The following is a 111742-nucleotide window of genomic DNA, read 5'->3' on the forward strand; positions in this document are numbered from 1 at the left end:
AGTTCGAGCCGCAGCAGTTCTGTACCTGGGGAGCGAAAGCACTCGCTGGTATTGGCAACCTTCCTGCAACCCTCATGAGCCGCGCGGTTGTGCTCAAGATGAGGCGCAAGCTGGCCGGTGAAGTTGTTGCGAATCTGCGACATGCGCACGACGAGGAGTTCATCCCCACCAAACGCAAGTTCTTGCGCTGGGCAACAGAACGGGGTGCCGATTTCGCCAAGCTACGGCCAGAACATCCTGCCCTTGCCAACAGGGACGCAGACAACTGGGAACCTTTGCTCGCGCTCGCCCATTTGGCCGGCGGGGAATGGCCGGACAAGGCGAACCTTGCCGCGGTTGCGCTGACCGAGGGCACCGAGGATTCGCAGGGAGTATCGGAGGAATTGTTGACGGACATCCAGACAGCGCTGGCGTCGCACGAGGGAAAGAACATCACGACCACCGAGCTACTGAACCAACTTTGCAACGACGATGAGGCCCCGTGGGCGACGTACAACAGAGGCCATCCGTTGTCACCCCGACAGTTAGCGAAGCGCTTGGGTTCTTTCGGTCTCAAGCCGCGAACGATACGTGACGGCCTTGTAAACGCGAAAGGCTACGTCAAGTCGGCTTTCGATGAGGTATTCTCCCGTTACCTGCCTGCAGGGGGGTAATTTATCCGTCACACCGTCACAACCCAGTGATAGCAAGGCTTTCAGCCGTTTTCTATCCGTCACATCGTTTTTGAGTGTGACGGATAGAAAAACCCCGCAAACCCTTGCCGTTGCTGGGTTGTGACGGTGTGACGGTGTGACGGATAAAAAAGGGGGATATGGGCAAAAAAGAAGAAGGGGGTCTTGCAGATTCGACTTCTGCAGATTGAGTGCTTGCCCCTAAACGACATTCGGTGCATCATTTTCCAAGCGCCGAGTTGAAGCCACAGCTTGCAGGGCGCTTTACAAATTCTCGCTAAGGAACGTTCAAGAAACAACTTGTGTAAATTCAATATCTGACTGCGGAGAAACGGTGTAATTCCATTTAGGAAGAATGGAATCGGCAATAATCTTCAGGGTTGACTTGAGTTGCTCTGAAGCTTTGCGCCCAGTTTCGTAGACTTTGTTGAGGATGTCGACGGAGACACACAGGCCAGTTTTCGTGTGTGTGCGTTCAATCAATTCCTTCACCAATGGAACGTTCTTGAAGACTACGCCTTCGCAAGCACGCGTGACATGAGGGAAAAGACGGTGTTCGATCGGGTTGTGTTTGGAGCAGTACGGTGGATAGTGGGCAATACGAATTTCCAGTCCGATGCGGTTGGCCAAGGTCTGCAAGTCCTGTCGAAACAAAGAGGAATTGGAGGGATTGCTGCCTCCGCCATCGCACGTCAGCAGGAGTTGGGTGGCGTGAGCATAGTCGTACTTGCCCACCTTTTCCCACCAGTGCGCGACGCTGTCGCACGCAAATTCCGTCGTATCGCGGCTCGTTCCTAGGTTCACGTGCCCCTTGTTTAGCCCTACGTCATAAAGTCCGTGCGGCACAATTTTTCCCTCGCCGTAGCTGGCAAAATCATGGTCCAAGACTTCAATGGATTCTCGTGCGTACAATTTTCCCGCGCGATAGAAGTTGCCTATCATCTCCTTTTTCTTCGTATCCATGCTGATCACAGGCTGGTTCCGTGCAAGATACTTCGCTTTGATTTCTGTGATGTTCTGAAACTGGGGGTTACGTTCTGGATGTTGCTTGAACGACTTCTTTTTCTGGGCTTGGCGACTTGCAAATTTTTTCAACAACTTGCAGGCAACGTAGCGACTTACAGGAATGCCATTCGTCGTGATTCGCTCGGCAATAGCTTGCGGTTTGAGGTTCGTCCAGACGATGTCGTGTTGCGGACTTCCTGCCGTATGTTCAGAGATGACTTCAAAAAAAAATGCTTTCCAATTCAGGCATGGCGTTGATGATGGATTTGCGGCCGCCCCCTGGTCTGCGGATCCGACCGGGCGCCAATTCTTGCATTTCTTTCAAATCCACCAAGCCTTGGCAGATCGTCCTGGAGTCTATACCCAACAATTTCGAAATATATTCCTTTCCACCCCACCCTAATTTATGGGCTTCGACTGCCGCATACCGTCGCCGATCTTTTTCGGACAACCTGCAAAACATTGTCGTCATCAGACGTTCTATTTCTTCAGTGTAAGGCTTCATGCGATGAAGGAAATCATAGCCATGGGAGAATCTGTCATCTTAACAAATACTCAAATTCCGCAACTTGTTTTTTGAACGTTCCTAAAGCGTCGTTCGGTTCGTCAAGGCCCGCTTTAGCCCCCACGCTGACGCGGGTTTTTTCATTCGACGAACAGGAGCACACCATGAGCATTCGCATCGTTTTCTCGACTGCGGTCGTCAAGAAGAGCGCAGTACGAAGGAACTATCAGGGCGGAGAAGCTGCATTTCGGGCCGCCTTTCCCTACGCGTCCGAGGACCGGCAACTGTTCGGAATCTCCAGCATGTCCACCGGCGAGATGGGGGAGATTATCGACGAACTAACCGCAGGGGGGCTAAAGCTGTCATCTTGCTTCGCGCTTGGTGGCAGCGGAGAAGTCTATCCCTGCCCCGATATCCTTATTGAGCAGGTTTCAGGGGGGATATTCCCGCGGTGGGAAGCACGTGCTCTAGTCGACGAGCCTGAAGTCATGTCCGCCGAAGGGGAAAAGCTCGTCCGATGGATGCTGGCTAAGGGCTGGACGTTTGATCTGCCCGAAGCGCAGTGAAACCCAATCGCACAACCACCAGGAGAACACGCCATGAGCTTACCAGATGGAAAAATGACGGGCAGGGAGTTAATCACGAAGTATGGGGGAACGGCGATCCCGCCGGACGACCCAATCTTCAAGCCCGGCTTCACGATTGGCGCGACGGTGCCGTACAGGCAGCGGCCGGCTGGCTCGACGAGCGAGGCATCAAGTACAGCCCCAACCGAAGCGCAGACACCCCAGGAGGGGGATATGTCGGATCCGAAAGTGGCCGGGCGGATGCAGGACCGGATAGACCAATTCATGATCGACGAGGACCGGAAGGCCGGGTTGACCTAGTCGGGGTTCACTTCTCCAAAGAGCCACGCATGTGGCTGTCTGGCGTCTATTTCGACAAGGGAACCGGCGCCAAATCGCAAGAAGCGGTACGCATCCGCGCAGCTACCGACGACGCCACCATTCCCCGACGATCTGCGCGGCCTGTGTTGTGATGCCAAGACCGGGGGGGGCGGCTGCTGCGCGCGCCGGCGGCAAAAAGGCTACTTCTGGGCATATTGCAACTAAGCGCCTAACCGAATATGCTCCCCCTCGCACGCGCACACAGAGGGGCGACACTTGACCACTGCACGAGACGAGTACAGAGCCGGCGTCGAGGCATTGGCACTCGATTCACTACAATCCCTGGATCGGCCCTGGGCAAGCGCCCGTGAAGTGTCCGCGCTCGCCGGGCGTTGCTGGCGATCGATCGCCCGTGCCCTGCTGAGGATGGCATCGCGCGGCATTGTCGAGGTGCAGATAGTCACCTGGCGCGATCGACAAGGTAGGTGCCGTCACTCCCGGCGCTACCGGGCTGCCACCGCGCTGGACATCGATGTGTTCCCGGCATGGCTGATGCCCCGCGCAGTACCGTCGCCCTCACACGTCACACCCAAGGGGGGCGCAGCGGGTTCGCCGGGGCTGCCAGTCGAGCGTTTCGAATCGCACCGCACCATGCCAGGAGCAACGCCAAGCATGAACTGTTCCTCACCATGCGCTACCTGATGTTCATCAGGTAGCAGTCACTACTGGCGCGATATTTGCTAACGCTGCACTGCGCAATGCTGCCGGCAACCCCCCGTGCGTGCGTGGCGAACGGGATGGTGTCCGGCAAAGTGGCAGGCAAGGTGGCAGGCAAGGTGTCAGTCGATGAGAAAGAAACCATGGCGGGCACAGCGACGCTCAGGGGCGTTTCTGTGGCAAAGTTGTATCGGCTTGGGGTAGATCGCCCCGCCAGCGTCGATTGTGCAAGTCCTTGACGTACTGCTGGCGCGTGGCCTATGCTGGTGCTGTCGTTGCACATCAGCGATGCGGGTGTGGAAGCCCGGACACTTGGCGGACAAGCCGCCTGCATCGCGGCTTTTTTCATGTCCGTTGGCATGGCCCCCAGTTATGGGCGACCGTGCGGGGAGCCTTCGCGCTCGCCGGTTCCAAGTGCCGGTCTTCCACACCCGCACGGTCTGCCCTCCTCATGTGGAAGTGGGGAAGGCGGAACACACAACCGCTACTTGGAATCACCCCATGCCCAACACCCCCGGCGCTACCACTCGCCAACAATCCCCCTACTCCTCAAAACTCGCCAGCCTCGAACCCGAAGGCGATTCCAACGCGCTGCCGCCGGCCCTGGCCGTGTTCCTCTCGACGGTGGAGGGGGCGAGTCATGGCTGAGAAAAGCGGCTACACCTTCGGCGCTGATCTTTGCGCGCCTTTTGCCGTTACCCTGACGATTGACGTCAGCCAGGTGACGGTCGAGCAGTTCCGCACCGACCTGCCGCGTATCGTCGCCAAGCTGGAACACTACCTCGCCGTTACCCGCGCAGAGGCGCTGCGCTGAACCAGACCCCCGGACGTGCGCCGGGTTTTCTTTGGCCTGACGTTGCTCTGGATTGCTCAAATTGTGAGGGAGGGGGATAGTTGGCACAGAGCGGGGGCGGGGGAATTGTGAGGCGGGGGGGATGAAAGGCTTGCTGTGCAAGGGTTTGAGGGGTGGGGGGCAAAAATGGCCGGCGGTTTTGGGTTTGGCACAAAATGGCTGGATTTCCGGTCCGAATGCCCGGCGTTAAGGTGGTATTTGGCACAAACTGCACAGCGTTCGGGCCTTTGATCTGGAGCAGGCGGGGCGGGGGGCGTTCTGCGTGGGGCGGCGTTACATCGGGGTCCAGGTTAGCGTCGCGAGGGATGGCGACGATGGGCCGCAACGATCCAAGGTCGCGGCGGTTGCTTTCGGTCAGGCGCTGTTCGGCCCTGCGGAGCGCCTCTATTCTGGCTTCGAGCCAGCGCATCAGGTCGGCGTAGCGGGCGGCGGGAATGAGGCGGTGCGCCGTGACCTTGGCCTTGGCGTTGAGGGCTTTCCTGGCATCGCTGCGGGTGATCTGGCGGGCCTTCAGGGTGTTGTGCAGATCGACCCATTGGTCGCGCCGTTCGACCAGGTCGGCCTTCTGGGCCTTCGAGATGAGCACGACCGACGGCGGCGCGAGCAGCACCACCTTGAGCTGCATCTGCCCCCCGCCGAGGTGGTTGATGCCGCCCTTGATGACCACCTTCTTTTCCTTGATTGGCAAGGGTTTGAGGCTGGTTGACGCTGTTTCGGTTTGCTTCATCAGGCCGATGACCTTGGCTATTTTTTCTTCTTCTTTCACCACGTTCCTCCTGGAAATGCGGCGCTACGCCGCGAGTTTGACGATATTCATGACTTTCTCCTCGGTGACGCTGGAGTCCTCCAGCAGGTCATAGACCGCCAGCAGTAACTCGGCTTTTGCGGCGGGCGCCATGACGCGCTCGGTCGCCTTCAATCCCATTTCGATGGCCTTCAGGGAGATGCGCATGCGCTCCCGATCGAGCGCGCCGGGCGTTTCCGCGCCGGCCAAGTCCTCGATCCGCATGGGACCTTCCCCCGTCATCAGCCAGTTGGCGTTGATCCCCGCCCGAACGAACGCCGCCCCAAGGGTGATCCCCGCCTCGTTACGCCCCTCCTCATTTCGTTGGTAGGTACGCACGTTGTAGCCACTTTGTACGCAAAAATTGGCTTGGCTAAGGCCGAGATACGTCCTGGCTGTCTTCATCCGAGTGCCAATTTGCTGCCTTTCAGTGGGCGATTCGACAACAGTGGAAGTGTCAACGAAAGTGTCAACGAAAGTGTCAACTTGGGCAGTGTCGTTGACACTTTCATTACCCGTTGATTTGTCTATGTTTTTCACTGTTTTGGCCGAATATAAGCAAACTCTAAAGTGTCAACGACAAACGTGTCTGTAAACGGTGTTGACTAACGACAAATTTGCGTATCTAATACCATCCATTCCAACACAAACCGATGCCGACACCAGATGACAATCCAGACCCCAAAAAAAGCCAGTCAAGAGGACTGGCACCCGGCGGACATCGTAGCCGCTTTGCATAAGCGCGGCATCACCCTGCGCGCCCTCGCCAAGCAGTGCGGGCTGACCAGCCCGACGACTCTTTCCAAGGCGATGACGCACTCCTATCCGGCCAGCGAGAAGCGGCTGGCCGATGCGGTTGGCGTCCCTGTTCAGGTGATGTTCGCCGCTCGCTACCACCCGGACGGGACGCCCAAAGGGCGCGGTATCCGGGGGGCTCACGTGCTTCATTCTAGCCATTCTGGTTGCTAACACAATGGCAATAACGCACGACGGAGTAAACACCATGAAAACGAGTTTTGATCCTCTGACCCGCGACCTTTTCGAGGTGCCTGTGGAGGTGGTTCCGGTACCCGGTTCGCTCGATTGCGGACGGGCGATCCGGCACGTGTTGACCGACCTGATGAAGCGCTCGACGCACTCTCGGCAGGCCGTTGCAGAGCAGATGAGCGCGCTGACCGGGGCGCCGATCAGCAAGCATCAACTGGACTCCTGGACGGCCGAGAGTCGCGACGGCTGGCGCTTTCCGCTGGAGTACGTGCCGGCCTTCGAGGTGGCGGTGGAGACGCGGAAGCTGACCACCTGGCTTGCCGATTTGCGCGGCTGCAAGGTGCTGGTGGGCAAGGAAGCGCTCGATGCCGAGATCGGCAAGCTGGAGCGGATCAAGGAGGACGCGGGCCGGCGCATCCGGCGGATCAAGGACGTGATGGGGACGATGCAATGAGCACATTGAAAGCCCTGTGGGCAAACGCGCTGCTGTGGTTGATTCGGCCGGCGCTGGAGGAGCAGCAGCGCCGGGAAGATGCGTATGACGAGGCGCTCATGGAGCTTCTGGAAGAGAAGGTCCACAAGCCTCATCGGGAGCGGCAGTTTCTGGAGATGCAGGCGGCGCATGAGGAGCGGGTGCGGGAGCAGCAGGCGTTTGAGGCCCGCCATGCAGCACGGAGAGCCGCTTTCGCCGCTCGCTCCGCGACAACGGGCGCAACTTAGCCCCGTCGGCCGTGATGATCGTCACCGAAAGCGCGTCATGCGCGTCCCGCATCCGTTCGATGAAGCTGCGCAGCCAGGGAAGCGCGAAATCGTTCTCGTCGAACAGTTCGCGCTTCGCGGCAATCTCTTCGAGGGTTTTGGCCCAATGCAAATTCGCTTTCGGGTGCCTCAAGAGCATAGCGCTCAGTGCTTCCAGAACCTGCTGCTGGGCTTCGCTGCGCTGCCACAAGGCCTCTGTCTTGCGGCGCAGTTCGTGGAGTTCTTCGTTGATTTCGTCGAGCGGCGATTCATTTTCCATGAGGGGTCTCCAGTGAAGTGGTTGGGTTTGCAGATTGGATGCCTGCCTGCCCATTTTAACGACGCCGGCTGACCCCTCACCCCTTTCCAGAATGCCCCCCATGAACGCCCCTTTGCCCGCTGTTTCCGTGACCGCCACAATGGTTGATATCGCCCAGGCGCTGGGCGTGACCAAGCAAGCCGTTGCACAACGAGCGAACCGCGAAGCCTGGCCGTTCGAGGAGATCACCCTCCGCGGGGGCAAGCGCCGCCTCTACCCCCTCGCCACCCTCCCGGCCGATGTTTCACGGGCCGTGACGCATCACCGAAACGTCGTCGTTACAGTGAACCGGGGCGCGCGGATGAAGGCCCTGACCACCATGCTGGCCCAGTTTGAGGAAGAACAGGAAGCCGCCCGCGCGCGCCGCCAGCAGACCGCCGAGGCGGTGCTGCGCGACCTCGCCGGCGGGCTGTCGGCGCGCGAAGCGCTGACGCTTTCCGCGCACAGCGAGATCGCGCAGGGCTGGCAGGTGTGGTTCGTGAAAGCGCAGCCCCTCAAAAAATCCGCGAGCTGGGACCCCTACGCGCAGGCCTACAACGGCTTGGAAATCCCGGTCTCGAGGGCCGTTCGCGAGGCGTATCCGGCGGTCTCCGGGCGCTCGGTACAGCGCTGGGTGGCCGCCTACGAGGCGCAGAACCTCGCCGCCCTGGTCGATCGGCGCAACGGCGCCAAACTCGCCGGCCAGACGGTGTTTTCCGCCGTGCCGCTCCTGGCCGCAGCCGCCAAGAAACTGATGCTCGACCGCCCCGGCATCCGCACCGGGCAGTTACACCTGCTGCTGCACACCGCGTCGATCGACGCCAAGACCGGCGAGAAGCTCTTCCAGGCGCCGAGCTACGACCAGGTGATGCGCTTCCAGAAAACCTGGATCGCGGAGCACCGCGAACTCTACCTGCAGGCGACGAATCCGGACGCCTGGAAGAACCAGTGCATGCTGGCGTACGGCTCGTGCAGCGAGGACGTGCACGGCCTCAACGACCGCTGGGAGATGGACGCGACGCCGGCGGACTGGCTGCTGCTCGACACCGACGGCCAGCATAAACGGCACACGGTGAGCGTGATCATCGATGTGTGGAGCCGGCGAATGCTGGTGGTGGTGGCGAGGACGCCGCGCACGGTGACGCACTGCACGGCGCTACGCCTGGCGCTGCTCCTCTGGGGCGTGCCCACGGAAATCCTGACCGACAACGGGCAGGACTACCAATCCACACATTTCAAGCGCGCGCTGCTGGCGCTGGGTATTCAGCACCGGACGACGAACCCTTTCTCTCCCGAGGAGAAACCGCACGTCGAGCGCGCCATCGGCACCCTGAACCACTCGATTCTGGAGCTGCTGCCGCATTTCGTGGGCCATTCGGTGGCCGAGCGCAAGGCGATCGAGGCGCGGCGGACTTTCGCGGACCGGCTAGCGCGCAAGGGCGAGCTGGTGGACTTCGGCGAACTGGGCATCGAGGCGATGACGGCGGAAGCGATGCAGGCGCGGATCAATACCTGGATCGCCGGGGTGTATGAGCAACGGACCCATGCCGGCCTCGGCAGGAGCCCGTTCGCCCAGGCGGCGTCGTGGAGCGGCGAAGTTCGGCGGATCGCTGACGAGCGCAGTCTGGACCTGCTGCTCGCCAGGCCGGCCGACGGCGGGCAACGGACGCTGCAGAAGAAGGGCATCCGGCTCGACGGCACGTGGTTCCAGGCGCCTGAACTCGCGCGGATCGACGTCGGCAGCGTGGTGGACGTCTATGAAACGCCGGATCTCGGGCGGATCGTCGTCTATTTCCGCAAGAACTTCGTGTGCATCGCCGAAGCGGCCGAGCGCACCGGGGCGGACCGACAGCAGATCGCCCGGAAGGCGAGCGAGATCAAGCGCGAATTCCTGGCCGAGCAAAGACGACGCCAGAAAGCCGAAACCAAGGGTCTGGCGCCGACGGCCGAGGTGCTCGAACGGCATCTCGCCGACCAGGCGGCGGCCGCCGGCAAGCTGGTGGTGGGCGATTTCGGCAAGACGGCGACCGCGCACACCAGCCACGGGCTTACCGAGGCGGGCAAAGCGGCTGCCGCACTGGCCGGGCCGCAGCCTTCCGCCCGCGCGGCGGCGCTGCTGGCGCAAGCCGAGCAAGCGATGGCGGAAGCGCCGAGCAACGTCACCGAACTGCCGGCGGCCAAGGCGCACGCGACGCCGCTGGAAGGGCTTTCGAATCGCGAAAAATATGAGTTGTGGCTGCAGTACGACGCCCTGGTGACAGCGCACGGCGGCGAGGTGGAGGTGCTGGAGGAAGCCTGGCAACGGCGGTTCTGGCTGCATTTCCCCGGCACCGCGATTTTCCGGACCGAGGCGAGCATGGCCGCGGCGAGGCAAGAGGCGGACGCCCGTTAGCGGCGGGCGTCCTGGGATGACCGAGCGGGCAGGAACCCGCTCTGACTACAGAGAGGTGTGATTATGACGGAAAACAGGGTTCACGGGGTGGCGGGGGTCAGCAGCGTGCCGGATGGTGGGCACATCGCCCCGCTGACGAACATCGCGGTGATCGAGCAGGCGATTTATCAGCTCGCCGACCGCGGCGCGACCGACCCCGGCATGATGGTCGTCAGCGGGCCGTCGGGCTACGGCAAATCGGTGGCGGCGGCGTGGGCGAAAGCCCGGCACCGCGCGTACTACCTGCAGCTCGACGATTTTGTGAGCAAGAAGAGCCTGCTGGTGCAGCTCTGCCTGGTGCTGGGATTGTCGGTCGACGGCAAGCCGCCGAAGGGCACGATTCAGCAGCTCGCCGAGCGGGTGGCGGCGCAACTGCACCAGTCGAGGCGGCCCTTGATCATCGACGAGTTCGACTTCGCGATCGACAAGTCCCTGGTGATGGCAGTGTTCTCGATCTACGAGATGAGCCGGGCGAGCATCATTCTGATCGGCGAAGAAGCGATGCCGGCGAAGCTCAAGAAATGGGAAAAGTTCGACGGGCGCGTGCTCGATACGCTCTACGCCGAGCCGGTCAGCCTGGAAGACGCACGCCGCCTGGCGCGCGCCAAGAACGCCGGCCTGACGCTGGCCGATGACCTGCTGGCGCACCTGGTGACGATCGCCAAGGGCAGCGTGCGGCGGGTCTCCAACAACCTGCGGAAGATCTTCGAGACCGGCGCCGCCGAGGGCTGGGACCACTGTGACCTGGCGCGCTGGGGGGATCGGCCGCTGCAGCAGGCGGACGTGAAGCGGAGGGGGTCGTGATGTCGCGATTGCCTGTCGTGATGGAGCTGGCGGGTGGCAAGAGCCAGCGGCAACGGGTGTGGGAGGCGATCCGCAGCCTGTCCGCCTGCGCCCTCGGCGGCGGCGAAGAATCCCGGTGGTTCGCGGCAGACGACCTCTCGCGCCAGGCCAAGATCGAGATGCCGGTCGTTCGCGAATATTGCAAGTGCCTGGTGGCTGCCGGCTATCTGCGCAGCGCGACTTCTGCTGCCGGTCGAGGCGTTAAAACCTCCTTCGCCCTGGATAAAGATAACGGCATCGAAGCGCCTCGTGTACGCCGCGATGGCTCGCCAGTGACGCAGGGAAGCGGCACCCAGGCCATGTGGGACGCGATCACCGTACTCGATTCCTTCACGCCCGCATTTTTGGCCGAGCTGGCGATGGTCAAGCCGGCGACGGCGGCCAATTACTGCGGGTATCTCTATCGTGCCGGGTATCTCACCCTCCTGAAGCCAGGGCACGGCACCGGCCGCGGCGGCGTCGCCAGCGTCTGGAGCTGCGCGCGAGCGCATCGGAAAAAACCCCGCGCGCCGATGATTACCCGCCTCAAGGCAGTCTACGACCCGAACATTCACGAAATTGTCTGGCGGGAGGACGCGGGCACCGCGGCGGACCAGTGGGATGCGGGCGAGGTGATCGAATGAGCGTCCCGACCCCTCGCGAGTACATGGTCGAGCGCTGGTTCAGCGTGCTCGTCGCGGCGGTCGCGGCCGACCCGCGCGGCATCCAGGGCGTGGCGGATCGCCTCGGCCGCGGCTGTGGCCGGACGGCGCTCTCGCTGATCCTATCCGGCGCGTACCCGGCGTGGCCGGGCAAGGCCTCGCGCCGCGTGCTGGAGGTGTACGACGCCTACCGTTGCCCGTATCTGGGCCGCGACGTGCAGGCGAGTTTCTGCGCCGAGACCAACAGCGGCCCGGTGCCGACCTGGGACCCTGCCGCGCTCGATTTGCGCCGCTGCTGCCAGAAATGTCCACACCAACCCCCTTCTTCTCCATCCGGAGAAACGCCATGACCCACCCTCTGCTGAAACCCCTCCCTGTCCGCTCCGGCGTGGCGTCCCAGGACACCGTCGAAGCGCTGCACGATCTGGTCGAAGTGCTTTCAATCCTCCTGCTGGAGTTCACCGACGCCATCGACAAGGCCGCGGTGCGCGACGCCATGCAGCATCTCCTCGATGTGGCCCTGGTGCATGACGCGCTGGGCGGCTATGGCGTCTATCCGGCGCTCGACGCCGAGGAGGTGGCCGAGACTCCCGCCACGGAGGTGCGCACATGAGCACGACCACCCCCGAAGCCCGCAAGCCGGGCAGCACGCGCGGCCAATTGCTGGCCCGGCTGCACTGCATCAAGCACGAACGCACCTGGTCGGATGACGAATACCGCGACATCCTGCAGGGCGTCAGCGGCAAGCGCAGCGCCGCCGATCTGGATTTCGCCGGGCTCGCCCGCGCCGTCGCCGTGCTCGGCGGCAAACCGGTGCGCGTCGCCGCGGCGGACGTCGCCGGCGGCCACGCGGACGATCCGCGTTTCCGGACCGTCATCGCCCAGGCCAGCGCCGACAAGAAGCCGCTGCTGCGCAAGATCGCGGCCGTCTGCGGCGCGCTCGGCGCAAACGCCGCCTACGCCGAAGGGATCGCAAAACGTCACTCTGGTGGCGTCGATCGCCGTCTGGAGATGTGCAGCTACGAGGAGCTGTACAAGATCGCTCAGGCGCTGGTCAACACCCAGCGAGCGCGGCAGAAAGGCCGGGAGGTGCCGGCATGAACGCGCAAGTTTTCGGTTTCCCGGTCGGTGGCGGGACCTCCCCGGCGCTCTCCGAGCGGCGCGCCCTGCAGGGCGCACGTGTGCAGATGGATTTCACGACGCAGCTCGGCAAGCTCGAACGCACCCTGCGCTGGCTCGATCGGCACCAAATCGAAGTGGTGGCGTTCGCCTGCTCGACGCTCAAGGGAGCGCGCATCCACGCGCGCGGCGCCGGGCCGTTGCGGCGGATTCTCCGCGAGGAAATGTGCTCGCGCGGCCATTACGTCACTGGCGCTACACGGATCGAGCAGATGGAAGCGCGCGATCCGTCGACCGGCGTGCTGATCTGCTGGGAAGAGGAGGCGAGCGCATGAAACTGATCCTGCTCGCCTACCTGGTGCTGGCCCTATTCAGCCTCCCCCTGCGCAGCGCGCCGGTGCTGTGGTTCTGCCGCTGCAGCCGCGCCATCCGCCTGTGGCGAGTCCTGCACCATCCCTGGCGCGTGGCGTGGCAGCGGGCCTGCCGGGAGATCGCCCCATGATCACCACCGATGCCCGGACGGGCGCATCCGCCCCCGTGGATGGGCGGATTACCTGGCGATTCGAGATCGCTCTGCTGGCGCAGCATGCCGAGCGCCTGAGACAAACCAGCCCTATCACGTGGAAACGAATTCTGGAGTGCCTTCCTGTGTGCTCCGAGCGGGCGATGCGGCCCCTCGAGCTGAACCAAATCCTGCCGGACGTGGATCTGCGAACGCTCAGCAGCTACCTGTCTATGATGGTTGCCAGAGGCAAAATCCAGCGCATCGGGCGACCGAACCAATCCCGTTACTACCGTGAATCCTGAAAGGACCCCCATGCCTTCCCCCCGCAAGACCCGGATCAAAACCGGAACCGCTCACGAGGCGGTGCCGCAAAACCGCGACGAAGCCAATCACTCGGTCGCCGAGATCGGCACCGCCACGCGCGAAATCGCGCGCATCGAAGCGGAGATGAACGACCTCCTGGCCAAGATCAAGGACGAGTACGAAAATCATGCCGCTCCCTATCGCGAGCGCATCCTCACGATGACCCGTGGCGTGCAGATCTGGGCCGAGGCCAACCGGGACGAACTGACCCAGCATGGCAAGGTCAAGACGCACGACCTGCCCGCCGGTCAGGTCCTCTGGCGCACCCGCCCGCCATCGGTGCGCGTCACCGGCGCCGAAGCCGTGCTCGACCTGCTGCGGCGGATGCATCTCGATCGGTTCATCCGCCACAAACAGGAAGTCAACCGCGAAGCGATCCTCAACGAACCCGCGGCGGTCGCCCACGTCCCCGGCATCACGATCAGCCAGGCGGAAGATTTTGTGGTGGTCCCGTTCGAAGTCGAACTGGCCAACGCCATCGCTTAATCACCCCCTACCAGGAAAAATCATGACTAAGCAGGAAACCATCGCCGTTTGCCGGCAATGTTTTGGGACCGGCCCGGTGACCGCCGGCCAGAGCAGCGAAATCGCCTGGGCGCGCTGGAATGCCCGGCACGCGGCGACGCCCGATCCCGAGGACGCCGACGCCCCGGGAATCGGCGAGTGACCGACTTTGTTTGACTTTGATCTGACCGACATTCACTGAAAGAACTCGCCGGGAGGCGACCTCGCCCCTACCGATCCAACCCCCTGAAAGGAGCCACCACCATGCAACAGAAAGAACTCATCCAGACCGTCTCGAACATCACCTCCGTGAGCCGGAGCATCGTTGCCGAGATCCTCAAAACGACCGCCTGCGTAGTCGCGGAAACCCTGGCCGAGGGGGAGGAGACCGAAGTCAAGGTACCCGGATTCGGGATCTTCAGCACGCATGTCAGCGCGACCCGCGTCATGCGGCTCAATCTCCAGGAGAGCAATGAGATCCGCACGGTCGGCGGCCGCAAGCGCCCCCGGTTCCGCCCCAGCAAACCGTTTGCCGAGTGCATCGATGGCCGAGGGAAAATCTGATGGGCGCGATCCCCCGTCTCGACGATCTGAAAACCGCCGAACTCCACGACACCGCCATCGCGCGCGCCGCGCGCGCCGAAATCGCGCGGCGCGCCGCGCGTTTATCGGAGCGGCCGCCGACCGTTCGGCAGCCGCTGAACATTCGCCCGCCGAACGATGTGGCGATCGAACGCCTGGTCTTTCAGATCTGCCACTTCACGCTGGCGCCGCTGCGCCTCGTCTCGGCGTTCGTCAGCGCCGACCGGCGGCGGCGGGGCGTCGGTTGACCCTGCGCGCGCCGCGCTGATGGACAATCTGCCGCGATCGGTGCGCGAGATCCTCGCCCTGATCGGCCTTGCGCCGGCGCTGGCGCTGGTGCAGGCCTATGGCGGCTGCATCCTGCGCGTGCCGACCGGCGCGCACGCGGACGGGCAGGTGCGCGCGCGCCTGATCGGCCTGCTCGGCGGCGACGCGGCAGAGGTGTTCATCGCCCACTACGGCGGCGAGCGAATCTCGATTCCCCGCTGCGCGGCGGCGCTGCGCGACGAACGCGACGCGCGCATCATCGCCGCCTACACGGCCGGCCGGGCGGTGCCGACGCTGGCCAGGGAACACGCCCTCACCGAGCGCCAGATCCGCAACATCCTGAAGCGCGTGCCCGGTGGCGGATTCGGGAGCCGCGGCGCGGACGAGTTACAGATCCCGCTGTTTTAACGGGCGCGGTCCTCAATCCCGGCGCGCGGGCGCAGGTTCGGCAGGAAGCGCTTCCTACCTTAATAAACCTACGCGCGCGCGTATGCTGGAATTCTTAACCATCCTTCGGAGTTGCGCTCATGCCCGCTTCCCTCTTTCTTCGATTCTTTCTTTTCCTGTGGGCGCTTCTGACGTGCTTCGTCCAGCCCGCGGTCGCAGGTTCTTTTACGGACTATGCCGAGAACAAGCTGGTCGACTACCTGTTCCGCGGCCAGGCGAGCGGCATCCCGGCAAGCTGGTACATCGGTCTGGATACGGTCGCCTGCGGCGAGACCGGCAGCGGCACCGAAGTGACCGGCGGCTCGTATGCGCGCGTCGCAGTCACCTCCTCACTGGCGAACTGGGCCGGCACGCAGTCTGCCGGCAGCACGACGGCCAGCAGCGGCACCGGCGGCACGACCAGCAACAATAACGCGATCACGTTTTCGGCGCCCACGGCTAACTGGGGTTCCGTCACCAGCGTGCGCGTCTGGGATGCCAGCTCCGCCGGAAATGCCTGGCTGTGCTTCAACCTGACGACCGCCAAGACCATCAACAACGGCGACGCAGCGCCCTCTTTTTCTGCGGGCGCGCTGACCATACAGGTCGACAACTAAGGAGTCCCAAATCCATGCTCACCGAAACCCAAATCGCCACGCTACGCACCGCCGTGATGGCAGAGCCGACCCTCGATACCGCTCGGGTGACGGGCGACGATTACGCGATTGCCGCCTGGTGCAATGCCGTCGCCTCGCCGGACTACAAAGTCTGGAACACGACCACGCCGACGGCGACGATCGGCGACGCGATTACCTGGGGGAACCTGACGCCCGTGGATACGCCGGATGGCACGGCGACGTTCACCAACCGTGCCTTGGCGGCGCAGGCCAAGCAATTGAATCTGCAGATCCTGATCCAGGGCCGGGAAACGCTGTCGAGCGGCCGGTCGAATATCCGCGCCGGTCTGCAGGATGCGCTCACCGACCTGCCGACTGGGACCAGTGGCGCGCTGCGGAGTGGCGGCTGGCCGGCGGTCAAATCGATCATCCAGCGCAATGCCACGAATGCGGAAAAAATCCTGACCAGCGGCGCCGGAACAGCGACCACGCCGAGTACCCTGGTCTTCGAAGGTCAGGTCACGCCGAACGAAGCGTCGCTGTTGCGATAACGCCATGACCACCACCACCCTGACCAAAACCGCCGGGACCGTCCTGCTGGCGCATACCCAATGCGCCACGGCGACGATTACCGTCGGCAGCGCAGTGGACGTCTCCACCAAGCTGGGTCCCGCCACGGCGTATGTCAAGATGGGCCGGACCATCGCCAACGTGCTGACCAATAATGTCAAATTCCGGATGGACGGGTCCGCAAAAACGAGCGGGAACGACGAATGGGTGCCGTTGTATGAATGGCAGTCGGCCAATGGGGGCACCCTAGCCAGCAAGACCACGTTGAACGACGCCGCGTGCGACCCCGGCGATACCTCATTCACCCTGACTAGCGCCACCGGATTTACTGCGGGCGATCTGGTCTATCTGCGCGAGACGGGCACCCCGGCGAACAGCGAGTGGTGCCGTGGCAAGTCGACGTCTTCGAATACGCTGATCCTCGAGGAAGCGCTGACGCGTGGGCACACCAACGGGATCGATGTCACCGATCTGGCCGAGGTATTCGCCATCCCGTTCGATGTGTCCGGGCAAGTGCGCGTCCGGCTGGTCGTCGATACCGCCAGCGCCGCGTCCGGGCAGACGGTGGACTGCATCGCCTGGCTGGTGACGGCAGACAGCGCCAATACCGCCTAGCATGCCGCTGATTCTCTCCCGTCCTCGCATCGTCCAGCCGATAGGACCGGTTGGGGTCAATCGCCGGCATCCGCTGACGCGAGGGCTAGTGTCGCTGATCTGTCCCGGCAGCGGTCTCGAGGATTGGGCCAGCGGACGGGTCGGGGCGTCGGCCGGGCTTCGTCATGCACTGACCGCCACCGGGAAAACCTGGAGCCTGGACGGCACCGCTTCCACGGTCATCGACCTAGGCGGAATGCCGCCCGGTCTTCCCGACCTGAGCGGTACGTATACCCTGGCCGCAATCGTGATCCCGGACGGCACATCCGCGGTCGGGCCGTTCATCCGTTTGTACGACGGCGCCAGGAGCATCCAGGTCGGCTATGTCGTGAATAATGGATGGATGGGGCTGCAGTCGTCGGTCAGCAATAGTTCCCGAGCAGTTTCCGTCAGTTCCGCATGGGGCAAATTTCATACGATCATTGGCAGCCACGCCAACGGCGCCGACCTCGACACCTATGTGAATGGGAGCAGCCTCGGAAAAGCGGGCGCCATGGGGGCCTCTCTCACCACTGCCGGGTATTTCCTCAACAATCCGGATATCACGGCGACTACTGCGAAAGTGCAGATGGTGGCGATCTGGAACCGGTTTCTGACGGTCGAGGAGAAGCAGCAATTCACGCGCAATCCGTGGGCGCTGTTCGAGAGTGCTCGTCTGTGGATCGATCAGCCGACCGAAGCATCCGCCGGACTGGCGGGATCCGCCACCGGGCAGGCTACGGGCAGCGGCACGCTGACTACCGGCATCTCACTGGCTGGAGCCGCCACCGGACAGGCATCCGCCTCTGGATCGTTGACCACCGGCATCCCACTGGCCGGCGCCGCGGTCGTGCAAGCCACGGGCAGCGGCTCGCTGACCACCCAGATCCCGTTATCGGGCAGCGCCGCTTCGGTATCGGTCGCGTCCGGTGTGTTGACCACCACCATTCGGCTTTCCGGCGCCGCTCTCGCGCAGGCCGGCGCCACGGGCGCGCTGACCACGCAGATCCGACTGTCCGGCGCCGCCGTGATGCAGGCGCTGGCCAGTGCTGGGCTCACCACGTCTCCGCAGGGATTATCTGGCGGAGCGATCGCATCCGCGACTGCCACCGGTACGCTGACCACCGGAATTCCGCTCGCCGGCAACGCCACCGCACTGGTGACCGGAGCGGGCGGTCTGACGACGGCTATCCGGCTTTCCGGCGCCGCCGTGGCCGTCTGCAACGCCACCGGCAACCTGATCGTCAGCGGGGGCCTGTCCGCCGTCGCCGTCGCGCAGGTGATCGCTACCGGCACACTGTCCACGCAGATCCGATTATCGGCGGCGGCGGTCCTGTCGGCGCTGGCGAGCGCCTCGCTGATGAGTGACTCGGGAATGGGGTGGATCGCCGACCCCCGATACCGCGCATCGGGCAGCGCGCGAGGATATCGGGCGCCGGGATTTTCCAGGAGCTATCGGGCATGACTTCCCTGAGATCGGTCTGGCCGGCGAAAGACCCGGAAGAAGCCCTCGTCGCCGAGTTTTCGTACGCGAACGAGATCCAGGAAGGCGAGACTATCGTGAGCGTGAGTGTGAGCTGCAGCGTGCTCGCCGGCGCCGACAGTAATCCGGCCGCGGTGCTCAACGGCACCCCGACCCTCAGCGGCAGCTCGGTGCTGCTGCCGTTCCACGCTGGCCTGGATGGCGTGAACTACCGGCTGCGCTGCGTCGCGACGTTATCGAGCGGGCGCATCCTGGTGCGCGCGGCGAATCTCCCGGTGCGCACGGCATGACCGACTTCGCCGACCTCGCCGCCGAACGGGAAGCCGAGATCCGCGCCGATGCCCTGGCCGAGCACGCGCGCCGCTCCAGTTGGCCGGACCGGCTCTCCGCGGTGCTCTGCGGCGTCTGTGACGAACCCATCCCCGAAGCGCGCCGGCGGGCGGTGCCGGGCGTGCAGACCTGCATCGATTGTGAACGAGAACTCGAACAAACACTGAACCGCACCGCCAGGAGGCGCCCCCATGGATACTGAATCGATCAAGTTCGCGATCACCCTCGCCCAATTCGTGATGCTGATTGCGCTCGCCGCCTACACGTACCTGGGCGACCAGAACAAGGCAACGACGGCCCGCGTCTCGACGCTGGAAACCGACCTCACCGACAAATATGAAGAGCACGGCGAACGGATCAGCAAACTCGAAGTTTCCGTGGACGGACAACTGACCCATAAAGATTTGGCCGAGCTATACGACTCGATCAACAAGCTGGCCGCGACCGTGAATCAACTGGTCGGCGAGACAAAACTACAGAGCGACTGCCTGCGCATGATGATCCACAACATGGTCAATCGACGGGCCGGAGAGAGCCAATGACCCCAGAGGACAAGAAGCGCGCCAACAGCCTGCTGGTTTCCCTGCTGTTCGCCGGCGGCGCGAGCCAGGCGCGGACCTTGCGCACCGATCTGGAAAGTGTGCACGGCATGGCCGTCACCCTGGATCGCGTACGCCAGGACCTCGCCTGGCTCGCCGATGTCGGCCTGGTCCAGCGCATCAACGACACCGTTGCACTGACCGAGGAGGGCCGCGAGACCGCTGGTGGCCTGCGGCAACTTCCCTAATGGCCCACCCCCCCGAAAAGCGCATGGAGCTGCGCGCCGCGTACATCGGCGGCCTGCCGCTCGAACAGGCCGCGGAAAAGGTCGGCATCCCTCCCGGCACGGCGCGCAACTGGTATCGAGAGGCGCGCGAAACGCAGGATGATTGGGACAAGTTCCGCGCCGCTTCCCTGATCGTCGCCGGCGGCGGCATCGAGCAAGCCCTGGGCCGCATCATCGCCGCCGGTCTGATGCGCTGCGAATCCCTGCTCGAAAAGACCGCCGACGCGGACGACCCTTTCGAGGGCGTTCGCGCCATGGCGACGCTCGGCGACACCATCGCCAAGCTGCGCTCGGCGGCCAAGAGCTTCATGCCCGAGGTCAGCGCCGATGCCGCGGCGTCCGACACGCTCAAGGCGCTCGCAAGCTGGACCGCCGAGGTCGCCCCGGCACGCGGCATCCTGCTCGCGGACCTGCTCGAACCCTTCGCCGCGGCCCGCAAGCTCCCCATCGCCGCGGCGGTGGAAGAGCTACGCGCGCGCGCCAGAGCGGCCGGCGCCGCCGACACCGCGCGCAGCGGCGAGCGCGCGCAGATTTCGTCCGAGGCCCTCGCCGAGATCAGCGAGCGCATCTATGGCATCGACGCGTAAGCCCCGCGCACCGGCTGTCCCGCTCTACCCCTATCAGCAGCGCTGGCTGGCCGATACCGCACGCTTCAAGATCGGCATGTTCGCCCGCCAGACCGGCAAGAGCTTCACCACCACCCTGGAAATCGTCCTCGACTGCCTGCATGCCGAAGCCGCCGGCCGGCGCGCCAAGTGGATCATCCTCTCGCGCGGCGAACGCCAGGCGCGCGAGGCGATGAACGAGGGCGTTAAAAAACACCTCGAAGCGTTCAAGATCGCCAGCCAGAGCAACGAATTTGCCTTCTCCCCGGACGTGCGCGCGCTCGATGTCACGCTGCCCGGCGGATCGGAGATCATCGCCTTGCCGGCCAATCCGGACACTGCGCGCGGATTCTCCGCCAACGTCTTTCTCGACGAATTCGCGATTCACAAGGATTCGCGCGCGATCTGGGGCGCGCTCTTCCCGGTCATTTCCGCCGGCTACAAGATCCGCGTCACCTCGACGCCGAAAGGCAAGGGCAACAAGTTCTACGAGCTGATGACCGGCGAAGACCAGCTCTGGAGCCGGCACCGCGTCGATATCCACCAGGCCGTGGCCGATGGGCTGCCGCGCGACATCGACATGCTGCGCAGCGGCCTGAATGACCCCGACCTGTGGGCGCAGGAATACGAACTCGCCTGGCTCGACGAAGCCAGCAACTGGCTGTCCTTCGACCTGATCAACGCCGCCGAGGCGACGGGCGCCGGCGACCCCGCCCACTACCAAGGTGGCCCCTGCTTCGCCGGCGTCGACATCGCCGCGCGTAACGACCTCTTTGTCATCTGGGTGATTGAAGTGGTCGGCGACGTGCTGTGGACGCGCGACGTGATCGTCCGCCGGCGCATTTCCTTCGCCGAGCAGGACGCCCTGCTCGACGGCGTCTTCGCCCGCTACCGCGTCGTCCGCGTCGCCATGGACCAGACCGGCATGGGAGAAAAGCCCGTCGAAGACGCGCAGCGCCGGCATGGAACAACGCGCGTTGAAGGGGTGCTATTCACCGCCGCTCACAAGCAACTGCTCGCCGGCATCGGCAAACAGGCCTTCGAAGATCGCCGCATCCGCATTCCGGAAGGCGACTACGCGCTCCGGGCCGACCTGCACAGCCTCAAGAAAGCCGCCTCGGCGACCGGCGCGCCGCGCTTTCTCGTCGATGGCGAAGGCGACGGCCACGCCGACCGCGCCTGGGCGTGTTTCCTCGCCTGCCACGCCGCCGGCAGCGGCGAGGCGTTCACCTGCACCGGATTTCAATCGGCGCCGCGCAATGGCGGACGCTCCAGGAGATTGCTCTGATGGCCACGCTACTCGATCAATTCGGCCGCCCGCTCGACCGCACCGTGCTGGCCGCGCCGCAGACCGCCTCGGTGGCGCAGCTCGCGCGCCAGGCGCTGCAGCCGATGCTCGAAGGCCTCTCGCCGGCGCGCCTGGCGCAGGTGCTGCGGCGCGCCGACGACGGCTGGCTGACCGATCAACACCGGCTGTTCGCCGACATGGAAGACCGCGACGGGCATCTGCTGGCGGAAATCAACAAGCGCAAGCTCGCGCTGCTCGACCTCGACTGGCGCATCGATCCGCCGCGGCACGCCAGCGCCGCCGAGGAACAGGCCGCGGCCTGGGCGCAGGAGGTGGTGGAGGACCTGGTCGACTCGCTCGAAGACCTGATCCTGGCGGCGATGGACGGCCCAGGGCACGGCTTTGCGGCGATCGAAATCGAATGGCGACGAGACGGCGGCGAGTGGTTGCCGACTTTTCACCCACGACCGCAGGAATGGTTTCAGATGGACGCCAGCCGGCGGCGCCTGTGCCTCATCGATGGCACGCGCGAGGGGCGGGAACTGCTGCCGTTCGGCTGGGTGCTGCATACGCACGGCAAGGCCAAGACCGGCTACCTGGGGCGCATGGGCCTGTATCGCGCGCTGGTGTGGCCGTTTCTGTGCAAGCATTTCTCGATCAGCGACCTGGCAGAATTCCTCGAAACGTATGGCCTGCCGATCATCTCCGGCAAGTTCCGCAGCGGCGCCAGCCCGGAAGAACAGGCCAGCCTGCTGCAGGCGGTGATCGATCTGGGGCACGACGCGCGCGCGATCCTGCCGCAGGACATGAGCCTGGAGATTGCCAAGGTGAGCACCAGCGGCGACGCCGATTCGCACCTGGCGATGGTGCACTGGGCCGAAGGCGCGATGTCCAAGGTGATCCTTGGGCAGCGTGGCGACGAAGCCCGATCAGCCGGGATCGGCTCGGGGCAGGCGGATTTTCAGCGGGAAGTCCGGCGCGACATCCGCAACGCCGACGCCCGCCAGGTCGCGGCGACGCTCACCAGCGATGTCGTCTATCCGCTGCTGGCGCTCAACCGCGGCGTCGACAGCCTGCGCCGCTGCCCGCGTTTTCAGTTCGACACCGGCGAGCCGGAAGACCTGACGACCTACGCCCAGGCGCTGCCCGAGCTGGTCGGCGTCGGCATGCGCATCCCCGTCGCCTGGGCGCACGAGCGACTGCGCGTGCCGCTGCCGGAAGGCGATGAGGCGGTGCTCGGCGCGCCGGTACCGGCGCCCGCCGGCGAACCGGCGACCCCCCCGGCGCCAGGCAGCAAGTCGACGCCGGCGCCGGCGCCGGCGGCGCTGTCCGCCGTCGTCGCCCTCGGGGCGGGCGCGCCGAGGGCGACGGATTCGGCCGCGGCCGACCAGGCGGTGCTCGACGCCGCGCTGGCGCAGTTGCCGGGCGCGGACATCCATGCCGCCATGCAGGCCCTGCTGGCGCCGGCGATCGCCGCGCTGCAGGCCGGCGAAACGCCCGACCAGGCGGGCGACGCGCTGTTGGCGGCCTTCCCGAGCCTCGACAGCGGCGCGCTGGAGACGCTGCTCGCGCGCGCCATTTTCGTGGCCGATGTCTGGGGGCGCCTGAGTGCCGCAAGCGCCTGACCTCGCCTATGCGTGCCGGCTGCCGCCGCAGGACGCCATCGCCTACCTGGAAAGCAAGGGCTATGCGATCGGCTTTTCCTGGACGGACGTCTGGCAGGAAGCGCACGCCAAGGCCTTCACCGCCGCCGGGGTGATGAAGGTCGATGTGCTCGCCGATCTCAAGAGCGGCCTCGTCGACGCGTTACAAAACGGCACGACGCGGCAGGACTATCTCCGGAATGTAACGCCGCTGCTGCAGCGCAAGGGCTGGTGGGGCGCCGACGCGCAGGTGGACGAAATCACCGGGGAGATGGCCGGCAAGGGGCTGACGCCGCGACGCCTGGCGACGATCTTCGACACCAACCTGCAGTCGGCCTACATGGCCGGGCGCTATAAGGCCTTCCTGGCCAACGTCGCCGACCGGCCCTACTGGCAGTATGTGGCGGTGATGGACAGCCGCACGCGGCCGGCGCACGCCGCCCTGAACGGGCGCACGTTCCGCTACGATGATCCGTTCTGGCAGAGCGGTTTCCCGCCGAATGGGTTTCGCTGCCGCTGCGGCGTGCGCGCCCTCGATCGCGAAGACCTGCAAGCGCGCGGCATCGATCTGTCGAGCAGCGAAGGCCGGCTGTCGGAGATCGAAGTCCCGACCAGCCGCCAGCCGGACGGGCCGACGGCGACGGTGACGCGCTTCGAGTACGCGCCAGGCAAGTTTTTCGCGCCCGACGCCGGGTGGAACTACAACCCTGGCGCCGCGGCGCTCAAGCCCTTTGCGCCGCCGCCGCTGGACGACTTGCCGCGCACCTTCCGCCCCGGCGTTTCCCTGCCCGATCTGCCGGCGCCGACGCGAGTCGCCGCCGATCGCCTGCTGGCGCCCGGCTTGCCGCCAGCGGACTACGCGCAGGCCTTCCTGGCCGAGTTCGGCGCCGAGGTGGACCAGGGCGTGGTGTTCACGGACGTGACTGGCGCGCCACTGGCGATCGACGCGGCGCTGTTTCAGGACGGGGCGGGGAACTGGAAGGCGGACAAGAACGGCCGCGGCCCATTCATGCGCTTGCTCGCCGAGACCGTCCAGACGCCCGACGAGATCTGGCTGCGCTGGGAGGAGTCGCGCGACAGGCCGGGCCAGTGGCTGCTCAAGCGGCGTTATGTCCGTGGCTTCGAGGTGGCTGGCGACGATGGCCCGCAATATGGGCTGTCGGTGTTCGAGTACGGCAAGGATGGCTGGACAGGATCAACGACCATGATTGCTCAGCCTGAGCGAAGCGCTGAAGCCCGGCGCCGGTACATCGAGCGCCAGCGGGACGGCTTTCTGCTCTACCAGAAATGAGAAACCCCCTGTCGCCGACTCGATCAGGGGGCACTGTGCGGTTCCTTTGGGCGCGTCAGTCGGAAGCTTTCATGACCGCAATCAGTTCACCCCAGTATAGCCCAACCAGAACATGATCACCATCCAGATCGAAGGCCCCGACATCGCTGCAGCGCTCCGGCGCCTGAGCAGCGGCATGGTGCAGCCGGGGCCGGTCATGCCGGTGGTGGCGGGCATCCTGCACGATGCGGTGATGGAGAACTTCGCGCAGTCCGGCCGGCCGCGCTGGCAAGCCCTGAAACCGGCGACGCTGGCCTACAAGCGCAAGCACGGCTACGGCGAGCAGATCCTGATCCGGCGCGGCGGCGGCCAGAGTCTGCTGTCGAGCATCACGCAGCAGGCGGACGATCACTCGGCGAGCGTCGGCACCAACCTGGTGTATGCCGCCATCCACCAGTTCGGCGGCCCGATCCATATGCCGGCGCGCAGTCAGCAGGCGTATTACCGGCAGGGCCGGGATGGCTCGGTCGGCAATCGTTTTGAGCGCCGGAGCCGATCCAACTTTGCGCAGTGGCACGAGCGCGGCGCGCACACCATCGAGATGCCGGCCCGCCCGTTTCTCAAACTCACCGACGCCGACGAGGCGAAGATCGTCCGGAAGCTGCTGGAGTACCTCGCCGGGCGGCTGTAGGTTGCTCTGCGCATAGGCAGCCCGGATGCGGACTAGCGGGGTAGCGTCTCCGTGACATCACTGGCCGGGGCAGACTTGATGCAGAACAGCTCCCAGAAAGCAGGGTGCATGCGCCGATCACCCGCTTCCCACTGCTGCCAGACCCGGCAGGTGGTATGCACCAGGGCGCCGGCGGCGGTTTGTGACAATCCGACGGCCTCTCGCCTCACGCGGATTTCTGCGGGGAGGGGATTGGACGAGGGGCCTTTCGGCCCCCGGTTGGGGTGGTTAGGCATCAGGCGCACTCCAAAAAAGCTTTGGCCGATGTTTTTCCGGCATGCAGGAGTCTATCGCGGCGGAAGCCATAGCGCGAAGCTCGGCGGAGTATTGCCGTTGCCGCTCCAGCCAAGGCCAGATAGAGGCAGCCTGATCGAGCCTTCCGGTCACTCTCAGAAAGGCCAGGCCGTTTTGTGGGTGCGGAACGCGAATCCACTTTTCGACATCGTCCCAAATATCCAGCGGCGCCGGCAGGGCGTGGCCGGTGCGCTGCCACTCGGTGACTGCGGCGGTGAGGTGAGCGGGCTTGGTGGCCTCGAAAGGCAGGGCGTCGAGCCCCGCCATGTCTGCACGAAGACGTAGGAACATGGCGGCACCGATTAGAAGACGCCTGCCGACTTGCCGGCGCGGTAGAAATCGCCGTTCGACTTGCAGACCGCGATAAAGGCGATCATTTCTCCGAAGGTAGCCTTGATCGTCTCGTGTCCGGCGTGCGTGCCGCGCTCTATAGTCGCTCCTCCGGCCTCGCACTCAGCCAAAAAATCGACGGTTTCGTTGTCAGTCATGTGCTCGCCGAATTTTCCGAGGGAACCGATTTTACCTTGTGTGACATAGGCGCTCATTTCTTGCTCCAGCCCCTGATCCCGAGGCGCGGTGCCAACTACCTGTTGACGGTTCTCATTATACGTTCATTGCGCGTATAGTCAACCCCTTTCATCAGCAAACAACAAAAAAAACCCCGGCGCCAGGCCGGGGCTCAGAATCGCGCTACAAGGCCTTGAACGGGCCGAGGGTTACTGGGGTACGGAGAAAAAAAGTTGACCCCATTTAACGCGGGTTTTAACGCGGCTCCTGGGGATTTTTGGGGCGCCCATTCCGCCCGCAGGCTTTAGACCGCCCCCAGTCGGGCCAGCCGCCGGTCGATGCGCCGCAACAGCTTGAGGATCTCCTCCTCGCGGCACAGCGCCGGCGGTGGGGCGCTCGGGGCCGGATCGGCGGCTTCGCTGTCGAGGATGGCCAGGAGGCGCTCCGTAAACAACGCATAGGGGTCGGCCTTCTGGCGACCCTGGTGCATGACCGGGAAGGGAATCACGCAGGCCATCATGCCCCCCCTTTCGTCAGCGTCTCGGCCAGCTTCGCCTGTTCGCGCTCGATCCAGCCTTCGAGGAGTTCGCCGGTGCTCGGCCGAGCCTCCTCCTCGTGCTCGGGGATCGCAATCGGGTACTTGTCGCGCACGACCATCGACGCGCTGGTGCGCGAGATGCGCAGCAGGCGCGCGATGTCGGCCATCGACATTCCTTCGGCGGCCAGCGTCTTGGCTTCGCGCACGACCTCGGCGGTGATCTTCCGTTTGCCCTGCTGGTTGGTTTCGAGCAGGCCGATGTATTTCGCGGTGACGTTGAGCTGCCGGCTCATCGTCTGCATGCCTTCGGCCATCGTCCCGACCTGCTGCGCCATCGTCTCGACGCTGGAGGCCATCCGTTCGAGGCTGGCGTCCAGGCGGGACGAGGGCGCCGGCACGGGCGCGGGGGCGACGGGGGCCGCGAGCTTCTTGCTCAAGACCTTCGACGCCCAGGTGCGGAATTCCTTGGCGCGCGCCGTGCGGGCGAAGAAACCGAGCTTCGAGCAACCGGTGGCGGAGAAGATGCGGCAGTCCTGAACACCGGAAGGTGTCATCAGTTTGAGCTGCGAGGTGTCATCATCCGTGAACTCGTCCGCATGCTTGTTGTACGCGTTGACGATGCACTGCCGGGCCTTGTCTTCGCTATAGCCCAGGCAGCGCCCGGCCTGTTCGGCAGTCAGCCATTGCTGGCCGTCGTGGTCGATGATCGAAACGGGATTGCCGAAGAACTCGGCGGTGATGAGGTGTTGCTCAGCCATGTTGGCCTCCAAAGGTTCAGTTTGAACCGCCGGGTAGTAGTCGGCGGGCGGTCGGGACTTAACTAGGCCCTTTGGAAGCCTGGCGCGCATTCCCCTGACGGGTCTTGTATTCGGCGCTCTCGTCCCGACCAGAAAAAGCAAACGCCCGCGAGAAGCGGGCGGCGATGGCAGCCAGTCGGAGCCGCTACCGCCAAAGGTTTAGTGCGAATCATCCTACGCCGATCATCGCAAAAGGACAAGTGCGGCGTTAAAATATAGCCTGTTTTTTCGGGGGGAAATTCGCATGAGCGCCAAGCCGCCACCACGTTTCAATCTGTTACCGATTCTGCTGGGCATCGTGGTGTTTCTTGTTGGCGCGGTGTGGTGGAAGGCCAATCAGAAACACGAGAGTGTCGAAGACCGTGAGCGCGCGGCCGCGGAGGCAAGACGGACGCGTGAGCAAGAAGTGACGACTAAAGCGGCACAACAGCAGCTCGACGAACAGCGGCGCGCGTTTGATGCCAAGCTGGAAAAGGAAAAGTCACGTACCGCGTACGACAAATCTGTAGACGCTCTAATCCAGCAACAGGACAAATGGGTGGATGCCATGAAGTTGGCAGGGAATTCCCCGCGGGCTTCCTTGGCAGGACCGATTGCCCGGTTGCAGGAAGTGCGTCGGGAAACGGCACAACTCGTTTTACCGGAATGCCTGAGTGGAGCCCGTCTGTACTTGGTCACTGGAATGGACCAGACCATCGATGGCTTCCTCTCGTTCCTGCGCAACGATCCAGCAAGGAAATACGATTACTACGATCTCTTTGCAGCAGGAGAAAAAGGGGTGTTGGCCTACCAAGACGCCATGAAACGATGCGGGATGGGCTCAGCTCCCGCAGGTCAACCCGCTGAACGCGAATGAGAAATCGCAAGGAACTGTAGGAACTGTACGCCAGCCGATCACTGATCACTGATCCGTATCGCGGGCATCGCCACCGGGTGGGCGCACAGTTGCTGCCAGCCGCCCAGCCGTTCGGCGCTCGTGCCGTAGAGGCGCAACCAGGTTCCGATGGGCAGGTCTCGGCAAATCGTTCGCTCCGCGCTGGCGACGGCGATCTGGGCGGCGTTTTCTTCGGTCTGGCTGACGGCGGCAGGCACCAGCGCACAGCCAGCAGTGGACAAGAGGGCGGCGCCCACGAGGAGGAGGAGAGGCTTTTTCCGGCAGGCGGAGAGGGCGGGCATGACGTTTCCTTTGGCAAGAGGCGGGTCGCCGAATGGTCGCACCCGCGCGAGCGCGCGCCGGACATGAAACGCTTCCAGTCCTTTCCCCGCCCCGCGCGCGCGCAAACTGCGACGCATGCCTTCCCTGTTCCCCGTTCTCCTCCCTCGCGCCGCTCCACGGACAGGTGGCGCTTTGCCCGGTCGCCCGCATGGTGGTGACCGGGCTTTTTCCGCCTGCGCCTTCGTCGGCGCAAAAGGCCGGCTGACGGCCAGCGCGCGGGTGCAGTTGCTGCCGGCCGGCGAGTTTCGCTCGCTCGACGGGCGGCCGACCGAGGTCAGCGCCTGGTTTATCGACGGCGCCATCGCCGCGACCCTGATCGCCGCTGCAGCGGCGCGCGAAACCCCCTACGTGCTCGACTATCACCACCAGTCGCTGCTCGCCGCCGAGCAGGGCCTCAAGGCGCCGGCCGCCGGCTGGTTCAAGACCCTGGAATGGGTCGAGGGCGTCGGGCTGTTCGCCACCGACGTGCAGTGGACCGACGCCGCGCGCCAGATGGTCGAGGCCGACGAGCTGCGCTACGTCTCGCCGGTGTTCGCCTGGGACCGCGAGACCGGCCAGGTGACGCACCTGATCAACGCCGCGCTGACCAATACCCCCGGCCTCGACGGCATGACGGCGGTCGCCGAGCGCGTCGCCGCCGCACTCAGCGGCCTTGTGATTTCTACCCTGGAGTCCACGATGGATGATCTGATCGACCGCTTGCGCTACTTCCTGAACTTACCCATTACGGCGACCGCCGAAGACTGTACGGCCGAACTGCAGAAGCTGATCGAGCAGATCGACACGCTGCCGCCGCCCGAATTCTCCGCGGCCAGCCTGACCCTCGGCGGTCGCCTGCTGGCGGCGCTGTCGGCGGCGTGGGTACCCGAACCCGAGACGCCGGACCCGGCGCAGTACGTGCCGATGGCGATGTATCTGGCGCTGCAGGGCGAACTGTCGGCCGCGCGCTTGGCCCTGGAAGGTGGGCAACACGCGGCCCTGATGCAGGCGGCGCTGGCCGATGGGCGCATTCTGCCGGCCACCGAGACGTACTGGCGCGGCCAGCCGCTCACGACGTTGTCGGCCTACCTCGAACAGGCGCAGCCGATCGCCGCGCTGACCGGCATGCAGTCCGCCGGGCAGCCGCCGAGTCGCCCCGCGGTCCTGACCCACTTTACCCCCATGGCCGGCTATGCCGTCGATGCCGAGCGACTGGCGCTGCATCAGCGCGCCCTGGCGCACGCCAGCGACCATCGCTGCAGTTACGCGCAGGCGCTGTCCGCCCTGCAATCCTGACCTGATCTGACAAGGAGTTTCCCGCATGGGCACCCAAAACAAAGCCATCCTGACCCTGACCGTGGCCGCGACCGGCACCATTGCCGCCAACCGCTTCATTACTCCCGCGGGCGCGCAGGCCGGCGCCGACGTCAATACGCTCGGCGTGGCCAATACCGCGGCCGTTTCGGGCGACAAGATCCCGGCCGACATTCTCGGCACCACCACCGTCGAATCCGGCGCCGCGGTGACCGCCGGGGCCACGGTCAAGTCCGACGCCTCCGGGCGCGCCATCAACTGGGTCACCTCGGGCGCCAAGATCGGCATTGCGCTGGAAGCGGCGACCGCCGCCGGCCAGTTCATCGAAGTGCTGTTGATCCCCAACGCCGTGTAAGCGCTTTTCCCCCTCTCCCCCAGCCCCTCCCCCGCCAGGGGGGAGGGGAGATTTCTACCTGAAAGGAAACCCCCATGCCGCAATTGACCCCCAGCCAGGCGCGTGTGATTGATCCGGTCCTGTCGACCGTCGCGCAGGGCTACAAGAACCCCGAACTGGTCGGGGGCGAGTTGTTCCCGTATGTGCCCGTCGATCAACGCGGCGGCAAGATCGTGACCTTCGGCAAGGAGGATTTCTACCTCTATTCGGGCGCGCGCGCTCCCGGCGCCGATACCAAGCGGGTGGTCTTCGGCTACAGCGGCAGTTCCTACGCGCTCAGCCAGTACGCCCTCGAGGGCGTGGTGCCGTGGGAGCTGCAGCAGGAATCGCAAGCGGTTCCGGGCATCGACCAGGCCAGCCTGGCGGTGATCCGCGTGCAGCGCATCGTGGCGCTGAACCTGGAAAAGGCACAGGCGGATCTCGCGACGACGGCGGCCAACTACGCCGCCGGCAACAAGAACGTCGGCCTGACCGGAACTACCCTGTGGTCCGACGCCAGCGCCTCGGACCCGATTGGCGACATCGAAACCGGCAAGGAGGCGATCCGCACGCAGACCGGCCGCTACCCGAACACCCTGGTGATTTCGGCGAAGACCGCGCGCGCTCTGCGCGTGCATAGCAAGATTATCGATCGGATCAAGTACACCGGCCGCGACATTCCGACCGTCGAACTGCTAGCCAGCCTGTTCGGCCTGCAGAAGGTGGTCATCGGCGGCGCGGTGTGGGCCGACGCTGCCGGCACGCTGACTGATGTCTGGGGCAAGACGGCGGTGCTGGCGGTGACCGAAATCGGTTCGGTTGCCGACCTGGGCGTGCCGAGCTACGGCTACACCTATCGCCTGCGCGGCGCGCCGATCGTCGAAGTGCCGTACGAGGACCGGCCCGCCAAGTCGTGGGTCTATCCGGTGACCGACGAAGTGGCGCCGGTCATTGCCGGGGCGACCGCAGGCTACCTGATTTCGCCGACGGTCGCCTGACATGCCCTACGCCACGCTCGCCGACCTGGTCACCCGCTTCGGCGAGCAGGAGCTGATCGACCAGACGGACCGCGCCAGCGGCACCAACGTGGACGCGACGGTGGTGGCGCGCGTGCTCGACGACGCCGGCGCGACCATCGACGGCTATCTGACGGGGCGCTATGCCTTGCCGCTGCCGAGCGTGCCGCCGTTGCTGGTCGGCCTGTGCTGCGACCTGGCGCGCTATGCGCTGTATCCGGACGCGGCGCCGGACATGGTCAAGGACCGCCATCAGAATGCGCTGCGGGTGCTGCGGGAAATCGCCGCCGGGACGCTGCAACTGGGGTTGGCGACCCCGGCCAGTTCGGGGTTGGCGCAGATGGTGAGCAACCCCCGCCTGTTCGCCCGGTCGTGAGCGGGGCATGTTGACGCTGGAAACGCCGCTGGTCGAGCGCCTCGGCGAGGTGCCCGGCCTGCTCGGGGTGTACCCGATGAGCGACCTCGAAGACATCGAGAAATCGGGCAAGCCGGCGCCGTGCGTGTTTGTGGCGTACGACGGCTATCAGGTGGTCGAGGCGAACCGAAGCCGGCGCGCGGTGCGGATCGAAACGCGCTGGCTGGTGATTCTGGCGGTGAAGTCTGCCGCCCGCACGGGCAGCGGCGCGCCGGCGCGGGCGGCGGCGGCACCGTTGGCCGAAGCGCTGTTGAAGAGTCTGTTGGGCTGGACGCCGCCGGCGAAATTCACGCCGATCTTGTTGGCCACGCCGCCCGCGCCGGTCTTTTTGTCCGGCACGCTGTTCTACCCGCTGGCGATCACCACGCAACAGGTGATCGAGTCCGACCGGTAAATCCTTTCTTAACCAGGAGACCACACCATGGCATCACGCGCTTTTTTGGGGTCCGGAGATTTGTACATCGACCGGGTCGACCCGGCCACCGGCCTTTCTCTCGGCCTCGCCGGGCCTTTCGAGGTCAGCAAGTTTGAAATCAAGCCGAACACCGAACTGAAGGAGAAGGTCTCCAAGGGCAAGACGACGTATGGCCAGGTGATTGAATCGGTCGCCATCCAGAAGCCGGCCGACCTGTCCGTGACCCTCTCCGAACTCAACAAGGATGGCGTCACGCTCGCGCTGCTCGGCACGCAGAGCGCGTTCACGCAGGGCAGCGGCTCGATCACCGCCGAGGCCATCGTCGCCAAGCGCGATTACTGGGTGCCGGTCAGCAAGGTGAATCTCGCGGTCGCCGGGCTTTCGGTCACGCATACCTCGGGCACGCCGACCTACGTGCTCGGCACCGATTACCTGATCAACTACCGGCTCGGTCTGGTCAAGGTGCTGAGCACCGGCGCGATCCTGGAAGGGGCGACGATCAAGGTCACGGCCAACTATCAGACCTCGGCGGGTACGCGCATCGCCGGCGCCACGCAGGCGCAGGTGCGGGCCAAGTTCATCCTCGACGGCATCAACTACGCCGACAGCCTGCCGTGTATCTGCACGGTCTGGGAAGCCGTTCTGGCTCCCGAATCGGGCTTCGACTTTACGCCGAACGACTTCGGCGACATCCAGTTGAAGGGCCGGCTCAAGACCCCGGCTGGTAAAACCGAGCCGTTCCAGGTCGATCTGCTCACCTCGTAAGACTTTCTACCCCCTATCCCCTAGCCCCTATCCCCGACCATGTCCGACGATCTGCGATTACGCGTCGATATTGCCGCCGGGGTCACCGGCCGGGAGGCGGTCGACCAACTCGCCGCGTCGGTAAACCAGCTCGGCGAGCAGGCGACCGACGCCGGCGGCGAGGCCCGGACCGCCGGTGCGGGGATCACCGCCTTGAGTGGCGCCGCGCAGGGCATGGCCTCCGAGGTCAACCAGGCCGGCAATGAACTCGACGCCCTGCAGTCCTTTGTGGACCATCTCACGGCCTCCGAGCAGGCGGCGGGGGCGCAAGCCCGGACCGCCGGCGCCGGCATTGCGGCGCTGGGGGCGGCGGCGCATTCGACCGGCGCGGGCGCCCGCAGTGCGGGCGATGGCCTGGGGAATCTGGCCGCGGCCGCGAACCGGGCCGGGGAACACGTTCGCGGTGCGTCGCAGTCCCTCGATGGCGTCAGCGCCGCCGGGCAGCGGGCGCGCAGCACCACCGACCAGGTACAGGCGGCCTTCGCCACCCTCGGGATTCGCTCGGCCGATCGCATCCAGGCGGAACTCCTCGAAATCAACCAGGCGCTACAGCGGCTGGCGCGCAGCAGCGACGTCACCGGCGAGCAGTTCGACCGCGCCTTTGCCGCCGGTCAGGCGCGCATCCGCACGCTACGCGCCGAGCTGGATGGCGTGCCGGGCAGCATCGGCCAGGTAGCGCGCCAGGCCGATGGGCTGACGAGCGTGATGGGCAAGCTCGGGCTGGCGTTTTCCGGGGTCGAGCTGGCGCGGGAGTTCCTCAAGGTCAACGTCGAACTCGAGAATTTATCGAGAACATTCACCGCCGTCGCCGGGTCGAGCCAGGCCTCCGCCAAAGAGATGGCCTATGTGCACGACGTCGCCGACCGGCTCGGGCTGCCGATCCTCGAGGTCGGCAAGGCGTATGCCGGGCTGACGGCCGCGACCAAAGGGTCGGCGGTCGAGGGCGCGGCGACGCGGGAGGTGTTTGAGGCGGTAGCGCACGCGATGTCGGTCGCCGGCAAAAGCTCGGCCGAAACGCAAAACGCATTGCTGGCGCTGTCGCAAATGGCGTCCAAGGGCGCGGTCTCGATGGAGGAACTGCGTGGGCAACTGGGCGAAGCGCTGCCGGGCGCCCTGAAGGCGGCCGCCGACGGATTCGGGATCACGACCGAGCAACTGATCAAGCTCGTCGAGACCGGAAAGCTGACTTCCGAAGAACTGTTTCCGGCGCTGGCCAAGGGATTGAATACCCTCTATGGCGCGTCCAGCGAGCTGGGCGCGCAGACCGAAACGCTGACGCAGCGCTGGAATCACTTCCGGAACGCGGTCGCCGAGATGTTCCAGACGATCGGCGACGCCGGCGTGGTGACTGGGCTCAAGACGGCGCTGTCCGCGCTGGAGGTGGTTCTGGTGTCCTCTTCGGCCATGATCGTGGCTGCAGGCAAGGACATCGGGATCTTCTTTGCGGCCCTGGCCAATGGCGACATCACCCTGTCCGGGTTCAGCCAGCGCGCCAAAGAAGCGTTTGCCGAGGTGGAAAAGGAGGCGCGCGACAAGCTCGTCAAGGCGGCATTGCACAACGAGCAAATGGCCGCGACTCTCGATCAGGCGGGGCAGTCCGCCCTCGCGGCGGCGCGGGCGCATACGGCGGCCGCCGCCGAGACCGCCAAACTGGGCACCGCGGCGCAGGGCGCGGGCACGCACCTGACCAAGATCAAGGTGACCTACGCCGAGCTGGGCGAGGCGGCCGAGAAGCTGACCAAGCAGACGATCGCCGACGCCGAGGCCACCAAAGCGCAAACGGCGGCCTCGGTCGAACTCGCCAATGCCTTCGGAACCGAAGTCGAGAAACTGGACGCCAAGGCCGAGGCCAGCCGGAAAAATGCCGAAGCGCTGCGGCAGGTGGCGACGCAGCGCGAAGCCGATTTAACGCTGGCGCAGCGGGAGCTGGCGGCGATCGAGGCCGAAATCGGCGCCAAAGGGAAGGCCACCGAGCAGCAGCAGAAGCAGATCGACGAACTCAAAAAGGTGGTCGACCTGCGGCAATCCGACGCGGACAAGGCGCAGGGGCAGGCGCGCGCTTCGGCGGCGGTCGCCGCGCAGGCCGAGAGTGAGGCCGCCGCCTGGGCCAATAACGCCGGGCGCGTCGACGAGCTGCGAACCGCCTACGAACGCGCGCAGGCTGCCCTGGAGGATCTGCGCCAGAAAAAGGCGGCGGGCATCGATGTCACCAAAGCGCTCGAAGCCGCCGATATCCAGGCCGGGCAGGCGAGCCGGCTGTATCGCGATGCCCTGTCCGACACGGTTCGACAGATTCAGGCCAAAAGCACGGCCGAGCAGGCGCAGTTCGGTATCGCGCAGGCCGGCGTCCGCCTGGCGATCGAACAGCAGCGAACGATTCTCGACGTGGCGCGCGCGCATGGCGATGAGCGCGGCGCCCTGAATGCCTTGCTCGAAATGAAACGCCTCGAAATCCAGCTCGCCGAACTGGTGGCCCGAGCAAAACACGCCCAAGCGGCGGCGGATCTGGCCGCAGTTCAGGCGACCCGGCAACAACTGATTGCGACCGGCCAACTGACCGACGCCAAAAAGCTCGAACTCGACGCCCTGGAAGCTAGCGCGCGCGTCAAGGAAGTGGAAGCGCAAATTGCCGACGAGGTGGCCAAACGCACGCGCGAGCTGGCCGAGAGCATGCGCTTTGCCGGGCAATCGGCGGGCGAGATGGGCGCCGGCGTTCGCGGCGCGACGCGGGACATGGAACAACTGGGGCAGGCCTCTGGGCTGACCGCGGACCAGATCAAGCGGCTGCGGGATCAACAGCAGCGGCCGTCGTCGCTGGGTGGCGGCGGTGGTGGGGGGCAGGAGTTATCCGTGCAGCAGCTCCAGGCGGCCAATTTCACGCAGGCGGAAATCAGCGATTACTACGCCAACCGACGGACCTCGCAAACCGACCAGGCGGCCGGCCTGATCAACCGCTCGGTCAGCACGCAGGGGATCGACAACGAAACCGTGGGGCGCTCGATGGGCCTCACCGGCGAAGCCGTGAAAGCCTTTGCCAGCGTCTACTCGGACCTCTTCGCCGAGGAAATGGCGAAGCTCAAGGACAAGCTCAAAGCCGTCTCGGCGATTTCGACCGAGGGCTATCTGACCGAGTACGCCGGATCGGTGGAGCGGGCCAAGGCGCGCGCCAAGGAATTGGCCGAGCAGTCCGGGTCGGCAGGATCGGCCAGCGTGGGGTCGGTCCATCAGGTCAATATCCAGATTGGCAGTGCCAGCGCCAGTGTCAACACCACCAGCCAGGCGTCGGCACAGGCGCTGGTCGGGGTGCTGACCCACCTGCGTGAACGGTATGTGTCCGGATGATGAGCGGCCCTGCGGATCCTCTGGGATGGGCCAAGCGCCCGCGCAGCCCGCTGGCGATCGCCTGGGTCCGGGATCTGGCCAAGAAAGACCGCCGTTTCCGCGCGATCTGGAAGGTCCTGATCGATACCGGCATCGCGCACGCCGACGGGCGGGCTCGGCAGCTCTGGACCGGCACACAATGGGAGGCGGTAAATGTCTGAGCATTTGCTGGGGTCGGTGTCGCTGCCGTCCGATCTGGTGTGGACCGACGAATTCACCTGGCCCACCGTCGTGCGCAAGACCGAATACGCCCTGACCGGCGCCTTGATCGTCGATGTCGGCCAGCGTCAGGCCGGGCGGCCGATCACGCTCGCCGGCGATGCCGGCACCTGGGTGCCGCGCGCCACGGTCGACGCGCTGCGCGTGCTGGCTTGCGAGGTGCCGGGGCAGTTCGTCCTGGCGCTGGCCGATGGGCGCAGCTTCAACGTGGTTTTCGCGCCGGAAGCGGCGATCGCGGCGGCGCCGCTGTATCCGATCGCCGATCCTGGCGCGGATTTTCCGTATGTGATCACGATTAAATTGATCGAGGTTTAACGCATGCCCATTCTGGATGGCGATATTGTGCTGCTCAAATCCTCGGTGCTCGACGACGTGCCCGAGGGCGGCGGCCGGGCGACGGGGATCGCGGTCGTCGACGGCGTCAGCAACAATCTGTTCCCGGATATTTCCGAGCTGGACCGGACCTATGGGCGGACGTCGCTGCGCAAGGTGTTTCCGGGGGTGCTCACGGATACCACCGACGCGTATTACGGCGCGCATGCGATCGTCGCGCAGGCGCCGGCCGATCCGCGCGTTTCGGCGGCGCTGTTCACGACCAAATCCTGGTCGGATGAGCGCACGAGTGCGCAGGGCAAACTCGAGGGCTATCTCGCGCTCGGCAGCGAATCGCGGTATGTGCTCTACAGCAATCACCTGGTCGGCCAGCGCAGCATCCAGGTGCACTGCGCGCGCTCGGTCGCCACTCCCGGCATCGGCGATGTGTTTGCGCTGGTGCAGCGCGACGCGGTCAGCAACCAGCAGTTCGTGCGCGTCACCCGGATCGCTTCGCGCGCGGTCGATACGGTGTTCACCGATCAGCACGGGGATTATCTGCGGGATCTGATGGTGCTGGAAATCTCCGACCCGTTGCGCCTGGCGTTCACCGGCGCGCCGGTCACCCGGTACACCTACGATTATTACAACCCGCCGACGCGCGTGCATGCCACCTTCCCTGCCGACTCGACGAGCTATTACGGGGTGGCGCCCCTGGCCCAGCCGGCCGCTCTCGGGGCGCTGACGTTGCGCGCCGAATCGGTCTACACGCAACTGGTGCCCTCGGCGCTCTCCGAAGCACCGATCATCGACGCGCGCTGCGTTGGCGATCGCGAGCTGATCGTGCCGATTACCGGGGCGCCGGGATTGACCTTCCAGACGACCGTCACGACGGCGCCGGGTGTGACCGCGGTGCGCTATTTCGGGCGCGCGGTGGCGCGCGGGTCGGTCAGCGTGGCCATTGGCGGGGTAACTCTGGTCGATGACAGCAACGGCAACCTGGTCGCGCAATCCGGATTCACCGGGACAGTGGACTATGGGAGCGGCGCCGTCAGCCTGGCCAAAAACGTCGGCACCAGCGGCAGCGCGACCTACAGCGCGGCGCAGGCGGTGGCGATCGCGGCAGCCGGGCATACCGAGAGCACGCTGGTCAGCATCGGCAACCGCGGCTACAACTACGTCAAGAACCTCAGCCCGGCGCCGGCGCCGGGGTCGGTCTCGGTCGATTACCTGGCACTCGGCAAGTGGTACCGGCTGCAGGACGACGGCGCCGGCGGCCTGACCGGCGATGATGGCGTCGGCTCCGGGCAGGTCAACTACGCGACGGGATCGCTGGTGGTGACCCTCGGGGCGCTGCCCGATACCAATACGCAGATCCTGTTTGCCTGGGGGACCCCGACCCATTACCGGCCGCAGGTGGGCGCCAGCGTCTTCCGGCCACCGGCGATTCCGATCAGCCTGCCGGAGGGCGCCATCGAGCCATCGAGCGTGCAGATCAGCTATTGGGCGGGCGGGGTGGCCCGTGCGGCGATAGACGACGGCGTGGGAGGATTCATCGGGGACGACGCCGCGGGGGGCTGGATCGATTATGCGACCGGCAAGGCCATCCTGCTGCCCCGCAGGCTGCCGGATGGCGATTCCGACCTGGTGATCCAGTACCGCCAGGGCGGCCTCGTCACCGAGATATTCCCGGCGGGCGGGGCCTCGAACAATTTCAGCCTCAGTCATGCGGTGCTGCCCAAAAGCTTGTCGCTCTCCTTCCTGGATACCCGCGAGACCGAGTATATCGTCTATGACGAAGGCACCGGGGTCCTGGCGATGCTCGAGGCCACACCGCGGATTGCGGTGGATCGCTCGGGGTCGAGCGCGGGGTCCAGTGCCAGTCGATCCTCGTCGATCAATTCGACCTCGGGCATCGGCGGCTCGATCAACTACAGTACCGGCGCCGTGGCGCTGGGGGTACAGGTGACCTACCACGACACCTCGCAGTCGCGCAGCGTGAGCGGGTCGGGGTCGGAGATCACCGAGCAGCACACCTGGGTCGAAACCTTTGCCACGGTCAACGCCGCCGGCACGATCACGGCGCGCTATCGCCCGGCGACCGATAGTGCCGGTGGCGTGCTGACACAGTCGCAAGCCATGGGTCCCTTGCGGATCGATCTGCTGCCGACCATCTCCAATACGCTGGTGCCGGGCAGCCTGCGCTTCACGCTGGCGGGCAGTGTCTATGTCGATCGAAACGGCCTGTTGCTGCGCGATGTCTCGGTGACGACCAACAGCGGTGTAGCCGCCGGGACAGTCGATTACACTACCGGCCGGGTCACGCTCAGCGATTATGCGGGCGCTGGAGGAGAGCCGGCGATCACGGTGGTCTGCCTGACGCGCAAGGGTTTCTGGGACGGTTGGCGGTTCCAGTTCCGGGTTTCCGGGGCGCCGCTGCAGCCGGCGAGCTTCGCGGTGCGCGTGGTGCGCGCGTCGGATAGCGTGCAGATCAGCGCCAGCAGCGATCTGACGGGGGACGTGGAAACGGCGCAGGTGGATGGCGTCGTGGACGTGCAGTTCGGCATCGTCACGCTGTCGTTCGGGAGCTGGGTCGCCGACTCCGGCCTGTCGCCGGCGGAGAAACTCGAGTGGTGGTATGCGCCCGAGCGGGTGGTGTCGGGGCAGGTTTTTCGGCCGCTGCTGGTGATGCCGGAGACCGCGCTGTTCAACGCGGTGGCGGTGTCGAATCTGCCGCTGTCGGCCGAGGTGCTGGGGCTCGATCCGGTGCGGCTGCCGGTCGATGGGCGGGTGCCGGTGTTGCGCAAGGGCGATGTGCTGGTGATCCACCACACCGCCACGACGGCGCCGGCGACCGTCAGCAATGGCCAGACGGTCAATTTGGGGCGCGTGCGGATTGCGCGGGTGCGCGTGATCGGAAACGATGGCGAGACCATCGTCGGCGGCTATAGCCACGACCTGGACGCCGGCACGGTGACGTTTGCCAATGTGACCGGCTACGCGCAGCCGGTCACGATCGAGCATCGCATCGAGGACATGGCGCTGTGTTCGGATGCGCAGATCAACGGCGAACTGACCCTGACCCGGCCGCTGACGCATGATTTCCCGCTCGGCTCGCTGGTCAGCTCGGCGTTGATTCTGGGCGATCTGCATGCGCGGGTCTCCCATTGGTTCGACCAGGCCACCTGGACCGGCGTCTGGTCGGATACGGTCATCGGCAGCGCGGCGAGTGCCAGCTACAACACCGTGCAGTACCCGGTCGTGGTGACCAACCGCGGTGCGATTCAGGAGCGCTGGCAGATCATTTTCACGAACACGACGACGGTCAATGTGATCGGCGAGACGGTCGGCCAGATCGTCACCGGGCATGCGATCGCCAACCCGCTGGCGCCGATCAACCCGGCCACCAGCGTGCCGTATTTCACCATCAGCCCCACCGGCTGGGGCGCCGGCTGGAGCGCCGGAAACCTGGTGCGGCTGAACACCGTCGCGGCCAATTACCCGGTCTGGGTGGCGCGCACCGTGCTGCAGGGTCCGCCGTCAGAGACCGACGACCAATTCATCATCGGCATCCGCGGCGATGTCGATACGCCCTAACGGTCATGACCGTTTCCCTCTCCCCCGACCCCACCCACGGCCCGCGCTGCATCGCGGGCCGGCTGCGGCGGCGCGGAGCAGTGCTCCGCGAAATCCCGCCTTCGCCCCCCGCGAGGGGGGAGGGGAGATTCGTGAGTCGCATACGCGACTTCCATATTGATGGAGGGGTAAATGCCCGATACCAGCGTTAAATATTTCCACTCCGGGCTGACCGGCGCGCCCGTTTTATCGGGCACCGCGGGGTCTCTGGTCGCGGTACTCGATGCCTGCCTGGTCAATGGTTTTGCCGTCTCCGCCGTGGCCAGCCTGGTGGTCGCCAGCAACATCGCCACAGCGACGATCAGCGGCGGCCACAGTGCCGAAGTGGGGAGCGTGGTGCTGGTGTCCGGCGCGACGCCCAGCGGCCTCAACAGCGAGAAGAAGGTGTTGAGCGTCGGCGCGGGCAATACCACGCTGACCTTCGACGCGCCCGGCATCAGCGATCAGACGGCCAGCGGGACGATTTCGCTGAAACTGGCGGGCGCCGGCTGGAGCAAGGAATTTACCGGCACCAATCTGGCGGCGTACAAGAGCAACAACGTCGCGGGCACGGGCTGCCGGCTGCGGGTCGACGATACCGCGGGCAAGACCGCACGCGTCGTCGGCTACGAGACGATGACCGCCATCAGTACCGGCAGCGGGCCGTTTCCGACGAGTACGCAGCGCAGCGGCGGGTCGTGGTGGACCAAGAGCACGGTGGCGGATGGCAGCTCGAGGACCTGGACGCTGGTCGCCGATGACCGGATGTTCTACCTGATCACTGGGTATCACCCGACCTATCCCGCGGGGGGAGCGTTCATGGGATTCGGGGATTTTCTTCCGGTCAAGTCGGGCGACGCCTGGGGCTGCGTGCTCTCGGGCTACGCCAGCGACAAGAGCGGGTCGGCGCCCGGCGATACCAACGATTTCGGCGTGCTGCGCAATGCCGCGGATGAGCTGTATTTCGCGCGGTCGTACGGCGGTGTCGGCAGCGCGGCGACGGCATACAAGGCCTTCAGCTTGCTGACGCCCTCGACCAGCACGGGCTTTGCCAGCGGTGCCGGGCCGATGCCCTATCCCAATGGGCCGGATCAGGGGCTGTACCTGTCCCAACTGAACCTGTTCGAATCGTTCGCGGGCGCTTTTCGGGGGGTGGCTCCTGGGGTCTACTGCTGTCCGCAGACGGTCCCGCTCGGGCTGTTCGCCGCGAACGCGGTAATCACCGATGTCGCCAATCTGATGGAGCGACAGGTGCGGGTCATGCCATTCGGCGCTGGAGTGACGACCGCGGCCTTCGCTTTTTTCGATACCACGGGGCCGTGGCGGTAATCGATGGGTGATCCGCTCTGGCCTCTCCTGAATGCCGGGCTGCACTTGTCCGGCAGCAACGGGTCGACATCCTTCCCGGATGTCAAAGGACACACCTTCACGCGATCCGGCGGGGTCGTCATCTCGACGGCGCAGAGCCGGTTTGCGGGCGAGGGGTCTGCCTACTTTCCGGGCGGGGCCAACGACCGGCTGAGCTGCGCGGCGTCTTCCGATTTTCTGTTCGATGGCTCGTCTCTCTCGATTTCGTTTTCTCTCTATTTGCTCGCCTATCCGGCCACGGGGACCGAGTGCAGGATGATCAATATCGGGACGAACGGGAGCAGCGCCGCCTTCTGTGTCGATATTAACCAATATCACGATATCGGCGCCTACGTGCAGATCAGCGGGAAGAATTCCCTCTTCACCGGCGGCGGGCCGGTGGCGCTGAATACGTGGCAGGATTTCCAGGTATCGGTCTTCAACCGCCAGGCGCTGATTTTCAAAAACGGGCTGATCATCGCATCACGCCCGGACCTGGACATGCCCAGCGGCGGCACGACCAATATCGTCCGCATCGGCGGCGATCAATCCGGGTACCCGTCGGTTGATGCACCCCTGTACGGGTATCTGAGCCAGCTTCGGATCATGTGCAAATCCGGGCGGAACGATAGCGCCTATGTCCCGGACAGCGGGCCGTTCGAGGAAGGGTTTTCGTTGGATTATGTACGGGCTGCGCCAGTCGTGCCGCTAGTGCGGCCCGCGCTGCCGGCCTGGAAGGCCGTCCGGTCACCGCCCGGAAGCCTGCTGCTCGATGCCGAGCACGGCGGCCGGGGGCGGATCGTGGGCACGGTGAAAAACAAGGGCGTCCCGGACTACCCGGTTTCTCGCCGTGTGCGCTTGCTGCGCAAGCGGGACGGCGTTCTGGCGCGCGAGACCTGGAGCGATGCCGCCGGCAACTACGTGTTTGACCACATCCGGCACGACCTCACGTATGTGGTGATGTCGCACGATCATACCGGGCTCTACAATGCGGTCATCGATGATGCGATCACCCCGGATCTGATCCCATGAGCCTGTTTTTTTCCGATTTCGTGCGCAACGCGCGCGCCAATGCCATCGTCGCTCAACTCGATCGGGCGGCGACGCCGGGGACGCTGGAGCTGTACTACACGACCCAGCCGGCTGCGGGAGCGGCTCCTGGCGGCAGCCCGGCAACGATCATCACCCTGCAAAAACCCTGCGGGACGGTGTCCGCGGGGGTGATTTCCTTCACGACGACGCAGCCGGCGCAGTTGCTGACGGGCGGTACCGTCCTGTGGGCACGCGCGCGCGACGGGGATGGCTACTGGATGCTGGATGGCAATGTGGCGGTCACCGGCACGCCCGGCGCGGCCTTTACACTGCCGGATGTGGTGATGTATGCCGGCGCTTTTGTCTTTCTGTTCAACGCCACGCTGACCGAGCCGTGACCTCGTCGTGAGCGCGGATCTGCTTTTTGCCGACGCGCGGCCGGGGGTCAACCTGGTTTTTGGCGATGTCGGCAACCCGCCGGAGGTTCGCCAGCTCGGCAGTGCGCTGGTGCTGCCTCTGCCGCTTTTCGATGGTCCCCTGGTGGCCGGCGCCGTGCCGGTGGGGATGTCCGTGCTGCTGGCCCGGCCTGGCCAGGCGATCGCCATTGCGCCCGTGCCCCCACTGGGGAGCGTCGCCACGCTCGCGGGGCCTCTCCCGGCGCTGTCGATCCACTACGACAATGCCGTCAACCGCGCGCCGTTCCGCTGGGCGGGAAGCTCCTGGAAGCGCGCAGCGGATCGCGATCAGTATGGTGCGCTGGCGCATCGTGCGCCTCGAGTCGGCCAGGTCGATGCCCGGATCGAGGGGGATCAGGCGGCCCGCAGTCTCTGGCAGGTCCGCAGTCTCTGGCAGATCCCGCGGCGGGATTTTCGCCCCCAGGTACGCATCCCCTGGGCCGAGGGACAGCGGCGCCGAACCGTTCTGGCCGAGAAATTCCGGCCGTTATCCATGGCCGTGCGGCCGGCACAGGCGATCCCGTTCGAGGACGCCTTGCCCAGGCCGCAGCGGACCGCGGCCGCGTGGGTCGAGCTGTTTCGCTGGGCGCGTCCGCCGCTGGCCGTGCCCTGGGAGGAGGGGGCGCCGCTGCCGGCAGACATCGATCTGGCCTCGGGCGTCGGCACCCAGCATCTGCTGATCGTGCATCACCCCTGGCAGATCGGGCGGGCGCCGGAGGCGGGTCGATCGCCCATCCCGCCAGGGCCGGATCCCGATCCTCCCTGGTATGTCGGCGATCCGGATCTACTCTTTCCGTGGCTGGGGTCTCGCGCGCATATTTCGATCCCCATTTTGAGGACGTATCTGGTGACCAATGAAGTAACCTTGACGCGGGTATCCAATTCGCTGGCTCTGCCGGCGCTATCGCTGTCGGTGTCGATTGATGCCAACTCTTGGGTATGGGGCTGGAGTGCGAGTCTGCCGGCCAGCTATCTCGACGATGTCCTGCCGGATGGACCAGGGCAGCCGGTCGAGCTGGAGGCGGTCGTGAACGACGTTAATTTTCGGCTGCTGGCGGAGAAAATAACGCGCGATCGACGGTTCGGCCATGCCCGTATCTCGGTCTCCGGGCGGGGCCTCGCCGCGGCACTGGGCGCGCCGTATGCGCCCACGATCAGCCGGATGAATGCCGAGGACCGCACCGCGCAGCAGTTGATGAACGACGCGCTGCTGCTCAACGGCGTGAGTATCGGCTGGGATATCGACTGGCATCTGACGGACTGGCTAGTCCCGGCGGGGGTCTGGTCTCACCGTGGCAGCGCGATCGAAGCCTGTGCGCGCATTGCCGCGGCCGCCGGCGGCTATCTCCAGGCCAGCCGTACCGACCGCACCTTGTCTGTCCTGCCGCGCTACCCGGTGGCCCCGTGGGACTGGTCCGGCGTGGTTCCCGACTACTCTCTGCCGTCCGCAGCCACCACGCGCGAGGCCGTCCAGTGGCTGCAAAAGCCCGCATACAACTCGGTGTATATCAGTGGCGAGGGGGCTGGGATTCTCGCGCACGTCACCCGTGCCGGGACGGCTGGCGACCTGCTTGCGCCGATGCTGGTCGACGCCCTGACCACCCACTCGGATGCCGCTCGCCAGCGAGGTATTTCGGTGCTGTCCGACACCGGCCCGCAGCAACTGATCACCCTCGAAACGCCGGTATTTTCAGGGGTCGGAATCTACCCCGTGGGGGCGTTCGTGGCGTTCTCTGACGGAGCCAATTCCAGGCGTGGAATGGTCCGATCCGTATCCATCAGTGCGGTCTTGCCGACCGTCCGCCAGACCATCGAGATCGAGTGTCATGAGTAACCTGCTGAGCGAATTTTTAAGCTTGTTCCCAAGCGATCCGCTGCTGGTTGGAGAGGTGTCCAGCATCACCAATGAGGTCCGTACCGTGACCCTTCCAGATGGCTCCACGATCACCGCCAAAGGCGTAGCGGAGCTTGGTCAAACGGTGTTTATTCGGGGCGGTGTAATTGACGGAATTGCGCCCTCGCTGACGGTCGTTGAAATTTCCGTTTAACGCCCGAAATATGCGCTTGTCCTGTGCCAAGTAGCGCGCGAATTTGTGCCAAGTAGCGCGCGAATTTACACAAATCTGGCTACATGGTGGCTACACAGAACCGGATACCTGAGAGCATGGCCGCTTGATGGTGCCAACTTCTTGATTTGTTGGGGCGATGTACGGGATTCGAACCCGTGACCACTGGAATCACAATCCAGTGCTCTACCAACTGAGCTAACACCGCCACTAGCTTGGCGCGCCCGGCGAGACTCGAACTCACGACCCCCGGCTTAGAAGGCCGGTGCTCTATCCGGTTGAGCTACGGGCGCGAGTACGACATGGCCTGGCAACTGTTTCCTGCTACCTCTTGATACATTTGCAACAGGCACTTGTTCAACTGGTCGGGGCGGTGGGATTCGAACTCACGACCCTCTGCTCCCAAAGCAGATGCGCTACCAGGCTGCGCTACGCCCCGAGAAAGCGTGCATTCTACAATCTGGCACCCCGATGGTCAATGACGCGTGCCTGCATTTTGGCAATCAGCAAACCGTGGCGCGACTGCTCCGCCTGCAAACAGCGCGCTGGCGGCCTCCGTCGTGACGATCGCGTAGGGAACGGGCAGACGGCGGTGGCGGGCGAGCTGCAGGAGCAGCCGGTCGCGGGTAATCAGCAGGTCGGCGCGGCAGCGTAGCGCGAGGATCAGGAACTTCTGGTCGTCGCTGTCGCGGCAGCGGGGCAGGGGGTAGGCTTCGATCTCGTCGCTATCGTCGCTATCGCAGGTGCTGGTGAAACTGCGGTAGCGCTCCAGAAGTGCCCCTTGCGCAGCGGCATCGAGTCCGAACTGCGGGTAGGCACTGACGCGCTTCAGTTCGGACAGGCAATGGCGATCGGTGAAGCAGCGCAGGGCGCCGCGCGTGATCGCGTACTGCAGCGCTTGCGTCTGCGGGTCGGCGAAGTGCAGGAGGTCCAGCACGATATTGGTATCGAGGACCGCGCGCATGTTCTCAGCCGGCATACCGTCCGGTCGCGACGTCAGCAACGTACTCGGCGATTGCCAGAGAGGCCGTCAGCCCCGGCGATTCGATGCCGAACAGGTTGATCAGGCCGGGGATGCCATGCTGCGCTGGCCCCTGGAGCAAGAAATCGCCGGGAGGATCCGAGCGACCAGCGATCTTCGGGCGGATGCCGGCATAAGCCGGTGCCAGCGCCGCTACGGGCAATCCTGGCCAGTAGCGGCGAATTTCGGCAGCGAAGGTGTCAGCGCGTGTCGGGTCGACACGGTAGTCCAGTGCGCCGATCGGCTGCCCTGGCGTGGGTGGCGGCAACCACTCGACGTCCGGGCCGAAGCGTGCCTGCCCGCCGAGATCGATCGTCAGATGAATCCCCAGGCCGCCGTTCCCGGGCAGCGGATAGATCAGCCGCGAGAAGGGCGAGCGGCCACTGAGGGCATAGTAGTTGCCTTTGGCATGATGGCTCACTGGCAGCAGCGCTGCCGGAAAACCGGCGAGCGAAGCGGCGACTTCGGGTGCCCAGAGGCCGGCGGCATTGATTACCGTGGCGGTTGTAAAGCGCAGACTGTCGCTGCCGCCACTTTCGAGGATGAAGCCGTGGGTCTCGATGGAGCCGCTGCAGAACGGGCTGCGCAGAGCCAGCCAGGCGCCGGCACGTTCGGCATCGCCGAGCAGCGCTCGCATCAGGGCGCGGCTGTCGATGATGCCGGTGGAGGGAGAGAGCAGGGCAGCGCTGCAGGTCAGTGCGGGTTCGAGGGCGCGTGCCTCGGCTGCGCTCAGCAGGCGCAGGTCGTCGACACCGTTCAGCTGACCCTGCTGCTGCAGCGCGGCAAGTTTGTCTTCCTGCGCTGTCGAGGTGGCGACGATCAGCTTGCCACAGCGCCGGTGGCTGATGCCGTGCGTAGCGCAGAATCCGTAGAGTTTCCGCTGGCCGACAACGCACAGCGCTGCCTTGAGCGAGCCCGTCGGGTAATACAGCCCGGCGTGGATCACTTCACTGTTGCGGGCGCTGGTTTCGCTGCCGAAAGTGTCGTTGCGTTCGAGAATCACGGTCTCGATGCCCCGCCGTGCCAGCGTGCGGGCGCAGGCCAGGCCGACCACCCCGGCGCCGATGACGACCGCTGCAACGCTTTCCATGGCGCACTCGCACGCGACAAAGCTGTATTGTAATCCCCTGGCCTGGTCGCCGATGAGATGCGCTGGCGATGGCTGCGCTTTGCCTCATCCGACGCGAATCGCTACACTGGCGCGCATCGTAGTACGACAGCCCGAGGAGCCAGTAGCGGACCATGTCCAAGATCCGACACCAGAACATCCCCAGCCACGATCAAGTCATCGCCGTCACTCGCCAGTGGCTCGAAAGGGCAGTGATTGGCCTCAACCTCTGTCCTTTTGCCAAGGGCGTTCATGTCAAGGGGCAGGTGCGTTACGTGGTCAGCGATGCGCGCGATGAGGAGAGCCTGCTTCTTGACATGGATCGCGAGTTGCACGCGCTCCAGGCGGCAGCGCCGGAAGAGGTGGATACGACACTACTGATTCACCCCGGTGTGCTTGATGCCTTCGAGGATTTCACCTGCTTTCTCGGTCTTGTCGATGTGCTGTTGAAAACGAAGCGTCTGCGCGGCGTGTTGCAGGTGGCCAGCTTTCATCCGGACTACGCCTTTGTCGACACCGATCATGACGACGTGACCAACTATACCAACCGTTCGCCCTTCCCGATCCTGCACCTGCTGCGTGAAGCCAGCATCGATCGCGCCGTCGCAGCCATTCCCGACGCGGCGGCAATCTACGAGCGCAATATGCAGACGCTCAGGGAACTCGGCCACGACGGCTGGCGCGAGTTGGGTGTCGGCGCGCCTGCTCGCGGAAAGGCATAGGCTGCCGATGGCCATCATCTGGCGTATGGGAACAGGAGTATGGCGATGACGCCCGCAGCCATTCTGCACTTCTGGTTCGAAGAGACGACGCCGGCGCAGTGGTGGGCGAAATCGGAGGACTTCGACCGGCTGGTCGAGGCACGTTTTGGCGCCCTGCATGCGGCGGCGCTACGCTGCGAACTGTACGCGTGGCGCCAGGGTGCCGATGCTGCCGATGGGCGGCTGGCCGAGATCATTGTCCTCGACCAGTTCTCCCGCAACCTCTTTCGCGATCGTCCCGAGGCTTTTGCTGCCGACGGCATGGCGCTGGTGCTCGCCCAGGAAGCGGTCGCCGCCGGCCTGGACCAGGCCCTTGCACCGACGCGCCGAGCTTTTCTCTATCTGCCGTACATGCACAGCGAGTCAGCGGCAATACACGCGCTGGCGGTCAGGCTGTTCGCTGCGCCGGGAATGGAACATAACCTCGACTTCGAACTCCGACACCAGGCGATCATCGAGCGCTTCGGGCGTTACCCGCACCGCAACGCGATTCTCGGCCGCACGTCGACGGATGCTGAAATTGAATTCCTCAAGACACCAGGTTCTGCCTTCTAGGCACCGGCTAAGGAGTGCTACATGGCTTATCAGGAAAGCTTTGATGTCCACACCCGCGGGCGCGGCAGCATCGAGATTACAGCCGAGGTGGCCCGCATCGTTCGCGCCGCCGGCTTGTCGATCGGCATTGCGCACGTCTTTGTCCAGCATACCAGCTGTTCGCTGGTGCTCACCGAGAACGCCGACCCCTCGGTGCGCCGTGACCTCGAAACCCTGGCCAGCCGCTGGGCACCCGACGGCGATCCGGCTTATCTGCACGATGACGAGGGCGATGACGACATGGCCGCGCATGCCCGCAACATCCTGGCCGGCAGCTCGGTGATGGTTCCGATCGGCAAGAGCGAGCTACGCCTCGGTACCTGGCAGGGAATCTATCTCTGGGAACACCGGACGTGGGCGCATCGGCGCAGTGTCGTGGTGACGGTCCTGGCCTGAAGGCGAAAGCCCTGGCCAGCCGTCACTGGATTATTGCTACACTGTTGCTACACTGCACAGCTCGATCTGGTCATCACAACAGGAGCAGCAATGAAAATCGGATTCATCGGTTTGGGTATCATGGGGCGTCCGATGGCGCTGAACCTCATGCACGGGGGGCACCCGCTCACGGTCTGGGCGCGGCGTGCCGAGTCGATGCAGCCCTTGCTGGACGCCGGTGCCGGTGCCGCGGTCAGCCCTGCGGGGGTGGCCGAGGTGGTCGATGTGGTGATCTCGATGGTCGCCGACGCGCCCGATGTCGAACAGGTGATGCTTGGCGAACGGGGGGTGGCGAGTGCCGGCAGAAGCGGCCTGATCGCTGTCGATATGAGTACCATTCGGCCGGCGGCCGCGCGCGACATCGGCGCGCGCCTGCTCGCGCAGGGCATCGATTTTCTCGACGCTCCGGTCTCCGGAGGCGAGGTGGGAGCCATCGCCGGCACGCTGTCGATCATGGTCGGCGGCCAGGTGACTGCTTTCGATCGCGCGCGACCGGCGTTCGCCTGCATGGGCAGGAACATCGTGCATGTGGGCGATGTGGGTGCCGGACAGGTGGCCAAGGCAGCCAACCAGATCGTTACCGGCGTCGGTGTGCTGACCGTCGCCGAGGCGCTCAATTTCGCGGCCAGGAGCGGCGTCGACCCGGCCAGGGTACGCGAAGCGCTGCTGGGTGGTTTCGCCTATTCGAAGATTCTCGAGAATCACGGCCAGCGCATGCTGGACCGCAACTTCAAACCGGGTTTCAAGTCCTGGATGCATCAGAAGGACATGAACATCGTCATGCAGAGTGCGCACGAGCTGGGCCTGTGCCTGCCGGTGTCGGCAGCGACGGCACAGATGTATAACGCGATGGTCGGTTCAGGACTTGGCGAGGAGGACTCGATTGCCATTCTCAAGCTGCTCGAGCGCCTGTCGGGTGGCGAGGGAGACACCTGATGCGGCTCGGTTTCATCGGCCTTGGTGTGATGGGCCGGCCGATGGCGCTGCATCTGTTGCATGCCGGGCATCAGGTCGCGCTCTGGGCACGGCGTCCCGCGTCCTGCCAGCCCTTGCTGGCTGCTGGAGCGTTGCACTGCGCATCGGCGGCGGCAGTCGCAGGGTGCTCCGAGGTGGTATTCACGATGGTCACCGCCGGTGCCGACGTCGAGCACCTGACGCTCGGCGAGGATGGCTTGCTGGCGGGATTCGCTCCGGGCTCGATCCTGGTGGACATGAGCACCATCGCGCCGCAAACGGCACGCTCGCTGGCCGAACGTCTGTCCCGGTCGGGCGTCGACATGCTCGATGCGCCGGTTTCCGGCGGCGAGCAGGGGGCGATCGCGGCGACGCTGGCGATCATGGTTGGCGGCAAGGCAGCGGTGCTCGAACGGGTGCGGCCCCTCCTCGCACTGCTCGGCAGGTCTGTCGTGCATGTCGGTGAGCACGGCGCCGGGCAGGTCGCCAAGCTGTGCAATCAGATGCTGATGGTCGCGGCAATTCAGGCGGTGGCCGAGGCGCTGCACCTGAGCCGTGCTGCCGGAGCTGATCCGGCCAGGGTGCGACAGGCGTTGCTCGGTGGTTCAGCCGGCAGCCGTGTGCTGGAAGTGATGGGTGGGAGAATGGTCGATCGGGACTTCGTTGCCGGGGTCGAGGCCCGCCTACATCACAAGGATTACCGCATCGTCATCGGCGAAGCCCATCGTCTCGGGGTTCCCCTGCCGGTTGCCGCGCAGGTCGATCAGCAACTCAATGCCCTGATGGCGCAGGGCTGGGGGCGTGCGGATACGGCGTCGTTGTTGCGGGTTCTGGAAGCCGCTGGCCAGTGCTCATGAGAAGCTGTCTGGCGATCGTGTCGATCGCTGTGTTGAGCGCTTGTGCCGGACTCGGAAGCTTTTCACAAAAGCCCGAGGTCAGCGTTGCCGGACTGAATCTGGTGCAACTGGGCCTGTTCGAACAACGTTTTTTGCTCAAATTGCGAATCCAGAATCCGAATGATGTGGAATTGCCGATCAATGGCCTGAACTTCGAGATCGAACTCAATGGACAAGCATTCATCAAGGGTCTGTCGGACAAGGCGGTCAGCGTCCCGCGATTTGGCGAAGCGGTCCTCGAGGTGATGGCCACCAGTACGCTGGGCAGCACCCTGAAACAGCTTCGCGATTTGCAGAAGGGCGGCCGGGAGCGGGTCGACTACCGGATCGTAGGACGCATCAATGTTTCCGGTTTGGGCAATGTTCCCTTCGAACGGCGCGGCGACCTGCAGATGCCGGCGGTCGACCATTCTCCTCGGAAATCGCTTCCTCCCGGTTCAGACCGGACCTGATGATTGGGTGGGTCTCAAAAAGTCATGACCGTTAGCTCAAGGAAATGATCACCTTGTCCCACCCCGAACCGTCGTCTTCACGGTTTTCGTCGCGCTGACATGCAAGCGCCGCCAGCCGCGCTTCGACTGCCGCGATGGATTCTCCTGTCAACTGAAACCTGCGCCGGTCACTGCCGCAGCGGCGTTCAGCCACTCCAGTCGGTGGACCGGAATTACATTGGCGGCGATCTCCGCCCCTGTTCGCGCGCATGGCTCACTCCTTGAAAACATCCCGGTGAAGGCTTCCGCTGCTTTTGCCAAGGCAGTCAGCGGGTTCCTCTGGTGGCCATTATCCGGAAAACGAGCGTTCGATGTCAATCCGGCGAGCGCCTCTCGGGAAGCTGCGAGTCGTTCGTAAGTGGCTAAGTTAATGATATTTATGCTCAGTGACCCCGGCGCGGGTGCGGGCTGATGGCGCCGGCGGGTGCTGCTGCACGAGCGGTTCGACGGCCTGTCGAAGCCTGCCCTCTGAATCGATTTGACTAGCTTGCCGGGTGCTCCGAAGTCGCTGCGGTGCTCACTGTTCGTGCGCTTCCGGCTCCCTGCAGCAGTCTCAATCCTGCTGGCAGGGACTCGCCGAAAGCGCGGCGTTCGTCGGCCTTGTCGAGTTCGACGACACTCTGCACCTGCCTGACCCAGGTAACACTGGCATTGATCGATAGCAGACGCGCGAGTACCGCTGCGCGGATGTCGTCTGGCAGGTCGCGAGCACGGTCGCCGGTCAGGCGGGCGATTTGCGTTGCCGCGAAAGCTGCGGGCTCGACCTTTTTCCAGTCCAGCGCCAGCAGGGCTTGCAGCCAGCGGCCGGCGACCTCGGCCGGGATTACCTGGTGGGTGCTGCCATAGAGCGACTGGCGGGCGCCGATGCGGCCGATCGCCCACCAGCCGAGTGTTTTCTCCGAGTTCTTGCGCAAGCGTTCGAGCAGCCATTCACCGACTTCGAGCTTGCGTTCGACAGGTAGTCGTTCGAGCGAGGCGACAAGGCGCAGCATGTCGTCGTGACTGCCGGCGATGGTTGCTGCCAGGCGGCTGCGGCTCTTCGTCGGCTCGGCACGCAGCCAGGGCCCGAGTTCGGCCAGGAGCTGCTCCTGAACGGCAGCCGGCAGACCGCCTGCAGCTCGTCGCCACAGGGTCCACCATTCCGACCAGTTCTGGCTCTCGTTCACATACTGGATTCCCTGTGGGAACAAGTCGCAGAGTTGCTCGATCCGCCACTCGTCGAGCGCGTAGCCGAGGCCGGGGCGCAGGCAGAAACCGGCCAGATTGAGCCACAGGCGTTCATGCTCCGGTGAACGCCGGCGGCGCCGCGCGCGCTGCAACAGGATGTCGAACAGCGCGCGCAGCAGCGGCATTTCCCAGTCCTCGCGTTTGCCGAGCAGATGCTCGATCTGGCCGCGCAGACGGCGCACTTCCTTGCTTTCGACCGGTTGCGAACTGGCCCCGAAAATACGCTCGATGCACTGCACGGCGTCAGCGAAACGTGCCGGCAGGACTGCCGACGATACCACCGTGCTGCCGTCGTCGCCACGCAACTGGAATTCGAGCAGCCAGCGACGGGCGGCATCTTCAACGCCGACGCAGTGAATTTCGAGGGTGCCGACTTCGGTCATGGCGGTGCTCAGTTGCACGCGCACTTCGCGCTGGCTGCTGCCGGCCTGCGTCTGCACGACGGTGGCGATCGGCGGCAGGCGAATGAAATCCTCGTCGTCGAGAGGGGCGATTTCGCCCGGCAGATAAGGGGTATCGGCCACCGACGAAGCAAGGTGAAAGCGTACCGGCTGGCCGAGGCGCAGGCTGAAGATGCGCTCGGGCAGCCGGATTTCGTGCCCTTCTTCCGTACCACGCGGCAGCAGGCAGATGCCGCGCCGCTGCTGGCCTTGATCTTCGAGAAGCAGGAAGTAGCTGCGTGCCGATCCGCCGCCGATTTGCCGCCCATGTTCCTGGCGGATCAGCGCGTAAGCGACTGCACCGCGGGCCACGGCGACATCAGGGTTATCATTGTGCAGGATGCGCAGCGCTGCACCGCGCCAGTCGCCCAGGGTGCACTGCAGACGTTCGGCAAGGGCATCAGCGCGGAAAACGCCGCCGTTGAACAGCAGCGTATCGGGTATTGGCAGGCGGCCTGGCTCGCCGCCTGGGTCGGCGGCGTCGCCGAGCGCCTGACGCGCAGCCTGCGCGTGTCTTCTGAGGAAGGCGGCGACGTGGCGTGTAATCGCCGGGTCGGCGGGGTAGGGCAGCCCGAACTCGACGATCGCGGCACGTCGCTGCTGAACGGGCGCATCGGGCGGCACGCGCGGGAAGAAGCCATCGACGATCACCTGCAGGACTTCATCGCGCTTCAGTTCGACCGTTCGCGCGCCGCCGATCAGCCGCGAACCGCCACCGAGCAGGGTCAGTTGCACCGCCTCGGGTGCGCCGGCGGCCAGCAGTTGTTCCTTGGCCATCCGGCAGCGCGCCGTCAGTTGCGAAAAGCGCGGCGCTGACAGGCGACCTTCGCTGGCCGGCAAGCGCGACTCGACGAGGTGCGCGAGCGCGAGATCCATATTGTCGCCACCGAGCATCAGGTGGTCGCCGACGCCAATGCGGGTGAGTACCGGCTCGCCGTCCTGGATTGCCACCTGGATCAGCGTCAGATCGGTGGTGCCGCCGCCGACGTCGCAGACCATCAGCAGCCGCGTTGCCGCGAGTTCATCGGCCAGGCTCTGCTGGTGGCGGAACAGCCAGTCGTAGAAAGCCGCTTGTGGTTCCTCGAGCAGGCGCAGATTGGCCAGGCCGGCTTGCCGCGCGGCTTCGAGTGTCAGCGCGCGTGCGCCTTCGTCGAAGGAGGCCGGGATGGTCAGGATCAGCTGTTGCTGCTCGAGTGGTGCTTTCGGAAAACGGTGCTGCCAGGCGGCGCGAACATGCGCGAGATAACTCGCGCTGGCCACTACTGGCGAGACCTTGGCGACCCCGTCTTCGGCGCCCCACGGCAGGATCGGCGCCAGGCGGTCGACTGCGGCGTGCGACAGCCAGCTCTTGGCGCTGGCGACCAGCCGACCGGGAACCTGTGCCCCGAGTTCGAGCGCCAGGCGGCCGGTGACCAGCGGCGCGTCGCCTTCCTCGGTTGCCCACGGCAATTGCAGATCACCCGGGCTGATCTCGCCGGGCGCCGGATGGAAACGCACCGAAGGCAGCAAGGGTCGCGCGGCCACCTGGCCAGGACCGACCAGTTGCTCGATTTCGAACAGTTCGACTTGCCGCTTGCCGGGCGCGCTGTAAGCGACGACCGTGTTGCTGGTCCCGAGATCGATGCCGACGATATATTGTTTTTTCATTGTACGGATGGCTTCTCTCAGGGCAGCACCCTGCCGTCGCGACCGATCACCCGTTGGTGGCTGTAATCGGCTGCGGCCGGTCGGCTGACGGTGCCGCGCGCCAGCAGGTAATCGACGAAGGTTTGCGTGTAGTTGAGATAGGTGTTCACGCTGTGGCCGGTCTGATGAATCCTGCCAAGCGTCGTATAACCGTCGCTGCCGGTCGCGAGGTAATCGCTGGTCACCACGGTATAACTGCCTTGTGGGTCGATTGCCTGCCAGATTCCGCTGTCCTTGCGCTGCACCTCGATGGCGCTGAAGCGGTGGCCACGCGGCTGCGACAGGTCGAGCTGCCAGCGCAGGCCGGCGGCGTAGGGGTGAGAGCCGTCCGATCCGCCCCGATCGAGATAATTGCCGACGGCGTCTTCGAGCACCTCGGCGACCTGGCTGCCACTGAGCTGCAGTTCGAAAAGCACGTTGCTGTAGGGCAGCACCGTGTACGCGGTGTTGAAACTGACTTCGCCCTGCGGCAGCGCGCTGCGGATGCCGCCGCCGTTCTGCAGGGCGATGTCGGCGAGCCTGCTCGCCTGCCGGTAAGCGATGGCGACGGCCTGCGCAATGTCGCTGCCGCGTGCCAGCGTGTTGGCCTGCTCGCAGCCGGCGACGCCACTGCTGCGGTTGGTCGATTCGCCGGGTACGCGCACCAGGCACAGCGATTCGCTGGCGATGCCGATCTGCTGCTTTTTCAGGTCTTCGAGGCGGCCGGCAAAGCGGGTGAGAGTCGCCTGCGCGAGCGGGTCGGCGGTGAGCACGCGCGCGCCGCCGGATTCCTGCAACGCTTGGACGATGCGCGCGCGCGTGGCCGCGTCGACGGCGACGAAAGCGCCGCTGGCATCCTTCTGCCGAAAATCGTCGCCGATCGGCAGGGTCACCTCGCCGCGGCAGCTCTCGACGCGGCCTTGCGCATCGAAGCGAACCTGCAGCAGGCCGAAAGCCTTGGCGTATTCCCAGGCCTGGCCGATACAGACGGGGTCGCCGTCGCGGTTGCGGACGACCGTCGGGTAGGGGCCAGAAGAAGCGTCGATCCCGATCGCTGAAAAATCGCCGAGCAGGGTATGCGAGTCGCCACCGATGATCACGTCTACGTCACTGAGCTGCGCGGCCATCGCCACGTCGGCTGCGTAGCCCTGGTGGGTGAGCAGGACGATGTGGCGGATGCCCTGCGCGCGCAGCCGCTCGATGTATTTCTGCGCGCTGGCGACCTCGTCTGCGAAGCGCGTGCTCGCTAGCGGTCGCGAGGAATTCATCGTCTTGCCGCGCACTTCGATGCCGATGATGCCGACGGTGACGTTGCCGAATGACTTGAGCAGATAGGGTTGCAGATAGTCATTGGCGGCGGCCGGCGCGAGCGGGCTGCCGATCGCCGCTTCGACGTTGGCGGCGAGAACGCTGGTCTGGCAGGGGCCGTTGCGCAAGTCATCGAGAAAGCGCCGCAGGCCGGCGTCGCCTTCGTCGAACTCGTGGTTGCCCAGTTCGAAAGCGTCGAAGCAGACGCTGTTCATCAGCGCCGCGTCGGCCTCGCCCTGATAGAGGGTATGGTAGAGGGTGCCGGTCATCGCGTCGCCGGCGTGCAGCTTCAACAGGTTCGGCAGACCCTGGCTGGCTTTGAACAGCGTCGTCAGGCGAGGAAAACCGCCGGCCTCGACGCGCGTCGGAACCCCCTTGATGCTGATCTCGAAGTCGGGAGTGGCTTCGAGGTGCGAATGGTGGTCGTTGATGTGCGCGATGTGGATTTCGAGGGCGCTCGCCGGGAGCGGGGCGGGGAGCGGCGCGGTTTGGCAGGCGCTTAAGGAAAGTGCCAGGGCGAGCAGGCTGGCCGAGCAGGAGATCAGCATTTGGCGCATGCGGGCGGATCCGGGGGCAGGTTGAGCGAGTTGGCGAGTGTCGCACACACCGGCGCACCGCAGCAATGCGCTCGCCATCGCTGGCTGGGCTGGCAGCGGGGGGCATGCACTGCCTTACTATGAAAGTCGCGAGCGACTCTCGAATCTCCCCTCCCCCCTCGCGGGGGAGGGGTTGGGGGAGAGCAACTGTGTTCCCAGTCAAGCTTTTTTAGGCGCATTTTGCATGCTCTGGATTCCACGGAATACCCGATTTGACTATGGCGTTCATGATCGTCAGCATCTTGTGCATGCAAGCGACCAGCGCGACTTTTTTGAGTTTTCCGTTAGCAAGCAAACGTTCATAAAAGGTCTTGATGACGGGGTTGTAACGTATGGCACTTAAGGCCGCCATGTATAAAGCGGTACGGACCGTCGCTCGACCACCCCAGGTGATGCGCTTACCCTTGTGGCGACCACTGTCCGCGTTTAATGGAGCGACTCCGACCAACTTGCCAATCTGCGCATGGGTGAGTTGGCCCAACTCAGGCAATGCCCCCATCAGACTCGCTTGCGTACACGGTCCGACCCCTTTGAAGCCTTTGAACAAAGCGAGCTTCTCGGCAAAATGCTCTTTCAGCATGCCAGCCATGCTTTTATCAACCGCCACGATCTGTCGATCCAGTATTTTGAGGACTGCCTTGATGCTCTTGTGTTGCGAACCATGGCTCAGGGCCAATCGGTTTCCTTCCGCCACGCGCATGCCAATGAGCTGGTTGTGGCGTACAAGCAAGGCTTCCAACGCCTCCTGGTTGGCATCGGGCAGTTTCATCAACAGCCGTTCCCGCTGCGCCGATTGGTGCAGTGTCCGCGCAAAGTGCGACAGGACTCGCGCATCAATGGCGTCCGTCTTGGAAAGGTATCCCATGGATTTGGCAAAGTCTCGCGCCTGCCTCGGATTGACCACCATCACCGGCAGCCCGGCCGCACAGAGTGCCGCCGCCACCTGGCGCTCGAAGCCTCCCGTGGCCTCCAATACGATCGCCCCAATCTCCTCAGAACGTGGAACGAGCTCTTTGACCAACGCCGCTATATCAGCGTCAGCATTGGCAATGCATTGGGTTTTTGATTGGTCGTCTAAAGCGATCTCCAGCGTGTCTTTGGAAACGTCAATACCCACAAACGTTGATTCAGAAGCGTTCATCTATAGCCATCCTTGCAAATACGTGGTCACGGCTTTCCGGCACGTGCCAACCAGCAACTGTTCGGTATTCAGACAAACGGCTGACAATGCACGCCAAGTGCTCTCCCACGGGCTTGATGTCCCAGAGGGGCGTCGGGCTGTGCGTCGCCTTCCGAACTCGTTTCCACCACACCTCCGTGGCACTCTACGACCTAAACCTTGGGGCTCTGCCCCAAACCCCGCACTCGCCGTGAGGCAGCGGCCGGGGATGATCAACCCCTCCCCAGCCCCTGCCTCAAGTGTACTTGGCTTACAGGATGTCAAGAGGCTTTCGCGGCATAAACGCAAGAGAAAAATACCTCTCTCGCATTTATTCCACGGTCCTCTTGACACCCTTCCAGCCATGACTTCATCTCCTCTCTTGAACGAACGAAAAACCACAAAACGAAGCATACAAGGGGAAACGGTCATGACTTTCATCATCGGGGGTGTCCTGCAAAGTCATGACCGTTTGAGAATGCTTTCAGAGCTGCTAGACTGGTTTGGGTCTGCCAACGAGGGTAGCCATCAATCGTGGTTTCCGGCGCCAGCATGCGCCGCTTTTTCAGGAGAGAAGGACATGGGTTTTTTTGATTTCGTCAAGGAAGCAGGCGAGAAGCTTTTTCATGCCAAAGATACCGAAGCGGCGTCGGCCGAACTGGCCAGTGCTCCCGATGACGAGGCGGCCAAGGCGCGCCTCGACGAGCTGAACCGTACCGCCGCGGACGCGATCGAGGCCTACATCAACACCCAGAACCTGCCGGTGACCGGCCTGACGGTGACTTTTGACGGTGCAAGCGGAACGGCGACGGTCTTCGGAGTCGCCGGCGACCAGGCCAGCAAGGAGAAAATCCTCCTCTGCTGCGGCAACGTCACCGGTGTATCGCAGGTCAACGACATGCTGTCGGTCGATCAGAGCGAACCTGAAGCGACCTTCTACACCGTCGTCGCCGGCGACAATCTGTCGAAGATCGCCAAACAGCACTACGACAACGCCAACAAGTACCCGCTGATCTTCGAAGCCAACAAGCCGATGTTGACTCACCCGGACAAAATCTATCCCGGCCAGGTGCTGCGCATTCCGCCGGAGTAATCGAGCCATCAACGAGGCACTCAATACCCTGTCTGCCGCACCGATCGATCTGCAAGTGCGCACCCTGTTGTTCCAGCATGCTGAGCAACCCTGACAGCGCGTCATCGAAGGCCGGGAGACCGTCATGAGCTATCTCGTCATCGGACTGATCATTTTCCTCGGCGCTCATTCGCTACGCATCGTCGCCGGCGACTGGCGCGATGCTCAACTCGCCCGGCTCGGCGAAATGCGCTGGAAAGGCGTTTTCTCGCTCGTCTCGGCGCTCGGGTTGGCGCTGATCATCTGGGGTTATGGCCTGGCACACGTGGATTCCCCGGTCCTCTGGCTGGCGCCGCGCGGGATTCGCCACCTGGCCGCCCTGCTGACCCTGCCGGCGTTCATTCTGCTGGTCGCCGCCTTCGTGCCCGGCAGCCACATCCAGGCAAAGGTCGGCCATCCGATGGTCGCCGGTGTCAAGCTCTGGGCATTGGCACATCTGCTGGCCAACGGCAGTCTGGCCGACGCGACCCTGTTCGGCGCCTTCCTCGTCTGGGCCGTGGCGAGTTTCGTCTCGTTGCGGCGCCGCGACCGGATTGCCGGACGGACCTACCCGGTGCGCGGCTGGGCCAGCGATGCGCTGGTGCTCGGCATTGGCCTCGTCAGCTGGCTGGGCTTTGCCTTCTACGGCCATGCCTGGCTGATCGGCGTAAAGCCTTTCGGCTAACGGTCATGACTTTTCCAGGCACCCCCGATCATGAAAGTCATGACCATTCCCCTCTCCCCCGACCCCTCCCCCACGAGTGGGGAGGGGAGATTCGTGAGTCGCTGACGCGACTTTCACATTAACGGAGGCTCACCCTGGTGGGTTTGATCCGCGCGCTCGCCGGTGTTGGCCTATGCCTGCTATTCTGCGTCGCTGGCCTGGCGGTGGAACTGCCTCGCGGCGCGGATTCCGCAGGTCCGCTGACCGACCCGAGCCATTGGCGGAAGTGGCTGCCCGAGATCTCCGACGCCGCTGACGTCAGCCTGCCGGTAATCGCCCCCTTGCCGCCGCTGACGATGGCGACCTCTGATCCGATCCGCCAGCGTTTCATGGATCAGGCGCTCGTGCAGCAGTGGGCAAGCGGGCCCGCGTCGCTGCCCTGGAACCGTCTTGCCCTCGAACTGATCGTCAAATATCAGCAGAACCCGCTGCGCGCGGCGCGCGTGCTCGCACACCTGCACGCGGCGGCCCATGACGCCATCGTCGGTCTGGCGGCGACGAGCAGCGAGGAAGCCGCCCAGGCGGTGGCCGTGCATGCAGCGGCGGCGGGCGTACTGGCGCATTTCTACCCGCGAGAATCGCCGGGGCGCCTGGAAGCGATCGGCATCGGCGCGATCCTGGCCGTCGCCGCCAGCGCACGGATGTCGCCGCAGACGCTCGATTTGGCGCGCGCAGCCGGCCGCCGCGCCGCCACCGCGGCGATCCGGCGGGCCCTCGACGATGGCGGCGATGCGACCTGGAACCCGGCGGACCGTCCGCCTCCCGCTCCACGTATCTGGCGCGCCGCACCACCGCTCAATCTCGCCAATCCGGGCGAGCCGCTGGCCGGTAAATGGCGAACCTGGGCGCTGGTTGACGGCAGGGAGATGCAGCCGCCACCGCCGCCGCCCTTCGGCAGCGAGCGCTACTGGGAAGAAGCGCGCGAGGTGCTGCGGGTAGCGCGCCGCTTGAGCGTCGAGCAGAAGCGCATCGCCGACGAGTGGAACCTCGACCGGGGTTCGGTGACGCCGCCGGGAGTCTGGAATCGCAAAGCGATGCAGTGGGTGTCCCAGCGCGCCCTGGGCACGGCCGAGACCGCGCGCGTGTTCGCCGCGCTCAATGTGGCGATGGCGGATGCGCTCATCGCCTGCTGGCAGGCGAAGTTCGAACACTGGAGCGTGCGGCCGGTCAACGTCATCCGCGAGAAGCTCGATCCGGACTTTCTGCCCTGGTTATTCACGCCACCGTTTCCGAGCTACGTCTCGGGTCATGCGGCAGTTTCCAGCGCGGCTGCCGAGGTGCTCGCCGCTTACTTTCCGGAGCAGGCCGACGAGTGGCGAGCCGCCGCCGACGAGGCGGCGATGTCGCGCCTGTACGGCGGCATCCACTTTCGTAGCGACAACGAGGAGGGGCTGCGACTCGGCCGCCGGGTCGGTCGACGCGTGCTCGAGCGCGGCCTCGGCCGTGACCGCCTCCCGGCAGGCGGCGAGCCGGTGCATCCCGCCGTTCAGTAGGCGAGGTAGCCGAGTTGTCCGAACACTTCGCCGCAGCGCGCGCGAACGGCGACGAGCACGGGACTGGCGATGACCGCTGGCGTCACGACGGTGGGTTCGCTCGTCTCCAGCCGGAAAAGCAGCCTGCCGTCGATCGCCTCGTAGCTGAATATCTCGTAGCCGCCGGCAGCGGGGGTCGGTGCCCAGCGGATGCGCTTTTCACCCGCATCAAGCGAATCAAGGGTCAGACCACTGACCGCGCAGGCAGAGCGCGCGTCGATCAGGAAGCGGTGCTCGCGGGCAGGCGATGGCGCCGGTGGCGCACCCTCCGGGCACAGGCTCGTGACGCGCACGCTGACCCGCGCCAAGCCATCGGCCAGCGCCTGTGGCGGCAGGAAACGGGTGTCGTTGACGAGGCTGTCGATGCTGGCCAGGGTCCGGCCTTCCGGTTCGCGGCTGACGAGCTGGAGGCGATAGCTTGACACACCGGCGGCCGCGCGCCACGCGATCATCGGTCTCGTCGAGGATTCGCGCGACCCCTGCGCCGGCGTGACGATCGCTGGATTGAGGCACGGCAGCCCGGCGAGCGCGGGCGACGCCAGCCCGACGCCGGCGAGGCATACCGCCGCCCGTGCCACAGGCCGTCGGGATAGGAAAACGTGCAGGCTTGCCATGACCTTCCGAGATCGGGGCCGTGCCCCCCTGATGCGGCCAATGCCCTGAAAAGGGTGTGAATGAAAGTGTTGGGAGGTACCGATGGCTCCCCTCCCCCTCGCGGGGGAGGGGTTGGGGGAGAGGGGGCGTCCATGCCCTCGCATGCCAGCAGAGCAGACTTACGGCTCTGGCTATGTGCTTTCGCAAGGATTTGACGAATTCGTGTGCAACGATGATCCCCTCTCCCCCAACCCATTCCACGGCCCGCGCTGCATCGCGGGCCGGCTGCGGCGGCGCGGAGCAGTGCTCCGCGAAACCCCGCCTTCGCCCCCACAAGGGGGGAGGGGTGATCACCGATGTGAACGCATCTCTATCGAACAAGGCACTTCGACCAACGCTTTCATTCGCACCCTCCTGAAAACGCTTGATCTGTTGGTGGTTTGGCGCTATGGTACCCCCAATGCCGATAAGGAAGGGAGTTCTTTCGGTATCCGTCACAACACAGTGCATCAAGCCTCGCGCGGCGTCGGCGGGGCGACGATAGAGACAAGGGGAGGGCGCCTTGCGGATTGTCGGCTGGATGAGGGTGGCTGCCATGCTGCTGTGGGCGGCGACCGGGATTGCGGGCACCGAGCGCTTCGACTACGACGCGCTTGGCCGCCTCGTCCGCCACATCGACTCTCCCGGCACGGTGACCGAATACGTCTACGATGGCGTCGGCAATATCCTTGAAGTGCGCCGCTCGCTTGAAGCGGGCCCGCCGGTGGTCAGCACGGTTCTGCCCGCCAGCGTGCGTCGTGGTCAGTCGGTGCGCATCGCCCTCACCGGCAGCCGGCTGTCCGGCGCACGCGTCGCCACTTCCGACCCCGAACTCGACATCAGTTCCCTGACGGCCGCGGCGACCGGCGTCAGCTTCACCTTGAGCGCGTCCGCCGCGGCAACGCTCGGTGCGCGGGTGTTCACCGTGTCCACCTCGACCGGCCACACGATCTTCTCGCTGCTGATCGCGCCGCAACTGCCGGCATTGAGCTTCGCGCCGTCGGCGGTGACGCTGCAGGCCGGGCAGACGCAGGAGGTGACGTTGACACTGTCGAACCCCGACAGCGTCGCGCACAGCCTGTCGCTGGCGATCGGCAACACCGCCGTCGCGTCGGTTTCGACCGCCAGCATCACCCTGTCGCCTGGCCAGACCAGCGCGGTGTTCAGTGTTTCGGGGATTGCCTCGGGTGTTACGGCGTTGAACATTGGCTCGCCAACGCTGGCGCCGACGGCGGTCGGCATTTATGTTTCTGCCCCGTTCACCGGCGAGAGCGCCGCCTACGCGCCGTTGGTGGGGATCTTCCGGGTTGAGGCGGCGGGCGGTGGAACGAGTCCGATCGGACCCTTCACCGCGCCCAATGTGGGAGTCTTCCGGCCCGAAGCTGTGGGTGGTGGGACGAGTGTGGCAGGACCGTTTGCGGCACCCAACGTGGGAGTCTTTCGGCCCGAGGTGCCGGGCGGAGGAGGCAGCCTGATCGGCCCGATCGTCGCGCCAGACGTGGGTGTGCAGCGTGAATGACGAAGCTCGGCATATTCGAGAGGAGAAGGTGAAATGAAACGGAGGATCATTGATTTTGCGGGTATCGCACTCGCGGTCGCACTGCTGCCTTGCACGGCTTTGGCATTCGATAGTGGCAGCACGGGTGTGGATGGCGATTTCAACCCGCCGGTGAACACGGAAGTCGTGTTGCCGCCGAATGGGATACTGAACTATCGGAGCGTCAATATACCGCTCGGTGTGACCGTCCGCTTCAAGAGAAACTCCGCAAACACACCAGTGACGATTCTCGTAGCCGGGGATGCGGTGATCGTGGGGACGATCAACTTGGATGGAGAGATCGCGCCAGTCTCCGGTCCTGGTACTGCCAACGACAATCCACTGGATGACGGGTTACCAGGAAAAGGCGGGCCGGGAGGGTTCGATGGTGGATTCGGAGGGCTTCCAACAACAAGTAGTGCTCGCGGTGGCAACGGCTTGGGTCCTGGCGGTGGTGGCGCGGGTGGAGAATTAGCCATCTGGGCGGGTGGCATTGTACCTGGACAAGGAGGCGGAGCTGGCTACGCGACGAGCGGCAATAGCCCCGTAGAGGTGACACTCAGCTATACAACCAGCGGCGGTACCGGGGGGGAAATTTATGGGTCAAAGTTTCTAGTGCCCTTGATTGGTGGCTCCGGTGGTGGGGGCGGAGGGAGAGGAAGCTCATCTCAAGGTGAGGGGGGTGGCGGGGGCGGAGGCGCATTGTTACTTGCTGCGACGGGCACCGTTACGCTTTCGGGGGTGATAAGCGCCAAAGGCGGCAGCGCGGGACGCTCAGCCGGCACTGCCTTTGGTGGCGCTGGAAGCGGGGGGGCAATCCGAATCGTTGCTACGACGATCACAGGCCGGGGAGCCATCAATGTTGATGGCGGAACGGGAAGGATAAATACCACCAGCGTTTTGGGGAAAGGCGGTCAAGGCCGTGTTCGACTGGAAGCAGAGAATTTCGTGGGCATTGGCGACTTCAACTCCGCACTCACCTTCGGTACCCCGGCACCTCTGTTCGTCGCCGGCCAGCCCGTACTGCACTTTGCCACAGTGGCCGGCATTCCGGTGCCGGCGAACCCAACCGGCTTCGGCGACGTGACGGTGCCGGCAGCAACGGCCAACCCTGTGACCATCGCCCTCGCCACATCAGGCATCCCGGTCGGCAGCACAGTGAAGGTCAGCGTCACTCCGCAATACGGCGCGCCGATCTCGGTCGACAGTCCGCCAACGGCCGGGTCTCTCGCCAACTCCACGACCAGTGTGTCGCTTGATATCCCATTCGGCAATAACGTCCTCTCTGCCCAGACATCGTTCACGGTCGTCGCGGCTGTCGGCGACGCGCTCTCGCGTTTTGCCCAAGGCGAGCGGGTCGAAAAAGTGACGCTGACGAGCACGCTCGGACAGGGCGAGAAGGCGACCTTGCACACGGTCGCCGGCAACCAGTTCGAAGTCGAACCGGCGCAGCTCAAACTCGCGGCCCTCCTGCAGTAAGCACATCACCACCGGAACCTACACCATGAAAAATCGCATCGCACTCAACGCAGCGGCATTCCTCTGCGCCGCCGCCTTCGCCAGCACCAACGCCTTGGCGCTCAGCATCGACTTCGAAACGCTGACCGACGAGGCGGCGGTGACCAACCAGTTCGCGGGCGTCACCTTCTCGAACGCCACCGCCCGCAAAGCCGGGTTCTCGCTCAACGAGGCGGACTTTCCGCCGCATTCTGGCAACTTCGTCGCCTCCGACGAGGGCGGCCCGATGACCTTGCTGTTTTCGAGCCCCGTCACGCAGGTGAGCGCTTTCTTCACCTATGCCGCGCCACTGACGTTGACCGCCTGGGATGCCTTCGACGCTTTCCTCGGTAGCACCCTGTCGGCGTTTTCGACCAATGCGGCGCTTTCGGGAGATCCGGGCTCTTCGCCCAATGAATTCCTGGAACTCGCGTCCGCGTCGGGGATCTCGAAGCTCACGATCAGCGGCGATGCCGGCGGCGGTTCGTTCGTGCTCGACGACCTTTCGTTCACCCCGAAGGCACTGCCCGTGCCGGAGCCGGCGACCGCCGCACTGACGGCCATCGCGCTGGCCGGCCTGCTGGCGCGGCGACGTTTCGCGGGTTCCGCGCTGGTGTGACAGCAGGAAGAGTGCGGGGAGCAGGCATGAGCATCCACGAGTGCGGCCGTCTGGCCGCGATGGCGTCATCGGCGCTCGCGCGCGTTCTTTTCACCACTCGCCTCGCGACCCTGCTGGCTCTGTCGTTGTTGGCCGGCCTGCTGCTGGCGCCGTCCGCCGCCTGGGCCGCGCCGAGCATCGGTACGGTGCAGCTCACGCCGACGAGCATCGCCTCGGGCGTGGCGACGACCGTTCGCGTGACCGCCGTGATCGACGATCCGGGCGTCATTCCCTCTACCGTCAACCTGCAGCGCCTGAACGACGCCGGCGCAGCGGTCGCGGTGCTCGGCGCGCTGCACGACGACGGAGCGAATGGCGACGCCGTCGCCGGCGATCACGTCTACACGCTCGACGCCGTGTTCACCGAAACGGTGGCGGTGCGGCTGCGCGTGTCGGCGGGCTTCAAGGGCCTGTTGAAGCGCCTGTTCTCGGCCGAAATGTTGCTCAACATCAATCGTCCGCCGGTGGCCGATGCCGGACGCGACCGCGACGTCGCCGCCGGCAGCGACGTCGAAGTCGACGGACGCCTCAGCAGCGATCCGGACGGCGACCGCCTGGCGTATCTGTGGACGCTCGAGGAACGCCCGGCCGGCAGCAGCAGCGCACTCGTCGGCGTCGACCGCGCGCGGCCGCTGTTTTTCGCCGACGAGGCCGGCGATTACCGGCTCAAGCTGGTCGTCAACGACGGCAAGGCCGACAGCCCGCCGGCCTTCGTCCGCATCCACGCCAGCGCGACCAATGCGCCGCCGACCGCCGATGCCGGGCCCGACCAGCACGTTCCCGCCGGCGCGTCGGTACGTCTCGACGGGCGCGGCAGCCGCGACCCCGAGGGCGCCCCGATCGGCTACGCCTGGGAACTCGTCGACAAACCGGCGTCGAGCACGGCCGCGCTCGACGACCCGACTTCCGTCACACCGGGCTTCCTCGCCGACCTGGGCGGCCGCTACGTGCTGCGCCTGACGGTGACCGACGGCAGCGCCACCGGAGTTCCCGACGAGATCGTCGTCACCGCGTATGCGACCAACACGCCGCCGACCGCCGTTCCGGGGCTGGATCAGAGCGTCATGCCGGGAAGTCGCGTCGACCTCGACGGTTCGGCCAGCTTCGACCCCGACCCGGGCGACGGCATTGTCCAGTACGCCTGGAGCTTCATCGCCGTTCCGCACGGCAGTACGGCGGCGCTGTCGCCGGCGATCCAGGTCTTCCCCAGTCCACCGCTGACTTCCTTTGTCGCCGACCTTGCCGGCGATTACGTGATCGAACTCGTCGTCACCGATCAGCGCGGCGCCCGCAGCGCGCCACGCCGCGTGCTGGTGCGCGCCGGTTCTCCGGATTCGCTCAAGCCGGCGCTGACCCGCCTCCAGCCGAACACGGCCGTCGCCGGCTCGGGTCCGCTGGTCCTTGCGGTCGAAGGCCTGCGCTTCGACCCGGCGGCCAGCGTCGTCTTCGGAACGACGCCGCTCGCTACGCGTTTCATCCATGCCACGAAACTCTCCGCCGACGTGCCGGCCGCGCTGCTCGCTTCGCCCGGATCTTTCCCCGTGCTGGTGCGCAACCCGGCGTCCGCTGGCGGCGATTCCAACAGCCGTCTGTTTACCGTCGGGCCGGCGACGCCGATCCTCAGCGCCGTCACGCCCTCGGTGCTGGAAGTCGGCAAGGCGGAAACCCTCGCTCTCGGCGGCGCCAATTTCACGCCGGCGTCCAAGGTGCGCTTCGGCGCCAGCACGCTGGCGACGACCTTCGGCAGCTCGGTGAACCTGACGGCGCTGGTTCCCGCGGCGCTGTTGACCGCGCCCGGAACCGTTCCGGTCAGCGTCGTCGATCCGGTCGCTGGCTTCTCGAACGCGATCGACGTGACCGTCGGCAGCAGACTCGCGATCAGCGGCATCTCGCCTGCCGAGGGTCCGCCGGGAACGCTGGTGACCATCGATGGCGCCGGTTTCGTCCCCACCGCCGGTGGCAACCAGGTCAGGATCGGCGGCGTCACGGCCGGGGTGGTGAGCGCCGACGCCAACCGGCTGACGGCGACGGTCTCCCTGGCCGCGCAGAGCGGTGCGGTGACGGTGACGACCGCGCGCGGAACGGCGAGCGGGCCGACCTTCACCGTCAGGCACGAACAGGATTTCCAGATTGTCGCCAGCCCGGCCGAACTGATCACGGCGCCGGGCGGCGCCGCGTCGCTGATGGTGCAGTTGGCCAGCACCGGTGTGAAGCCATTCACGGGTCTCGCGCAATTGTCGGTCGCCGGGCTTCCGGCCGGGGTCACCGCGAACTTCTCCAGCCCGTCGCTGGGCGCCGGCAAGACCGCGAGCCTGTCGCTGGCCGTGCCGGCGACGCTCGCCGCCGGCACCTACAACGCGCGTATCGACGGCGTCGCCACCATCGATGGCGCGACGCAAACGAAAAGCGGCGCTTTCAAGATCAAGGTGACGGGCCTTGGCGCGGCCAGCGGCGTGGCAGGACGTTTCGTCGACACGCAGGGTCGCGGCATCGCCGGCATCATCGTCCGCGCCGAGGACGCCGCGGCCGGCGGCACGAGTCTGGCCTTGACCACCAGCGACGCCGGCGGCAACTTCCTGCTCGCCGGTCTGCCGGCCGCGAAAATCACGCTGCGCATCGACGCCACGCCGGCCAATCCCGGCTTCCCGATCTGGCCCTACACGCTCGTTCTCGAAGCCGGCAAGATCACGCCGCTGTCCGACTGGGTGGTGCAGCCGCCGCCGCGCGACGACCTGTTCAGGCCGCTGATCGCCAACCACAGCGAGGATCAGGTGTTCACCAACCCGGAGACGCCGGGGCTGTCGGTGCGCGTGCCGGCCGGCGTCGCGATTCAGGGTTGGGATGGTGTCATCAAGTCGCGCATGGCCGTCGAGCGCGTCGCTCCCGACAAGCTGCCGACCGAAGCCGCGCCGAACGGCGCCCGCAGCTACTACCGGATCTCCTTCGGAACGCCGATGGGTGGCGTGCCGCTCAATTCCGGCAGCGGGCCGTCGGCGGTGTTCGTCACCGCGCCCAACGACATGGGCCTCAGTCCGGGTGAGAAGGCCGATCACTGGTACTACTACGGCACGCCGCTGGCCGGCGAAGGTGGCTGGCGCAAGGCCGGCACGGGAACCGTTTCTGCCGACGGCAAGACGATCAGCGCCGATCCGGGTTCGGGAATCGACCGCTTCTGCGGCGTCTGCGGCTTATCGTGCTTCACGCGCAACTGGGACATCCCGAGTCCGCCGTGCCCGGATTGCGAGGTCAACGGGCCGCCCGGCAAGGCCGGCAAGCCGGTAACGCTGGCACTCGGGATGGAACTCTCCAGCGAGGTGGATATGGTCATCGACGGCGTGATGCCGATCACCATCGGTCGCAGCTACTTCCCCTGGAACGCCTTCGTCAGGAGCGCAGCATTGTCGTCGAGCCTCGGCAATGGCTGGATGTTCAGCTACGACTGGATCGTTTACACCGATCCGGCTACCGGCGAAGTCCGGCTGGTGCTTCCCGGAAACGCTCGCGGCGTCACTTTCACTCCCAGTGGGTCCGGCACCTACGAGGCGCCGAACGACCTGCGCTTCGGCGGTGCCAAGCTGATCTCCGGCGACGGCTGGCAGCTCAAGTTCAAGGATGGCCGCACCTGGCGCTTCCGGCAGATCGGTTTCGTGAGCTGGCTCGTCGAGCAACGCGACGCCAACGGCAACGTGCTGCGCATCGAGCGCAATGACTCTGGACGGCCGACGACGATCACCGCGCCGGGCAGGGCGGTCTCGATCGGCGTCGCCAGCGGATTCGCCGTGGGCCCCGGCGGGGCACCGGTCGGCGAACTGATTCAGGTGGTGCGCGACGCCACCGGGCGCGAGGTGCGCTACGCCTACAACGCCGACGGCCGCTTGTCGACGGTGACCGGGCCGGATGGCGGGGTCACCAGCTACGGCTACATCAAGCCGCCCGAACCCAAAACCGTCTATACGGGTACCATGGCCAGCGGCAGTAGTGGTGGTTCGGGAACGATACCCGTGGTGTCATCGTATCCGAATCGCTCCGACGGGCCGTTCTACATTGGCTCGATCTCCCGGTCGGGGACGACGCAGCCGCTGACGTTCGACTACAGCGAAGGCATGCGCCTGGTCCGCCAGCACTCGGCCAACTGGGATCTGCGCTTCGCCTACGAGTTGAACGGAACTTGCGCGCTGCGCGGGACATCGCTGCCGGTCTGTACCGGCGCCGGCGTTCCCAATGAAGACTCGCTCGAAAACCGCTCGGCCGGTTGGCAGTTCTTCGGTGGCGAAGTCGTCGCCACCCGCGTCTATGACGCCAGCGGCCGCGGCTATACGGTCCGCTTCAATGCATCGCGACTCGGTATCGAGCTGATCGACGGCGACGGTCAGCGCACGCAATTCGAGCGGGATGCGCGCAACCGCATCACCAGGATCACCGATCCGCTCGGGCGCGTCACGCAGTACGCCTACGACGGCAACAGCAACATCACGCAGATCGTTGACGCCGCCGGACGCACCACCACCCTGTCTTACCATCCGATCTGGAACAAGGTGACGAGCATCACGCGCGGGCTGGCGGACGGCACCGCGGCCACCTACCGCTTCGAGTACGAGGACTCGGAGGCGAGCGGCGGCAAGCTGCTGCGCGCCATCGACCCGCTCGGCAACGTCACCCAGTACAGCTACACCGACGCCGGCGGCGCCAGGGGGCTGGTGCGGAAAGTGACCGACCCGCTCGGCAACGTCACCACGCTCGCCTACAGCCCGGCGGCCGATCTCGCGGCGGTGACCGACGCGCTCGGCAATTCGGTCGAGTTCCAGCGCGATCTGGTCGGCCGCCTGCAGCGGGTGACCGACGCGGTCGGCGCCAGCACCTTCAGCGAATACAACCGCGCCGACCAGGTGACCCGGATCACCGACGCCAACTCCGGCGTCACCAGTTTCAGTTACGACGCCAAGCGCGACCCGACGGTGGTGATCGATCCACTCGGCCGTGCCGTCGAGTCCTATGTCAGCGACGACATGCACCGCCTGACGCGCCGCAGCGACGCCAAGGGCGGCCTCGAGACCTACGACTACGACTCCGCCAGCCGCCTGCTCGCCGCCACCGACCGCAAGGGGCAGCGCGCGAGCCTCGAATACGACCGGCAGAACCGCGTCACGAGCATCACCTACGCCGGTGGCGGTACGGAGAGTCGCGACTACGACGCCGCCGGCCGCGTCGTTCGCATCCGCGACGGCGTGGGCACGATCGCCTTCGACTACGACGAACTCGATCGCGTCGTGCGCGAAACGACCGATGTCGACGGCCTGGTCAACACCGTCGAGTATCAGTACGACGGCCTCGACCGGCGAATCCGGCGGACGGTGAACGGCATCGACCCGACGACCTACACGTACGACCTCGCCTCGCGCCTGACGACGATCGGCTATCGCGGCAAGACGGTGGGCTACGAGTGGGACGCCGCCTCACGCCTGACCGCCAAGGTCCTGCCCAACGGCATCCGCCAGGAGTACGCCTACGACAAGGCCAGCCGACTCGTCGAGATCCGCTTCCGCAAGTCCGACGGCACGCTGATCGATTCGATCGCCTACGCCTACGACCCGAACGGCCGCCGCGTCGCGCGCACGATGAACCTGCCGACCAACGTCGAGACGCCGATGCAGGGCACCTACGACGAAGCCAACCGCATGACCAGCATCACCTTCCCGGCCACCGGGCAGACCTGCACGCTGGCCTACGACGCCAACGGCAACCTGGCGAGCAAGGCGTGTCCGGGCGGGACGACGACCTACACCTGGGACGCGCGCGACCGGCTGATCGCGATTGCCGGGCCGGGGCTGGCCGCCAGCTTCCGGTACGACGCATTGGGGCGACGGGTGCAGCGGGTGGTCAATGGGCTGAGCACCGGTTATCTCTACGACGGCGTGCAGGCGCTCGCCGAGTTCGGCGCCAACGAGGCGGCGCTGCTCACCGGGCTGGCGATCGACGAAGCGATCGGGCGTTTTGCGGCGAGTGGGGACAGGACGCTGCTGACCGATGCGCTGGGGAGCGTCGTGGCCGAAACGCGGGCGGATCAGAGCATTGCGACGGCGTATGGGTATAGCCCGTATGGGGAGACGGTGCGGAGTGGGGAGGATAGCGGGAACTCGACGCAGTATACGGGGAGGGAGAATGATGGGACGGGGATGTATTTTTATCGGGCGAGGTATTACGAGCCGGGCATCAAGAGATTCTTGGCTGAAGATCCAATTGGTCTGCAAGGAGGAAATAACTTCTATCGCTACGTATATGGGAACCCAGCGGGGTTGACTGACCCGTTTGGTTTGAAACCGCCTAAGCATGATCCAAACGGACAACGTTGTCAAAGTCTCCTTAAGAAGATCACAGATATCAAGGCGGACATTTACAAACGATGGATAGACCTACAAGAGGACAGAAAGAATTTGCCTTATGAAAAACCGGGTGGAAAGCGAAAAGAAAGCGTTCGCGGCCACCAGGAAATCATAGAAGAGCTCTTTGCTGACTTGGACACAGCGCTCAGGGAGTATCAAGAGAACTGCCAACCGAGGCCAGACGAATGCCCGAATCGCCAACGATCGAGTGATTCGCGTTTTACGGTCGACATCGATCCCGTCCTAGCCGGAAGGATCGCCATCCTCACTTTGCTAATCGGCGCATGTATGGCAGCGCCGGAAATCTGTATACCGGTGGGTTTGGCGGGTGCTCGCGCGGTGCAATGAGCGAGCAGGCGGGCAAAGGTGGGGTCAGGGCAAAGGTGGGGTCAAAAGGTGGGGTCAGGTCTTGTTTTTTGCCATCCACAAGAGCTGACAAGATCTGCGGCCACACCTTTTTCAGCACAGAGAATTGGGACGGACCACGATTCTTTGCCGAAGCGCTGGCCCAATGCTCCTCATCAAGGAGCCGCGGGCCGTCATTCAACAGGAGAGCATACCAGGAGAAGAACGATCATGTCAGACCTTCGCCGCAACCCGCTTCATCTCGCAACCTTCTGGTGGCTCGACCTATCGGCGTCAATGATGCCGCGGCGGCGGTGAGTCTCACCGTGCCCGCGTCATCGACATTCTGGCCCGCCTTGTTGGCGAAAGTGCTGGCGCTTGCCGGCCTGTTGCTGGCGGGATTTCCGGCCTCGGCTGCTCCGAGCATCGGGTCGGTGCAGATCACGCCGGACGCGATCACTGCCGGTGCCCCGACGACCGTCCGCGTGACTGCCGTGATTGCCGATCCGACGCTCATCCCGGCCACTGTCAACCTGCAGCGCGTCAATGAGGCCGGGGCAGCCGTCGCGGTGCTCGGCAGCCTGCACGATGACGGACGGAACGGCGACGCCGTCGCCGGCGATCAGGTCTACACCCTCGACGTGGTATTGACCGAGACCTCGCCGCTGCGGCTGCGGGTATCGGCGGGTTTCCAGGGCATGGTGAAGCGCGTGTTCTCGGCAGAAGTCCTGCTCCCGATCAATCGCCCCCCGCTGGCCGACGCCGGTCCCGACCAGAGTGTCGCCCGTGGCAAGCGGGTCAGCCTCGACGGCAGCGCTTCGCGGGATCCCGAAGGAGCGACGCTTAGCCATACCTGGTCGCTGATCGACCGACCGGCGGGAAGCGCTGCCACCCTCACCGACGCCAACCGCGTGCGTCCGACCTTCACCGCCGACGTGCCCGGTCAGTACATCGCGCAGTTGATCGTCCGTGACGGCCCACTCGCCAGCGCCCCGGACACGGTGAGGATCACGGTCACCGACCCCGGGCTGACGATCCTCTATCTGCACGCGGATCATCTCGGCACGCCGAGAGTGGCGACCAACGAAGCCAACGTCGTCGTCTGGCGCAACCTGCCGATCAGCGAACCGTTCGGGATGGCGCTGCCCGAGGAGGACCCGGACGGCGACGGGCAGCCGACGATCATCAACCTGCGCTTTCCGGGGCAGTACTTCGATCGGGAGACGCAGTTGCACTACAACTACTACCGCGATTACGATCCGGGGGTGGGGAGGTATGTGCAGAGCGATCCGATTGGGCTCGAGGGGGGCGTTAACACCTACCTCTACACACTCGGCAACCCGTTGAAATACTCGGACGCCAAAGGCTTGGATGTCTATATGGATATCGCCAATCGACGGGCTGGATTGCAACCAGATATCCCTCCAAACAAGTACGCATGCTTCATCATGTGCTTTGCAGCGAAAACCGCGATCGGTCTTGGCATCGTTGGAAAGGGCGGTAAAGCAGTAGCAAGATATATGGCCTCATCTCTGGAAGCGCCTGCAACAGGCGGGACTATCTCTTGGCTGACGGGTTCCAAACCATCGGCAACAATAGGAGAAATTCTGGGAATCACTGTTTGCTGGGAAGAGTGTTCAGACGCAGCGTGTAAGCCGCGGTAAATATGATCAATAAGTGCCCGGAGTGCGGCCATCTGTTGGCAAATCACTTACCAAATTTTCTTGTCCGAAGAGTCATTTGTGGACAGTGCGGAGCTTCCCTGAAAATAGATGCCTCAGTTTTCTATGCTGTAGTACTGGCGCTCTGGTTACCCATCGTTTATTGGCTGTACCACACTCACAAAGTGTTTCTTTTCTTTGTTGGTGATTGGCTTTCGTTCCTAATTCTCGGGCTGCTATGCAGTCCTCTGATTCGTGTTTCTGTCGAATCAAAGAATGCGAAATAGCGAGGGTACGTATAGAGTCCGCCAGCAATTCCCGGCATAAGTTGCCCAAGCCATTGATTACAAATAGTTCCCAAATTGCATGCACAGGTTTGGTGCGTTAATTGTCAATATAAATCAACATGTTAAATCAGGCCGGGAATTGCTGAGAGTCCGCAATTGATTAAGAGACATTACTAATGGTATATTATGTGTCTGGCATTTTGAAGAACGAAATAATACGCTTAGTATTTTTTTAACGAATCTAAAACTGAAACGAGTCGTTCTTTTAAGTCAGCCTTATTTTTTACAGGTTGCTTTCCGATGCGATAGCAGAATCGGGGACGGACCACGATTCCTTGCGGGAACACGCGTTGATAGCGCCTACTCCCGGCGCAATACGCTTCGCTTATTGCGCTCTACGCCGCTGTTTGGCACGCTGGCCGTCATTCAAAGGACAGGGAGAGAGAGATCATGCCAAGCCACTGCCAAAGCCTGCTCCGCCTCGGTATCTTCCCGCTACTCGCCCGGATCGGTATCGTCGAGGCCGCAGTGGTGGGGAGTCTCACCGCCCCCGCGTCATCGGCGTCCGGGCGGGCCTGGCTCGCCAGGGTGCTGGCGCTTGCCGGCCTGTTGCTGCCGGTGTTCTCAGCCTGGGCTGCCCCGAGCATTGGGTCGGTGCAGATCACGCCGGACGCGATCACTGCCGGTGCCCCGACGACCGTCCGCGTGATGGCCGTGATTGCCGATCCGACGCTCATCCCCGCCACCGTCAACCTGCAGCGTGTCAATGAGGCCGGGGCAGCCGTCGCGGTGCTCGGCAGCCTGCACGATGACGGACGGAACGGTGACGCCGTCGCCGGCGATCAGGTCTACACCCTCAACGTGGTATTGACCGAGACCGCAGCACTGCGGCTGCGGGTGTCGGCGGGTTTCCAGGGCATGGTGAAGCGCGTGTTCTCAAGCCGACGATCATCAACCTGCGCTTTCCGGGACAGTACTTCGATCGGGAGACGCAGTTGCACTACAACCACTACCGCGATTACGATCCGGGGGTGGGGAGGTATTTGCAGAGCGATCCCATTGGGCTCGAGGGGGGCATTAACACGTACGCCTACGTCGAGGGCAACCCTGTGAGCTACGCCGATCCGCTGGGACTGGAGACGTATCGGTGCATTCGCCCCCTTAGGGGTCATCCAGGACCAGATCTCAGGAACGGGCCAGACGTTTGGGGAAACGTCTCCTACCACCAATACAGCTGTGTCCGTGATCCTGATCCTCGCGGCGTTGGCTTCACTTGCGGTGGGCAAGGACCGGCGAGTTCAAGCCCTGGAAATTTCCTTTATGGACCAGGAAAACCAACCAATCCGAATCAAGACTATTTCCACCCAGCCGCGTGTGAGAAGACGCAGGACGACAATACTTGCTTCGAGAAATGTCTCTTGGATGAGTGGAGCAAGCCGCGTCCAAACTATGGGTGGCCAACTGTCGGCAAGGATTGCAAGGACTACGACAATGAGGCAAATGCCACGTGTCGCAGGAGGTGCGGCCTGAAATGATTCCCCGTCCTTCTGCGGTTCTGCTTATCCGCGTTGCATGGCTAATTGTGATGATCGTCGTGCTTGTGTTCTGGCTAACCGCTGGATTCGACGTTCGCGGTACCGCGCCGCAGACGACGCAAGGCGGTGAACACCACTTGCTCGCGTTGCTCGTCTTGTCTGCGCTCAGCTTTCCATCGGGACTTCTCTGGGCGGGCTTGCTGAATATCCTTGCCTACGTGCTTCATGCGGTTGGTTACAGCCTCGATCTGCCTGACGCGTTTCTTGTGCTGTTCGCGTGGCTTGGTTTCGTCGCCATCGGATACTTCCAGTGGTTCAAGCTTCTTCCGTGGCTTTGGCACAAGCGACGGAAGGACCACAGTATTAGCACACAGTATTAGAGAGAGGATGCGGGGTCAGGTCTTGTTTCTGGCAAGTCGGGGTCACATCCAAGTCGCACAAAAGTTGGGGTCACGCACAAAAGTTGGGTAGAGTAGAGGACAGGCTTTCGCCTGCCCTCCCTCATCAAACCGTGCATGCGATTTTCCCGCACACGGCTTTCCGATGCTCTTCACGCCACGGCATGCGCCGAGTTCCAGCCCGCCTTCGTAGGAACTTTGTATAGCCCGTAGCGCCCGTAGAGATGAGCACTTGGAAACCGGCGGAAACCAGTTCCTCGGTCCTTCACCTGATGACGCTTCATCAAATGGGTTCGCAACCGGTCTTCCGCGTGGTATCTGACTTTGCTCATCGCCAGACTTGAGTTTCGATAGTGGAAGTAGTTTGCCCAGCCTCGCAGGCTGCGGTTGACGTTTCCCACGATATCTCTCAAGGGGATGGGGGTCAGTTTCCGGCCCGTGAGTTCCGTCAGCCTCGCCTTGATTTTCTTCAGCGATTTGTCTGCTGGCCGGACATTCGGGTACGGTTTTCCAGTCTTGGCCCCTCGACTCATCTGAATCGTGAAACCCAGGAAGTTGAAGCTTGCTTGGGTGGCGTCCACGATGTGGGTCTTCGTCTCGTTGAGGCTGAGGTCCAGACGGTCCAGGACATGACGCACCACTTTCAGCGGTTCCTCTACCTCTTTTCGGCACAGGATGACAAAGTCGTCCGCGTAACGCACGAGATGTGCGGATAGCTTGCCCTTCAGGTGCTGCCGTTGCCATATTCGGTCGAGAATATGCAGGTAGCAGTTGGCCAAGAGCGGGGAGATCACGCCGCCCTGCGGCGTGCCTTTGCGATTGGCTTTTCCACCACCTACGGTCTTCTTCACTCCGTTGTCGTCTTCGCCGATGACCGGGGCTTTGAGCCATTGCTTGATGAGGTGCAGAATCCCCCCATCGACAACACGCTCGGCCACCACGGCCAGTAGCTTGGCATGCGGAATGCTATCGAAGTACTTTGATAGATCGGCGTCTATGACTTGAGTGTAGCCGGCCCATAACGTGTGGGCGATGTCATCCACGGCATCGTGGGCCGACCTCCTGGGCCGGAATCCGTACGAGTGCTCACAGAAGTCGGCTTCAAAGATCGGTTCGATGATGAGTTTCACCGCCATTTGTGCGACCCGATCGCGGAGCGTCGGTATCCCAAGCGGGCGCTGACTGCCATCCGCTTTGGGAATCATGACGCGCCTTACCGGCTGGGCGCGGTAGGTCTTGTCTTTCAGATCACGGGCCAGGTCCCGCAGAAACGTCTCTACCCCGATTCCGCTCTCGATGGCCTCGAAGCTGATCCCATCCATACCGGGACTGCCTCGGTTCGACCGGACAAGCCGCCAGGCATGACTGAGGATGTCTTCCCGGTAGAGCTTGTCGTAAAGCGCGTAAAAGCGATAGGCTGGTTCTTGCTTGGCCTTGGCATACAGCTTCCTCTGTAGCGTCCTGATCGTGTCCGGGGTGGTTAGCGACATGGCAATCCCTCGATCCTCCGCTCTTCGGTTGCACGAACAAAGTAGGGTCCCTTCCCTCGTCCGGGGTTATGTTGTCCCACGAACTCAGACGGTACTATGAACCCCTCCGACTCCCGCCTGCAGCCGCTGCGCTTTCGTTGCCTTATACGCAGCAGTCGGTGGTCTCCCCACCTCCGCAGACGGGCCTCCAGCACTGGGCAGTAAGTCTTCAAGAACATGCCATCCCTGCTACCCCGGGAGTCGATTGACGCCACTTCCGTTATTCCAGCGCCCATCCAACGGCCTTCCCCTTCTGACCACAGGGTCGGCTCCTCCACATAATTTACGAGGCTACTCATAGGTTCACTTGCGTTACGGCCTGCTCTCTTGCTGTTGGAAACTCACGACCCCGTGTCGCCACGGCGCCGCTTCCTCATGCTACCGGGGCGTACGGACAACTCCCCAGACGGGACTTAAACCCGCTAGACTTGCTGCTGTTACTGCGAACGGTCAGGTCTTGTTTTTTGCCAACGGGGTCAATCGGGGACGGACCACAATTCTTTGCCGAAGCGCTGGCCCAATGCTCCTCATCAAGGAGCCGCGGGCCGCATTCAACAGGAGAGCATACCAGGGGAAGAACGATCATGTCAGACCTTCGCCGCAACCCGCTCCATCTCGCTACCTTCTGGTGGCTCGACCTATCGGCGTCAGTGATGCCGCGGCGGCGGTGAGTCTCACCGTGCCCGCGTCATCGACGTTCTGGCCCGCCTTGTTGGCGAAAGTGCTGGCGCTTGCCGGTCTGTTGCTGGCGGGGTTCCCGGCCTCGGCTGCGCCGAGCATCGGATCGGTGCAGATCACGCCGGACGCGATCGCCGCCGGCGTGCCGACGACCGTCCGCGTGACTGCCGTGATTGCCGATCCGACGCTCCTCCCGGCCACCGTCAACCTGCAGCGCGTCAATGAGGCCGGGGCAGCCGTCGCGGTGCTCGGCAGCCTACACGATGACGGACGGAACGGCGACGCCGTCGCCGGCGACCGGGTCTACACCCTCGACGTGGTATTGACCGAGACCGCGCCGCTGCGGCTGCGGGTGTCGGCGGGTTTCCAGGGCATGGTGAAGCGCGTGTTCTCGGCAGAAGTCCTGCTCCCGCTCAATCGCCCCCCGCTGGCCGACGCCGGTCCCGACCAGAGCGTCGCCCGCGGCAAGCGGGTCAGCCTCGACGGCAGCGCTTCGCGGGATCCCGAAGGAGCGACGCTCAGCCACGCCTGGTCGCTGATCGACCGGCCGGCGGGAAGCGCTGCCACCCTCACCGACGCCAACCGCGTGCGTCCGACCTTCACCGCCGACATGCTCGGTCAGTACATCGCGCAGTTGATCGTCCGGGACGGCCCACTCGCCAGCGCCCCGGACACGGTGAGGATCACGGTCACCGACCCCGGGCTGACGATCCTCTATCTGCACGCGGATCATCTCGGCACGCCGAGAGTGGCGACCAACGAAGCCAACGTCGTCGTCTGGCGCAATCTACCGATCAGCGAACCGTTCGGAATGGCGCTGCCCGAGGAGGACCCGGACGGCGACGGGCAGCCGACGATCATCAACCTACGCTTTCCGGGGCAGTACTTCGATCGGGAGACGCAACTGCACTACAACTACTACCGCGATTACGATCCGGGGGTGGGGAGGTATGTGCAGCCGGATCCGATTGGGTTGGCGGGGGGCATTAATACTTAGTATCTGTCCAGAAATAACTTGTACAACTTATACGAGTAGGCGACGATCTCGTCATGAGTAATGACGAGCTAGTTGAAACGATCCGTAAGAAGTTCGAGCGCGTGTCCACGGTTTTGGATGAGCGGGGGCGTCGTGTGTGGGCGTTGGCGGAAGCCGAGGCGCTCGGTTACGGCGGACAAAGCATCGTCGCTAAAGCCACGGGGCTATCGCGAATGACGCTGTATTCGGAAAAATGCGGTCATGCCCAGGACGACCCGGCGGGTTCTCGTAGACACGTCCGAAAAGCAGGGGGTGGACGCAAGAAGCTGATCGAGCACGAGCCGACATTGCTCTCGGCGCTGGAAAGATTGGTGGAACCGACCACCCGGGGAGACCCTGAGAATCCTTTACGGTGGACCTGTCTGAGTACCCGTCAACTGGCGGCGGCCCTTGAACAACAAGGCCACCGGATTGGTCGTCAGACCGTAGCGGTTTTGCTGGATAAGTTGGGCTATAGCCTTCAGGGAAATCAAAAGACCAAGGAAGGCACCGTCCATCCGGACCGGGATGCTCAATTCCGTTACATTCACGGTCGAGTCGAGGATTTCCAACGACGGGGACAGCCTGTGGTTTCAGTCGATACCAAGAAAAAGGAACTCGTCGGGGACTTCAAAAATGGAGGCCGAGAGTGGCGCCCCAAAGGAAACCCCGAACCGGTTCGCGTTCATGACTTTATCGACAAGACCCTAGGCAAAGTGAATCCCTATGGCGTCTATGATCCAACGGCAAACACCGGTTGGGTTAGCGTTGGGGTCGATCATGACACCGCCGAGTTTGCGGTGGAAACGTTACGACGGTGGTGGGAAAAGATGGGACGAATTCGTTATCCCGGGGCTACCGAACTGTTGGTGACTGCGGATGGTGGTGGCAGCAATGGGGCGAGAGTACGGTTATGGAAGGTCGCTTTACAGCGTCTGGCCGACCAAACCGGCCTATGCATCTCGATCTGCCATTTTCCACCGGGAACTAGCAAATGGAATAAGATCGAACATCGGATGTTCAGCTACATCAGTATGAATTGGCGAGGAAAGCCTCTGGTCAGCCATGAGGTCATCGTCAATTTGATTGCTGCCACCACCACACAAGCAGGCCTAAAAATTGAGGCGGAGATGGATACCAACACCTACGCGAAAGGCATACACGTGACTGATGATGAACTCGATAAAGTTCACATAGAACGCTCCGAGTTTCATGGTGAATGGAACTACACCATCCGGCCATCGGTTTGAACTTGTACAACTTATTTCTGGACAGATACTTATCTCTACGCCAAGGCGGCGCCAACGATGTTTACCGATCCTGATGGTCTGTGTCCTCGTGGCTTCAAACCTATGGAGGGCAACCCTGGAGCCTGTGTAAAGGACGACCGAGTTGATCCGAATAAGTGTGCGACGGGCGAATGCACAGCCGGGCTCCCGCCTCCTAAAAATGATTGCAGAACTCAGTCTGAGATCGATGAAGAGACATGTGAAATGATTTGCGGATGGGTTTCACCAGGGCCGCCGTTGCCACTGAGTAAGACATCGGCAGGGAAGACAGGGGCTTCTTACGTTGGCTGTAAGGCGTTCTGCAAGAACGAGACTTTCCGACGCACCTTTACTCAAGGTCGATAATGATCGTCAAGATCGTTGTATTTGCCCTTATTGCGACGCCATTCCTATACGGCATTGGAGTCGCGCTTCTGCAAGTGGTGAACATATCTGCTGGCTATGGCGAAGGAAGAATCTTGTTGGCGTTCTCGTTCTTTTTTGCAGCCGCAGTTGGTCAGGAAGTTGGCTGTAAGGCGTTCTGCAAGAACGAGACTTTCCGACGCACCTTTACTCAAGGTCGATAATGATCGTCAAGATCGTTGTATTTGCCCTTATTGCGACGCCATTCCTATACGGCATTGGAGTCGCGCTTCTGCAAGTGGTGAACATATCTGCTGGCTATGGCGAAGGAAGAATCTTGTTGGCGTTCTCGTTCTTTTTTGCAGCCGCAGTTGGTCGGCTGATCTTCGGATCAGCGAAGAACGGCCAACGTGAAGACTAGTAAAAGTCGGCGCTGGTGCCACGCTTTACACGGTCACAACACGGCAAGTCGGGGTCAGGCAAGTCGAGCAAGTCGGGGTCCGAGCAAGTCGGGGTCACAAGTCGGAGTCAGATCTTGTTTTTTTGCCAACCACAAGATCTGACAAGATCTGCGGCCACACCTTTTTCAGCACAGAGAATCGGGACGGACCACGATTCTTTGCCGAAGCGCTGGCCCAATGCTCCTCATCAAGGAGCCGCGGGCCGTCATTCAACAGGAGAACATACAAGGGGAAGAACGATCATGTCAGACCTTCGCCGCAACCCGCTTCATCTCGCTACCTTCTGGTGGCTCGACCTATCGGCGTCAGTGATGCCGCGGCGGCGGTGAGTCTCACCGTGCCCGCGTCATCGACGTTCTGGCCCGCCTTGTTGGCGAAAGTGCTGGCGCTTGCCGGTCTGTTGCTGGCGGGGTTCCCGGCTTCGGCAGCGCCGAGCATCGGGTCGGTGCAGATCACACCGGACGCGATCGCCGCCGGTGCCCCGACGACCGTCCGCGTGACTGCCGTGATTGCCGATCCGACGCTCATCCCGGCCACTGTCAACCTGCAGCGCGTCAATGAGGCCGGGGCAGCCGTCGCGGTGCTCGGCAGCCTGCACGATGACGGACGGAACGGCGACGCCGTCGCCGGCGATCAGGTCTACACCCTCAATGTGGTATTGACCGAGACCGCACCACTGCGGCTGCGGGTGTCGGCGGGTTTCCAGGGCATGGTGAAGCGCGTGTTCTCGGCAGAAGTCCTGCTCCCGATCAATCGCCCACCGCTGGCCGACGCCGGTCCCGACCAGAGCGTCGCCCGTGGCAAGCGGGTCAGCCTCGACGGCAGCGCTTCGCGGGATCCCGAAGGAGCGACGCTTAGCCATACCTGGTCGCTGATCGACCGACCGGCGGGAAGCGCTGCCACCCTCACCGACGCCAACAGTGTGCGTCCGACCTTCACCGCCGACATGCCCGGTCAGTACATCGCGCAGTTGATCGTCCGGGACGGCCCACTCGCCAGCGCCCCGGACACGGTGAGGATCACGGTCACCGACCCCGGGCTGACGATCCTCTATCTGCACGCGGATCATCTCGGCACGCCGAGAGTGGCGACCAACGAAGCCAACGTCGTCGTCTGGCGCAACCTGCCGATCAGCGAACCGTTCGGGATGGCGCTGCCCGAGGAGGACCCGGACGGCGACGGGCAGCCGACGATCATCAACCTGCGCTTTCCGGGGCAGTACTTCGATCGGGAGACGCAACTGCACTACAACTTCTTCAGGGATTACGATCCTTCCACTGGGAGGTATGTGCAGTCGGATCCGATTGGGCTGGGCGGTGACGTTAATACATACGCGTACTCAAATCTGAACCCGGTTTCGAATGTTGATCCTGAAGGGCTGGCGTCTTGCACGTACTCAATCTCGGCACACACGATGATATGTACGCCGAATAGAGGCGGTAGGTCTTTGGCGCTTGGTCCATTAGGGGTCTTCTCGGGTGTGCCGGGGCAATGCCGCAACAACCCCGATTGCGCAGACAACAAGGATGAAGGACCAATTCCGCCCGGGAACTACAAGATGAATCAGGACGACCGGGAGGGTAACGAAGGCTTCTGGCGTTTGGAGCCTGATCCACCAATTCCTGGTTGGAAGTGTAGGCTCGGTGTGAACCGTTGCGGCTTCATGTTGCACCCTGGCACGGTTTCCCTGGGGTGCATTACCGCAGATCCGACGAACAAAAAAACCATGCGCCAGTACGACCGGGTTGACCGTTTGCTACAGCGAGAAAACGGAGCGAACACACTCACGGTGACGCAATGAGGCGCAAGCTGGTGATGGTCATTGCGGCAATCGTGTTGCTCATTGGTGGGGCGATAGCCGTTGTCTCTTCGACCTTTGACAATGCTGTTATGGCAATGAAGGGGGGGCACTATGAGACCGCAAGACCAAAGCTTGAATGGCTAGCGACGGTTGGGCACGCGCGTGCCCAGCATCTGTTGGGTGAAATGTACGCATACGGCTGGGGTGTGACCCGGGATCGTGAGGAAGCAGTAAAGTGGTTCCGGCGTGCGGCTTATCGCGCTGAAAGGTTGAAGGATCCGGCAGCCTACGCGGCTTACTACGTTGGCCAGAACTTCTCTCAGGGCTTGGTGGGGGTGCAGCAGGACTCGACTGAGGCCGCGTGGTGGGTTCTGTTCGCCAAAGACGGCGGCTACTCTGGCGATCCTCGGTAGCTGAAAAATCAAAGGAAACAACCGGAGAACAACCGGGGACAGACCAAGGAGGAGGCGGGGTCAGGTCTTGTTTTTTGCCAACTACAAGATCTGACAAGATCTGCGGCCACACCTTTTCAGCACGGAGAATCGGGACGGACCACGATTCTTTGCCGAAGCGCTGGCCCAATGCTCCTCATCAAGGAGCCGCGGGCCGCATTCCACAGGAGAGCATACCAGGGGAAGAACGATCATGTCAGACTTTCGCCGCAACCCGCTCCATCTCGCTACCTTCTGGTGGCTCGACCTATCGGCGTCAGTGATGCCGCGGCGGCGGTGAGTCTCACCGTGCCCGTGTCATCGACGTTCTGGCCCGCCTTGTTGGCGAAAGTGCTGGCGCTTGCCGGTCTGTTGCTGGCGGGGTTCCCGGCCTCGGCTGCGCCGAGCATCGGATCGGTGCAGATCACGCCGGACGCGATCGCCGCCGGCGTGCCGACGACCGTCCGCGTGACTGCCGTGATTGCCGATCCGACGCTCCTCCCGGCCACCGTCAACCTGCAGCGCGTCAATGAGGCCGGGGCAGCCGTCGCGGTGCTCGGCAGCCTACACGATGACGGACGGAACGGCGACGCCGTCGCCGGCGACCGGGTCTACACCCTCGACGTGGTATTGACCGAGACCGCGCCGCTGCGGCTGCGGGTGTCGGCGGGTTTCCAGGGCATGGTGAAGCGCGTGTTCTCGGCAGAAGTCCTGCTCCCGCTCAATCGCCCCCCGCTGGCCGACGCCGGTCCCGACCAGAGCGTCGCCCGCGGCAAGCGGGTCAGCCTCGACGGCAGCGCTTCGCGGGATCCCGAAGGAGCGACGCTCAGCCACGCCTGGTCGCTGATCGACCGGCCGGCGGGAAGCGCTGCCACCCTCACCGACGCCAACCGCGTGCGTCCGACCTTCACCGCCGACATGCTCGGTCAGTACATCGCGCAGTTGATCGTCCGGGACGGCCCACTCGCCAGCGCCCCGGACACGGTGAGGATCACGGTCACCGACCCCGGGCTGACGATCCTCTATCTGCACGCGGATCATCTCGGCACGCCGAGAGTGGCGACCAACGAAGCCAACGTCGTCGTCTGGCGCAATCTACCGATCAGCGAACCGTTCGGAATGGCGCTGCCCGAGGAGGACCCGGACGGCGACGGGCAGCCGACGATCATCAACCTACGCTTTCCGGGGCAGTACTTCGATCGGGAGACGCAACTGCACTACAACTACTACCGCGATTACGATCCGGGGGTGGGGAGGTATGTGCAGAGCGATCCGATCGGGCTCGAAGGTGGTATTAATACATACAGCTATGTCGGCGGGAATCCTGTTTCCCTTACAGACTCAAAGGGGTTGTGGACTCCTGGCTTGCATCGGGGAGCCTCTACTACTGCAGCGAATATTGTTGGGTGCAGAAAACTTGCTAAGGCGCTCGGTGAAGAGACAGCCAAAGTGGATGACTATCCAGGATCACAGCTTCCGCAAAACTCCTATTGGCACGGAATGGTTGATGGAAGTAGAGGAGCACCCGACAGGGAATACCAGATTCAAGACTTCAATGCGTACGTGAAGCGTTTCAGTTACAGCTGCGATGTCAAAGACCTCGCTCGAGCTTTGCACGCGGTACAAGACAGCCATTCTCCCGCGCATAGAGGTTTCCAGCCATGGCATGGGTTTGACAAGACTTCCAACCTGGATCTTCTTTGGCACGGCATTCAGGACTTCTTTGGTAGCAACAGCCCCTACTACAGCCAAGCCATCAATCAAAGCCGGCAAATTATTTGGGAGGCTATGCAGCGATGCCCATGCTTGTGCGATTAGTAATCCGTTCCTTCCTGCTCATAGCCACTGTTCTTGCCTTCGGCTATGCCACCGCTGACCAGGCATCAAACTCTAATGAGGCGTGTCAGATTCCCGAAGGTCGCATACGTGCGACAGTGACAGGTTCGGAGGAGTACTGGGTTTATGAATGGTATGGACGTCTAGTAAATCTAGTTCAGAACAATAAACAGCCGCTTTCAGTTTTGGGAACAGCTCCAGAGGGAGCTGTATATGGAGGGAAATGGAATCTTCAGAAAAGCTCAAACCCTCAAGAAATCATGGGAAGAGAGAGTCGGCTCGACACACCTTTTGCAGTTAGTGCGGATGGTGGCTGGTTGGTCGCGGCAATCTACCCACCTTCAGGCCAGTTAAGCCTTTCACCATCGCGTAAGGTGGCCCTTATTGAGAGAAAAACTAGCCGAGTGGCTCGTGTTGTCGATGCGCAACGGGAAATAATGTCATTGGCTTGGGCTCCATCAGGGAAGTACTTTGCGGCTCTGGTTAGCCGGAACGTAACCGATAGCAAACTGAAAACACCTAAGGATTGGTTTGCTAAAGGTATCGGCCATCCTATCCCATACTACTCTTTAGGTATTGCAATATTTGGCTTGGATGGCAGGTTGATTTGTGAGCAACACCTCAAACAGAAGTTGGCTTATGGCCAAGGTTATCTCTCGTGGATTACTGGCGCGCCCTAAGCAATCGCGCGGGGTCAGCAGGGGCGGTGAATGTCAAGGTATAGAGACGCTAATTGATTAGACGACATTGATTTTAATGGGGAAGTTGGGTAGAGTAGAGGACAGGCTTTCGCCTGCCCTCCCTCATCAAACCGTGCATGCGATTTTCCCGCACACGGCTTTCCGATGCTCTTCACGCCACGGCATGCGCCGAGTTCCAGCCCGCCTTCGTAGGAACTTTGTATAGCCCGTAGCGCCCGTAGAGATGAGCACTTGGAAACCGGCGGAAACCAGTTCCTCGGTCCTTCACCTGATGACGCTTCATCAAATGGGTTCGCAACCGGTCTTCCGCGTGGTATCTGACTTTGCTCATCGCCAGACTTGAGTTTCGATAGTGGAAGTAGTTTGCCCAGCCTCGCAGGCTGCGGTTGACGTTTCCCACGATATCTCTCAAGGGGATGGGGGTCAGTTTCCGGCCCGTGAGTTCCGTCAGCCTCGCCTTGATTTTCTTCAGCGATTTGTCTGCTGGCCGGACATTCGGGTACGGTTTTCCAGTCTTGGCCCCTCGACTCATCTGAATCGTGAAACCCAGGAAGTTGAAGCTTGCTTGGGTGGCGTCCACGATGTGGGTCTTCGTCTCGTTGAGGCTGAGGTCCAGACGGTCCAGGACATGACGCACCACTTTCAGCGGTTCCTCTACCTCTTTTCGGCACAGGATGACAAAGTCGTCCGCGTAACGCACGAGATGTGCGGATAGCTTGCCCTTCAGGTGCTGCCGTTGCCATATTCGGTCGAGAATATGCAGGTAGCAGTTGGCCAAGAGCGGGGAGATCACGCCGCCCTGCGGCGTGCCTTTGCGATTGGCTTTTCCACCACCTACGGTCTTCTTCACTCCGTTGTCGTCTTCGCCGATGACCGGGGCTTTGAGCCATTGCTTGATGAGGTGCAGAATCCCCCCATCGACAACACGCTCGGCCACCACGGCCAGTAGCTTGGCATGCGGAATGCTATCGAAGTACTTTGATAGATCGGCGTCTATGACTTGAGTGTAGCCGGCCCATAACGTGTGGGCGATGTCATCCACGGCATCGTGGGCCGACCTCCTGGGCCGGAATCCGTACGAGTGCTCACAGAAGTCGGCTTCAAAGATCGGTTCGATGATGAGTTTCACCGCCATTTGTGCGACCCGATCGCGGAGCGTCGGTATCCCAAGCGGGCGCTGACGTAACCGTTTAGCCTCCCCGACGACCACTACCAAAAATCAGGCAGCAGCCGGTAGCAGGGGCGCTGCGTTGCCTTTACGCCGCTCGGCGACCACCTTGGCCAGGTAGGGCCAGGGCAAGATGTGGCGACGCCGGCAGGTGTCGATGACACTGGCCAACAGGGCAAAGGCACGGGTACCCTGCTCGGTACGGGTGCCTTGGCTGATGAGCCGGGCGATGACCCAGTGCCGCAAGGCCCGTTCGGCCTCGTTGTTGGTGAACGGCAGATAGGGATGGGCGACGACGATCCAGACCGCCTCCCAGTCGTAGAGAAATTCGCGCGCCAGCGCACGGGTTTTCTCATGAGCCGAATCCCGGTGCTCTTCGCATAGCCGACGGAAGGCGTCCAAGCGGTCGCGGAAGCGAGGCGTGAGATCGACCGGAGGGCCTTCACGTGCTTGGTAAATCGCAGTGATCAGGTCGCTGAGCAGGCCGTGGGTGGCCTCTCCAAAGGCCCGCGCCTCGGTGCTCAGGCTTTCTTTGAGTCCCTCGGCCTTGCGCAACAGGTGCGCCCAACAGCGCAGCCGCTTCTGGAATCGGCGATAGACGCAGTAGCCATCGCTCATCAGCCAGCCGACAAACCCCTCGCCTAGGACGTTCGCCAGAATCTCCTTGCTGCGGTAGCCAATGAAGTACAGGCAGATCGTCGGCGTGATGATCACCCACAGCCATAGTAACTGGCCCCATTCCTTCCACGGCGTTTCATCGGCATAGGCCAGCACTTCCTGCTGCAGTTCTTCCACCCACTGCGCTTCGATCGGCTCGACCGCCCGACCGGCTTCATGAATACACTGGTTGATCGTGCTGGTGGAGAGCGCGATGCCCAGCCAGTCCCGCAAAAATTCTTGCGTCCGCCGCCGCGACAGGTGCATACGGTGCGATAGGCACACCAGCAGGCTCACTAACAGCGGTCCGACGAGATGCCATTCGCTCAGTCCTACGGTCCACCCGGGTTCGGCGGGACAGCGGCCGGGTTCGCTGCGGTTGACATGCCCACAGTGGCCACAGCTTATCTCACCGTAGACATGCTTGTCGTGGCGTACCCGTAAGCCACGTAGCCCCGCACTCGGCTCGGCCTCGATATCCAGGACATACAAGCCGTTGCACGCGATGAACCCGGCCGGATCCAGCGCCTCATCGCAGCCCGCGCAGAATTCCGGCGCGTGGATCACGGTGTCGCTCACCGGCAAACTCACCTGCCGGCTATGGCCCGCTGCCCCCGGACGCCGACCGGCTTTCTTGGGCTTCCCGGCCGTCGCACTCAAAGGCTTCTTCCCCTCAGCCGGTGCCCCGACGCCGTTCGGCTCTGCATTCGCCGCCGCGTTCGCGGCGCTGCCGCTGCCCTGCGCTTCGGGATCAACCGCACCATCTGCCTCCCCGGCCGCTTCCGAATCCTCATCCCCAGAGTTTGTGCTGTGCCACGGAGGGTCACTGCGGGGTGGCCGAGAACTGGTCTGGGAGTTCGCCTTGAGCCGCTCCCGCGCCTCTTTCAAATCCCACAGCAACTTCACCAGCAAGCCATCTTTCTGCTTCGCCGGTAACGCCATCAGCTTCTGCTCATCCCACTGCTGAAGATCAAAGTCGCTCAGGTACACTCACTTGCCTCACGAACACGATTACCCGCTCACTGGTGAGATACCATAGCCAAACCATCCCTCGCTTGCAACCACTGCAGCATAGTTGGTATATGTCGTAGGGGGCTAAACGGTTACGCGCTGACTGCCATCCGCTTTGGGAATCATGACGCGCCTTACCGGCTGGGCGCGGTAGGTCTTGTCTTTCAGATCACGGGCCAGGTCCCGCAGAAACGTCTCTACCCCGATTCCGCTCTCGATGGCCTCGAAGCTGATCCCATCCATACCGGGACTGCCTCGGTTCGACCGGACAAGCCGCCAGGCATGACTGAGGATGTCTTCCCGGTAGAGCTTGTCGTAAAGCGCGTAAAAGCGATAGGCTGGTTCTTGCTTGGCCTTGGCATACAGCTTCCTCTGTAGCGTCCTGATCGTGTCCGGGGTGGTTAGCGACATGGCAATCCCTCGATCCTCCGCTCTTCGGTTGCACGAACAAAGTAGGGTCCCTTCCCTCGTCCGGGGTTATGTTGTCCCACGAACTCAGACGGTACTATGAACCCCTCCGACTCCCGCCTGCAGCCGCTGCGCTTTCGTTGCCTTATACGCAGCAGTCGGTGGTCTCCCCACCTCCGCAGACGGGCCTCCAGCACTGGGCAGTAAGTCTTCAAGAACATGCCATCCCTGCTACCCCGGGAGTCGATTGACGCCACTTCCGTTATTCCAGCGCCCATCCAACGGCCTTCCCCTTCTGACCACAGGGTCGGCTCCTCCACATAATTTACGAGGCTACTCATAGGTTCACTTGCGTTACGGCCTGCTCTCTTGCTGTTGGAAACTCACGACCCCGTGTCGCCACGGCGCCGCTTCCTCATGCTACCGGGGCGTACGGACAACTCCCCAGACGGGACTTAAACCCGCTAGACTTGCTGCTGTTACTGCGAACGGTCAGGTCTTGTTTTTTGCCAACCACAAGAGCTGACAAGATCTGCAGCCACACCTTTTTCAGCACAGAGAATCGGGACGGACCACGATTCTTTGCCGAAGCGCTGGCCCAATGCTCCTCATCAAGGAGCCGCGGGCCGCATTCAACAGGAGAACATACCAGGGGAAGAACGATCATGTCAGACTTTCGCCGCAACCCGCTTCATCTCGCTACCTTCTGGTGGCTCGACCTATCGGCGTCAGTGATGCCGCGGCGGCGGTGAGTCTCACCGTGCCCGCGTCATCGACGTTCTGGCCCGCCTTGTTGGCGAAAGTGCTGGCGCTTGCCGGCCTGTTGCTGGCGGGGTTTCCGGCCTCGGCTGCGCCGAGCATCGGGTCGGTGCAGATCACGCCGGACGCGATCGCCGCCGGCATGCCGACGACCGTCCGCGTGACTGCCGTGATTGCCGATCCGACGCTCCTCCCGGCCACTGTCAACCTGCAGCGCGTCAATGAGGCCGGGGCAGCCGTCGCGGTGCTCGGCAGCCTGCACGATGACGGACGGAACGGCGACGCCGTCGCCGGCGATCAGGTCTACACCCTCGACGTGGTATTGACCGAGACCGCACCACTGCGGCTGCGGGTGTCGGCGGGTTTCCAGGGCATGGTGAAGCGCGTGTTCTCGGCAGAAGTCCTGCTCCCGATCAATCGCCCCCCGCTGGCCGACGCCGGTCCCGACCAGAGCGTCGCCCGTGGCAAGCGGGTCAGCCTCGACGGCAGCGCTTCGCGGGATCCCGAAGGAGCGACGCTCAGCCACACCTGGTCGCTGATCGACCGACCGGCGGGAAGCGCTGCCACCCTCACCGACGCCAACAGCGTGCGTCCGACCTTCACCGCCGACGTGCCCGGTCAGTACATCGCGCAGTTGATCGTCCGTGACGGCCCACTCGTCAGCGCCCCGGACACGGTCAGGATCACGGTCACCGACCCCGGGCTGACGATCCTCTATCTGCACGCGGATCATCTCGGCACGCCGAGAGTGGCGACCAACGAAGCCAACGTCGTCGTCTGGCGCAATCTACCGATCAGCGAACCGTTCGGGATGGCGCTGCCCGAGGAGGATCCGGATGGCGACGGGCAGCCGACGATCATCAACCTGCGCTTTCCGGGACAGTACTTCGATCGGGAGACGCAGTTGCACTACAACTACTACCGCGATTACGATCCGGGGACGGGGAGGTATGTGCAGCCGGATCTGATTGGGTTGGCCGGAGGCTTGAACCTGTACACCTATGTCCTTGGCAATCCGGTCTGGTATACGGATCCATCGGGTCTTATCTGCACGTATAGCCAAGCAACTGGCCTGATGGTCTGTCAGAACAACACAACTGGCGCCGTTTACTACAGCGAGCAAGGATATGCGGGTACGGGGTCTGGCAGGGACAATTCTTCCGCGCAGGGCCAGCAGAATGTTGGTCCTATACCTCGGGGCGACTGGCGCACAGGCAGCCCCTACAACAGCCCGAACACTGGCACCAATACCATTGCGCTTACGCCAATGCCAGGGAACTCCTGCCCGAGTACCGGACGCGATTGCAGCTCATTCAGAGCACACGGAAACAACGCGGCAAACGATGCTTCCCATGGTTGCATCATTCTGCCCCCCAATCGCACAAACATACCTCCGGGTGAAATCATTAGGGTTATCAGTGGGGATGATTAGAGAAATTGCCTTTGCGCTTCTGTTGTTGCTTAGTCTGTCAGTCGACGCTGCCGCAATCAGTTTGAATAGAGCGGGGGTTACGACCCTCAGCGACGGACTTGTGAAGGTCACGCTTGGTTTAGAGAGCGGTCGGACGACGGGGCCTTGCCCAAGTGCGGGTTCTTGGAGGTGGGGCAGCGAACAGGTTTGCCCAGAGCAGCGAATTTCCTCTCTTGAGGTTCGTTACCAGAGGCAGGCGGTCTTTATCCCGTATTCCGCCTTTGCTGACCTGGGAAACCCGTCTTCTGTAGCAATTGAACGGGGAAGTTCTGGCGGCACGTATTCAATAAAGATTGTCGGTGGAGAAGCGGCAACCTCATATGTCGCTGTTCTCAAGTTCAAGGGCGGTCTGTTGCTGGAGAAGGTCGTTCGCCACGGAGAATTCCCGGCAAGCGCCTGGGAGAAGACCCTCTATAATTTCAACGTCATGCAATAACCACAGGCGGAGCCTTTCAGGCAGCGGGGTCACAGGTGCAGGTACAGGTACAGGCAGCGAGGTCACCCATTAGCCGGCCCTTGTCAATAGTTCCACTGTACGCAAATTGCATACAATTCTGCTCAGAAAGTGTGAAGATTTGAGTCGTAAGAGACTAATGGCGGCTGGCGCTACTGCGGGCAAGTATGGACCGCCGCTGTTGGAAAGAATTGGATTGACCGGAGCGGCAGCAGTGGCTTCAGAGGCAGCGGCATTTTCGTCGTCACCGGTCGGGTGGGCGCTTGGTGGGATCGGGCTGATCGACTACGTTGATCAGAAGTGCCAATGCCAGCCCTCTCCATAAGTCGAGGTGTCCGATGACGTTATCAATGCTTAAGCTCCTGGTTGCTTTCCTGGTTTTCGGACTCATTGGATACCGCTTTATTGCCGCCTGGACGCCAGTCTGGTTGGATACATTGGTGCTGCTTCTAACGGCTGCGCTAGTTGCTTCATCAATTTACTTTGCTCATGGCCGGCGTTCAGGCGATGAGCATTCCGATAGCGGCAAGCACGATAAGGGGTAGGAGTGAAATAAGTACACTACCCGCCTGACCGTGAGCCGCATGCCGCGCACCGTCGGTTGACCACCCAACATCGCCGGATCCCTGGTGATATGATCGAACGTCTTCATCTCTGCCTCCTGTGACGAAGCCATTCTACCCGTGCGCGTCAGCTCTGGCTGCACATGAGCACACGCAACAACAAAGACGGGGTCAGCAAGGCGAGGCAAAGCGTTGTCGCTGCTGTCGCGATCGGGTCAGAAAGGCGGGATCACGGGTCGGCGCCCTGCGGTTTCCTGTTTCGTCTGTCCCGTAGGTTCCGAGCCAGCCGATTGACGATATGTATAATGTATGCATAATGCCTCGATGGACATCGAATTCGACCCATCCAAGGCCAGGTCCAACCTGGCCAAGCACCAGGTCAGTTTCGCCCACGCCGAACAAGCCCTCCGTGACCCGATGGCTATCACCATCGAGGATCCTGATGCAGAGGGAGAACAGCGCTTCGTCACGCTGGGCATGGACGCACTCGGACGGGTCCTGGTCATCGTCCATTCACCGCGCGAGAGCCGAATCCGGTTGATCTCTGCGCGTAAAGCCAGCAAAGGCGAAGCGGAGCAATACCATGCGTAAGGAATACGATTTCAGCAACGGCAAGCGGGGTGCAGTCATCCCATCCACGGGGAAGACCCGCATTACGATCATGCTTGACGACGAAGTCATCGAGTTTTTTCGAACACGGGCAGAGGCGCTTGGGGCGGGATACCAGACCATGATCAACGCGGCATTGCGCGCGGTAGTTGCCGATGCGGCGAGCCAAGACGCCGAGGACAAGCCCATTACCGTGGCGACGCTGCGCAAAGTGCTGCGCGAAGAACTGCACACCGCATAGCTGCGCATGCGCACAACGCCACCATGCCAGCGAGAGGCGGCCCCGCTTTTCTCGTCCTCCACTGGCTACGCTCACCAGCCCTAACCTCAGGGAGAATCGGACGACGATTCTTTGCCGGAGCGCTGGCCCAATGCTCCCCATCAAGGAGCCGTTGGCCGTCATTCAACCCGACAGGGAGAGAAAGATCATGCCAAGCCGCTGCCAAAGCCTGCTCCGCCTCGGTATCTTCCCGCTGCTCGCCCGGATCGGTATCGTCGAGGCCGCAGCGGCGGGGAGTCTCACCGCCCCCGCGTCATCGGCGTCCGGGCGGGCCTGGCTTGCCAGGGTGCTGGCGCTTGCCGGCCTGTTGCTGGCGGGATTTCCGGCCTCGGCTGCTCCGAGCATCGGGTCGGTGCAGATCACACCGGACGCGATCGCCGCCGGTGCCCCGACGACCGTCCGCGTGACTGCCGTGATTGCCGATCCGACGCTCCTCCCGGCCACTGTCAACCTGCAGCGCGTCAATGAGGCCGGGGCAGCCGTCGCGGTGCTCGGCAGCCTGCACGATGACGGACGGAACGGCGACGCCGTTGCCGGCGATCAGGTCTACACCCTCAATGTGGTATTGACCGAGACCGCACCACTGCGGCTGCGGGTGTCGGCGGGTTTCCAGGGCATGGTGAAGCGCGTGTTCTCGGCAGAAGTCCTGCTCCCGATCAATCGCCCACCGCTGGCCGACGCCGGTCCCGACCAGAGCGTCGCCCGTGGCAAGCGGGTCAGCCTCGACGGCAGCGCTTCGCGGGATCCCGAAGGAGCGACGCTTAGCCATACCTGGTCGCTGATCGACCGACCGGCGGGAAGCGCTGCCACCCTCACCGACGCCAACAGTGTGCGTCCGACCTTCACCGCCGACGTGCCTGGTCAGTACATCGCGCAGTTGATCGTCCGTGACGGCCCACTCGCCAGCGCCCCGGACACGGTGAGGATCACGGTCACCGACCCCGGGCTGACGATCCTCTATCTGCACGCGGATCATCTCGGCACGCCGAGAGTGGCGACCAACGAAGCCAACGTCGTCGTCTGGCGCAACCTGCCGATCAGCGAACCGTTCGGGATGGCGCTGCCCGAGGAGGACCCGGACGGCGACGGGCAGCCGACGATCATCAACCTGCGCTTTCCGGGGCAGTACTTCGATCGGGAGACGCAGTTGCACTACAACTACTACCGCGATTACGATCCGGGGGTGGGGAGGTATGTGCAGAGCGATCCCATCGGAATCGACGGCGGCATCAACACTTACAGCTATGTCGGAGGCAATCCGGTCAGCATTACCGATCCGCGAGGATTGGATAATCCTGGGATGGGGCCTTATGGAGGAAGTACGGGGGGGCGGCTGCCGATTGCGCCACCTGGGCACCCGGCATATGTGCCGGATCCGTCATGGCCAATGGGATCGATCAACATCCACTCGACGATTACCATTAATTGGATATACGAACATAAACCACCTGAGCCAGTCACATACGACGTGAAGTGTTTGGCCACGTTCGGCACAGCAAAAGTTGCGGTTGGTCAAGCAGCAGTCAGCTATGGGCCTGGAGCGGCGACGTGGCTGTTTGGAGAAGCGGCAGGAAGTGTCTATGCGGCCGGCGCAGCAGTGATGTCATTCCCACCTGTTGCCGTTACCAGCCTCCTGGTTACGGGAAGCCAAATTGGGAAGCACTGTCAATGCAAGTAATTAAGAACACGGCTAAGTACATTCTTGGCGGACTCTTGATTGTGGGACTTGTGTACCGATGGCTGCCTCCCTTTGACAACTTCTGGATCGACGTCCTGATCTGGCTACTTGTGCCTCTTGCCCTTTTCATTCCGATCGCCGCCAAGTATTGGCACTCCCGCAAATCAAGTGGGCCGGGGGCGGATTAATTTAAAATCAAACAGGTCGGAGTGAAATAGAAAACCTCCCCCACCCGCCGCGTAACCGTTTAGCCCCCCTCCCTGACTTGCGCGGAAGCTGGCGGGACAGAGATGGTAAGTTGTTGATTTCTGACCATAACGCTAACAATTTTACATCAAGAGAGAGGCAAAGATGGGTGGGGGGCTAAACGGTTACCCCGCCGCTGGCGGGTAGCTGCGAAAGAGAAGGGCCGCTTACTGCGGCCCTTCGTCTATTTGCCGATCCGCTGTGCCGCCTGGGCTGCCGTGACGATAGGCCCGCCCTGAAAGCTGCCCATCGACAGCAAGGCAGCGTGATTGCCGATCCGACGCTCATCCCCGCCACTGTCAACCTGCAGCGCGTCAATGACGCCGGGGCAGCCGTCGCGGTGCTCGGCAGCCTGTACGATGACGGACGGAACGGCGACGCCGTCGCCGGCGACCGGGTCTACACCCTCGACGTGGTATTGACCGAGACCTCGCCGCTGCGGCTGCGGGTGTCGGCGGGTTTCCAGGGCATGGTGAAGCGCGTGTTCTCGGCAGAAGTCCTGCTCCCGATCAATCGCCCCCCGCTGGCCGACGCCGGTCCCGACCAGAGCGTCGCCCGCGGCAAGCGGGTCAGCCTCGACGGCAGCGCTTCGCGGGATCCCGAAGGAGCGACGCTCAGCCACACCTGGTCGCTGATCGACCGACCAGCGGGAAGCGCTGCCACCCTCACCGACGCCAACCGCGTGCGTCCGACCTTCACCGCCGACGTGCCCGGTCAGTACATCGCGCAGTTGATCGTCCGGGACGGCCCACTCGCCAGCGCCCCGGACACGGTGAGGATCACGGTCACCGACCCCGGGCTGACGATCCTCTATCTGCACACGGATCATCTCGGCACGCCAAGAGTGGCGACCAACGAAGCCAACGTCGTCGTCTGGCGCAACCTGCCGATCAGCGAACCGTTCGGGATGGCGCTGCCCGAGGAGGACCCGGACGGCGACGGGCAGCCGACGATCATCAACCTGCGCTTTCCGGGGCAGTACTTCGATCGGGAGACGCAGTTGCACTACAACTACTACCGCGATTACGATCCGGGGGTGGGAAGGTATGTGCAGCCGGATCCGATTGGGTTGGCGGGGGGATTGAATACCCAATGCTCTCAACCTATCAGAACATAGTCATACCCCGTTTTTGTAATTCTACATTAACAGATTCTAATGGCATTTTTGGGTGCTGGCGGCTGCCTTCGGTAGGCGCTGTCGCGGGCGCTTTGTCGCCGTGCATGACGCTCGGCGATGATTCGCACGAGGTCTTCGCGACCGTGAATCTTCACCGGGAGCTGCGCCACGAGCATGTCGACGACATCGGCACAGGACAGTAACTCGGCGTAGGGTGAGTGTTGCCGCCGCTCCTTGACGAGAAAGAGTAGTGCAACGCAGACGAGCGCCATGTGGTTGTACCAAGCCCGCCACTTGCGTACCTGGTAGTCGGCCATCCCACAGCAACCTTTCGCATTCTCGAAGGCGCGCTCGATGAAGTGGCGCTGTGCCTGCATGCGTGCCAGCTCGCGAAGTGGCGTGTCGGGCGCCGCGTTGGAGAGCATGAACTTCACCTCCTTGCCATCGCGGCGTGCCAGGAGATGCCATTGGCGGGCCTGTGCGCTGTTCGGATGACTGATCCACACGCGGGTATGGGCAAACATCGCGCGCACTTCACCCTTCTCCCCGTCGCGCAGGATCACCGGGTGCCACTCCTTTCGTTTCAGGCGCGCGGCCCATTCGCGGGCTTCCCAGGCCGGTACCCACGCCTTTCCCGGATCGGTAAAGTAAAACTGCTGGTCGCTGTGCACCTCGGTGGCGAATACCTCACCTGCATCGTCCCAATCAAACAGCAGCCAAGTCGCGTGGCCATAGAGGCCGTCGGCACCGATGAAGCCAAAGCGCACCCCGGCGGCTCGTGCCCGCTTGACCATCTCGGCAGCCATCTGCGGCTTAGTCCGAAAGACCCGTGCCGATTCCGGAATCCCCGCTTCCTGGCAACGCTTGGCGTCTTCAACCCAACGCTCTGGAAGGAACAATTCGAAGTCGATGATCGCCGCCTGCGACCCTCGTGCCAAGGCGGCATACACTCCAACCTGCGAGTTCTCGACCTTACCCAGGCGACCGTTGTACTGCCTGGCGACGCCCGCTGAATGGTCGCCCTTCTTTTGGACCCCAGACTCATCGAGCAACAGTCCCGTCTCTGGCCCACCGATCCACTCGTCCGCTTGTCGCGCCGTCTCCCGACGCACATTCTCAAAGTCCCATGCAGCATCGCTCAACAGGTGGTGGAGGCTGTAATACTCGGTCTCCGCCACCGTCTCGCTCATCTGTTCCAGGTTCGCACGAGGGCTTTGAAAAAGGCCCCGCAAGTACTGTTCAGCTTGCTCGGCCGTGCTTCGCGTTTTACTGCGGAAACACTCCCGGAACGACTGAAAATGGCTGGTCAGATTCTCGCAGCAGCTGGCCACCGCACGCCCGATCCCAAATAAATAAATTTGGCGATTTCATCGTCATACTCCTTATGTGGTAGAGCATTAGATATGTAGCTCAATAGCCTGTATTTCAACCATTTTAGAAATGTGGCAAAGTAGAAGTAAGCATGTGATAAATGTGGTTTTTTGGTGAAATTTCTGGGAGATGACCTGTTTGGTTTTATCTGGACGAGGTTCTTGATGAGTTCGTCGAAGACGGAGGCGACATTGTCGAGAGCATTGATGCCCTGGAGGAGCCAGCGTCCGAGGGTGCGCTTGATGCGAGAGAAGGTGTCGCCGCGGTTGATGAAGTAGCGTGCGCGGGTATTGGGATCGAGGGATTCACTGGCGGCATGGACGGCCAGGGCATTGAGGTTGTCGCAGAGGATTTTTGCGCCGAAGTCTTGTTGTGCGGCCAGCCAGGACATGCCCGACAGGTGTTCGAGGGCCAGACGGTGCTTGAGCCGTTTGAAGGCTTCCTCGATATACCATCACGGATGCCGCTATAAATTTGGCGGGAACGACCACCGCACCGAAATTGAGTCGAGCCGCCCTCTTGGGGTTGGCACAATGGCTGGAGAGGCGAACTCGCCCTGAAATCTCGACTCGAAATACTGTGGGGACTGATGATGCCTGCGGATTGGCGCCGCGTGATCCGTCTGCTGAGCCCCCTGGCGCTACGCCAGTAGCCTTCAGTCCGCGGCACGGAAGCCCAAGGTGATGAACAGCAAGAGCGCCCCGTGGCCGTTGCTGAGCGAGAAGGTCCGGAACGATCATCGGGACCGTCTCGCGGTGGTGTACGTTCGCCAGTCCACCTTGCAGCAACTGGTTCGACATCAGGAGTCGACTCGTTTGCAGTACGGACTGGTAGAGCGGGCAGTGGAACTGGGCTGGCCGCGCTCTCGAGTCGAAGTGATCGACGATGATCAGGGTAAATCGGGGGCCACCGCGGAAGGCCGGGTGGGCTTTCAGCGGCTGGTGAGCGAGGTCAGCCTCAACCATGTCGGCATCGTGCTGGGCCTCGAGATGTCCCGCCTGGCGCGCTCATGCCGGGACTGGTATCAACTGCTGGAAGTCTGCGGACTGTTCGGGACCTTGATTGGCGATCTGGATGGCATTTATGATCCGACCGATTACAACGACCGACTGCTACTGGGTTTGAAGGGGACGATGTCGGAAGCGGAGTTGCACGTGTTGAAGCAGCGCCTGCTGGCCGGCAAGCGCGCCAAGGCCACCCGGGGTGAACTCGGAATGCAGGTGCCGATCGGCTATGTGCGCCGGCCGTCGGGTGAAGTAATCAAGGATCCCGATGAGCAGGCGCAGACGGTGATCGGGCTGATCTTCGATCAATTCGAGCGTTGCGGCACGCTCAACGGGATGCTCCAGTATCTGGTCCGCCACCAGATCCAGCTTCCCTGTCGCGTGCGTACCGGGGTGAATCGAGGCGAGCTGGAATGGCATGCGCCGAACCGGGTGACGCTCTCGAATCTGCTGCACAACCCGCTTTACGCCGGCGCCTACGCCTATGGTCGTCGGCCAACGGATATCCGGCGCAAGCAACCCGGACGGCCGGCGACGGGCCGACGGGTGGCGCCACGGGAGCAATGGGCCGTCCTGCTCAAGGATCACCTGCCGGCCTACATCAGCTGGGAACAATACGAGCGCCACCTGCGTCAGCTGGAAGCCAATGGCATCAAAGCTCAGGGCGCCATCCGGCATGGCCCGTCGCTCCTCTCGGGGCTGCTCGTGTGTGGGCGATGCGGACATCGCATGATGACCCGGTATAACAGCAGTGGCACCGGGCTGCGCTACGCCTGCGATACGATGGCGGCCAGCTACGGCCAGGCCCTTTGCCAATCGCTGGCTGGCCAGGCGCTCGATGACTTCATCACCGAGCAGGTCCTGGCAGCCCTGCAACCGGCCGCGCTGGAGATCAGCCTGCAGGCGCTCGAAGATCTCGAAAGCGAGCGCGAACCATTGCACCGGCATTGGCAGCAGCGCCTCGAACGAGCCCATTACCAGGCCGAGCGGGCATACCGGCAGTTCAATGCAGTCGAACCCGAGAACCGTTTGGTGGCCCGCACCCTGGAGCAGCAGTGGGAAGCCGCACTGACCGTCGAAGGCGAATTGCAGGCCGAGTATGCGCGCTTTGCCGCCGAACAACCGGCCACGCTCAGCGCGGCCGAACGTGAGGCCATCCGCCGACTCGCCTGCGACATTCCCGCCCTGTGGCACGCGCCCACGACGATGGCTACCGATCGGCAGGCCATCATTCGGCAACTCGTGACGCGGGTAGTGGTCACCGTCCAGGGCGAGAGCGAACGGGTCGATGTTCAGGTGCATTGGATCGGCGGCCACGACACGCAGGCGACCCTCATCCGGCCGGTGGCCCGTCTCGACCAACTGAGCTATTACCCGAAGTTGATGGCGCGCGTGGCCGAGTTGCACGCCCAGGGTGAAAATGCCGCCGCCATTGCCCGTCGGCTGAACGCCGAAGATTGGCGCCCGGCCAAGCGCTGCGACACCTTCAACGCGCCCATGGTGCTCACGTTGCTGTTGCGCCAGGGTCTGCGCAGCCGCCAGTCCGCTTACGCGGGCATGATCGAAGAGGCACAGGAAGAACTGACGCTGAATGAACTTGCCCGTCGTCTGAATGTCCCTCAGCCAACGCTGTATAGCTGGCTGCGCCGAGGTCTACTGCACGGCCGGCAGGTGATCCATGCCGACCATCCACTCTGGCTCATTCAGGCCGACGAAGCAGAACTGGCCAGGCTGAGCGCGCTGCGGGCAAGTGCGAAGTCATAACGAACTTCACTCTTATGGAGGTTTTATGTCTGGTAAATGTCGATCCGCCAGCGGCTGTGATACAAGGCCGCAAACGCGGCAGCGGGGAAGGCGATGGTGTCGAGGAGCGAAGTCATCACGACATGCACCCGGCCATTGGGCGTCACCACGCGGACCAAACGGACGGTGGTGGGCGTCATCGGGCATTCGTAGTCCTTGGCGTCGCGCGCATTTGGCGCGCGCAGTGTCACCACCCGCTCACTTTGGCCGGAGCGCAGGAACTCGCGTACCACCTTGAATCCGTGGGAACGATCGCAACGCATGCAGAAATGGATGCGGCGATCGGTCAGCGCGGCCACCAGCCAGCAACAGGGAAAACCACGGTCGAGGACCAGCAAGTCATCCGGCTGCAGGCGGTCGAACACTTCGAAGAGCATCTGGCGCTCGCCGCACGCCGCTCCATGCAGGAAGAAATCCAGGAACAACTCGATTCCCGGCAAGTACAAGCCGAAAGCCACCCCATGGACGATCGAACGGACACCGTTCTTCATCAACGTCAGGCGAACGTCACTGCCATCACCGGCCACCACGCGCAGGCCTTGCCATAAAGGGATGGGCAGATGTTGCGCCACCAGGTGTCAGTGGCGGTCAAAACCCGCCGATAGCTGGCGGAGAAGCGTAGGAGAGGCTCCCGGCGAGGGATGGTCCGTAGTCGAGACGGATTGGGGTTTCGGAGCGGCCGGGTCACCGATGATGCGGCAGGGGGGCGTGTTGGAAGGAGCCCGAAGGGCGACTGGAGACACGCCCCCCTGCCGCGCGCCGGCCATCGGGGAAGCTTGCCGCTCATCGGCGAAGGGGGCAACGCGGAGATGACAAGCCCGTTCGCGATGCGGTAAAAAGGGCCCGCCAAGAAGAACGAGCACGACACCGGCCAAACCCGCAAAGTTGACACCGATGCCGTGCCCCACACCGTGCTGGGCACGGGTGCAGGGAGAGTCTTTCACGATCGACATCTCCCTGTCGATCGCGCATTGGCATGCCGGAAACCGCCAATGGAAATCACGGGCCGACTCTTCCTTTGTCATGGCTGCCGAACCCAGGTCGTCGTCTGCCGCCGCTGCGACCGGGGCCAGATCTATTGTGCCAGAGGCTGCGCCCAAGCCGCACGCCGCGCTTCGGTCCAGGAAGCCGGCCACCGCTACCAGAAGAGCCGAAGAGGCCGCCTCAAGCATGCCGAAAGAAGCCGCCGTTACCGGCTGCGCCGGCAGAATGTGACGCATCAGGGTTCTATGCCAGCGGCACAAAGTGATCTACTGGCGGCGAACTCGGCGGTGGGCCGGGAACCGACGGCAGTCGGTCCGACCGACCCTTCCCGAACGGCGCGCTGCCATTTCTGCGGTACGCGCTGTTCGGGCTTGCTCAGGCAGGGCTTTCTGGGCAGCTGCCGGGTTCCATCCGCTGTCCCACCTGACCGAAGAGGAACCCCACTTGACCATTTCCCCTGAACTGGAAGCGCAAATCCTGCGCTACTTCCACGCCGAACACTGGCGCATCGGCACTATCGCCAGCCAACTGAAGGTGCACCACGGCACCGTCTCGCGCGTCATCACGCAGGCCGGCTTGCCACGGGTCGGCGCGCCGCGGCGCGCTTCCCGCATCGACCCCTACCTGCCCTTCATCCGCGAGACCCTGGAACAGTTTCCCCGCCTGACCGCGAGTCGGCTATACGTCATGGTGAAGGGCCGCGGCTACAGCGGGCAGCCCGATCATTTCCGGCACTTGGTCGCCTTGCACCGACCGCGGCCCACCGCCGAAGCCTACCTGCGGTTGCGCACGCTGCCCGGTGAACAAGGACAAATCGACTGGGCCCACTTTGGTCATCTCGATATCGGCCGCGCCCGCCGGCCTTTGATGGCTTTCGTGATGGTACTGTCGTGGTCGCGACAGATCTTCCTGCGCTTCTTTCTCGATGCCCGCATGGAGAATTTCCTGCGCGGTCACTCCGCTGCTTTCGAGACCTGGGTCGGCGTGCCGAGGGTCCTGCTCTATGACAACCTCAAGAGCGCCGTCCTGGAGCGACAAGGCCAGGCGATCCGATTCAACCCGACGCTGCTGCATTTCGCCGGTCATTACCGCTACGAACCACGGCCCGTGGCAGTGTACCGAGGAAATGAGAAAGGGCGCGTTGAGCGCGCCATCCGGTATATCCGAGAGGCCTTCTTTGCCGGCCGCAGCTTTGCCGATCTGGCCGATCTCAATGCTCAGGCCGATGCCTGGTGCGCCGGCGAAGCCGCCGACCGGCGCGGCCCGGAAGACGTGACCCTGACCGTACGCGAAGCCTTTGCGCTGGAATCGGCGCATCTCATGGCCCTGCCGGACAATCCCTATCCAACCGACGAGCAGGTGGCGGTAAAGGTCGCCAAGACGCCCTATGCGCGTTTCGACCTCAACGATTACTCGGTTCCCCATACCCACGTGCAACGCACGCTGAGCGTCGTCGCGGATCCCCGGCAGGTGCGCATCCTCGAGGGCCAGACGCTCCTGGCGACGCATGCGCGCAGCTATGATCGGGGGCAGTGCATCGAGAATCCCGCCCATCTCGAGACGCTCGCCGCACACAAGCACCAGGCCAGTCAGCACCGCGGTACTGACCGCCTGACCCAGGCGGTGCCGGAGAGCCGGGACCTCCTCGTGCGGGCTGCCGAGCGTGGCGGCCATCTCGGCGCGATCACCAGGGCTCTGTTGCGCCTGCTGGATCGTTATGGTGCGGCCGAATTGCGCGTCGGCGTCCTCGACGCACTGGCGCGCGAGGTGCCGCACGTGAACGCGGTGCGCCTGGCTCTGGAACGTCGGCGCGAAGCCCAAGATCAGCCGCCGCCGGTCGAAATCACCTTGTCCGAGCAGGTCCAGCGCCGCGACACGCCGGTCCAGCCACACCGCCTGGCAAGTTATGACCAACTCACGGAGGCCGACGATGACCCCGCTTGAGAGCCTGCGCCGGCGCGCAGAGACCTTGCACCTGCATGGCCTGCTCGCCCATTGGCCAGAATTGGCCGACAGCACCTGGGTTGAGCCGCTACTGGCCTGGGAGGAAGCCGAACGGGCACGGCGCAGCCTCGAACGCCGCCTCGGCTGCGCCCATATCGGCCGCTTCAAGCCGCTGGCCGATTTCGATTGGAACTGGCCCACGCAGTGTGACCGAACGGCGATCCGCGAATTGATGGGGCTCGATTTCCTGCACAGCGCCACCAACGTCATCCTGGTCGGCAGTAGCGGGCTGGGGAAGTCGACCATTGCCCAGAACATCGCCTATCAGGCCGTCCTGCACGGCCACACCGTGCTGTTCACGACCGCAGGCCAACTTCTCAATGATCTCGCCGCCCTCGATAGCGATTCGGCTCTGCGCCGTCGATTGCGCCACTACGCCGCACCGTCTCTCTTGGTCGTCGACGAGGTTGGCTACCTGTCCTATTCGAACCGCCATGCCGATCTGCTCTTCGAACTGATCAACCGCCGCCACGAAACCCGCAGCACCTTGATCACTACCAACCGCTCGTTCTCGGACTGGGCGGAGGTCTTCCCCAACGCCGCCTGCGTCGTCGCGCTCATCGATCGTCTCGTCCATCACGCCGAGATCATCGCCCTCAAGGGCGAATCCTATCGCCACAAAGAGGCCCGCGAGCACGCCGAGCAGCGCTCCCGAAAACGCAAGGCAACCGCCGGGAGCACCCCATGAAACCCTACCCCCAACCCTCCGGATTGAACCACGGCCTCGACTGCCTGATATCCGCCGAATGGACACCGGCCCAGGCTTTCGCCGTCGTCGAACTGCTCGACGACTTGCGGGACCGGATCTGCGCTCACTACCAGACCGCCCTCTTTGAACTGCTTCGTGACGAGCAATCCAGGGACAGCGACGCCAATCCCTACGACCCCTGGACCGAAGAGCCGCCGTTCTAACCGCTGCCAACCTTCCAATCCTCAAGGGGCCCTTACCGGCCCCTCCTTTGTCCACTCAATCAGTCCAGCATTCTCTGCCATTCTTCTGCGCCATTTATGCGCGCTTCCTTCCAGCCACTAACAGCAAGGCAGTCGTTCGCTACTTCGACCTCGATCCGGATTACTACGCTGGAGAAAATCTCTCCTGCATCGTCTCCGAAGGTCTGGCCGGTGTCTCGCTGCAGATCGATAGCCTCATCTCCGAAGCGGTCAAGAACCCACACTTCGACATGGAAGTGTTGCTCGAACGTCTGGGCTTCCCACTTAAGCCGGGACAATCTCTAACTTCAATGGGTTATGCACAACCCGGTGGCGGGACTTCCTCGGTAAGGGAAGTTCCCCCATCTGGTTGAGCAGCCAATCGAAAAGATCAGGGAAAGAGGTGCTAAACAGACGTTCGGCTGCGATAGTGCCGTCACTACGTCTCACCCCATAGTTGTGGATAACCGTTAGCGCAGCCAGGCGGCATTTCGTCAGACCTCGCCCGTTATGATACAACTGGGACAAGCGGCCATTGCGCCCTTCGACGGCGGAGGAGCTGCGATGGAACTGTCGCACCATCCATTCCCCCCATTCTAGCCAGCGCTGCAACTCACTCTCGGAGAATCCCGAATGGAACGGGTCTGCTTTCCAGGCCTCTAATGCTCGCTGCCAAGCCTCCTGATACCGTTTCCGGTGAACCCTGTTTTGCGTTTTCCGCATTTGGTAGTGCCAATAGAGTACGGGCAACAGCTTGCTCGTCAGCCATTGCCGAGTCGCTTCATCCAGAGACCAGCCCAGCAGGATTTCTTCTACCCAAAGCCACCAAAAGCTGACGTGACTCGATAAGGCGCCGATCTGGGCACGGAACTTCTTCAGGGCGGAACGGGTATCCTGGATCCCTTGTTGCGCCGCCAGAGTTTCCAGGGCCTGTGCTCGCGTTTCCAGTCCTGCCACTACGCTCTCCGCCGTCGTGCGAGTATTCTCCTCCAGGGAGAAGGGATGGATTTCCTCGGCGATTCCCAGCAACTGCTTCTGGTACTCTTGCTGCGCCTGTTCCACTTGCGCGCGGGCTTCCCAGGCACAGGCCTGTTGTGCCGCCAAAGCCGCCTTTTCCTCGGTACTGGCTCCGCGCGACGGCTGATCAAGGGCCTTCTGGGCCAGTTCGCAGCACTGATCCGCCTTGGCTTTTCGACGTCCCAAGGCCGGTGACAACCAGCGACTGAGGCCATATTGCTCGTGGAACGTATCCGCGCCCGAGGTACACTCAAAGCCTGTGACCGCTAATTTGATCAGGGCCTTCGCCCGGTCACTGATGGCGTGGTTGACTTCGATACCCAGTGCTTCCAGGCGCGGGGTCACCTGGGCAAACCAGGTATCGAAACCCCGGTCCTTCTGAATCGACTCCAGCAATAGGTAGCCCGAGGACAAATCCATCAGCACCAAGATCAGAATCTCCCCAAAGAACGTCTCATCCGCGGCCACCACCGCTTGGCGTGTCCGCGTCGGTACCGAGGCTTCACACTGTTGCTGAAACAGGGGCAACAGCGCTTCCATCCGGCTGAGTTGGGTCTGCAAGGCGCTGGGAGACACCCCCACATGGGTATGAAGGCGGATCAATTGGAAGAAATCCGACAAGGCACCCGCCCCCACATGATGTTGCAGCCCGAACGTGTACAGCACAGCAAATACCAGCAATCTCAGCCATGCCTCCCCCTCTTCGGTTTCCCAAAACCCCGATTCAGGATGTCGGTTCCTACGGGCTTGCGCTTGCAGGTGGCGATGAACACTGCTTTTCGGGCGATGAATTAATTCCCCCACTGCACGCAGGCTTCGTTTTCCCTGGTCTGTAATTCTACTTTGCCACATTTCTAAAATGGTTGAAATACAGGCTATTGAGCTACATATCTAATGCTCTACCACATAAGGAGTATGACGATGAAATCGCCAAATTTATTTATTTGGGATCGGGCGTGCGGTGGCCAGCTGCTGCGAGAATCTGACCAGCCATTTTCAGTCGTTCCGGGAGTGTTTCCGCAGTAAAACGCGAAGCACGGCCGAGCAAGCTGAACAGTACTTGCGGGGCCTTTTTCAAAGCCCTCGTGCGAACCTGGAACAGATGAGCGAGACGGTGGCGGAGACCGAGTATTACAGCCTCCACCACCTGTTGAGCGATGCTGCATGGGACTTTGAGAATGTGCGTCGGGAGACGGCGCGACAAGCGGACGAGTGGATCGGTGGGCCAGAGACGGGACTGTTGCTCGATGAGTCTGGGGTCCAAAAGAAGGGCGACCATTCAGCGGGCGTCGCCAGGCAGTACAACGGTCGCCTGGGTAAGGTCGAGAACTCGCAGGTTGGAGTGTATGCCGCCTTGGCACGAGGGTCGCAGGCGGCGATCATCGACTTCGAATTGTTCCTTCCAGAGCGTTGGGTTGAAGACGCCAAGCGTTGCCAGGAAGCGGGGATTCCGGAATCGGCACGGGTCTTTCGGACTAAGCCGCAGATGGCTGCCGAGATGGTCAAGCGGGCACGAGCCGCCGGGGTGCGCTTTGGCTTCATCGGTGCCGACGGCCTCTATGGCCACGCGACTTGGCTGCTGTTTGATTGGGACGATGCAGGTGAGGTATTCGCCACCGAGGTGCACAGCGACCAGCAGTTTTACTTTACCGATCCGGGAAAGGCGTGGGTACCGGCCTGGGAAGCCCGCGAATGGGCCGCGCGCCTGAAACGAAAGGAGTGGCACCCGGTGATCCTGCGCGACGGGGAGAAGGGTGAAGTGCGCGCGATGTTTGCCCATACCCGCGTGTGGATCAGTCATCCGAACAGCGCACAGGCCCGCCAATGGCATCTCCTGGCACGCCGCGATGGCAAGGAGGTGAAGTTCATGCTCTCCAACGCGGCGCCCGACACGCCACTTCGCGAGCTGGCACGCATGCAGGCACAGCGCCACTTCATCGAGCGCGCCTTCGAGAATGCGAAAGGTTGCTGTGGGATGGCCGACTACCAGGTACGCAAGTGGCGGGCTTGGTACAACCACATGGCGCTCGTCTGCGTTGCACTACTCTTTCTCGTCAAGGAGCGGCGGCAACACTCACCCTACGCCGAGTTACTGTCCTGTGCCGATGTCGTCGACATGCTCGTGGCGCAGCTCCCGGTGAAGATTCACGGTCGCGAAGACCTCGTGCGAATCATCGCCGAGCGTCATGCACGGCGACAAAGCGCCCGCGACAGCGCCTACCGAAGGCAGCCGCCAGCACCCAAAAATGCCATTAGAATCTGTTAATGTAGAAGTAAGTGCGGCAAAAATGACGCGGCTGGTTGTCCGTATGGCTTGAGTCGTAGAGTTTTTTTGTCATAAAACTGATGATACAGGAGATGCGGCAACCAGTTCCCATCTCCTCAGCTCCCTTCATCCTCAGACTCTATCGGTAGCATGACTGTCCCGCTTTAAGTGGGAAGCCAACGTCTGCAAGCGCTGGAAGCCTTTGTCGCCGCCGTGCTGCTGGGCACCAACACGGTCTACATGCCGGGACGGACGCTTAAGGATTACGTCTGGGAGCGTGCGGCGGCCGAAGCTGAGACTGACGAGGACGAGTGCGAGGAGTGCGCCGTTGATGAAGACGACCCGCGGGCGGATGAGCCCGAGCCGGAACCGGGGCTGCCCCTGCATCCTCGCCTGGACGAACATGGAAAGCCCGTGAAGATAAAGCACCCCAGCACCCCGACGAAGCTCGGCGCCTGGCATGACGCCCACCAATCCGCGACGGTCATCCCGGACGGACCGATGCCCACCCAACTCAACGGCGTATCGTTCGCGCCCTGGTCGGACGCGCCGACGACGCTGATAGGCTGGAAGAACGTGCCGGGCCAGATGGGGGATCTCGTCGAACCGGTCCTGCAGGTCGGCTCGGGCAAGCACGCTGCCGCTGGTGTCGTGGTCGAGGAAGTGGATGGCCGGGTGTGGATCGTTCATCCGAGCAACGGGTTCGGTGGCTACAGCGCGACGTTCCCCAAGGGCAGGGCCGATGCACTCGGCTCACACCTGCAGGCGGTGGCGATCAGGGAAGCCCACGAGGAAGCAGGGCTCCAGGTGCAGATCACCGGCTTCCTGGCAGATTCGCAGCGCACAATGACGACGACCCGCTACTATCTGGCCCGGCGCGTCGGCGGTAACCCGGCCGACATGGGATGGGAGTCGCAAGCGGTGTCGCTGGTGCCCCGAGCGGCACTGGCCAGCTTCCTGACCAACAGCAAGGATGCGCCGCTACTCAAGGCGCTGTTGATGTCACCGGATTGAGGACACGAACATGTGGATTTTTCTGACCGACTCATTTTTGAGCATCGTCGACAAGGGCGATCCGACCGGCAGCACGCTGTTGGTTCGCGCCAGGAGAAGCGGCGACATCGAGCGTGTATTCCCCGAGGCGCAGGTCATCGAAGGCGCAGGAACCGACTACCGATACCGGGCGCGCATCCTGCGCAGCCAGGTCGCGGATACGATCGCCGAATCGGTGCGGAAGATCGAATACGGGAACTTCAAGAACCAGGTGGCCGAGAACGACCGGCACGACGCCTACTTCGACGTGTGGCGAGCGATGAACAGGTTTCAGGAGGGCACACGCAGGAAGTAGCGCAACCAGGAATTCCTGTTTAACACCTTCGCGAGCATGATTTTTCTTTGGTGCCGCCAGGGTGATCGACCCATACGTCGAGCAGACCCTTGAGCAGCAGATTGCACGGGCGCTGCAGGGCGATGCACAGGCTGCCGGCAGCGTCCTGAACCTATACGCAGCCACACTGATACCCAGGCCGGAACGAGCAGCACACCAGGCTTGACCGGACACGCAGCGCCCGGTATGGTCACCTGACCAGGCCAGCAACTACCTCCCGAGGAAACCAAGGAAGGTGCCCCCCCGGACCCGAAAGGGCCGATCCGCGATGGGTCGCGCAAGCTGTGAAATGTGGAGGAAACCCCGGACGATTTACTCAATCGGTCCGGGGTTTCGACGTTTTGGACCTGCAGACGTGAAAAAAGCCGAGTCTTTCGACGCGGCTTCTTTCCGATCTCGCACCCTGTCTGCGGTGACACAGGAGGCATGGCTGGCTTCAGAAGGGATTCCCTTCGACTGGCTCTCGTATTTCTACGCGGGGCATAACCAGAATCTTGGTGGATCAGATCGGTTCCAAGAGAACGACTCGAATCATACCCGAAACGAACCCGAAAACCCCGGATTTGGCAGCCAAAACAGGCCGGAAATCCGACAAGTCACGCAAAAGTCACGCAGCATGATTTAGCACAACGGCCTGTTATTGGCCTGTAAGCCCCTGTTTAACACAGGGCAATCGCTTACGCAGATGTCGTAAGCAGCTGAGAATATTCTTTTACTATCATGCATTTATGCCATAGTATTGATTTGCAAATAGCAATGGGGTCTACTCTCTCCTTTTCGGGATTGCCGGACAAACGTCGAGGTCCGGCCAAGCGCTACGTCTTGATGGAAACGGTGGTGATGGCGGTTTGCGCGACTCTGTGTGGCGCCGACAACTGGGCGGAGGTCGCAGACTGGTGTCGAGATCGACAAGAGTGGTTGCGGGAGCAATTTGGTTGGGCTCTGAAAGGAGGTACGCCCTCCCATGACACGTTTGGCGATATCTTTCGGGTGCTGGATGGGAGCGTATTTGAGGAGCGCTTTCGGCAATGGGTCGCGGGATTGGTCGGTGTCGTGGAAGGAGTGGTCGCTTTCGACGGGAAGACCTTGCGTGGTTCGGGGAAGAAAGGAAGCAATGAACTCCTCCATAGGGTGACGGCCTACGCGGTAGGAAGTGGCCTTTGTCTGGCGCAGGAGGGAACTTGCGGCAAGGGACACGAGTTGGCGGGGCTCAAGAACTTGCTTGAGGTACTCATATTAAAAGGATGTATTGCCACAACAGATGCTCTGGGTTGCCAAACCGAGGTGGCGGAGAAGATCGTCGACCGGGGTGGGGATTACGTCCTGCAGGTCAAAGACAACCAGAAGAACTTGGCCGAAGCGATTCGGGAGTTTTTTGAGGAGGGCAACCAGGCCGGCTTTGGTCGCCTGAACGTTCAGCGTTTTGAGGAAATCGAGAAGGATCACGGCCGGATCGAGACACGCCGCTACACGTGGATCCATGACGTCTCCTGGATGGACAAGCCGATGCGCCAGGCGTGGAAGAAACTCGGGGGTGTGGGCATGATCGAGTCGGTGCGGGAAATCGGCAATACCGTCCATACCGAGCATCGTTACGCCATTGGTTCCAGCGGCGTCCAGACCGTCGCCATGTTCGCCAATGCGTCTCGCAACCATTGGGGCATCGAGAACGGTTTGCACTGGACACTCGATGTGGTCTTCCGCGAGGATCACTGCCGTGCCCGCAAAGGTCACTCAGCGCGGAACTTCTCCGTTCTGCGCAAGTTCGACTTGGCGACCTTGCGCAAGGATGAGGATTCGAAGATGGGTTTGCGCCGCCGACGCGTTCACGCCGACCGGCATCAGGATTACCGCGAATCCTTGATCAGTCTCGCTTTCTCGGCGACGGCGAGCGAAGACATCATGCTATCCGTGTAAGCGATTGCCCTGAGCCTTCTAACGACTCCGGTTTGTCGCCACCGTTTGCTGTATCGCCCTCAGAAAGTTCCGGAAAGGCGACCACGATCCCGTTTGGCCAAAGCCTGAAGCAAGCCACCGCGCCAAGCCCGCTTCACAAATCGTCGTGCTCAACTGTGCAGGGAGCGGCTACGGACGACGAAATGTACGCAGCCAATTGTGCCATGCATCGGCACGGTCAGCCACAGATTCGTAGAGGTGCCTGACCAGGCGGGCGATCCGGCCGATCAGGCGTGCAGGGATTTGAGCGCCACTTCTGGAGCAGATGAGACGATTTTCAAGAGTGCAGCGGCTGGGCCAGTTGGGTGGCGCCGATGTTGCTCCCAGTTCTGTAGGGTCTTGACGCT

At 63.3% G+C, this 111742-nt stretch carries 118 protein-coding genes and 3 tRNA genes (2 of these 121 only partly in view); 90 read left to right on the plus strand and 31 right to left on the minus strand.

Features of this window, described 5'->3' with window-relative positions:
• Positions 1-653 carry the 3' portion of a DUF3631 domain-containing protein gene (locus tag V5B59_RS23410; RefSeq protein ID WP_288131029.1) on the plus strand. 271 nt of this gene lie to the left of the window's left edge, so only the last 653 of its 924 coding nucleotides appear in the window; its start codon lies beyond the left edge, outside the window; its stop codon occupies positions 651-653.
• A gap of 306 nt (positions 654-959) precedes the next feature.
• Here V5B59_RS23410 and V5B59_RS23415 read toward each other — a convergent pair whose 3' ends face one another.
• Both V5B59_RS23415 and V5B59_RS23420 read right to left on the minus strand, forming a co-directional pair.
• Complete coding sequence (locus V5B59_RS23415) at positions 960-1922, minus strand: ISAzo13 family transposase (RefSeq protein ID WP_332352484.1); 963 nt, start codon at positions 1920-1922, stop codon at positions 960-962.
• Positions 1897-2181, minus strand: a complete 285-nt coding sequence (locus V5B59_RS23420) for a hypothetical protein (protein WP_332352379.1) — start codon at positions 2179-2181, stop codon at positions 1897-1899. Before V5B59_RS23420 ends, V5B59_RS23415 begins: the two co-directional genes overlap by 26 nt.
• Positions 2182-2345: 164 nt before the next feature.
• On the opposite strand from V5B59_RS23420, the gene V5B59_RS23425 reads away from it, so the two are divergent.
• The 5 genes from V5B59_RS23425 to V5B59_RS23445 all read left to right on the plus strand — a co-directional run bounded on the left by V5B59_RS23425 (position 2346) and on the right by V5B59_RS23445 (position 4599).
• Positions 2346-2747 (plus strand): hypothetical protein, encoded by a 402-nt coding sequence (locus tag V5B59_RS23425; RefSeq protein WP_169071480.1) that lies wholly within the window; start codon positions 2346-2348, stop codon positions 2745-2747.
• Between the two features lie 33 nt (positions 2748-2780).
• Positions 2781-3068 carry a hypothetical protein gene (locus V5B59_RS23430; RefSeq protein WP_169071479.1) on the plus strand — a complete coding sequence of 96 codons (288 nt, stop codon included), beginning with the start codon at positions 2781-2783 and terminating at the stop codon, positions 3066-3068.
• 29 nt (positions 3069-3097) lie between these two features.
• Positions 3098-3220 carry a hypothetical protein gene (locus tag V5B59_RS23435; protein ID WP_256436005.1) on the plus strand — a complete coding sequence of 41 codons (123 nt, stop codon included), beginning with the start codon at positions 3098-3100 and terminating at the stop codon, positions 3218-3220.
• A gap of 1066 nt (positions 3221-4286) precedes the next feature.
• The gene (locus V5B59_RS23440; RefSeq protein WP_169071477.1) at positions 4287-4433 is read left to right on the plus strand and encodes a hypothetical protein; all 147 of its coding nucleotides are present in this window, start codon (positions 4287-4289) and stop codon (positions 4431-4433) included.
• A complete protein-coding gene (locus V5B59_RS23445) occupies positions 4426-4599 on the plus strand; it encodes a hypothetical protein (RefSeq protein WP_169071476.1) in 174 nt (57 codons plus the stop codon). Before V5B59_RS23440 ends, V5B59_RS23445 begins: the two co-directional genes overlap by 8 nt.
• On the opposite strand, the gene V5B59_RS23450 is transcribed toward V5B59_RS23445, so the two are convergent.
• Both V5B59_RS23450 and V5B59_RS23455 read right to left on the minus strand, forming a co-directional pair.
• Positions 4574-5404, minus strand: coding sequence for a hypothetical protein (locus V5B59_RS23450; RefSeq protein WP_332352384.1), 831 nt, complete (start codon positions 5402-5404; stop codon positions 4574-4576). The two genes, V5B59_RS23445 and V5B59_RS23450, sit on opposite strands and share 26 nt — an antisense overlap.
• Positions 5405-5428: 24 nt before the next feature.
• Entirely contained in the window at positions 5429-5827 is a 399-nt protein-coding gene (locus tag V5B59_RS23455; RefSeq protein WP_332352079.1) for a hypothetical protein, read from the minus strand.
• Positions 5828-6088: 261 nt separating this feature from the next.
• Between V5B59_RS23455 and V5B59_RS23460 the strand changes: the two genes are divergently transcribed.
• Entirely contained in the window at positions 6089-6391 is a 303-nt protein-coding gene (locus V5B59_RS23460) for a helix-turn-helix domain-containing protein (RefSeq protein WP_332352080.1), read from the plus strand.
• A gap of 34 nt (positions 6392-6425) precedes the next feature.
• The gene (locus tag V5B59_RS23465) at positions 6426-6863 is read left to right on the plus strand and encodes a hypothetical protein (RefSeq protein ID WP_332352081.1); all 438 of its coding nucleotides are present in this window, start codon (positions 6426-6428) and stop codon (positions 6861-6863) included.
• A 96-nt stretch (positions 6864-6959) separates the two neighbouring features.
• Here the strand turns inward: V5B59_RS23465 and V5B59_RS23470 are convergent, their stop codons facing one another.
• Positions 6960-7427 (minus strand): hypothetical protein, encoded by a 468-nt coding sequence (locus V5B59_RS23470; protein WP_332352082.1) that lies wholly within the window; start codon positions 7425-7427, stop codon positions 6960-6962.
• A 100-nt stretch (positions 7428-7527) separates the two neighbouring features.
• On the opposite strand from V5B59_RS23470, the gene V5B59_RS23475 reads away from it, so the two are divergent.
• From V5B59_RS23475 to V5B59_RS23605, 27 genes are all read left to right on the plus strand, one after another.
• A complete protein-coding gene (locus tag V5B59_RS23475; protein ID WP_332352083.1) occupies positions 7528-9837 on the plus strand; it encodes a DDE-type integrase/transposase/recombinase in 2310 nt (769 codons plus the stop codon).
• An 87-nt stretch (positions 9838-9924) separates the two neighbouring features.
• Positions 9925-10680 (plus strand): ATP-binding protein, encoded by a 756-nt coding sequence (locus V5B59_RS23480; RefSeq protein ID WP_332352084.1) that lies wholly within the window; start codon positions 9925-9927, stop codon positions 10678-10680.
• The gene (locus tag V5B59_RS23485) at positions 10680-11342 is read left to right on the plus strand and encodes a hypothetical protein (protein WP_332352085.1); all 663 of its coding nucleotides are present in this window, start codon (positions 10680-10682) and stop codon (positions 11340-11342) included. The genes V5B59_RS23480 and V5B59_RS23485 overlap by 1 nt, the downstream gene beginning before the upstream one ends.
• A complete protein-coding gene (locus V5B59_RS23490; protein WP_332352086.1) occupies positions 11339-11710 on the plus strand; it encodes a LacI family transcriptional regulator in 372 nt (123 codons plus the stop codon). Before V5B59_RS23485 ends, V5B59_RS23490 begins: the two co-directional genes overlap by 4 nt.
• Positions 11707-11973 carry a hypothetical protein gene (locus tag V5B59_RS23495; RefSeq protein WP_332352087.1) on the plus strand — a complete coding sequence of 89 codons (267 nt, stop codon included), beginning with the start codon at positions 11707-11709 and terminating at the stop codon, positions 11971-11973. The genes V5B59_RS23490 and V5B59_RS23495 overlap by 4 nt, the downstream gene beginning before the upstream one ends.
• Positions 11970-12461, plus strand: coding sequence for a regulatory protein GemA (locus tag V5B59_RS23500; protein WP_332352088.1), 492 nt, complete (start codon positions 11970-11972; stop codon positions 12459-12461). Before V5B59_RS23495 ends, V5B59_RS23500 begins: the two co-directional genes overlap by 4 nt.
• Positions 12458-12814: a hypothetical protein gene (locus tag V5B59_RS23505; RefSeq protein WP_332352089.1), complete on the plus strand. Its 357-nt coding sequence runs from the start codon at positions 12458-12460 to the stop codon at positions 12812-12814. The genes V5B59_RS23500 and V5B59_RS23505 overlap by 4 nt, the downstream gene beginning before the upstream one ends.
• On the plus strand, positions 12811-12981 hold the full coding sequence (locus V5B59_RS23510) for a hypothetical protein (RefSeq protein ID WP_332352090.1): 171 nt from the start codon (positions 12811-12813) through the stop codon (positions 12979-12981). Before V5B59_RS23505 ends, V5B59_RS23510 begins: the two co-directional genes overlap by 4 nt.
• The gene (locus tag V5B59_RS23515; protein WP_332352091.1) at positions 12978-13286 is read left to right on the plus strand and encodes a hypothetical protein; all 309 of its coding nucleotides are present in this window, start codon (positions 12978-12980) and stop codon (positions 13284-13286) included. The genes V5B59_RS23510 and V5B59_RS23515 overlap by 4 nt, the downstream gene beginning before the upstream one ends.
• Positions 13287-13296: 10 nt before the next feature.
• A complete protein-coding gene (locus tag V5B59_RS23520; RefSeq protein WP_332352092.1) occupies positions 13297-13833 on the plus strand; it encodes a host-nuclease inhibitor Gam family protein in 537 nt (178 codons plus the stop codon).
• A 22-nt stretch (positions 13834-13855) separates the two neighbouring features.
• Positions 13856-14014, plus strand: a complete 159-nt coding sequence (locus V5B59_RS23525) for a hypothetical protein (protein ID WP_332352093.1) — start codon at positions 13856-13858, stop codon at positions 14012-14014.
• 101 nt (positions 14015-14115) lie between these two features.
• Complete coding sequence (locus V5B59_RS23530) at positions 14116-14415, plus strand: HU family DNA-binding protein (protein WP_332352385.1); 300 nt, start codon at positions 14116-14118, stop codon at positions 14413-14415.
• Positions 14415-14681, plus strand: a complete 267-nt coding sequence (locus tag V5B59_RS23535) for a hypothetical protein (protein WP_332352386.1) — start codon at positions 14415-14417, stop codon at positions 14679-14681. Before V5B59_RS23530 ends, V5B59_RS23535 begins: the two co-directional genes overlap by 1 nt.
• 19 nt (positions 14682-14700) lie before the next feature.
• Positions 14701-15108: a Mor transcription activator family protein gene (locus tag V5B59_RS23540; protein WP_332352096.1), complete on the plus strand. Its 408-nt coding sequence runs from the start codon at positions 14701-14703 to the stop codon at positions 15106-15108.
• A 119-nt stretch (positions 15109-15227) separates the two neighbouring features.
• The gene (locus tag V5B59_RS23545) at positions 15228-15743 is read left to right on the plus strand and encodes a phage tail fiber protein (protein WP_332352097.1); all 516 of its coding nucleotides are present in this window, start codon (positions 15228-15230) and stop codon (positions 15741-15743) included.
• 14 nt (positions 15744-15757) lie between these two features.
• Positions 15758-16294 (plus strand): hypothetical protein, encoded by a 537-nt coding sequence (locus V5B59_RS23550; protein WP_332352098.1) that lies wholly within the window; start codon positions 15758-15760, stop codon positions 16292-16294.
• A gap of 4 nt (positions 16295-16298) precedes the next feature.
• Positions 16299-16928: a hypothetical protein gene (locus V5B59_RS23555; RefSeq protein ID WP_332352099.1), complete on the plus strand. Its 630-nt coding sequence runs from the start codon at positions 16299-16301 to the stop codon at positions 16926-16928.
• A gap of 1 nt (position 16929) precedes the next feature.
• Positions 16930-18411: a hypothetical protein gene (locus tag V5B59_RS23560; protein WP_332352100.1), complete on the plus strand. Its 1482-nt coding sequence runs from the start codon at positions 16930-16932 to the stop codon at positions 18409-18411.
• On the plus strand, positions 18408-18719 hold the full coding sequence (locus V5B59_RS23565) for a phage fiber-tail adaptor protein (protein ID WP_332352101.1): 312 nt from the start codon (positions 18408-18410) through the stop codon (positions 18717-18719). The genes V5B59_RS23560 and V5B59_RS23565 overlap by 4 nt, the downstream gene beginning before the upstream one ends.
• Complete coding sequence (locus V5B59_RS23570; protein WP_332352102.1) at positions 18716-18961, plus strand: TraR/DksA family transcriptional regulator; 246 nt, start codon at positions 18716-18718, stop codon at positions 18959-18961. Before V5B59_RS23565 ends, V5B59_RS23570 begins: the two co-directional genes overlap by 4 nt.
• Complete coding sequence (locus tag V5B59_RS23575) at positions 18951-19301, plus strand: hypothetical protein (protein ID WP_332352103.1); 351 nt, start codon at positions 18951-18953, stop codon at positions 19299-19301. The genes V5B59_RS23570 and V5B59_RS23575 overlap by 11 nt, the downstream gene beginning before the upstream one ends.
• Positions 19298-19546, plus strand: coding sequence for a hypothetical protein (locus V5B59_RS23580; protein ID WP_332352104.1), 249 nt, complete (start codon positions 19298-19300; stop codon positions 19544-19546). Before V5B59_RS23575 ends, V5B59_RS23580 begins: the two co-directional genes overlap by 4 nt.
• Positions 19546-20172 (plus strand): DUF1804 family protein, encoded by a 627-nt coding sequence (locus tag V5B59_RS23585; RefSeq protein WP_332352105.1) that lies wholly within the window; start codon positions 19546-19548, stop codon positions 20170-20172. Before V5B59_RS23580 ends, V5B59_RS23585 begins: the two co-directional genes overlap by 1 nt.
• Entirely contained in the window at positions 20156-21478 is a 1323-nt protein-coding gene (locus V5B59_RS23590; RefSeq protein ID WP_332352106.1) for a terminase large subunit domain-containing protein, read from the plus strand. The genes V5B59_RS23585 and V5B59_RS23590 overlap by 17 nt, the downstream gene beginning before the upstream one ends.
• A complete protein-coding gene (locus V5B59_RS23595) occupies positions 21478-23103 on the plus strand; it encodes a DUF935 domain-containing protein (RefSeq protein WP_332352387.1) in 1626 nt (541 codons plus the stop codon). Before V5B59_RS23590 ends, V5B59_RS23595 begins: the two co-directional genes overlap by 1 nt.
• On the plus strand, positions 23087-24412 hold the full coding sequence (locus tag V5B59_RS23600) for a PBECR2 nuclease fold domain-containing protein (RefSeq protein WP_332352388.1): 1326 nt from the start codon (positions 23087-23089) through the stop codon (positions 24410-24412). The genes V5B59_RS23595 and V5B59_RS23600 overlap by 17 nt, the downstream gene beginning before the upstream one ends.
• Before the next feature lie 112 nt (positions 24413-24524).
• Complete coding sequence (locus V5B59_RS23605; protein WP_332352389.1) at positions 24525-25082, plus strand: phage virion morphogenesis protein; 558 nt, start codon at positions 24525-24527, stop codon at positions 25080-25082.
• Positions 25083-25114: 32 nt separating this feature from the next.
• On the opposite strand, the gene V5B59_RS23610 is transcribed toward V5B59_RS23605, so the two are convergent.
• From V5B59_RS23610 to V5B59_RS23630, 5 genes are all read right to left on the minus strand, one after another.
• A complete protein-coding gene (locus V5B59_RS23610) occupies positions 25115-25357 on the minus strand; it encodes a helix-turn-helix domain-containing protein (RefSeq protein WP_332352390.1) in 243 nt (80 codons plus the stop codon).
• Positions 25350-25706, minus strand: coding sequence for a hypothetical protein (locus tag V5B59_RS23615; RefSeq protein WP_332352391.1), 357 nt, complete (start codon positions 25704-25706; stop codon positions 25350-25352). Before V5B59_RS23615 ends, V5B59_RS23610 begins: the two co-directional genes overlap by 8 nt.
• Positions 25707-25717: 11 nt before the next feature.
• Complete coding sequence (locus V5B59_RS23620) at positions 25718-25960, minus strand: hypothetical protein (protein ID WP_332352392.1); 243 nt, start codon at positions 25958-25960, stop codon at positions 25718-25720.
• Between the two features lie 266 nt (positions 25961-26226).
• Positions 26227-26442: a hypothetical protein gene (locus tag V5B59_RS23625; protein ID WP_332352393.1), complete on the minus strand. Its 216-nt coding sequence runs from the start codon at positions 26440-26442 to the stop codon at positions 26227-26229.
• Positions 26439-27218: a BRO family protein gene (locus tag V5B59_RS23630; RefSeq protein ID WP_332352394.1), complete on the minus strand. Its 780-nt coding sequence runs from the start codon at positions 27216-27218 to the stop codon at positions 26439-26441. Before V5B59_RS23630 ends, V5B59_RS23625 begins: the two co-directional genes overlap by 4 nt.
• Before the next feature lie 283 nt (positions 27219-27501).
• On the opposite strand from V5B59_RS23630, the gene V5B59_RS23635 reads away from it, so the two are divergent.
• Entirely contained in the window at positions 27502-28113 is a 612-nt protein-coding gene (locus V5B59_RS23635; protein WP_332352395.1) for a hypothetical protein, read from the plus strand.
• A 38-nt stretch (positions 28114-28151) separates the two neighbouring features.
• On the opposite strand, the gene V5B59_RS23640 is transcribed toward V5B59_RS23635, so the two are convergent.
• Positions 28152-28433, minus strand: a complete 282-nt coding sequence (locus V5B59_RS23640) for a hypothetical protein (protein ID WP_332352396.1) — start codon at positions 28431-28433, stop codon at positions 28152-28154.
• Positions 28434-28548: 115 nt separating this feature from the next.
• Between V5B59_RS23640 and V5B59_RS23645 the strand changes: the two genes are divergently transcribed.
• The 15 genes from V5B59_RS23645 (at position 28549) to V5B59_RS23715 (ending at position 45198) form a co-directional block, all read left to right on the plus strand.
• The gene (locus V5B59_RS23645; RefSeq protein WP_332352397.1) at positions 28549-29748 is read left to right on the plus strand and encodes a phage protease; all 1200 of its coding nucleotides are present in this window, start codon (positions 28549-28551) and stop codon (positions 29746-29748) included.
• A 25-nt stretch (positions 29749-29773) separates the two neighbouring features.
• Positions 29774-30121, plus strand: coding sequence for a DUF2190 family protein (locus V5B59_RS23650; RefSeq protein WP_332352114.1), 348 nt, complete (start codon positions 29774-29776; stop codon positions 30119-30121).
• A gap of 74 nt (positions 30122-30195) precedes the next feature.
• Positions 30196-31137, plus strand: coding sequence for a major capsid protein (locus tag V5B59_RS23655; protein WP_332352115.1), 942 nt, complete (start codon positions 30196-30198; stop codon positions 31135-31137).
• A gap of 1 nt (position 31138) precedes the next feature.
• On the plus strand, positions 31139-31531 hold the full coding sequence (locus V5B59_RS23660) for a gp436 family protein (RefSeq protein WP_332352116.1): 393 nt from the start codon (positions 31139-31141) through the stop codon (positions 31529-31531).
• A gap of 7 nt (positions 31532-31538) precedes the next feature.
• Entirely contained in the window at positions 31539-31964 is a 426-nt protein-coding gene (locus tag V5B59_RS23665) for a phage tail terminator protein (RefSeq protein ID WP_332352117.1), read from the plus strand.
• A gap of 27 nt (positions 31965-31991) precedes the next feature.
• A complete protein-coding gene (locus V5B59_RS23670) occupies positions 31992-32750 on the plus strand; it encodes a hypothetical protein (RefSeq protein ID WP_332352118.1) in 759 nt (252 codons plus the stop codon).
• Between the two features lie 39 nt (positions 32751-32789).
• Positions 32790-36131, plus strand: coding sequence for a tape measure protein (locus V5B59_RS23675; protein WP_332352119.1), 3342 nt, complete (start codon positions 32790-32792; stop codon positions 36129-36131).
• The gene (locus tag V5B59_RS23680) at positions 36128-36331 is read left to right on the plus strand and encodes a hypothetical protein (RefSeq protein WP_332352120.1); all 204 of its coding nucleotides are present in this window, start codon (positions 36128-36130) and stop codon (positions 36329-36331) included. Before V5B59_RS23675 ends, V5B59_RS23680 begins: the two co-directional genes overlap by 4 nt.
• Positions 36324-36704: a hypothetical protein gene (locus V5B59_RS23685; RefSeq protein ID WP_332352121.1), complete on the plus strand. Its 381-nt coding sequence runs from the start codon at positions 36324-36326 to the stop codon at positions 36702-36704. Before V5B59_RS23680 ends, V5B59_RS23685 begins: the two co-directional genes overlap by 8 nt.
• 3 nt (positions 36705-36707) lie before the next feature.
• Positions 36708-40298 carry a hypothetical protein gene (locus V5B59_RS23690; RefSeq protein ID WP_332352122.1) on the plus strand — a complete coding sequence of 1197 codons (3591 nt, stop codon included), beginning with the start codon at positions 36708-36710 and terminating at the stop codon, positions 40296-40298.
• A gap of 171 nt (positions 40299-40469) precedes the next feature.
• Complete coding sequence (locus V5B59_RS23695) at positions 40470-41645, plus strand: hypothetical protein (RefSeq protein WP_332352123.1); 1176 nt, start codon at positions 40470-40472, stop codon at positions 41643-41645.
• 3 nt (positions 41646-41648) lie between these two features.
• Complete coding sequence (locus tag V5B59_RS23700) at positions 41649-42695, plus strand: hypothetical protein (RefSeq protein ID WP_332352398.1); 1047 nt, start codon at positions 41649-41651, stop codon at positions 42693-42695.
• Complete coding sequence (locus V5B59_RS23705; RefSeq protein WP_332352125.1) at positions 42692-43093, plus strand: hypothetical protein; 402 nt, start codon at positions 42692-42694, stop codon at positions 43091-43093. The genes V5B59_RS23700 and V5B59_RS23705 overlap by 4 nt, the downstream gene beginning before the upstream one ends.
• A 7-nt stretch (positions 43094-43100) precedes the next feature.
• A complete protein-coding gene (locus V5B59_RS23710) occupies positions 43101-44984 on the plus strand; it encodes a hypothetical protein (protein WP_332352126.1) in 1884 nt (627 codons plus the stop codon).
• Positions 44977-45198 carry a hypothetical protein gene (locus V5B59_RS23715; protein WP_332352127.1) on the plus strand — a complete coding sequence of 74 codons (222 nt, stop codon included), beginning with the start codon at positions 44977-44979 and terminating at the stop codon, positions 45196-45198. The genes V5B59_RS23710 and V5B59_RS23715 overlap by 8 nt, the downstream gene beginning before the upstream one ends.
• Positions 45199-45348: 150 nt before the next feature.
• Here V5B59_RS23715 and V5B59_RS23720 read toward each other — a convergent pair.
• From V5B59_RS23720 to V5B59_RS23740, 5 genes are all read right to left on the minus strand, one after another.
• Positions 45349-45424 (minus strand) — tRNA-His (locus tag V5B59_RS23720).
• A gap of 8 nt (positions 45425-45432) precedes the next feature.
• Positions 45433-45509: transfer RNA gene (locus tag V5B59_RS23725), tRNA-Arg, on the minus strand.
• Between the two features lie 69 nt (positions 45510-45578).
• Positions 45579-45655: transfer RNA gene (locus V5B59_RS23730), tRNA-Pro, on the minus strand.
• Positions 45656-45691: 36 nt separating this feature from the next.
• Entirely contained in the window at positions 45692-46180 is a 489-nt protein-coding gene (locus tag V5B59_RS23735) for a putative toxin-antitoxin system toxin component, PIN family (protein WP_248595010.1), read from the minus strand.
• Between the two features lie 4 nt (positions 46181-46184).
• Positions 46185-47327: an NAD(P)/FAD-dependent oxidoreductase gene (locus tag V5B59_RS23740; protein WP_034913982.1), complete on the minus strand. Its 1143-nt coding sequence runs from the start codon at positions 47325-47327 to the stop codon at positions 46185-46187.
• 152 nt (positions 47328-47479) lie between these two features.
• On the opposite strand from V5B59_RS23740, the gene V5B59_RS23745 reads away from it, so the two are divergent.
• The 6 genes from V5B59_RS23745 to V5B59_RS23770 all read left to right on the plus strand — a co-directional run bounded on the left by V5B59_RS23745 (position 47480) and on the right by V5B59_RS23770 (position 51437).
• Positions 47480-48067 carry a DUF1415 domain-containing protein gene (locus V5B59_RS23745; protein ID WP_034913979.1) on the plus strand — a complete coding sequence of 196 codons (588 nt, stop codon included), beginning with the start codon at positions 47480-47482 and terminating at the stop codon, positions 48065-48067.
• Positions 48068-48106: 39 nt separating this feature from the next.
• Complete coding sequence (locus tag V5B59_RS23750) at positions 48107-48661, plus strand: DUF924 family protein (protein WP_034913977.1); 555 nt, start codon at positions 48107-48109, stop codon at positions 48659-48661.
• Positions 48662-48682: 21 nt separating this feature from the next.
• The gene (locus V5B59_RS23755) at positions 48683-49096 is read left to right on the plus strand and encodes a secondary thiamine-phosphate synthase enzyme YjbQ (RefSeq protein ID WP_034913974.1); all 414 of its coding nucleotides are present in this window, start codon (positions 48683-48685) and stop codon (positions 49094-49096) included.
• Positions 49097-49186: 90 nt separating this feature from the next.
• A complete protein-coding gene (locus V5B59_RS23760; RefSeq protein WP_332352399.1) occupies positions 49187-50071 on the plus strand; it encodes an NAD(P)-dependent oxidoreductase in 885 nt (294 codons plus the stop codon).
• Positions 50071-50946, plus strand: a complete 876-nt coding sequence (locus V5B59_RS23765) for an NAD(P)-dependent oxidoreductase (protein WP_034913967.1) — start codon at positions 50071-50073, stop codon at positions 50944-50946. Before V5B59_RS23760 ends, V5B59_RS23765 begins: the two co-directional genes overlap by 1 nt.
• Complete coding sequence (locus tag V5B59_RS23770) at positions 50943-51437, plus strand: LEA type 2 family protein (protein ID WP_034913964.1); 495 nt, start codon at positions 50943-50945, stop codon at positions 51435-51437. Before V5B59_RS23765 ends, V5B59_RS23770 begins: the two co-directional genes overlap by 4 nt.
• Positions 51438-51958: 521 nt before the next feature.
• Here V5B59_RS23770 and V5B59_RS23775 read toward each other — a convergent pair.
• From V5B59_RS23775 to V5B59_RS23785, 3 genes are all read right to left on the minus strand, one after another.
• Positions 51959-54790 (minus strand): Hsp70 family protein, encoded by a 2832-nt coding sequence (locus tag V5B59_RS23775; protein ID WP_169071474.1) that lies wholly within the window; start codon positions 54788-54790, stop codon positions 51959-51961.
• Positions 54791-54807: 17 nt separating this feature from the next.
• A complete protein-coding gene (locus tag V5B59_RS23780; protein ID WP_169071473.1) occupies positions 54808-56673 on the minus strand; it encodes a bifunctional metallophosphatase/5'-nucleotidase in 1866 nt (621 codons plus the stop codon).
• Between the two features lie 208 nt (positions 56674-56881).
• Entirely contained in the window at positions 56882-57853 is a 972-nt protein-coding gene (locus V5B59_RS23785) for a transposase (RefSeq protein WP_332351565.1), read from the minus strand.
• 598 nt (positions 57854-58451) lie between these two features.
• Here V5B59_RS23785 and lysM point away from each other — a divergent pair.
• The 3 genes from lysM to V5B59_RS23800 all read left to right on the plus strand — a co-directional run bounded on the left by lysM (position 58452) and on the right by V5B59_RS23800 (position 61199).
• Positions 58452-58964, plus strand: coding sequence for a peptidoglycan-binding protein LysM (lysM, locus tag V5B59_RS23790; protein WP_332352400.1), 513 nt, complete (start codon positions 58452-58454; stop codon positions 58962-58964).
• Between the two features lie 124 nt (positions 58965-59088).
• Positions 59089-59667 carry an NnrU family protein gene (locus V5B59_RS23795; RefSeq protein WP_034916768.1) on the plus strand — a complete coding sequence of 193 codons (579 nt, stop codon included), beginning with the start codon at positions 59089-59091 and terminating at the stop codon, positions 59665-59667.
• Positions 59668-59804: 137 nt separating this feature from the next.
• Positions 59805-61199 carry a vanadium-dependent haloperoxidase gene (locus V5B59_RS23800; protein ID WP_169070681.1) on the plus strand — a complete coding sequence of 465 codons (1395 nt, stop codon included), beginning with the start codon at positions 59805-59807 and terminating at the stop codon, positions 61197-61199.
• Here V5B59_RS23800 and V5B59_RS23805 read toward each other — a convergent pair.
• Complete coding sequence (locus V5B59_RS23805) at positions 61193-61852, minus strand: hypothetical protein (protein WP_169070682.1); 660 nt, start codon at positions 61850-61852, stop codon at positions 61193-61195. The two genes, V5B59_RS23800 and V5B59_RS23805, sit on opposite strands and share 7 nt — an antisense overlap.
• 575 nt (positions 61853-62427) lie before the next feature.
• Here V5B59_RS23805 and V5B59_RS23810 point away from each other — a divergent pair.
• From V5B59_RS23810 to V5B59_RS23845, 8 genes are all read left to right on the plus strand, one after another.
• A complete protein-coding gene (locus tag V5B59_RS23810; RefSeq protein ID WP_332352401.1) occupies positions 62428-63390 on the plus strand; it encodes a hypothetical protein in 963 nt (320 codons plus the stop codon).
• A gap of 966 nt (positions 63391-64356) precedes the next feature.
• Positions 64357-64887, plus strand: coding sequence for a hypothetical protein (locus V5B59_RS23815; RefSeq protein WP_332352402.1), 531 nt, complete (start codon positions 64357-64359; stop codon positions 64885-64887).
• A gap of 25 nt (positions 64888-64912) precedes the next feature.
• Positions 64913-65524, plus strand: coding sequence for a PEP-CTERM sorting domain-containing protein (locus V5B59_RS23820; RefSeq protein WP_332352403.1), 612 nt, complete (start codon positions 64913-64915; stop codon positions 65522-65524).
• Between the two features lie 26 nt (positions 65525-65550).
• Positions 65551-72291 (plus strand): PKD domain-containing protein, encoded by a 6741-nt coding sequence (locus V5B59_RS23825; protein ID WP_332352404.1) that lies wholly within the window; start codon positions 65551-65553, stop codon positions 72289-72291.
• Positions 72292-72563: 272 nt separating this feature from the next.
• Positions 72564-73952: an RHS repeat-associated core domain-containing protein gene (locus tag V5B59_RS23830; RefSeq protein WP_332352405.1), complete on the plus strand. Its 1389-nt coding sequence runs from the start codon at positions 72564-72566 to the stop codon at positions 73950-73952.
• 734 nt (positions 73953-74686) lie between these two features.
• Positions 74687-75349 carry a choice-of-anchor X domain-containing protein gene (locus tag V5B59_RS23835; protein WP_332352406.1) on the plus strand — a complete coding sequence of 221 codons (663 nt, stop codon included), beginning with the start codon at positions 74687-74689 and terminating at the stop codon, positions 75347-75349.
• Positions 75232-75771: an RHS repeat-associated core domain-containing protein gene (locus V5B59_RS23840; protein WP_332352407.1), complete on the plus strand. Its 540-nt coding sequence runs from the start codon at positions 75232-75234 to the stop codon at positions 75769-75771. The genes V5B59_RS23835 and V5B59_RS23840 overlap by 118 nt, the downstream gene beginning before the upstream one ends.
• On the plus strand, positions 75768-76151 hold the full coding sequence (locus V5B59_RS23845) for a hypothetical protein (RefSeq protein ID WP_332352408.1): 384 nt from the start codon (positions 75768-75770) through the stop codon (positions 76149-76151). The genes V5B59_RS23840 and V5B59_RS23845 overlap by 4 nt, the downstream gene beginning before the upstream one ends.
• A 170-nt stretch (positions 76152-76321) precedes the next feature.
• Here the strand turns inward: V5B59_RS23845 and ltrA (V5B59_RS23850) are convergent, their stop codons facing one another.
• A complete protein-coding gene (ltrA, locus tag V5B59_RS23850) occupies positions 76322-77659 on the minus strand; it encodes a group II intron reverse transcriptase/maturase (protein WP_332351545.1) in 1338 nt (445 codons plus the stop codon).
• A gap of 667 nt (positions 77660-78326) precedes the next feature.
• Here ltrA (V5B59_RS23850) and V5B59_RS23855 point away from each other — a divergent pair.
• The 8 genes from V5B59_RS23855 (at position 78327) to V5B59_RS23895 (ending at position 86231) form a co-directional block, all read left to right on the plus strand.
• A complete protein-coding gene (locus V5B59_RS23855; RefSeq protein ID WP_332352409.1) occupies positions 78327-79373 on the plus strand; it encodes an RHS repeat-associated core domain-containing protein in 1047 nt (348 codons plus the stop codon).
• Between the two features lie 53 nt (positions 79374-79426).
• Positions 79427-80641: an ISAzo13 family transposase gene (locus V5B59_RS23860; protein WP_332351424.1), complete on the plus strand. Its 1215-nt coding sequence runs from the start codon at positions 79427-79429 to the stop codon at positions 80639-80641.
• A gap of 383 nt (positions 80642-81024) precedes the next feature.
• Positions 81025-81246, plus strand: coding sequence for a hypothetical protein (locus V5B59_RS23865; RefSeq protein WP_332352410.1), 222 nt, complete (start codon positions 81025-81027; stop codon positions 81244-81246).
• Entirely contained in the window at positions 81246-81443 is a 198-nt protein-coding gene (locus tag V5B59_RS23870) for a hypothetical protein (RefSeq protein ID WP_332352411.1), read from the plus strand. The genes V5B59_RS23865 and V5B59_RS23870 overlap by 1 nt, the downstream gene beginning before the upstream one ends.
• Before the next feature lie 326 nt (positions 81444-81769).
• Complete coding sequence (locus V5B59_RS23875) at positions 81770-83284, plus strand: RHS repeat-associated core domain-containing protein (RefSeq protein WP_332352412.1); 1515 nt, start codon at positions 81770-81772, stop codon at positions 83282-83284.
• Positions 83281-83697 carry a tetratricopeptide repeat protein gene (locus V5B59_RS23880; RefSeq protein WP_332352413.1) on the plus strand — a complete coding sequence of 139 codons (417 nt, stop codon included), beginning with the start codon at positions 83281-83283 and terminating at the stop codon, positions 83695-83697. Before V5B59_RS23875 ends, V5B59_RS23880 begins: the two co-directional genes overlap by 4 nt.
• 168 nt (positions 83698-83865) lie before the next feature.
• Positions 83866-85533, plus strand: coding sequence for an RHS repeat-associated core domain-containing protein (locus tag V5B59_RS26430; RefSeq protein ID WP_408612960.1), 1668 nt, complete (start codon positions 83866-83868; stop codon positions 85531-85533).
• A complete protein-coding gene (locus V5B59_RS23895) occupies positions 85512-86231 on the plus strand; it encodes a hypothetical protein (RefSeq protein ID WP_332352414.1) in 720 nt (239 codons plus the stop codon). Before V5B59_RS26430 ends, V5B59_RS23895 begins: the two co-directional genes overlap by 22 nt.
• 172 nt (positions 86232-86403) lie before the next feature.
• Here the strand turns inward: V5B59_RS23895 and ltrA (V5B59_RS23900) are convergent, their stop codons facing one another.
• The 3 genes from ltrA (V5B59_RS23900) to V5B59_RS23910 form a co-directional block, all read right to left on the minus strand.
• Positions 86404-87462, minus strand: coding sequence for a group II intron reverse transcriptase/maturase (gene ltrA / locus V5B59_RS23900; protein WP_332352415.1), 1059 nt, complete (start codon positions 87460-87462; stop codon positions 86404-86406).
• A gap of 9 nt (positions 87463-87471) precedes the next feature.
• A complete protein-coding gene (gene tnpC, locus V5B59_RS23905; RefSeq protein WP_332351632.1) occupies positions 87472-89067 on the minus strand; it encodes an IS66 family transposase in 1596 nt (531 codons plus the stop codon).
• Between the two features lie 105 nt (positions 89068-89172).
• Positions 89173-89499: a hypothetical protein gene (locus tag V5B59_RS23910; RefSeq protein ID WP_332352416.1), complete on the minus strand. Its 327-nt coding sequence runs from the start codon at positions 89497-89499 to the stop codon at positions 89173-89175.
• A 598-nt stretch (positions 89500-90097) separates the two neighbouring features.
• On the opposite strand from V5B59_RS23910, the gene V5B59_RS23915 reads away from it, so the two are divergent.
• Positions 90098-91687 carry an RHS repeat-associated core domain-containing protein gene (locus V5B59_RS23915; RefSeq protein ID WP_332352417.1) on the plus strand — a complete coding sequence of 530 codons (1590 nt, stop codon included), beginning with the start codon at positions 90098-90100 and terminating at the stop codon, positions 91685-91687.
• The gene (locus V5B59_RS23920) at positions 91680-92162 is read left to right on the plus strand and encodes a hypothetical protein (protein ID WP_332352418.1); all 483 of its coding nucleotides are present in this window, start codon (positions 91680-91682) and stop codon (positions 92160-92162) included. Before V5B59_RS23915 ends, V5B59_RS23920 begins: the two co-directional genes overlap by 8 nt.
• 505 nt (positions 92163-92667) lie before the next feature.
• On the opposite strand, the gene V5B59_RS23925 is transcribed toward V5B59_RS23920, so the two are convergent.
• Positions 92668-92856 carry a DUF433 domain-containing protein gene (locus V5B59_RS23925; protein ID WP_332352419.1) on the minus strand — a complete coding sequence of 63 codons (189 nt, stop codon included), beginning with the start codon at positions 92854-92856 and terminating at the stop codon, positions 92668-92670.
• Between the two features lie 196 nt (positions 92857-93052).
• Here V5B59_RS23925 and V5B59_RS23930 point away from each other — a divergent pair, with 196 nt between their 5' ends.
• The 4 genes from V5B59_RS23930 to V5B59_RS23945 all read left to right on the plus strand — a co-directional run bounded on the left by V5B59_RS23930 (position 93053) and on the right by V5B59_RS23945 (position 96673).
• Positions 93053-93334 carry a BrnT family toxin gene (locus V5B59_RS23930; protein ID WP_332352420.1) on the plus strand — a complete coding sequence of 94 codons (282 nt, stop codon included), beginning with the start codon at positions 93053-93055 and terminating at the stop codon, positions 93332-93334.
• Positions 93327-93593 carry a BrnA antitoxin family protein gene (locus V5B59_RS23935; RefSeq protein ID WP_332352421.1) on the plus strand — a complete coding sequence of 89 codons (267 nt, stop codon included), beginning with the start codon at positions 93327-93329 and terminating at the stop codon, positions 93591-93593. The genes V5B59_RS23930 and V5B59_RS23935 overlap by 8 nt, the downstream gene beginning before the upstream one ends.
• Before the next feature lie 187 nt (positions 93594-93780).
• Positions 93781-95310: an RHS repeat-associated core domain-containing protein gene (locus tag V5B59_RS23940; protein ID WP_332352422.1), complete on the plus strand. Its 1530-nt coding sequence runs from the start codon at positions 93781-93783 to the stop codon at positions 95308-95310.
• A 511-nt stretch (positions 95311-95821) separates the two neighbouring features.
• Positions 95822-96673: an RHS repeat-associated core domain-containing protein gene (locus V5B59_RS23945; RefSeq protein WP_332352423.1), complete on the plus strand. Its 852-nt coding sequence runs from the start codon at positions 95822-95824 to the stop codon at positions 96671-96673.
• 26 nt (positions 96674-96699) lie between these two features.
• Here V5B59_RS23945 and V5B59_RS23950 read toward each other — a convergent pair whose 3' ends face one another.
• Both V5B59_RS23950 and V5B59_RS23955 read right to left on the minus strand, forming a co-directional pair.
• The gene (locus V5B59_RS23950) at positions 96700-98004 is read right to left on the minus strand and encodes an IS701 family transposase (protein WP_246149239.1); all 1305 of its coding nucleotides are present in this window, start codon (positions 98002-98004) and stop codon (positions 96700-96702) included.
• Positions 97980-98435, minus strand: coding sequence for a hypothetical protein (locus tag V5B59_RS23955; protein WP_332352424.1), 456 nt, complete (start codon positions 98433-98435; stop codon positions 97980-97982). The genes V5B59_RS23950 and V5B59_RS23955 overlap by 25 nt, the downstream gene beginning before the upstream one ends.
• Before the next feature lie 292 nt (positions 98436-98727).
• Here V5B59_RS23955 and V5B59_RS23960 point away from each other — a divergent pair, with 292 nt between their 5' ends.
• The gene (locus V5B59_RS23960; protein ID WP_332352425.1) at positions 98728-100812 is read left to right on the plus strand and encodes a recombinase family protein; all 2085 of its coding nucleotides are present in this window, start codon (positions 98728-98730) and stop codon (positions 100810-100812) included.
• Between the two features lie 23 nt (positions 100813-100835).
• On the opposite strand, the gene V5B59_RS23965 is transcribed toward V5B59_RS23960, so the two are convergent.
• Positions 100836-101423: a hypothetical protein gene (locus tag V5B59_RS23965; protein ID WP_332352426.1), complete on the minus strand. Its 588-nt coding sequence runs from the start codon at positions 101421-101423 to the stop codon at positions 100836-100838.
• An 856-nt stretch (positions 101424-102279) separates the two neighbouring features.
• Here V5B59_RS23965 and istA point away from each other — a divergent pair.
• Genes istA through V5B59_RS23980 form a run of 3 tightly spaced genes read left to right on the plus strand, consistent with a single transcriptional unit; the run spans position 102280 to position 104751 of the window.
• Positions 102280-103779, plus strand: a complete 1500-nt coding sequence (istA, locus tag V5B59_RS23970) for an IS21 family transposase (RefSeq protein ID WP_332352427.1) — start codon at positions 102280-102282, stop codon at positions 103777-103779.
• Complete coding sequence (gene istB, locus V5B59_RS23975) at positions 103766-104527, plus strand: IS21-like element helper ATPase IstB (RefSeq protein WP_332351730.1); 762 nt, start codon at positions 103766-103768, stop codon at positions 104525-104527. The genes istA and istB overlap by 14 nt, the downstream gene beginning before the upstream one ends.
• A complete protein-coding gene (locus V5B59_RS23980) occupies positions 104524-104751 on the plus strand; it encodes a hypothetical protein (RefSeq protein WP_332351674.1) in 228 nt (75 codons plus the stop codon). The genes istB and V5B59_RS23980 overlap by 4 nt, the downstream gene beginning before the upstream one ends.
• A 59-nt stretch (positions 104752-104810) precedes the next feature.
• Here the strand turns inward: V5B59_RS23980 and V5B59_RS23985 are convergent, their stop codons facing one another.
• Both V5B59_RS23985 and V5B59_RS23990 read right to left on the minus strand, forming a co-directional pair.
• A complete protein-coding gene (locus tag V5B59_RS23985; RefSeq protein ID WP_332352428.1) occupies positions 104811-105068 on the minus strand; it encodes a hypothetical protein in 258 nt (85 codons plus the stop codon).
• On the minus strand, positions 105055-106590 hold the full coding sequence (locus tag V5B59_RS23990) for a DUF6399 domain-containing protein (RefSeq protein WP_332351228.1): 1536 nt from the start codon (positions 106588-106590) through the stop codon (positions 105055-105057). The genes V5B59_RS23985 and V5B59_RS23990 overlap by 14 nt, the downstream gene beginning before the upstream one ends.
• A gap of 157 nt (positions 106591-106747) precedes the next feature.
• Here V5B59_RS23990 and V5B59_RS23995 point away from each other — a divergent pair, with 157 nt between their 5' ends.
• From V5B59_RS23995 to V5B59_RS24010, 4 genes are all read left to right on the plus strand, one after another.
• Entirely contained in the window at positions 106748-108052 is a 1305-nt protein-coding gene (locus tag V5B59_RS23995; protein WP_246149239.1) for an IS701 family transposase, read from the plus strand.
• 168 nt (positions 108053-108220) lie between these two features.
• Positions 108221-109066 (plus strand): NUDIX hydrolase, encoded by an 846-nt coding sequence (locus V5B59_RS24000; RefSeq protein WP_332352429.1) that lies wholly within the window; start codon positions 108221-108223, stop codon positions 109064-109066.
• 10 nt (positions 109067-109076) lie between these two features.
• Entirely contained in the window at positions 109077-109400 is a 324-nt protein-coding gene (locus V5B59_RS24005; RefSeq protein WP_034919850.1) for a hypothetical protein, read from the plus strand.
• A gap of 795 nt (positions 109401-110195) precedes the next feature.
• Positions 110196-111356, plus strand: a complete 1161-nt coding sequence (locus V5B59_RS24010) for an ISAs1 family transposase (RefSeq protein WP_332352430.1) — start codon at positions 110196-110198, stop codon at positions 111354-111356.
• 266 nt (positions 111357-111622) lie between these two features.
• Here the strand turns inward: V5B59_RS24010 and nadS are convergent, their stop codons facing one another.
• Positions 111623-111742: the 3' end of a NadS family protein gene (nadS, locus tag V5B59_RS24015; protein ID WP_034908978.1), read on the minus strand. The gene runs 171 nt beyond the window's last position; 120 of the gene's 291 nt are visible here — the last part of the coding sequence; the start codon falls outside the window, past its right edge — the gene reads right to left on this strand; its stop codon occupies positions 111623-111625.

The organism is Candidatus Accumulibacter contiguus (genome assembly GCF_036625285.1).
Taxonomy (GTDB): domain Bacteria; phylum Pseudomonadota; class Gammaproteobacteria; order Burkholderiales; family Rhodocyclaceae; genus Accumulibacter; species Accumulibacter contiguus.

Bases quoted from the DNA above. Each gene is read 5' to 3' on its own strand.
- V5B59_RS23810 (WP_332352401.1), top strand. From the start codon at position 62,428: ATGCTGCTGTGGGCGGCGACCGGGATTGCGGGCACCGAGCGCTTCGAC.
- V5B59_RS23930 (WP_332352420.1), top strand. From the start codon at position 93,053: ATGCATAATGCCTCGATGGACATCGAATTCGACCCATCCAAGGCCAGG.
- V5B59_RS23735 (WP_248595010.1), bottom strand. From the start codon at position 46,180: ATGCGCGCGGTCCTCGATACCAATATCGTGCTGGACCTCCTGCACTTC.
- V5B59_RS23440 (WP_169071477.1), top strand. From the start codon at position 4,287: ATGCCCAACACCCCCGGCGCTACCACTCGCCAACAATCCCCCTACTCC.
- V5B59_RS23835 (WP_332352406.1), top strand. From the start codon at position 74,687: ATGCCAAGCCACTGCCAAAGCCTGCTCCGCCTCGGTATCTTCCCGCTA.
- V5B59_RS23955 (WP_332352424.1), bottom strand. From the start codon at position 98,435: ATGTCCTGGCTGGCCGCACAACAAGACTTCGGCGCAAAAATCCTCTGC.
- V5B59_RS23545 (WP_332352097.1), top strand. From the start codon at position 15,228: ATGCCCGCTTCCCTCTTTCTTCGATTCTTTCTTTTCCTGTGGGCGCTT.
- V5B59_RS23630 (WP_332352394.1), bottom strand. From the start codon at position 27,218: ATGGCTGAGCAACACCTCATCACCGCCGAGTTCTTCGGCAATCCCGTT.
- V5B59_RS23645 (WP_332352397.1), top strand. From the start codon at position 28,549: ATGCCTTCCCTGTTCCCCGTTCTCCTCCCTCGCGCCGCTCCACGGACA.
- V5B59_RS23425 (WP_169071480.1), top strand. From the start codon at position 2,346: ATGAGCATTCGCATCGTTTTCTCGACTGCGGTCGTCAAGAAGAGCGCA.
- istB (WP_332351730.1), top strand. From the start codon at position 103,766: ATGACCCCGCTTGAGAGCCTGCGCCGGCGCGCAGAGACCTTGCACCTG.
- V5B59_RS23780 (WP_169071473.1), bottom strand. From the start codon at position 56,673: ATGCGCCAAATGCTGATCTCCTGCTCGGCCAGCCTGCTCGCCCTGGCA.
- V5B59_RS23455 (WP_332352079.1), bottom strand. From the start codon at position 5,827: ATGAAGACAGCCAGGACGTATCTCGGCCTTAGCCAAGCCAATTTTTGC.
- V5B59_RS23650 (WP_332352114.1), top strand. From the start codon at position 29,774: ATGGGCACCCAAAACAAAGCCATCCTGACCCTGACCGTGGCCGCGACC.
- V5B59_RS23740 (WP_034913982.1), bottom strand. From the start codon at position 47,327: ATGGAAAGCGTTGCAGCGGTCGTCATCGGCGCCGGGGTGGTCGGCCTG.
- V5B59_RS23490 (WP_332352086.1), top strand. From the start codon at position 11,339: ATGAGCGTCCCGACCCCTCGCGAGTACATGGTCGAGCGCTGGTTCAGC.
- V5B59_RS23750 (WP_034913977.1), top strand. From the start codon at position 48,107: ATGGCGATGACGCCCGCAGCCATTCTGCACTTCTGGTTCGAAGAGACG.
- V5B59_RS23700 (WP_332352398.1), top strand. From the start codon at position 41,649: ATGGGTGATCCGCTCTGGCCTCTCCTGAATGCCGGGCTGCACTTGTCC.
- V5B59_RS23540 (WP_332352096.1), top strand. From the start codon at position 14,701: ATGGACAATCTGCCGCGATCGGTGCGCGAGATCCTCGCCCTGATCGGC.
- V5B59_RS23515 (WP_332352091.1), top strand. From the start codon at position 12,978: ATGATCACCACCGATGCCCGGACGGGCGCATCCGCCCCCGTGGATGGG.
- V5B59_RS23920 (WP_332352418.1), top strand. From the start codon at position 91,680: ATGATTAGAGAAATTGCCTTTGCGCTTCTGTTGTTGCTTAGTCTGTCA.
- V5B59_RS26430 (WP_408612960.1), top strand. From the start codon at position 83,866: ATGCTCCTCATCAAGGAGCCGCGGGCCGCATTCCACAGGAGAGCATAC.
- V5B59_RS23435 (WP_256436005.1), top strand. From the start codon at position 3,098: ATGTGGCTGTCTGGCGTCTATTTCGACAAGGGAACCGGCGCCAAATCG.
- V5B59_RS23635 (WP_332352395.1), top strand. From the start codon at position 27,502: ATGAGCGCCAAGCCGCCACCACGTTTCAATCTGTTACCGATTCTGCTG.
- V5B59_RS23880 (WP_332352413.1), top strand. From the start codon at position 83,281: ATGAGGCGCAAGCTGGTGATGGTCATTGCGGCAATCGTGTTGCTCATT.
- V5B59_RS23475 (WP_332352083.1), top strand. From the start codon at position 7,528: ATGAACGCCCCTTTGCCCGCTGTTTCCGTGACCGCCACAATGGTTGAT.
- V5B59_RS23585 (WP_332352105.1), top strand. From the start codon at position 19,546: ATGGCCCACCCCCCCGAAAAGCGCATGGAGCTGCGCGCCGCGTACATC.
- V5B59_RS23460 (WP_332352080.1), top strand. From the start codon at position 6,089: ATGACAATCCAGACCCCAAAAAAAGCCAGTCAAGAGGACTGGCACCCG.
- V5B59_RS23470 (WP_332352082.1), bottom strand. From the start codon at position 7,427: ATGGAAAATGAATCGCCGCTCGACGAAATCAACGAAGAACTCCACGAA.
- V5B59_RS23865 (WP_332352410.1), top strand. From the start codon at position 81,025: ATGATCGTCAAGATCGTTGTATTTGCCCTTATTGCGACGCCATTCCTA.
- V5B59_RS23565 (WP_332352101.1), top strand. From the start codon at position 18,408: ATGACTTCCCTGAGATCGGTCTGGCCGGCGAAAGACCCGGAAGAAGCC.
- V5B59_RS23610 (WP_332352390.1), bottom strand. From the start codon at position 25,357: ATGCCTAACCACCCCAACCGGGGGCCGAAAGGCCCCTCGTCCAATCCC.
- V5B59_RS23805 (WP_169070682.1), bottom strand. From the start codon at position 61,852: ATGGCAAGCCTGCACGTTTTCCTATCCCGACGGCCTGTGGCACGGGCG.
- V5B59_RS23715 (WP_332352127.1), top strand. From the start codon at position 44,977: ATGAGTAACCTGCTGAGCGAATTTTTAAGCTTGTTCCCAAGCGATCCG.
- V5B59_RS23685 (WP_332352121.1), top strand. From the start codon at position 36,324: ATGTCTGAGCATTTGCTGGGGTCGGTGTCGCTGCCGTCCGATCTGGTG.
- V5B59_RS23940 (WP_332352422.1), top strand. From the start codon at position 93,781: ATGCCAAGCCGCTGCCAAAGCCTGCTCCGCCTCGGTATCTTCCCGCTG.
- lysM (WP_332352400.1), top strand. From the start codon at position 58,452: ATGGGTTTTTTTGATTTCGTCAAGGAAGCAGGCGAGAAGCTTTTTCAT.
- V5B59_RS23860 (WP_332351424.1), top strand. From the start codon at position 79,427: ATGAGTAATGACGAGCTAGTTGAAACGATCCGTAAGAAGTTCGAGCGC.
- V5B59_RS24005 (WP_034919850.1), top strand. From the start codon at position 109,077: ATGTGGATTTTTCTGACCGACTCATTTTTGAGCATCGTCGACAAGGGC.
- V5B59_RS23595 (WP_332352387.1), top strand. From the start codon at position 21,478: ATGGCCACGCTACTCGATCAATTCGGCCGCCCGCTCGACCGCACCGTG.
- V5B59_RS23580 (WP_332352104.1), top strand. From the start codon at position 19,298: ATGACCCCAGAGGACAAGAAGCGCGCCAACAGCCTGCTGGTTTCCCTG.
- V5B59_RS23500 (WP_332352088.1), top strand. From the start codon at position 11,970: ATGAGCACGACCACCCCCGAAGCCCGCAAGCCGGGCAGCACGCGCGGC.
- V5B59_RS23925 (WP_332352419.1), bottom strand. From the start codon at position 92,856: ATGGCTTCGTCACAGGAGGCAGAGATGAAGACGTTCGATCATATCACC.
- V5B59_RS23960 (WP_332352425.1), top strand. From the start codon at position 98,728: ATGAACAGCAAGAGCGCCCCGTGGCCGTTGCTGAGCGAGAAGGTCCGG.
- V5B59_RS23845 (WP_332352408.1), top strand. From the start codon at position 75,768: ATGATTCCCCGTCCTTCTGCGGTTCTGCTTATCCGCGTTGCATGGCTA.
- V5B59_RS23765 (WP_034913967.1), top strand. From the start codon at position 50,071: ATGCGGCTCGGTTTCATCGGCCTTGGTGTGATGGGCCGGCCGATGGCG.
- V5B59_RS23910 (WP_332352416.1), bottom strand. From the start codon at position 89,499: ATGTCGCTAACCACCCCGGACACGATCAGGACGCTACAGAGGAAGCTG.
- V5B59_RS23820 (WP_332352403.1), top strand. From the start codon at position 64,913: ATGAAAAATCGCATCGCACTCAACGCAGCGGCATTCCTCTGCGCCGCC.
- V5B59_RS23775 (WP_169071474.1), bottom strand. From the start codon at position 54,790: ATGAAAAAACAATATATCGTCGGCATCGATCTCGGGACCAGCAACACG.
- V5B59_RS23785 (WP_332351565.1), bottom strand. From the start codon at position 57,853: ATGAACGCTTCTGAATCAACGTTTGTGGGTATTGACGTTTCCAAAGAC.
- V5B59_RS24010 (WP_332352430.1), top strand. From the start codon at position 110,196: ATGGGGTCTACTCTCTCCTTTTCGGGATTGCCGGACAAACGTCGAGGT.
- V5B59_RS23795 (WP_034916768.1), top strand. From the start codon at position 59,089: ATGAGCTATCTCGTCATCGGACTGATCATTTTCCTCGGCGCTCATTCG.
- V5B59_RS23640 (WP_332352396.1), bottom strand. From the start codon at position 28,433: ATGCCCGCCCTCTCCGCCTGCCGGAAAAAGCCTCTCCTCCTCCTCGTG.
- V5B59_RS23695 (WP_332352123.1), top strand. From the start codon at position 40,470: ATGCCCGATACCAGCGTTAAATATTTCCACTCCGGGCTGACCGGCGCG.
- V5B59_RS23445 (WP_169071476.1), top strand. From the start codon at position 4,426: ATGGCTGAGAAAAGCGGCTACACCTTCGGCGCTGATCTTTGCGCGCCT.
- V5B59_RS23760 (WP_332352399.1), top strand. From the start codon at position 49,187: ATGAAAATCGGATTCATCGGTTTGGGTATCATGGGGCGTCCGATGGCG.
- V5B59_RS23665 (WP_332352117.1), top strand. From the start codon at position 31,539: ATGTTGACGCTGGAAACGCCGCTGGTCGAGCGCCTCGGCGAGGTGCCC.
- V5B59_RS23550 (WP_332352098.1), top strand. From the start codon at position 15,758: ATGCTCACCGAAACCCAAATCGCCACGCTACGCACCGCCGTGATGGCA.
- V5B59_RS23535 (WP_332352386.1), top strand. From the start codon at position 14,415: ATGGGCGCGATCCCCCGTCTCGACGATCTGAAAACCGCCGAACTCCAC.
- V5B59_RS23680 (WP_332352120.1), top strand. From the start codon at position 36,128: ATGATGAGCGGCCCTGCGGATCCTCTGGGATGGGCCAAGCGCCCGCGC.
- V5B59_RS23560 (WP_332352100.1), top strand. From the start codon at position 16,930: ATGCCGCTGATTCTCTCCCGTCCTCGCATCGTCCAGCCGATAGGACCG.
- V5B59_RS23615 (WP_332352391.1), bottom strand. From the start codon at position 25,706: ATGTTCCTACGTCTTCGTGCAGACATGGCGGGGCTCGACGCCCTGCCT.
- V5B59_RS23510 (WP_332352090.1), top strand. From the start codon at position 12,811: ATGAAACTGATCCTGCTCGCCTACCTGGTGCTGGCCCTATTCAGCCTC.
- V5B59_RS23935 (WP_332352421.1), top strand. From the start codon at position 93,327: ATGCGTAAGGAATACGATTTCAGCAACGGCAAGCGGGGTGCAGTCATC.
- ltrA (WP_332351545.1), bottom strand. From the start codon at position 77,659: ATGTCGCTAACCACCCCGGACACGATCAGGACGCTACAGAGGAAGCTG.
- V5B59_RS23670 (WP_332352118.1), top strand. From the start codon at position 31,992: ATGGCATCACGCGCTTTTTTGGGGTCCGGAGATTTGTACATCGACCGG.
- V5B59_RS23525 (WP_332352093.1), top strand. From the start codon at position 13,856: ATGACTAAGCAGGAAACCATCGCCGTTTGCCGGCAATGTTTTGGGACC.
- V5B59_RS23675 (WP_332352119.1), top strand. From the start codon at position 32,790: ATGTCCGACGATCTGCGATTACGCGTCGATATTGCCGCCGGGGTCACC.
- V5B59_RS23605 (WP_332352389.1), top strand. From the start codon at position 24,525: ATGATCACCATCCAGATCGAAGGCCCCGACATCGCTGCAGCGCTCCGG.
- V5B59_RS23430 (WP_169071479.1), top strand. From the start codon at position 2,781: ATGAGCTTACCAGATGGAAAAATGACGGGCAGGGAGTTAATCACGAAG.
- V5B59_RS23980 (WP_332351674.1), top strand. From the start codon at position 104,524: ATGAAACCCTACCCCCAACCCTCCGGATTGAACCACGGCCTCGACTGC.
- V5B59_RS23690 (WP_332352122.1), top strand. From the start codon at position 36,708: ATGCCCATTCTGGATGGCGATATTGTGCTGCTCAAATCCTCGGTGCTC.
- V5B59_RS23555 (WP_332352099.1), top strand. From the start codon at position 16,299: ATGACCACCACCACCCTGACCAAAACCGCCGGGACCGTCCTGCTGGCG.
- V5B59_RS23530 (WP_332352385.1), top strand. From the start codon at position 14,116: ATGCAACAGAAAGAACTCATCCAGACCGTCTCGAACATCACCTCCGTG.
- V5B59_RS23915 (WP_332352417.1), top strand. From the start codon at position 90,098: ATGCTCCTCATCAAGGAGCCGCGGGCCGCATTCAACAGGAGAACATAC.
- V5B59_RS23495 (WP_332352087.1), top strand. From the start codon at position 11,707: ATGACCCACCCTCTGCTGAAACCCCTCCCTGTCCGCTCCGGCGTGGCG.
- V5B59_RS23895 (WP_332352414.1), top strand. From the start codon at position 85,512: ATGCCCATGCTTGTGCGATTAGTAATCCGTTCCTTCCTGCTCATAGCC.
- V5B59_RS23520 (WP_332352092.1), top strand. From the start codon at position 13,297: ATGCCTTCCCCCCGCAAGACCCGGATCAAAACCGGAACCGCTCACGAG.
- V5B59_RS23420 (WP_332352379.1), bottom strand. From the start codon at position 2,181: ATGAAGCCTTACACTGAAGAAATAGAACGTCTGATGACGACAATGTTT.
- V5B59_RS23575 (WP_332352103.1), top strand. From the start codon at position 18,951: ATGGATACTGAATCGATCAAGTTCGCGATCACCCTCGCCCAATTCGTG.
- V5B59_RS23755 (WP_034913974.1), top strand. From the start codon at position 48,683: ATGGCTTATCAGGAAAGCTTTGATGTCCACACCCGCGGGCGCGGCAGC.
- V5B59_RS23505 (WP_332352089.1), top strand. From the start codon at position 12,458: ATGAACGCGCAAGTTTTCGGTTTCCCGGTCGGTGGCGGGACCTCCCCG.
- V5B59_RS23705 (WP_332352125.1), top strand. From the start codon at position 42,692: ATGAGCCTGTTTTTTTCCGATTTCGTGCGCAACGCGCGCGCCAATGCC.
- V5B59_RS23745 (WP_034913979.1), top strand. From the start codon at position 47,480: ATGTCCAAGATCCGACACCAGAACATCCCCAGCCACGATCAAGTCATC.
- V5B59_RS23825 (WP_332352404.1), top strand. From the start codon at position 65,551: ATGAGCATCCACGAGTGCGGCCGTCTGGCCGCGATGGCGTCATCGGCG.
- V5B59_RS23625 (WP_332352393.1), bottom strand. From the start codon at position 26,442: ATGATGGCCTGCGTGATTCCCTTCCCGGTCATGCACCAGGGTCGCCAG.
- V5B59_RS23660 (WP_332352116.1), top strand. From the start codon at position 31,139: ATGCCCTACGCCACGCTCGCCGACCTGGTCACCCGCTTCGGCGAGCAG.
- V5B59_RS23485 (WP_332352085.1), top strand. From the start codon at position 10,680: ATGTCGCGATTGCCTGTCGTGATGGAGCTGGCGGGTGGCAAGAGCCAG.
- V5B59_RS23655 (WP_332352115.1), top strand. From the start codon at position 30,196: ATGCCGCAATTGACCCCCAGCCAGGCGCGTGTGATTGATCCGGTCCTG.
- V5B59_RS23590 (WP_332352106.1), top strand. From the start codon at position 20,156: ATGGCATCGACGCGTAAGCCCCGCGCACCGGCTGTCCCGCTCTACCCC.
- V5B59_RS23620 (WP_332352392.1), bottom strand. From the start codon at position 25,960: ATGAGCGCCTATGTCACACAAGGTAAAATCGGTTCCCTCGGAAAATTC.
- V5B59_RS23870 (WP_332352411.1), top strand. From the start codon at position 81,246: ATGATCGTCAAGATCGTTGTATTTGCCCTTATTGCGACGCCATTCCTA.
- V5B59_RS23465 (WP_332352081.1), top strand. From the start codon at position 6,426: ATGAAAACGAGTTTTGATCCTCTGACCCGCGACCTTTTCGAGGTGCCT.
- V5B59_RS23770 (WP_034913964.1), top strand. From the start codon at position 50,943: ATGAGAAGCTGTCTGGCGATCGTGTCGATCGCTGTGTTGAGCGCTTGT.
- V5B59_RS23570 (WP_332352102.1), top strand. From the start codon at position 18,716: ATGACCGACTTCGCCGACCTCGCCGCCGAACGGGAAGCCGAGATCCGC.